Genomic DNA, 115343 nt, shown 5'->3' on the forward strand with positions numbered 1-115343 from the left:
GAACGCCACACGGTTTCGCGTCTGATCGGTGCGCCTCCGGGCTATGTCGGACACGATCAGGGCGGCTTGCTGACCGATGCGGTCGATCAGCAACCGCACTCGATCGTCCTGCTCGATGAAATCGAAAAGGCGCATTCGGACATCTACAACATCCTGCTTCAGGTCATGGACCATGGCGTGCTGACGGATGCGGTGGGCAAGAAGGTCGATTTCCGCAACGTGATCCTGATCATGACCACCAATGCCGGGGCTTCGGATAACCAGAAGAACTCGATCGGCTTTGGCCGTGAAAAGGTCTCCGGCGAAGACGAAGCCGCGATCAAGCGTCTGTTCACGCCGGAATTCCGCAACCGCCTGGATGCCATCGTGACCTTCAAGCAACTGAAGCAGGACGTGATTGCGCAGGTTGTTCAGAAGTTCATCATGCAACTGGAAATGCAACTGGCTGACCGCCACATCTCGATCGAACTGACCGACGAAGCGGCTGCCTGGTTGAGCGAAAACGGATATGACGAACTGTATGGCGCGCGTCCGCTGGCTCGTGTCATTCAGGAAAACATCAAGAAGCCGCTGGCCGATGAAATCCTCTTCGGCAAGCTGGTCAAGGGTGGACATATCCTGGTCAAACTGACCGACGGCAAGATCGCCTTCGATATAACGCCATCGCAAAAGGGCGCCGACAAGCCTGGTGCCAAGGCAGAAATCGTCGAGTAATCGACGATTAAAAGATATAGCCCCTGAAACGCAGGTTTCAGGGGCTTTTTTTTGCCGGTTGGTCGGCGAGCTAGCGGCGACCTGTGCCGGTGTCCCTTCAGCACGCTTATGTTGCCCGACCTTCCTAGGTCAGGCGGAGACGCCGTTATATCGGTCGGAAGGGTAGGGCGCTCTTTAAATTGTAACCTGAGCACCTACATAAGCTTGACCGCACGGAGAGCTACATGATCCCCTTTTCGATCCTCGACCTGTCGCAAATTTCAGATGGCAGCACGATTTCAGACGCGCTGGCCAGTTCGGCGAAAATGGCGCAGAGGGCGGAAGCGAATGGCTATTCCCGCTACTGGTTGGCCGAACATCACGGTATGCCGGGTATCGCTTCAGCCGCCACCTCATTAGTCATTTCCCACGTTGGGGCCGCGACGCAAAAGATACGCGTCGGTTCTGGCGGCATCATGTTGCCGAACCATTCGCCCCTGGTGATCGCCGAACAATTCGGCACACTCGAAGCCCTGTATCCTGGCCGGGTCGATCTGGGCCTGGGCCGGGCGCCCGGCACGGACATGGCGACCGCTCGCGCCCTGCGTCGCCATCAGGAGGCCGGGGTTGAAAGCTTTCCAAACGATATCATAGAGTTGCAACGCCTTCTTGGCACGCCGGATGATAGCCAGCGGATTTTGGCCGTGCCCGGCATGAATTCGCATGTGCCTATCTGGCTACTGGGATCGTCGCTCTACAGCGCGCAACTGGCGGCGCAATTGGGGCTCCCTTACGCTTTTGCTTCGCATTTCGCGCCGGAACTGTTGTTCGATGCGCTGCATCTGTACCGGACGCATTTTCGTCCGTCGGAGGCCTACGCCAAGCCGCACACAATGGTCGGCGTTATGGGCGTGGCGGCGGATACGGACGCTGAAGCCGACTATCTCTATACTTCGATGCAGCAGTCCTTCGCCAATCTACGCCGTAATGTCCGAAAGCCGTTTCCGCGCCCTGACTATGACGCCGTGGCCAAGCTGACACCAGATGAGCAGGCGATGATCGACCACATGCTGCGTTTCGCTATGGTTGGATCGCCGGCGACGATCGAAAAGCGCCTGGGGAGCTTTCTCGACCAGACCCAGGCTGACGAACTGATCATCTCCATGCCGATCCACAGCGTCGCCGCGCGTCTTAAGTCGGTAGACCTGTTCGCTGGTTTGCCTTTCATGCAGAAGGTTCAGTAGGAGACCAGATCTTCGCCTGTCTTGGCGTTGCGGTGGGTGTCGCGGATGCCGATGATCTTGTCGCCGATCTTCAGGTCATCGAATACGGGGCGCTGGGCTAAGGCCTGGCCCTTTCGGAACGCTTCAGCGTCGGCAGGCGTCAGGTAGACATTGCTCATCAGGCGCCACTTATTATTCGACTGGCTGTCCTTCACAAAGATCGATATCTCCTTGCCGTCCAGTATGGTGACCTCCGGGATGTTGTTGTGATTGAGGTCGATCAAGGCGGCATAACAGCCCGGCACGGCGTCCTCCGCGGCGCAGTCGGGCAGGGCTTGTGATGGATAGGCCTGTGTCAGAAAATCTTCGGGCAGCATGGCCCCCTTTGGGGAGACAACGACGAACTGTTTTCTATCCGGGGTGCGCATGGCGGGCTTGGCGGTATCGGCCAAAACCCAACGGTCTTCATCCTTGAGAGCAAGGGCGGCGCGTGCGGCATCGCGAACGGCTTGCGTCCGTCCGGATTGGCTCAGGCGTTTCAGGGCGTCGCGTCCATAGGTGCCGGTTTCGAAGCGCAGGACGCGCCAGTCGAACCTATCGGGCGCGGCCTCGCCGCCATCGACCCGAGCGGCTTGGGCACCGGCGCTCAGGCGATACGGATCGGCGATGGGCGTTAAAACAGCCAGGAACAGGCCAGCCATGACGAAAGCCAGGGCAATATTGGCCAGTTCTATGCCGCGTAGCCAGCGACCGGGCCAAACGGCGGAAATGGTATAGGCCACACCGAACAGGCAGGCGATGACGACGCCAACCGCCGCCATGACCCGTTCCGGGGTCAAGCCGTATTGTGCAATGCGCAGGTAAAGGCTGTAGGCCGCCAGGCCCGCGAACACCAGTGTCAGACCGCAGGCGATCCAGGCCGACATTTTCAACACGACATGGACCGGACGTTCCGTGTCGCCTTGCTGATAGGCGGCATTGACGAGGAGGACCAGAGCGACGCATGCCGTGAGCAGGGAGGCCGTGGCCGCCTTTGTTTTCCAAAGGGGTTCCAGCCCGCTAAAACAGAGCGATACAGCAAATAGGACGCCAATAAAGGCGATGACCGGCAGCAGCCAGGATAGAACGCCGAGCACAAGCGACCGGAAATTACTCATCAACCGGGTTTGCACATCGCCAAGATTGACAGCAGAGGCGATGGCCAAACCGCTTAACGGCCAGGCGAAATAGGTATTCGTCAGCAGATCCTTGAACCAGGTGAAGCCGATGAAACCCAACAGCGCAGCGCCCAGCCACAATATACCCCAGAACAGGCCGGTGAAGATCATGGCCAGGATGAGTTGCACGCCCCGTTTCCACGCCTCGTCGAAATAGAGCGGGTAAGGTGCGATGGGTTTTCCCGCCTGGTCAGCGGAGGACACCAGTTCATGGCTGATGAACAGGAAGGGATAGATAAGGAAGGACAGGTTGAAAAAGAACGGATTGAAGTGGGCTTCGGTATTGTGCGCCTCGCGGTTCCACGCGATGACGGCGATCACGGCCAGGGCGACACCGCCCCATACCGCCAGGCTGATCCGGCGCATCGCGCCCGCACCGGCCCACAACACGAATGCGCCAAGCATCAGTGTGCTGGCCAAAACCTGCTGCCATAAGACAGGATCACTGTCATAGGGTTCGATCTGCTTGATCAGCCAACCCAGAATGCCGCCGAAGATAAGTCCGACGCCCAGCCGGACGATAAGCGTTTCGCGCGCGTTCAGTCCTGAATTGGTCATGCAGTCCCCCTTTCCGGGAGGCTAGCACAGAAACCCGGCCGATCCAATTAGCCTGGCTCCGGCGTGACGCTATATGCGGCCCATGGTGGTTTGCGCATTGTAGATTTGCTGGATGGGCGCGTTATTCGGATCGAGCGGAATCATGCGCCATTTGCCGTCGCGTTCCTCAAAGCGGACCGGCGCGGCGTTCGGGCTCGAATACATGTCGTTGAGGAACTTACGCGTAACAGCCCGGAACGGGATGCCGTGGAAGACGAACAGACAGGTTCCACCGCTTAGCTGTTCGTCCGCCTTGTGGGCATTGATGCAGTCATAAACCCGCTCGATGACCTGACCCAGCGGTTCGGCATTGTGCGGATAGTGCTTGCCGTCCAGGTCGGCAGCCGGGTTCATATGCTCGCGCATCTCTTCGCGGTGCTGGCGAACCTCGTCTATGGTCATGCCTTCAAACAGGCCGAAATTGCGTTCTATCAATCGGTCATCGATGATCGGTTCGAGGGCACAGGCCGCCCCGACGATCTGCGCCGTTTCCAGCGCGCGCGACAAGGGACTGGCGACGATGCGGGTCAGACCCTGATCTTTGAGTATGTCAGCCGCCACATGCGCCTGCGCGCGCCCGGTGTCGTTGAGCGGAATATCGGTTGACCCCTGTAGGCGGGCCTGCACGTTCCAGTCGGTCTGGCCGTGGCGAAGAACGTAAAAGGTCATGACAGTTTGGCTTGGATTTGCGCGGCCAGATCTTGCAATTCACCCATGTCCGCCATTTTGCCGGCGGCGTGTGGGCGTTCGGCGATGTCGTCCCAGACGGGAATGATGTGGAAATGAATATGAAACACCGTCTGGCCAGACGCCTCGCCATTGAACTGCGCGATGCGGATGCCGTCTGGCGTGAGCGCATCGCGCACGGCGCGCCCGATGCGCTGGGTCTGAACGATCAGGTTTCGCAGGTCGTCCGCCGGAATATCGAACAAATTGCACGCCGCGACCTTCGGAATGACCAGCGTATGGCCCTTCGATTGCGGGAAAACATCCATGAAACTCAAGGTGCGGTCGTCTTCATAGACCTTTACCGACGGGATGTCGCCGGCCAGAATCTTGGCGAAAATATTGGTGGGGTCGTAGTGTGCGGCCAGGCTCATGGATGGGTTTACCCTGCATTTTGTTCCGATTCCAAGCTTAAAGGACTATGAGGATCAGGTGAAGAGGGGTATTACGCGCCTATGTTCAATCTGTGTCTTGTCATGTTGGGGGGCGCCTTCGGCTCCGCAGCCCGCTATGGTCTGGGGCGGTTGACGGCGGGCTGGTGGGCGAGTGAAGCCTGGCCCCTGAATGTTTGGCCTCTCGGGACCTTCATGGCCAATGTCATCGGTGGCCTGCTTATGGGGCTGCTCATGGGCCTGCTTCTGGGGCCCTTGAAAGGTGTACTGGATACCGAACGCGCCCGATTGCTGCTGGGCGTCGGGGTATTGGGTGGCTTCACGACCTTTTCGTCTTTTTCGCTGGAAACCGTTCAGATGCTTGAACGTCGCGCCTACGGGCTGGCGGCGGGGTATATTACTCTGTCGGTTGTCCTGTCCATTGCCGCGCTGATGGCCGGCCTGTTCCTGATCCGAAAGTTTGCGTAATGAGCAAGGAAGTCAAAACCCTCTATATTACCGATGGCGAGGACGGTATTCGCGTTGATCGCTTCTTCAAGCGCCGCTGGCCGCACCTGAATCATGTGATGCTCAACAAACTGCTGCGCTCCGGTCAGGTGCGCGTCGATGGCGGCCGTGTAAAGGCCGATACTCGCCTGACCGCCGGCTCCACCATTCGCGTTCCGCCCTTGCCGGATGCCCCCGACATTGATCAGCAAAAGCGCGAACGCGCCCTGTTGAGCCCGCAGGAAATCCGTTTTGCGCATTCGATGGTCCTGTACGAGGACGAAGACGTAATCGCGCTGAACAAGCCATCGGGCCTCGCCGTACAAGGGGGCACCAAGACCAAGAACCACGTCGACCGGCTGTTGTCGGCTTGGGGCGAGGGGCTGGAACGTCCGCGCCTGGTCCACCGTCTTGACCGTGACACGTCGGGCGTCCTGCTGCTGGGCAAGTCTCCGCAGGCGGCGGCGCGTCTGTCGGGCGCCTTCGCCAAGCGCCGGGCGCAGAAAACCTATTGGGCGCTGGTGGTCGGCAATCCGAAGCCGGAAGAAGGCTATATCGATACCCCCCTTATCAAAAAGGGGTTTCATGATCGCGAGATCGTCCAGCCGGCCGAGCCCAACGAACCGGGCGCGGAGGCGGCGGAAACTGAATATGTCACCATTTCGCGCGCTGGTCCGCGCGTATCGTGGATGGCGCTACGTCCGCACACCGGTCGAACGCACCAGTTGCGCGCCCACATGCAGGCCATTGGTCATTCGATCCTGGGCGACCCGAAGTACGGCAATGAAGCCAGCCAGTCCCTGTCCGAAGGACTGAACCTGCAACTGCATCACCGTCGCATCGAACTGCCGCATCCGACGCAAGGCACGTTGATCGTCGAGGCGCCGCTCGATCCGGTTATTCAGGCCGGTTTCGACCGCTTCGGCTTCGATGAGCATGAGGCGGAGAACGATCCCTTCGCCAATATGAAGAAGAAAAAACGGTAGGTCCGGAGTATCCGCGTGGGGAGTGAAGGTTTGAAACTGGCGGTCTGGGACGTGGACGGCACATTGATCGACAGCCGGTCCAGTATTTTTCGCGCAGCGGTCGAGGCCGCGCACGCGATCAATATTGATCCGCCAAGCTACGATCAGGTCAGGGCCATTGTCGGGGTATCGCTTTTCGACGCTCTGGCCATGATGCGTCCAGACCTCGATCCGGAAACCATCGCCGCCTACACGCATGAGTTCCAACAGGCCTTCCTGCGTTTTCATGCCGACCCGGCATTCGCGGAATCGCTTTATCTTGGCGCTGAAGAGACCTTGCAGGCTCTCAAAAGTGAAGGCTGGCTTTTGGGCATGGCCACCGGCAATTCGCGCCGCGGCGTTCGCAGGACTTTGGAAAAGCACGGTTGGGACGACCTGTTCGATGTCACCTTCTGCGCCGACGATGGCCCCTCAAAGCCCCATCCGCACATGCTTCAATGCAATCTCAACGCTCTGGGCGTTGCCACCCATGAGGCGGTGATGATCGGTGACGCCAGCCATGATATGAAGATGGCGCGTCAGGCCCATGTCCACGCCATCGGGGTATCCTGGGGATTCCATACGGTCGAAGAACTGCAATTGGCCGGCGCGCACGACATCGTCCACGATTTCACGGAGCTGAAGGCGGCGCTGGACGCGTTTGCGGCAGACGTTTGCTCTGAGCACAAGATGGCAAGTTATTGATATGACATACGAAGCCAAAGCCCCGGACAAGACATCCGATTCTCTCGGGTTCCGCCCAAAACGGTTTTGGAAGACCGTGGCCGTTAATGAGATCAATGGCGGATATTCGGTCAGCCTGGATGGCCGGGCGGTAAAAACGCCCAAGGGGCAAGAACTCGTTCTGCCGAACGACACCGTTGCCAGCCGGGTTGAAGCCGAATGGGCCGCTGTCGGCGACCATGTCGAGTTCAGCGACATGCCGATGACCCGCCTGGGTTTTGCCGCTGTCGACCGCATGGGCGACGTGCTGGATGAAACCCTGGTCGAGGTGACGCGGTATTCGGAAACGGACCTGGTGTGTTATCCGGCCGAATATCCTCAAGCGCTGGTAGCCCGCGAAGACGCGGCCTGGAAGCCCATTCTTGTATGGGCCGATACAGAACTGGACCTCCAGTTTCATCAGAACAAGAGCATTATTCATCAACCGCAGCCGGCGGAAACCATTCACCGCATTCAGTCCCTGATCGCCAACGCAAGCGTGTATGAACAGGCCGGTATCATGCAGGCCATACCTTTGTTGGGCTCGGTGGTGCTGGCCCTGGCGCTTTGGCGCGGGCATCTGACTGGCGCGCAGGCCTTTGCGGCGTCACGCGTCGGCGAGGACTTCCAGAGCGAGACCTGGGGCCACGACGAAGAGGCCGCGAAACGGGCAGATCACATGAGGCGTCAGGCCGAAAATCTGGAAATCTGGTTCAAGTCTCTGGCGCCGACGATTAGCCGATAACGCAATCGGGGCATCAAAGTCTTGAGGCGGCCAGGGCGCGGCGCTTCGGCAATTGCCCGGTCAGCCACAGACAAAACATATGGTAGTCGCCGATAAACGACCACAACGGATATTTAAACGTGGCGGGCCGGTTATGTTCGATGAAGAAGTGTCCGATCCAGGCGCAGCCATATCCCGCGACCAGGCCCGCGGCGATCCACCATAGATGCCCAGTCGATACGGTCAGAACAAGCGCGGCTATGCCGCAAACCGAACCGAGATAGTGGACGGCACGCGTGGCAGGGCGGCCGTGCTCGCTCAGGTAAAAGTCGAAAAAGGCGGAATAGGTTCGGTAACGTTCGGCCATGGTTTCATCCCTTTTGACCGAATATAGCACGGTTTATCGCCGGCGGCACGACGGGACGATCACCTGTCCTTTTTGAACGGCGACGCTTCCTCCGCCAGCATCTGCATCTGCTCGACCACCGCATCGCGTTCGCGGTTGAGATAGTCTTCGATCGGGGCGCGCAGGCGTTTGTCACGGATATAGTGGGCCGAATAGACGCTGTGCGGCAGGTAGCCGCGTGACAGCTTGTGCTCGCCCTGGGTACCGGCTTCGACCCTTTGCAGGCCGTGGGTGATGGCATAGTCGATGGCCTGATAATAGCAGACTTCGAAATGCAGGAAGGGCAGGTCGATATGCGTGCCCCATTGCCGGCCGTAAAGTGTATCCCCGCCGATGAAATTGATGGCGCCAGCCACAGCCTGTTCGCCTTGGTAAGCGAATATCAGGACGATCTTGTCCCGCATGGTTTCGGCCACGCGGCTGAAAAACGCACGGGTCAGATAGGGCGCGCCCCACTTGCGGTCATAGGTGCTTTCGATAAATGCATACATCAGATCGAGATGATTTTCGTTTATATCTCTACCGGTTATGTGACGTAGCTCAACGGCTGACTGAACGTCGCGACGTTCGCGGCGGATAACCTTGCGCCGGTTTGACGACAGGGCCGCGAGAAAGTCATCGAAGGTGGTGTAACCGGCATTGTCCCACCAGAACTGCTGATCGCGCCGTTGCAGGAGACCCATTTCCCCCATCATTCGCCATTCGTCTTCGCGTGGAAAGGTGATGTGAAGCGACGACAGCCGGTTGCTGTCGCACAATGATATGGCGGCCTCGACAAGCGCGCGCCGCACAGCCGGATCGCGCGAGATCAGACGTGCCCCGGTCACCGGCGTGAACGGAATGGCCCCTTGCAGTTTCGGGTAATAGGCGCCGCCCGCCTGTTCGTAGGCCCGGGCCCACGACTGGTCGAAGACATATTCGCCCATGGAATGATATTTGACGTAAAGGGGCATGACGCCCGCCACAACGCCTGCGTCATCGCACAAGGCGATATGGACGGGTTGCCAGCCACTGGTCTCATCGACACAACCCGTATCTTCAAGCGCATGCAAATAGGCAAACGATGTAAAGGGGTTGTCGTCATCCCTTAAACCATCCCATGTGCTTTGGCCGATATCGGCGATTGTGTTGTGCAGCGTCAGCTTCAAGGGGCGTGTCTGGGCGGTCATAGGCGGTATATGGGGAGTCTATTGCGCCGCGTAAAGCTTGACCAACCTATACATGAAACGCCGGGCGTCCATTAAGGACTGAACGCCCACCCGCTCATTTAGCCCGTGAATATGGCCTTCGTCGGGATCGACAAACAGGCCCTCCACTCCATAGGTCGGAATGCCGGCGGCGGACGTGTAGATGCCGTCCGTTGCCCCTGTTGTCATGGTGGGCACGACCGGGACGCCTGGCCACAATTCGGCGGAGACCTTTTCGATGGGACCCAAAATGTCCGGACCAAGCGCCGGCGCGGGGGTGGCTAGGCTGCGCGGTTCGACGATCGACACCTTGACTGCCGGATCGGCGACGGCCCGCACCAGCGCGGCCTGTACGTCATCCACGCTGACACCTGGGAAAATCCGGCAATTGATGTTGGCCGAAACGTGTTGAGGCAAGGCGTTCAAGGCATGTCCGCCTTCGATCAGGGTGGCGACGCAGGTCGTGCGCAGCATCGAATGCCATTGCGGGTTCTTCGACAGGATGGCATTGGCTGCGCTATCCATCGGGTTCTTGACGATGGCTAACATGGCCGCCCCTGACTCGCCGCCGACGATCGGCGCCATGCGCGTAAAATAGGCCCGGGTGGCGTCATTAAGCATCACCGGAAATTCAAGCGCGCCGATCTTCGGCAGGGCCGCCGACATCTGGTAGATAGCGTTTTCGGGCACGGGACGCGACGAGTGGCCGCCCGGATTGGTGGTTTCCAGCTTGAAGTCCTGATAGACCTTTTCCGCCGCTTCGATATTGAGAGCGATCTTTCGACCGGTCTCATCCAATTGTCCGTTTGCGCCTTCATTGAGCGCGAAATCGGCGTCGATCCAGTCCTTGTGCTCGGTGGACAGCCAGTGGGCGCCGTTGAATACACCCTCGGTTTCCTCTCCGCAGGTCAGGGCCATCTTGATGTCGCGTTTGGGGCGGTAACCTTCCTGCTTCAGTCGGATGAGCAGATCGGTCCAGATGGCGGCCTGGGCCTTGTCATCTGACGTGCCGCGGCCGTAGAAATAGCCGCCTTCCTCGATCAGGGTGAACGGATCGCGCGTCCAGTCCGACCGCTTGGCGGCCACTACATCTATGTGGGCCAGAAGCAGAATGGCCTTCTTCTTTGAGCCGGTCCCACGCAAAACCGCAACGATGCCGCCGTCCTTCGGCGCGCTGTCTGGAATGAAAAGGTGGATGTCCGCGTCCGTGTAGCCAGCGGCTTTCAGACGCGCTTCCATGCGCTGGGCCGCCAGGGTGCAACTACCTTCGCCCGGCGCGGTATTGGTTTCAACCAGTTCTTTATAGAGGGCGCGAAAGGCCGGTTCGCCCGTGCCGGAGGTGTCAGCCGCTGGGATCGCTAAAGCCGGGACCGCCAAGGCAGCGGAGGCCAGGACGGCAAGGGCTGGGAGCAGGGGCTTCAGGCGCATAGGATCCTCCGTAAAAGAGTGACGCTAACACCCCTGCTGCCGTTGCACAATCGGCGCGCCGCCCATACCAGCGCGCCGCAACCTTAAAATTAACGGCGGTCGATGACTTCGATCAGGGCGTCGATTTCCACGGCGAAGCCGAGAGGGATCTTATACATGCCGACGGCCGAGCGGGCATGCTTTCCGGCATCGCCAAGGGCGGCAACCATTAGGTCTGAGCAGCCATTGATAACCTGCGGGATATTATAGAAGTCAGGACCGGCCTGAACGAACGCGTTCAGCTTGATCACCCGCACCACGTCGTCAAGATCGCCACCAGCTGCCGCCTTCATTTGAGCCAGCAGATTGATACCGCACAGGCGGGCCGCCTCGACGGCGTCTTCGAGCGAGACGTCAACGCCCACCGTGCCCTTGATGCCGCCATTGGCGTCGTTCGACAACTGGCCGGAGATGTGAGCGTGATTCCCGGTGCGGACGAACGGGACGTAATTGGCTACGGGCGCGGTCGGGACGGGCAGGGTGATGCCGAGCGCCCGCAGGCGGTCTTCGCATGTCGACATGTAAAATCCTTGATCAGATAAGAGATAGGCCCCAATGGGGAAAGGGACTTTAATCTCTATAGCCGATTTGCATACGGCCTCTCCATCCCCATTTTTACCATTTGTTACCTTTGCCTTCACCTCAGCTTAAGAGAGTCCCTGTAGATTGGGGCCTATCAAAAGCCGGCGGCGCGGTGGTGACCGATTCGGCAAAAACACAAGATAGAGTGGGTAGGCTTTCGGGCTTATAGGTTTCGGGAATGATGCAAAAGAAGGTCCTCATTGTTGAGGACAACGAACTCAACATGAAGCTCTTTCATGACCTGCTCGATGCGCAGGGCTATGAAACCTTCCAGACGGGCGAGGGCCTGTCTGCCCTGACTCTTGCCCGCCAGCACCGTCCCGACCTGATCTTGATGGATATCCAGCTACCTGAGATTTCGGGCCTGGAAGTGACCAAGTGGCTTAAGGAAGACGATGAGCTGTCTCATATTCCGGTTGTGGCAGTAACGGCCTTCGCCATGAAGGGCGACGAGGAACGAATTCGCGAAGGCGGTTGCGAAGCCTACATTTCCAAGCCTATTTCGGTGACGCATTTTCTCGACACGGTGCGCAAGTATCTGGGCTAACGGAGACAGTCCATGACCGCGCGCGTCCTTATCGTCGATGACATACCGGCCAATGTCCGCCTGCTCCAGGCCAAGCTGGAGGCGGACTATTACGAAGTGCTGACGGCGAATGACGGTCAGGTGGCTATAGACATGGCCATTGCCGAACAACCTGACATTATTCTCCTCGATGTCATGATGCCGGGAATCGACGGCTATGAGGTTTGCCGCCAGATCAAGGACCATCCCGAAACCCGTCACATTCCCATCATCCTGATTACCGCTCTGGATGGCCGTGACGATCGGCTGTTCGGTCTTGAAGCGGGTGCCGACGATTTCCTGACCAAGCCTATCGACGACATGATGCTGATGGCGCGTTTGCAGGCGCTTGTCCGGCTGAAGCAGATGGTCGACGACCTGCGCCGGCGAGAGGCGTCATCGCGCCGCGTGGGCCTGATAGATAACGAACAATACCTGCGCCAATTGTCGGCGACGGGGAACGTGCTGATTCTCGACGACAATGTCCGCCAGGCCGAGCGCCTGATGATGCAATTGGGCGAAGATCACCGCTGCGCTTTCGAAACCGATCCGACGCGTGCTCTGAAGATCGCCGGCGGGCGTGTCGATCTGATTGTGCTCAACCTGACGGCCAAGTCCTTCGATGCCCTGCGCTGGGTTGCTCATCTGAGAACGAGTGAAGTCACGCGTAACCGGCCGGTCCTGGCCATCGTCAATGCCGATGAACGCCAGCAGGTGTTCAAGGCGCTGGAACTCGGCGTCAACGATGTTGTGCCGCGCCCCGTCGACATGCTCGAACTGCGCGCCCGTGCAAAAACCCAGATCAAGCGCAAGCGGTATGGGGACTTCCTGCGCAATACGCTCGACCGCTCCCTGGAACTGGCGGTTACCGACCCCCTGACGGGACTAAACAACCGACGCTTCCTTGATCACCACCTCAGCCTGGCTATGGCGCGCCACGTGAAGGGCGGTCCTGAACTGTCGGTGCTGCTGCTGGATATCGACCATTTCAAGCGGGTCAATGACACCTACGGTCACGATGCCGGTGATGAAGTGATTCGCGAATTTGCTCGCCGCCTGGGTCTGAATGTGCGCGCCATCGATATGGCTTGCCGGTTTGGCGGGGAAGAGTTTGTCGTGCTGATGCCGGAAACCGGCTCATCGGACGCAGTCCATATCGCCGAACGTGTCCGGTCGCAGGTCGCAGACATCCCCTTCGTGCTGGCTGACGGGCGTAAGCTCGACGTTACGATCTCCATCGGCGTGGCCACCTCGCAAGGTGTTGGCGATACGCCGGAAACCCTTTTAAAGCGGGCTGACGAAGGGGTTTATGAAGCCAAGCAGGCCGGCCGCAACCGCGTGATCGTCCGCAACGCCGCTTAACGGCCCCATTCAACTGCCTATAGCGTAGAGGTTTTCGGCGCGAAGCGCGTGAGCCCTTCGGACGCAAAAAAGCCGCGCCGAGTATAGGGGGAACTCAGGCGCGGCTTCCTTTAAGGTCCTTCGGCGAGGGGGGGATGCCGAAGGACAAACCTTAAGATGGCAAGATTACTTAATCTTGCCTTCCTTGAATTCGACGTGCTTGCGCACGACCGGATCGTACTTCTTCAGCACCATCTTTTCAGTCTTGGTGCGGGCGTTCTTCTTGGTAACGTAGAAGAAGCCGGTGTCAGCCGTCGAGTTCAGGCGGATCTTGATGGAGGCTGGCTTAGCCATGACGTAAATCCTTACGGTTCGGGTGCGCCAGACGACGCGAATAAACGAGAGGGGCGGAAAATACTCAGGAACAGCGGGAAGTCAATGGCCAATTGCCCGAAAGGCGGCTTTTTTCGTATGAACCTCTCATACGGGCGTTGTTTGAAGGCGAAATTCATATGTGCGATAGAAAGAACCGGCGCGCGGAGCAAGCTTTCCGTCGTTACCAAACGATTCTGGAACCTGGCTGGGACGCGGATGACCTACATCATTATGCGCGCCGGCGCGATTCGGTTGTCCATCGGTGATGCCGTAAACCTGACGTAATCTGGCGATAGGACTGGCGCATGATCAAAACGACTTCGCTTCTTGTCGGCCTCTTGGCTGTGTCCGCCGTCCCAGCTTTTGCCGCTGATCCGGTCGTCCCCTATCAGTCTATCGCGCCACTTAGTCTCAAGGCAGAGGCGGGCAAGCAGAACACCGCGCAATCGGATCCGCTGACCGATGTAACGCAGATGGATCTGGCGCTGAAGTTTACCTGCGCCGCAGCCAATTGCGATCAGGCAGCCTTCCAGCTTCTGCTCGAAGGAGAGGGCAACGATGTCGCCCAGATCGGTTTTACAGCCCAGGACGGCCTGCTAAAGGGCGCGGTCAGCAAGAATACCGGCGACGTCGCGGGTAAGGCTGAAGCCTTCCAACTGGCGCCGTCACCGGGTGAAGCCTTCGATGTCCGGGTCCATTGGACATCGGGCAACCGTGTCAGCTTCGACCTCTATCGCAAGGATGCGACCGGACGCGAAGTTATGGAAAGCCACGACGTACAATTGTCCGCCCGCGTCCATCATCTGTTCCTGCGGGTATCCAGCGGGGACCTTGTCCTGCTGAAGCAGACCTACAAGTTCCGGCACTAAATCCCTTAACGCTTTTTCTTTTTCTTCACGTTCTTGACGCCGTGCTTCGCGCCGGAGGTCTTGTCGCGAAAGCCTGCCTTTTTCGGCGCGCCTTTCGAACCGGGGCCACGGGGCGGAAAACCCGAACCCCGCGCACGGACGCCCAGACGCGCGCGCGGCGCGTTCGGATCGGCGGCTTCGGGTTCCGAGAGCATCTTGAATACCAGCCCGCCGGTTATTGGCATGGCTTCGGACAGTTCGACCTCGACCGTAGCGCCCAGGCGCCACCTTTGCCCGGTGCGTTCGCCGATCAGCGCGTGTTGCACATCGTCGTGCACGAAATAATCGTTGCCAAGCGATGACACGGGCACGATGCCGTCGGCGCCGGTGTCCGTCAGCTTAACGAACAGGCCAAAGCGCGTGACCCCGACGATACGCCCGGTGAAGGCCGCGCCGATCTTATCGTGCAGGAAGGCGGCGATATACCGCTCTATGGCTTCCCGTTCGGCCTGCATCGACCGGCGTTCGGTGGCGGTGATGTGTTCGGCGGTGTCGCCGAGGGTTTTGATTTCGTAGTCGGTCAGGCCGTCGTCGCCCAGCTTGAGCGCGCGGATCAAACCGCGGTGAACGATCAGGTCGGCATAGCGGCGGATCGGTGAAGTGAAGTGGGCGTAATGGTCGAGATTAAGTCCGAAGTGGCCGTAATTTTCCGGTGAGTAATGTGCCTGCATCTGGGTGCGCAGAACCACTTCATTGATGATTTCATTATTGGGGCCGTCCTTTTGCCCGTCAAGCAAGGCATTGAAACGGTCGGTGCGCGGCGGCTCACCCTTGTTCCAGGGAATACCCAGTGTCGCGAGGAAGTCGGCCAGGTTGCCGATCTTTTCCAGCGAAGGGGTTTCGTGGACCCGATAGATCAACGGCGTCTTGTGCTTTTCCAATTCTTCGGCGGCCGAGACATTGGCCTGGATCATCATCTCCTCGATCAACTGCATGGCATCCAGCGACACACGTTGTTCGATAGAGACAACATTGCCCTCGGCGTCCAGCTTTACGCGGCGCTCAGGAGAGTTGATATGCAGGGGCTGCCGGATGTTGCGGCCCTTGGTCAAGCAGGCGTGGGCGGCCCAGAGCGGTTTGAGCAGGGCGTCTAGGATAGGGCCGGTGGTGTCGTCTGGCATACCGTCGATCGCGGCCTGCGCCTGTTCGTAGGACAGCTTAGCGGCGGATCGCATCAGACCGCGCACGAATTTGTGGCTGAGCTTCTTGCCGGCGGCATTAAACACCATGCGCACCGCCAAGGTGGCGCGGTTCTCACCTTCCTGCAGCGAACACAGGCCGGACGACAGAACGTGCGGCAGCATGGGTTCGACGCGATCGGGGAAATAGGTGGAGTTACCTTTCTCACGCGCATCGCGGTCAAGCGACGAACCGGGCGTGACATAGGCGGCGACGTCGGCGATGGCGACCCAGACGACCCAGCCGCCCGGATTGGACTCCGTGTCGTCGGCGTGGGCAAAGACGGCGTCGTCATGGTCTTTGGCGTCGACCGGGTCAATGGTGACGAAAGGCAGGTCGCGCAGGTCGGTCCGTTTACCCAGGGTGGGCGGCTGGGCGGATTTGGCTTCATCCTCGGTGCTGCTTTGAAAGCCGAGCGGCAGGCCGTGACTGTGGATCGCCATGACCGAGGCAATCTTGGGACTGTCTTCCTTGCCAATGACTTCCAGAACCCGGGCGGGCTTGGGACCGTAGCGATGCACGCCACCAACGGGCGCGGCCACGACAACATCGCCGTCCTCCAGTGTATCCAGATTCTGGCCTGTCAGGTTCCAGGCGGTCTTTTCCTTGCGGTTGACGCTTTCCAGCCGGATTTCGCGGCGTCCCTTGCGCACCACGCCGACGATCTTGGGGGCGCCCTGGTCCAAAACCTTGATCAGATGCGCCACCCAGCCATCGGCGGTGTTTTCAAAGCGAGCATAGATCCGGTCGCCCATGCCGGGCGGCGTCTGGGCGGCGGCCTTTTTGAGCGGCGCCAGCCGGGCGAGCGGCGAAGCGGAATCGGCCTTGCCCCATTTGACCCACAACTCGCCGTCGATATCGCGTTCGACGACATCGCATACGCCAGTATCGGGCAAGGCGCCCACGGCACCGAATGTTTTACGGCCGCTTTTATGCAGTTTGCCGGATTCAGACAGGGTTTTCAGCCGTTGGCGCAGAGCGCGACGCTCGTCGCCTTTTAGCCCGAACTGGCGGGCCAGGTCGCCGATATCGACTTCGCGCGCGGCGGCCAGCGCGTCCAGAAGGGTCTGGTCGTCGGGAAGGCCCTGATGCGCTTTTTGCGTTTGGGGTTTGAGCGGTTTGGGGACGCGCGGCACGCGGGGAAGTTTGGTCATGACGCCAATGTAGGCGAGACTCAGGCGTCAAACCACCCCGAAATCAAGAAAACAGCCTGTCAGGAAAACGATGCGGGCGCCTGATCCGGCGGCAACTGCATCAGGCCGAACCAATATTGTTCGATGCGGGCGACGATGTCGTCATAGGTTGCATTGTTGATCGGTTTGGTGATGTAGCCATTGGCGTGGCGATCATAGCTGGCGATGATGTCGCTATCAGCGGCAGAACTCGACAAAACGATGACGGGTATGCGTTTGAGGGCGGGATCTTCTTTTACCCGATAAAGGAAATCCTGGCCGTGCATGGCGGGCAGATTGAGATCAAGCAGTATCAAATCGGGCCTTGGCGCATCGGCATGTTCACCTTCGCGACGCAGAATGCTCAGTCCTTCCTCACCGGTTTCAGCCACCACGATATCGCTTTTCATCTCAGCCCGCTTGAAGGCCATCCGCGCCAGAATCGCATCGCCGCGATTGTCTTCGATCAGCATAACCCGCGCGACCCGCGCTCTATCGATCAGCTTCGTCATTGCAGCGTCCGTTCCGTCAATTTTCCTGTCAGGCGATTTGTCCGATGAATCTGAGCCTATCGCAAGCGGTTTCCGTCAAGATAGCGCTTTTCGCCCACCTGTCCCAATGGTTGTGTTTTAATTGAAAACACGCTGAAAATACATGTAACGCGTGAACGGAGCAGTGGTATAACCAGTTGCGCATAGGTGGGGATAGGTGGGAGGATGGGCTTGTGAATAAAACGGCGGACCTTGCCAGCATTGTGCCGCCCACCTTGGTTTGGCTGCATAGCGTCGCAGATATTGTCATTACGCTGTCCTGTTTTGTTATGGCGGGCGCTCTGTTCTTCGTAAGGTTTCGGCGACCGGACCTGACCATGCGGTCGCTTTTCACGGTGTTCGGCACATTGATGCTTCTCGCGGGCATAACTGCCCTGGCGGATATTTGGACGCTTTGGCGTCTGCAGCTCCTGGTCGACGGTGTCGTACGCATAATCTATGCGATCGCGGTATTCTTCAGTTGCATTGCCTTGACCGCCATGGTGCCTCGCGCGCTCAAAATTACGAGCGCCCGTCAACTGGCCGATGCCAATAGAAAGCTTGAGCGTCTTTACCGTGCGACCGAGGAGCAGGGCAGGATGATGCTGGGTGCCGTTGTCGATAATATTATCGACGGCATCATCACCATAGACGATCACAATCGCATTCAGAGTTTCAACCCCGCCTGCGAGACCCTATTTGGCTATACCTCCGACGAAGTGGTGGGGCAGCCTGTATCCTTGCTAATGCCCAACCCAACCTACGCCGAACATGACCACTATATTCTTCAATATGTCGGTACCGCTGCGGGCGGCCGGGAGGTCATGGCCCGGCGACGCGACGGTTCTGAGTTTTCCGCCGACCTGTCCGTCAGCGCCTTTGAAATATCCGGACGCCGCCATTATACCGGTATCATTCGCGACATCACCAAAGCGAAACAGGCGGAGGAGGCGCGCCAGAAACTGCTGAAACGCCTGACCGATTCGAATACGGAACTGGAACGATTCGCTTACGTGGCCTCGCACGACATGCAGGAGCCATTACGTATGGTCATTAACTTCAGCCAGGTCATTCGCAACGATTATGACGACAAGCTGGACGATGATGGCAGGGAATATTTGAAGATTATCGGCGATGCGGCGGCCCGTATGCGCGACATGGTCCAGGACCTGCTGGAATATGCCCGGCTTGATAAGGAGGTCGCCCGCTTCGCACCGGTGGATCTTCGCGCCGAATTGGCGCATGTGCTGAAGAACCTGCGGGCACTCACCCGCGAAAGCCAGGCGATCATCACCTACGACGATCTGCCGGTTGTGGAAGGCAGCGGTGTCCAACTGATGCGGCTAATGCAGAACCTGATTAGCAATGCCATCAAATACCAGCGGCCACGGCGATTGCCCGTCGTCCATGTGGGCTGCCAGGATCGGGGCGATCACTGGGAAATCAGCGTGCGAGACAACGGCATGGGCGTGGACCAGCCCTTCATAAATCAGATTTTTGAACCGTTTCGCCGACTGCACAGTTGGGATAATATTCCCGGTACCGGACTGGGACTTTCCGTGTGCCGGAAAATCGCCGAAACCCACGGTGGTCACATCTGGGCCGTCTCGGAACCTGATGTCGGTTCAACCTTCTTTTTTACGCTCCCGAAGATTTCGCATACAGCATAGGAGGCACTATTGAAAAATCTGCTCATTCGTGAAGGTCGCGCGGCCGAAATCATGCTGGTGGAAGACAATCGCGGTGACGCACTCCTGGCCTCGCGGGCATTCAAGCAGGCGGAAATCGACAACAATGTCACCGTTGCGGAAACAGGGGAAAAGGCGCTAACCATGCTGAGGCGGGAAGGGCAGTATGCAACCATGCGGCTGCCTGATCTGATCTTGCTTGACTTGAACCTGCCAATGATGAGCGGCCATGAGGTCCTGGCAGCGATAAAGGGGGATGAAGCTCTGCGGCACATTCCGGTTATTATCATGTCGAGTTCCTCGGCGGAAACGGACATCGCCGGCGGCTATGCCAATCACGCCAGTGCCTATGTCGTCAAACCTATCAGTCTCGACAGCTTCACCGAAGTGGTGCGTAATATCGAGCAGTTCTTTTTCATGCTGGCCGTCCTGCCGTCGTCTGAATGAACCAAGGAAAATTTAGCAGGCTTGCTCATTGAAAGCATGAAGGTGCTATGTGGTCGTGCGTCTTTATTGTGACAGGCGTGCGAAATAAGATGACGATTGACGCTGCGTAAGTATTGCCAATTCTGGTTTCTGGTCGGATGCTTGTTCGCAAGGCCTGTCCGCACGGTCAGACCATAATCAAAAAAGCTATGCAGCAGGGATACATGAAAAAAACGCTCACTCTGGCGCTTCTGGCGTCCATGGTGTCCGCAGCGCCGTTCGCTGCCCACGCCCAGTCCTACACCCGTCTCGTCAGTTTCGGCGACTCGCTCAGCGACAATGGAAACCTCTACACCGCAACAGGCAGTCCGCCACCGCCCTACAATAAGCGCTTTACCAATGATCTCGTGTGGAACGAATACCTGGCCGGCAGTGGTCAGGGCTTCTTCAATCCAGCCGCCACAATAAATACCGGCAATGTCTATTATGGCTGGGGCGGTGCGCGCTCCGATTCGGCGGCCAATTCCAGCGGCCCCATCCCGGGCACGCCGACTCAGATCGGGCTTTTCCTGTCGCGCGGCGGCACCTTCGGCGCCAATGATGTGGTTGCCATGTGGGCCGGTGCCAATGATATTTTTCAGGCGCTGCCGACCGCCGCGGCCAATCCAGCCACGGCTTCGACCTATATGTCCGGTATTGCCGCGACGGCTGCGGGCAATGTGGCGACCCAAGTCGGGCAGTTATCGACGGCTGGCGCCAAGACGATCATCGTCATGAATTTGCCGGATCTGGGATCGACGCCGAATTTCAACACCGATCCATCCACGTCCGCGCTGACGTCATTGACCAGTGGTATATTCAATACCGCTCTGGACACCGGCCTCAAGACGCAGGCCGCCTCCCACGCCGGCACCAATATCATTGAGGTCGATATCAAATCGGCCTTCACCGCCATTGTCGCCAACCCCTCTGCCTTCGGCTTTAGCAATGTCAAGCAGGCGTGCATCAATGTGACAGCCTGCGTTACGGGCAGCCAGGATACGCGGAACACCTATCTGTTCTGGGATGGTGTGCACCCGACCGCCGGCGGCCATCGCCTGATCGCGGCCCTGACGGCGCAATATCTATATACGCCAACCCTGACCCAAGGCGTCGGTATGCTGGCGGACGGCAGTTACAATATGCGCCGTTCGGTGCAATCGGAAATGAGCGGCCTGTTCCACGGGAACGGCGGTAAGGGCGGCTACTTCCTTCAAGTCGTCGGCTCCCAGGCGGAGCGCCATATGAAGGTGGCCGTGCAATCGACGATTGGCGGCGCCACGAGCACCAGCGACCAATCGGCTTATGACTACAGTCTGGGCGGTATCCGCGCCGGCGCGGTCCAACCCGCCAATGACCGTCTGAGTTTCGGGATCGGCGTGACTGCCATGACTGGTGATGCCAAGGCGATGATGGTTCAGGCCAAGCCGACCGATCTGAGCGTCGATGTCGGTCTCGACTGGCGTCCGGGCGCCTACTTCGTTACCGGCACCTTGGGCGTGGGCATTACCTCCTACAGCAATTACGAGCGTCATACCCTGGTCGACGGCTTCCGTGAAACCGCCAATCATGTCGACACCACGGCCTATTCGGCGTCCGTGCAAACCGGCTTTGATAAGGATATGGGCGGCTGGATCGTTACACCGGTGGTGCGTCTGTCCTACGCCGCCGCCAAGATGGGCAGCTTTAATGAGCAGGGGCTCGTCGCCGCGGTCGCGTTCGAAGACCGTCAGGTGTCGGCGTTTTCAGGCGCTGTCGAGCTTCAGGCCAGCGGTCAGTTGAGCGCAAATACACGCCTTAGCGGCGTCATCGGCTATGAAGGCGTCTTCAGCGGGGATGCCGGCGATCTACGCGGCCAACTTATCGGTAATACCGCCCAGGCCTATGCGGTTTCAATGGGTGATGTCGGTAGTCCTGGCGCGCTGGTCGGTGTCGGAATCGAAACCCGGGTCAGCGGGTTTTCTGTGAAAGCGCAATATCGCGGCACGTTCGGGTCCGACAATCAGAAGGATCAGACGGCGCTGATTTCCCTCAATAAGGCGTTCTAGGCCTCGTATTGATTATCCCAACCGCGCCCGGCAACAGGCGCGGTTTTTTATGTTAGCCTATGAAATAAGCGACGCGGCGATGTTGATGGTCAGCGCTAGGACGGTGGCATTGAACAGGTAGGCCGCGACGCAATGCACCAGGCCGACGCGCCGCATCTCCCTCGTGGCGAAATCGACGTCAGCGGTTTGGCCGGACGTGCCGATGACAAACGAAAAATACAGAAAATCCGTATAATAGGGCGTCTTCTCACCCGGAAATATCAGGCAGGGCTTGCCGTTGTTGCGGGGTAACTCGGCATAGTAACCGTGTGCGTAATGGAACGCGAACGCGATATGGATAAAGGTCCATGAGGTGAGCAGGGTAAGCCCAGATAAGGCGATATGCAGGGTTTTCAGCTCGGGCGGTAGTCCCTTGGTCGTGGCCAGTTCGCCAACGATGGCGACGAAACTCAAAATCGCGGCCAGTAGTGACAGCAGGAGGATCATGCCTTCGCCGTCATCGTAGAGATGGGCATGGTTTTGCAGCGTTTCGCGCGTGGCGCTCAACATGACCTGCAACCCCCAGAATATATAAAGCAGCGTGAAGCTGTTCCAGCCGATCAAGGCATTGGTTATTGGGCTCATATGGGTCAGGAGGGTGCAGGCGACGAGTACACCGACACCGACACCTAAGGAGACTACGAGCTGCGGTTTTTGTCGCAGGTAACGGATGCCGTGCAGATCCAGAATGCCTGCCATGTCTGTCCTTGGTGGTAGGTTCTTGTAAGTTCGCTGCCCTATGTTAGGCTCTTCGATCTGCCGCTTGTCAAATGGGATTCGGGCAGGAGAAAGAGGTTTCGCGTTATGGCTATCACTTTCGAACACGGTATCAACCTGCCGCACGCGCCGCATGAGGTTTTCACCCTGCTGGATGACTATTCGAAAGTACCTTTGTGGCTGAAGCGCTGTGAAGGCGTCGCCAAGCAAGGCACCGGCCCGAACAAGGTCGGCGACAAGTTGCGCTACGCCTACAATGAGGCGGGCAGGCACGGGCTCATGGATGGGGTGATCACGGCCTATGAGATGGATCGCCATATGGCGTATCGCTATTTCGACAAGATGATGGCGGTGGCCGTCGAGTTCCGCATGGAGCCGACCGGGGAGGGGACGCGGCTGACACATCGCATCGAAATCACGCCGCATTCCTTCATGGCAAAGCTGATGACGCCGATGTTCCGCATGAAATTGCCGCGACAAACGGTTCAGACGATGGAAAACGTCCGTGCGCTGCTTGCCAAGGGCCACACCGCGGCACCTAGCGCGGCTGAACACCAACATTAAAATTCGGCAATGTTTCCGCCTCCGCGCTCGACTCCGGCGGCAAAGAGGGCTTTAAACCTACCAATCGTAACAACTGACACAGGTTGGTCCATGTCCGTCTCTTCCAAATTTTCGGCCCTTCTGCTGGCCGGTTCCGTTTCGCTGGCCGCGCTTGCCGGGTCGGCCTTCGCCGCGCCGCTCACCTATACGGACATGATCAAGATGGACCGTATCAACGGCTTCAAGGTTGATCCGACCGGCCGTTATGCTGTCCTGAACATCCGCGTCACGGACATGGAAAAGAACAAGGGCATCCAGTCAATCTGGCTTAAGGACCTGAGCAAGCCCGAAGCGCCGGAAATCAAGCTGGCCGTTTCCGATGGCGGGGCGTCCAACGCTCAGTTCGGGCCGGACGGTTCGATATATTTCATCTCCGGTCGCGGCGAAGGCGGCACAGATCAAGTCTGGAAGACAGATATCACCGGCGCCACCGCTACCCAGGTGACCCGTCTGCCGCTCGACATTCAGGCCTACCAGATCACGCCCGACGGCAAGGGCGTGGTTGTGGGACTGGCCGTCTTCCCCGAATGCAAGGGGGACGAAATCAATTGCACGGTCAAGCGCCAGACGGATCGCAAGGCCGACAAGTCGTCCGGCACGGTCTATGACAAGATTTTCGTTCGTCACTGGGACACTTGGGCGGACGGCACGCGCAATCATCTGTTCTACGTTCCGTTGGCCGGCGGCGCACCGATTGCCCTGACCGACGGCTATGACGGCGACGTTCCGTCCAAGCCCTTTGGCGACGAAGCCGACTACACCATATCGCCGGACAGCAAGACGGTCGTCTTCTCGGCGCGCGAAGCCGGCAAATCCGAACCGTGGAGCACCAATTTCGACATCTACACCGTGCCCATCGATGGCTCCGCCGCGCCGGTCAACCGCACGGCGACAAACAAGGCCTGGGACGGCAGCCCGCGCGTCTCGCCGGACGGCAAGACCATCGCCTATGTCGCCATGAAGCGCCCTGGTTTCGAAGCCGACCGCTTCGGCATCATGCTGATGGATGAGCAAGGCAAGACGCGCGAGCTGGCACCGGATTGGGACCGGTCGGTCGGCGGCATACAGTGGTCAAAGGACGGCAAGAGCCTGTTGGTTGATGCTGACGATGTCGGCAAGCATATCGTCTTCCGTGTTGACGCCAAGACTGGCAAGGTGACGCCGTTGACCCGGACAGGGCATACCAGCGCCTATGCCGAAACGCCGCGCGGCATGGTCTTTCTCAAAGACGACCTGACTCACCCCAGCGCCTTCTACCAGGCCAAGGCGAAATCCGCCTTCATCGACGAGGGCGCGACGAACCTGACCAAGTTCAATGCCGCCGCCAGCGCCTTGACCACGGGCGCCTATGAACAATTCGTCTTCAAAGGCTGGAATAACGAAGACGTCCATGGCTATGTCATCAAGCCGGCGGGCTATGTCGAAGGCAAGTCCTATCCGGTCGCCTTCCTGATCCACGGCGGACCGCAAGGCTCGTTTGGTGATGGTTGGTCGTATCGCTGGAATCCGGAAACCTATTCAGGTGCTGGTTATGCGGTGGTGATGATCGATTTCCACGGTTCCACCGGTTACGGCCAGGCCTTTACGGACGCTATCTCGCAGCACTGGGGCGACCGCCCGCTGGAAGACTTGCAAAAAGGCTGGGCCTTCGCCCTGGATAAGTACAAATTCCTAGATGGCGACCGCGCCTGCGCCCTGGGTGCGTCCTACGGCGGTTTCATGGTCAACTGGATCGCCGGCAACTGGAAGCAGCCCTGGAAGTGCCTGGTATCGCATGACGGCGTGTTCGACGCGCGTAACATGGGCTATTCGACTGAAGAACTGTGGTTCGAGGAATGGGAACAGGGCGGACTGGTCTATGATGATCCCGCCAAGTACGATACCTTCAACCCCGCGCTTCATGCCAAGGACTGGTCCAAGCCGATGCTCGTCATCCACTCGGACAAGGATTACCGTATTCCGGTCGAGCAGGGCATAGGGGCCTTCACAGCGCTTCAGCGTCAGGGCGTCGAGTCCGCCTTCCTGCGCTTCCCGGATGAAAACCATTGGGTGCTGAAGCCCGCCAATTCGATGAAGTGGCATGATACGGTCTTCAACTGGCTGGATACCCATATCGGTGCCAAATCGACCCAAGGTGCGAAGTGAGGCTGTCGCGCCGTGGTCTGGTGGCGGGGGGCGTTGCCCTGGCTGGCGTCACATTGGCGGTGCCCTTGGCCGGCTGCTCCGAAAAGGTGCAGAAAGTCATGGGTTTCGCGCAACGTATGTTGGAAATCCAAAAGCGCCATGGCGGTCGGGTTGGGGTATCCGCCCTGACTGGCGCTGCGACAGCCAATACCGAGGCCAATGGATCTTTGAGCATCAGCTCCAGCGAACGGTTCGCCATGGCATCGACCTTTAAGTGGGTGCTGGCGACAGCCATCCTTCAGCAGGTCGATCTGGGCAAGCTCACTCTGGCGCAGGAACTCACCTATGGCAAAAAGGATCTGCTCGAGTACGCGCCTGTGACCACCGCCCAGGTGGCCAAGGGGCGCATGACCGTTGGCGATCTATGTTCGGCGGCGGTGTCGCTATCCGACAATACGGCAGCCAATCTGCTCTTGCCCCTGATCGGCGGACCCGCGGGGTTGACCGCCTTTGTGCGCGCGATCGGCGATGACACCACGCGCTTCGATCGCACGGAACCTTCGCTCAACAGCAATATAGATGGTGACCCGCAGGATACGACCACACCAGAGGCCATGAGCACCCTGCTGCGCAAGGTCTATAGCGGCGACGTTCTGAAACCGGACAGCCTGAACCGGCTAAAGGATTGGATGATTGCCACCACGACGGGCAAGGGGCGCATTCCGGCAGGTATCCCGGCCGGGGCGACGGTGGCGCACAAGACCGGCTCCGGTGCCAATGGCGCAATTAACGATGTCGGTGTCGTCTGGTTGCCTGGCAAGCCGCCGGTTTATCTGTCTATCTACACCTCCGGCGGTACTCTCGATGACGCCGGCCGCGACAAAATCATCGCCGACGTAACGAAGCTGGTCTTCGACACCCTGGCCTTCGTCGAAACCCTCGACGCCAGTTCATCGAGCGCGAGCGTTTGAAATCAGGCATTTCCATAGATGAGGTGTTGGCCGAAGTCGTCGCCATGGTGCGACCGCACTTTGGCAAGGGCCGCCCGGCGGACTACATCCCGCAACTGGCCGGGGTTGATCCCCGCCAGTTCGGCATGGCCGTCTGTACCGTAAAGGGGGAGGAGGCCTATGTGGGTGACGCCGACGTGCCGTTTTCGGCGCAGTCTATCACCAAGCTGTTTGCCCTGGGGCTGGCGCTCAACCAGATCGGCGACGAGGTCTGGACGCGGGTGGGCAAGGAACCGTCAGGCACGCCGTTCAACTTTCTGTCTCAGCTCGAGCACGAGCAGGGCGTACCACGCAATCCCTTCATCAATGCCGGCGCCCTGGCGATTACCGATATCCTGCTCGATACGGTGCCGTCGCCGGACGCCCTTGTGCGTGATTTTCTTGGCATGCTGTCCGACAGTCGGCTTGAGATTGACGAAGCCGTGGCGCGGTCGGAGGTCGAAACCGCGCACAAGAACCGCGCCATCGCCAACCTGATGCGCGGTTTCGGTACCCTGACCCACGACGCGGAAGCCGTGATATTGGCCTATTGCCGCCAATGCGCGATTACCATCTCCTGCCGGCAATTGGCGCGGGCAGCTTTGCCTTTAGCGGCGGACGGGTTTTCCCCTATTGCCGAAGAAACCATATTTCCGTCGCGCCTGACCCGCCGGCTGAACGCGCTCCTGCTGACCTGCGGCACCTATGATAGTGTCGGTTCGTTCGCCTACCGCGTCGGATTGCCGGCCAAAAGTGGGGTCGGTGGCGGCATCCTGGCGGTGGTCCCTGGGCAGGCAACTATCGCCGTATGGTCGCCGGAACTCGATCGTTTCGGCACTAGTGTCGTGGGCGCGGCGGCGCTGGAACATTTCAGCCAATTGACCAACTGCTCCGTTTTGTAGAGTCTTTAGGTCCGGCCCGGCCATTTTAGCCAGTTACGGTTCCAAGAAACCTGAAATTAAGGCCTGTCAGTTAGACTCACGGCGAAATTCGGGAAAGCCTCATGTCCGCACTCGCTCTATTCGCTCAGGCCCTGACGGCCAAATCCGCCATCGGTGCCGAAGATGTCCTTGCCTTGCGCCAGCTTGTCTGGGGTAACGACGCCACCATCAGTACAGATGAGGCGAACGCCATCATGGCGCTCAATTCGGCCTGTCACGTTCGGTCGAAGGAATGGATCGACTATTTCGTCGAGGTCATGGTCGATTATGTCGTCAAGCAACAGGCGCCTGTCGACTATGTGGACGACGCCAAGGCTGACTGGCTGATGCGCTGGATTAATCGTGATGGCCGCGTCGACTCCTTGAGTGAGCTGGAGCTGTTAGTAAAAATTATCGAGGTGGCGGCCGCGGTGCCCGAAGCTTTGCGCAGCTATGTCCTGCTTCAGATCGAGTTGGCTGTCCTGACCGGCGACGGGCCCACCCGGACGCAGCGTAATGACGGCGACGGGCATCTGGATTCCCGCTGCATCAATGACACTGAAGTCAGCCTTCTGCGCCGGGCGGTCTTCGCCATTGCCGGCGATGGCGCCTATGTCGTCAGCCAGGCCGAGGCGGAGATGCTTTTCCGCATCAAGGACGCGACCATCGGCGCGGAGAATGCGCCTGGCTGGGCGGACCTGTTCGTTAAGGCGGTGGGCAACCACCTGATGGGCCACGCCAGCTATCAACCCCTGACCAGCCATCAGCAACGCGAATTGGACGCCTATGTTGCCGATACCTCGCTATCGATGGCGCGCTTCGCCAAGCGCGCCTTTGGTCGCCGGACGACCGATCCACGGGCGGGCGCCGTCATTGAAAACGATCGCCGTGCGCAAGGCGCAGCGGCGGATACACAGATCACGCCTAATGAAAAAAGCTGGCTGACAGCGCGCATTCAGGCGGATGGCGCGCGCGATCCGTTGGAAACAGAGCTTTTGAACTTCATTCGCCGAGAACGCGCCGGGGTTTAGAGGTCGAGCGGCAATTCCGTTCAAAGCGCCAGCGCTTGGCGATAGGTCTCAATTCGGTCCAGCTTGGCGTGGAACAAAGACCAATCGTCTTCAAAGGCAATCTGCGCCCAAATGGCTTCGATTTCGTCATAGAGCAGGGTTTCCGGCTCAGCCTCCGCGAACCTGGGATGATCTATCCTGGCCGGGGCTGCGGTTGTGTAGGTGTTCAGGCAGTCATGAAATGCCGCGAAGGCGCCACCCGTATAGGTGTGGCCGCGTGGACTCGACAGGGCCCGGGGTTCGGCGGCTGTCCCGCCGAACCAGTCATAGAACAGCCCTTCGAAACTACCGTCGCCGTGAAGGTCCGCCAGCAGGTCGTAAAGCGTCCTGACCAGCGCACCGTCATCCGCTGTCGGCACCACATTCAAACGGGCACAGACCGCCAACTGCAATTCGCGGTCATAGCGTTCGGAAAACGCATTGAAACTGGCCACGAGGGCCGCTTGATCGCCGATCAAGGTGAGGCAGCGGCCCAACTGACCGAGGTTCCACAACACGGCGTCCGGCTGACGGCCATAGGCGTACAGACCCGTTTCGTCGAAATAGGCGGCCGTGAAGGCAGGATCATAATGCGGCAGGAACCGATAGGGGCCGTAATCGAAGCTTTCGCCCGTCACGTTCATATTATCGGTATTGAGAACGCCATGCACGAAGCCGGCGGTCATCCACCTTGCAGCCAGGGTGGCCGTGGCCGAAACGACCGCATCGAAAACGTCTTCGGCATTTGTGCAGGCCGGATAATAGTTGGCGATCAAAAACGCTACGAGATCGCGCATTGTTGCAACGTCATTAAGGTAAGCCAGCCGCTCGAACGTGCCAAAGCGGATATGGCTGTGGCTCAGGCGCACGAGGACGCTGGATCGGGTCGGCGAGGGCTCATCGCCGCGTACCAAGCGTTCACCGGTTTCGATAAGCGAAAAGGATTTTGACGTCGGCACACCCAGCGCTTCCAGCATGGCGGTGGCTAACACTTCGCGAACGCCGCCTTTCAGGGTCAGCCTGCCGTCGCCGCCACGCGAATAGGGCGTCTTGCCCGAGCCCTTGGTCCCCAGGTCGAGGAGACGCCCCTTATCATCGTACATCTGGGCGAACAAAAAGCCGCGTCCGTCGCCAAGATCGGGATTATAATGGCGGAACTGATGGCCGTGGTAGCGCAGGGCAAGCGGTACAGGTTGATTGTCGGGTAGGGGGACGAAACGGCCGAAATGCCTGATCCAGTCGGCATCGCTCAGGTCGTCTAGGCCAACGGATTGCGCAGCACGGTCGTTGCGGTAACGCAAGGTGGCTTGCGGAAAGTCGGCTGCCGTAACCGTATCGTGCACCGCCAGGGGACTTCGGCTCAGCAGGGGGGCCGGGCGGTAGGTCAATCGCAGACCTCGACATCGGTCCAGGCGGTCAGGCTGTAATGGGCGTTCAGGTCTTTATAGACGCGGGCCGAGACGAGGTGGCCACGTGTAAATAAGCCTGGCCTCGGCGATTTTACCCGAAGGCACAGGCTGTAATTCATACCGGCGACCACCTGCTGCCGGGCCGACAGAATGCGTTTCAGGCTGACGGGTTTGGGCGCGTTATGAATGGCGAAGTCCGCCGCCGCCTGCACATCCGCATCCTTGACGTCTACCGCCTGAAAGCCGCCGACAATGGGCGGTGCGGGCTGTGCCGGTGTTTGGGCCGCGCCCGCCGTGGCGCTGGCCAGAAAAAGAAAGAAGAGCGACGAGAATGTCGATGTCATGGTGCAGATTCCGGTTTTGACTGTCTTACCCTGCAAAACCATCAGAAATCCATCTCGAATCGCGGGGGAGGGGCTTGTCGCCTGCCATGCGCGGCAAAACCGCCGTCCTTCCAGCGGCTTCGCGAGGCGTGGCGCGGTGTAGGTGTGTCTTTTATGCGGCATAGGCATCACAATACGTCGCCGTATTGGAGACTTCCGTCTGTTGAAAAGGGGTTTTGGGGGCAGACGGCGGTAAAATCAGCGGTTGTTTCAGGTCTAAAATGCTTGGTTTGCGCAGGTGCAGCAATTCCGCGGCGAAAACCAACCCTAGCGGAAACTTAACGTTCACGTCAACTGCAGCAATGGCTTGCTGTGCTTTCCACAGCAAATCTTGTCAAATTCTCAGGCTTAATTAAGACCTGAAAGCGTAACATTTTGTGCGCTGCAGTAGTAACATATTCGATATTTGTTTCCGTGCGCGTAATGTGTTAGGGATTATGAGTAATCATGGTGCTGTTTTTCACAGGCTGTGCTTCACCGTAAAGACAAAAATAAAATACCTAAGCAGAGATGAAATTTACCTAAGGGAAAGAAATGCAACAGGCCATTCATTTACTTAAAACCCGTGCCTTGATGGCGGGCGTTGCCGGCGTCGCGCTTATGACCGCCGTCCCCGTGGCCGCCTTCGCGCAAACTGCTGCGCCAGCCCCCGCGCCGGCCGCTCAGGACGACACCGTCACGGTCGTTGTCACGGCCCAGAAGCGCGAGCAACGTCTGCAGGACGTGCCTATCGTCGTGACCACCTTGTCCGCCAAGTTGCTGCAGGATGCCGGTGTCAAGGACATCAAGGACATGCAGATCCTGACGCCCGGCCTGACGGTAACCTCGACCCAGAACGAAACCCTGACGACGGCCCGTATTCGCGGCGTCGGCACGGTTGGTGACAACCCTGGCCTTGAATCCTCCGTCGGCGTCGTGATCGACGGTGTCTATCGTCCGCGCAACGGCGTTGGCTTTGGCGACCTGGGCGAAATGGAGCGCATCGAAGTCCTGAAGGGCCCCCAAGGCACGCTGTTCGGCAAGAATACGTCGGCGGGCGTCATCAACATCATCACCAAAAAGCCGTCCTTTACCTTTGGCGCCGATGGCGAAGCCACGTTCGGCAATTACGGTGCACAAGGCTATGCCGCATCCGTCACAGGCCCGATCGTCAACGATCTGGTTGCCGGGCGTCTCTACATCGCCAAGCGCTCGCATGACGGCTACACCGACGTCGACACGGGTGTAGGCCCGCGCACGCTGAAGTCCGACCAGGATCAGGATTTCACCACGATCCGCGGACAGTTGCTGTTCACGCCAAATTCCGATTCTGAAATCCGGGTTATCGGCGATTTCAGCCATCGCGATGAATATTGTTGTGTCGCCGTCCAAACGCTCACCGGCCCGACCGGGGCTGCGATCAATGCGCTGGCTGGCGGTCATGGCGTCGCGGCTACGGCCAATCCGGACGCACGCCTGGCCTATTCAAACCGCGACACGCACCAGGTCGTTCGCGACGGCGGCGTATCGGTCGAAGGCAATTTCAAGGTCGGCGCGTTTGGCGGTTCGACCTTCACCACCATCACCGGTATTCGGGATTGGAAAGCGACCAACGGTCAGGATCTCGACTATTCCGGTGCCGATATCCTGTACCGCAAGGACAACGGCGACTTCAATGTCCGCTTCAAGACCTTCAGCCAGGAACTGCGCTTGGCCGGCGCTACCGACAAGCTCAACTGGTTGGTCGGCGCTTTCTACGTCAAGGAAGACATGACGCGCGCTGACTCATACGTCTATGGTTCCGCCTATGAGCCATACCTCGGCCTGCTTCTGTCGAGCCAGGTCACCGGCACCCAAGACCCGACCTTCGTCTCCAAGCTGACCGGGCGTCCCTATGGCACCAACTTCGCCGCCGGCGCCCAGGCCCGCGATCACTACACGCAATCCGATGAAAGCTACGCGCTCTTCACCAACAATTCGTGGAAGGTGACCGAAGCCGTCGAACTGACCATGGGCTTGCGCTACACCCACGAAAAGAAGGACATGACGGCGCTGTATACCAACAGCGACAGCGGTGCAGGCTGCGCGGCCGGACTACAGAAGTATGGCCAGGCCGCTGCCATCATGCAGGCCAAGGGTGGCAACGTCACGCAGTCGGTCATCGCCGGTGCTAACCCATACTGGGCGGGCGCGATTGCGGCCGGCAAGGCGCCGACCCTGGTTGGCGCGTTGTGTCCGTTCTGGAGCAATCCGGCCTTTAACAACCGCCGTGTATCCGACAGCAAGGCCAACAGCAATCTGTCCGGAACCTTGAAAGCCGCCTGGCACCTCAACCCCACAGCCATGCTGTACGTGTCCTACGCGCGTGGCTATAAGGCCGGTGGCTTTAACCTCGACCGCGCCCAGACCGGTATTACGCCAGACACCGACCTGACCTTCGCGCCGGAAACCGTGGATTCCTACGAAGTCGGTTTGAAAACGTCGCTGTTCAACGATGCCCTGGCTGTCAATGTCACGGCGTTCGATCAGCGTTATCAGAACTTCCAGCTCAACACCTTCCTCGGTACGGCCTTCGTGGTTGAATCCATACCGTCGCTGACGTCCAAAGGCTTCGATGCCGACATGTACTGGCGCACCCCGGTGCCTGGCCTGAGCTTCCAGGGCGGCATCTCCTACGCCGACACCAAGTACGGCAACTTCACCGCCGCCGACCTGGACAATCCGGCCCACTTCCCCGGCCTGTCCCTGTTGCCGGGCGCCCAGGTGTCCTTCGCGCCGAAATGGACGTCTTCGGCGGCCCTGACCTGGGGTCATACCTTCGGAAATCTGCGCACCTCGGCCAACCTGACAGCAAAGTACACCTCGGACTACAATACGGGTTCAGATCTGGTTCCGTACAAATCCCAGGAAAGCTATACCCTGGTCAATGGCCGTCTGTCGATCGGCGCCGCCGACCGCTCATGGACCGTCGAAATCTGGGGCCAGAACCTGACCGATGTGAACTATCGTCAGGTGGTCATCAATGCGCCGCTGCAAGGGACAGGCTTCCAGTCAACGGTACAGACCGCCGGATCGAACCCGGGCACCTACTACAACAAATCGCTCGACTCCAATACCTATGACGCCTTCCTGGGCGCACCGAAGACATATGGTGTGACCCTGCGCGTCAAGTATTGATCGACGAATATTCGGTAAGAAGAACCCCGCGGAGCGATCCGCGGGGTTTTTTGTTATTCGGGGTAAGGTCTAATCTAGAGTCTTAGCTTGCCGTTGGCGATGTCGCTTATCATTTCGGCCGTGACCGGTACATAATCATCGCCGTGACAGACAAAGATGGGATCGCTGGTCAGGGTGATGTCATATCCCACCTTGATCAAATCCATTTTCTTGTACTTGAAGGTGCCGGTTGTTTCGACTTCCTGCAACATGCGAACAAATTTGGGCCGCGCCCAGGAAGGCAGCTTCGCATCGACATGGTTCTTGAAGGTTTTCAAATCGAAGCCGTCGCGGGCGACGATGGCGGCCATACCGGCCTTGCCGTCATGGTTAGGCACGGGGACGCCGTAGATGATGGCTTCCTCTACGCCGGGCGCCGAGGCTGAATATTCCGCCACTTCCGAGGTCGATACGTTTTCGCCCTTCCAGCGGAAGGTGTCGCCGATGCGATCAACGAAATAGAGATAGCCCGCCTTGTCCTGGCGCATAAGGTCGCCGGTCCGGAACCATTGGTCACCTTTTTTGAAGACGTCGTTCAGGACCTTCTTCTGGCTGGCGGCCTTGTCGGCGTAGCCGGAATAGGCGTGTCGGGCATCGTGTGCGATCATGCCGATGGCTTCGCCGATTTCGCCCGGCTTGCATTCGTAGCACAGGCCGTCCGGGCGGCGGTCGGGGAGTTCGCTTTCGACATCGAAGCGGACCAGGCGGACATTGAAACTTTTCTTGAGGATTTTTGGTACGCGGGCGATGGCGCCGGAATGACCGTCCAAATTGAACAGGGACACATTCCCTTCGGTCGAGCCGTAAAACTCCAGAATTTCCTTGATGTGGAAACGCGCCTTGAAGTGATCCCATACTTCCGGCCGCATCCCATTGCCAAAGGCCATGCGCACCTTGTGCTTGGTTTCGTCTTCAGGATTGGGGGCGGGGGGTGAATTGACCAGATAGCGGCACAATTCCCCGATATAGACGATATGGGTAATACCTTCGCCACGCACGTCATTCCAGAAGGCCGACGCCGAGAACCTCCGTTTCAGCACTAAGGTCGCACCGTTCATGAGTGCCGCGCCGACGGCGCACAGGCCGGCGGTTGCATGGTACAGCGGCAGCACGCAGTAGAGGCGGTCGTCCGGTTTCATATTGGTCAAGCCGGCGAACGCCTTCATATACAGTTGTGCGCGGGCGTTGGAAATCTTGGCAGCCTTCGGAAGCCCCGTTGTGCCGGATGTATAGATATAAAGCGCGGTACTGCTGGCGGTCAGGTTGGCACGAAGCTGGCGGTCAGGCCGGACAGTCGACACGCCTTTCAGCGCAGCATCCAGACTCCGGCAGTTCTCGGTCTCGTCTTCGCGCGGCAGATCCAGAACCCAGAGGGCCTGGTGGCGTTCGACCTGACTTTCAATGTCCTGGAAACACGGACGGGTCGTCTGATCGACGATGGTCAGGCTGGCCACCGAAATATTGATGCAATGCGCCAGACCGTTGCCGGTAAGGGAGTTGTTTATAAGCGCGGTAACGACGCCGATCTTGTTGAAACCGATCCAGATCGCCAAATATTCCAGACGGTTGGGCATGAACAGGGCGACCGTGTCGCCAGCTTTCAGACCGCGTTGACGTCCCCAATGGGCGTACCGATTGGCCATGGTGTCAAGCTGTTGGTAGGTGAGGGACTTGCCTTCGAACTTGATCGCCGTCTGGGATGGGAAACGGGTAGCGGCCGCTTCGAAATCGTCGCACACCAGATTGGGGGAATCCGGACTGACGGGTCGGATACGGCGCAAGATGCGGATCAGACGCTTCATGAACACGAAATCACGCTTCATATTGGCGACAAGACGCATACGCTTTCCGCTCCCCGGAGATATCGGCTAATGCCTAGACTATGCCAACAAGGTATAGCCGAATCATTACCGGTAAAGCCAAAAATCGCGCTGTGGGCGCATTTTCTGTAACGCAGCCGTAGGGGAAACGGCCTTAAGCGATCCTATCGTCCACGGTTCGATACCCGCGTGCATAGGCGTGAAGGCGTGTTTGCGAACTTAGGCGGCTAGCTCCCTGGTATCCAACTCGGACACGGTACATCCCGCATATTACCTAGGCTTACCAGCTTAAATCACTCCACATTCCTATTTGTCTGTTTTAATTGTTATTGTCAGACAAAACGATTTTTGGACTTTTACGCGGCGCCTATGAGCCGCTTCAACGCACGCGACAATCGGTTCATGGATCTTATCTTGTCGCGCCAAGACAAGGCGACAACGGGGCCCAGGTCAGTCTTGTTAACATCAACGATATAGATTCGACCAGTGTTACGGTCGCGAAGGATGTCCAGTCCGCCCCAGTCCAAACCCATGCGCGCCGAAAACTCGCGGATCAGACTACGTTCTTCGGCGGAATAGATGTCGACCGGATCGGCCAGGACGGCACGCCGGTTATTGATCGAAAACCGGCCTTCCGGCGTCTTGACCTTGACCCAGACCACTACGGGATCGCCCCCGGCGCAAGGCGTGCGCAGATCGTGGCAGCACCCGTCGTCATCACGCGTATCGACGACGCGCTGGTAGACGCAGCCGGGTGTCGGGGCCAGAGGGGCCATGACGATCCGTCCATCATGAACGCCGTTCTTTTCCGATTTTTCGACGACTTCGCCGTGCGTCTTTGTCGGATCGACCAGAAGCGGATAGCCGAAAACGCCTTCGAACACGCGCGCCACGTGGCCTTTGGAAATATCGGTGCAGCCGTGATTGAATCGCATGGCGCTCACCGCGGGCGGCGCTTCGCCGTCTGTGGCATCGTCGAAATAGAACGCCGCCGCTGCTTCCATAGGCGAGGACGCGGTGTCGAAACCCGCCCAGATGGCGGTGCCTCTCAGCAGGTACCAGGGGCGCGGTATGTCCGGCGCGAACCACAGTTTAGGGCGTGATCGGGACGACAGGCGTGCCCGTAGGGACGCAACCGAAAGCAAGGCGAGATACCCCGCCCATTGAACAATCTCATTGATAAGGGCGGATGTTATCTCAAGTCGGATGCCGGTTTTGCGGATACCTATACGGCCCTCATGCCATTCGAAATCCTTGAGCCAGTCTGTCAGCGGGTTCTGCGCCTGACGTACAGGAGCTACGGGTGAGAGGGTGAGCGCCGCCGGCTTGCTCATCATGCGCATGTCTGGTGTCCTTGGATGATGCGAGGACGTTAGACCGTTTTATATAAGCGGGAGGTCGGGTTCATTGCGGCGGCCGCAAGGAAGGCGTAAACCGGGCATCTATCCAAAAAACGAAACAGGCGTACAATGCGGCCTTGCAAATACCGCATTTATTGTCGAAATCCTTGCGTCAGCCTAATCCTGTTCTGGAGAACACTTATGATTCGCCTTGCTTCCCTGAAAGCGCCCGCCCTGGCTTTGGGCGCTGTCGCACTCACCTTGTCCGCCATTGCGCCGATCGCCGCTTCAGCGCAGACCCAGTATGACGGATATTGCTACGCCAAGAAAGAAGATATCACCGGCAAGAATGCCCTGATCGGCGCTGGTGTCGGCGCGGTTGCCGGCAGCTTGCTGGGCAAAAAGGGCAAGAAGGGCGAAAGCGCCGCTATCGGCGCTGCGGCCGGCGCGGGCGTTGGTTACATCGTCGCCAAGAATTCCAAGGAAAAGGTCCGCTGTAGCAAGGGTCGGTACTACGTCTACAGCAAGGGCTATTATGAGCCGCGTGAAGCCGCGGAAGGCTTCCGTCTGGTCTTCTTCGAAGAACGTCCTGCCAATGTCGATCTGTATACCCGTGGTCGCGACGGGCGGGATTATCCGTACAGAGGTCGGTAAGGCCTGAGAGGCATTATCGTAGAGACCCCGGACGGTCAGGCCGTCCGGGGTCTTTTCGTTTCGGTCGCCTGCCACTCTTTGGGTATAAATATTGCAATCTAAGGCCTTTGCACCTCTTCCCCCGCAAACGCCTTCCCGCTATATCCACCCTATGACAAACCCTGCTTCTCCTCTCGATTCCGGCCGACCGGCCGATCCGTCCAAATTCATTCAGGGCCGCACCGGTCCCTGGGAAATCGTCATGGGCCTGGAAGTCCACGCCCAGGTCGCCTCCAACACCAAGCTGTTTTCTGGCGCCAAGGTCGGTTTCGGCGCGGGGCCAAACGAACAGGTCAGCCTGGTTGACGCGGCCATGCCCGGCATGTTGCCCGTGCTCAACAAATACTGCGTCGAGCAGGCGGTGAAGACAGGGCTCGGCCTGAAGGCGCAGATCAACCGCTTTTCGCGCTTTGACCGTAAGAATTATTTCTATCCTGACCTGCCGCAAGGCTATCAGATTTCGCAACTCTTCCACCCGATCGTGGGGGAGGGCGAGGTTCTGGTCGAACGCGATGACGGCACCAGCTTCACCGTGCGCATCGAGCGCCTGCATCTGGAACAGGATGCGGGTAAGTCGATTCACGATCTCGACCCCAATGCGACCTATGTCGATCTCAACCGCGCCGGTACGGCGCTGATGGAAATTGTCTCCAAGCCGGACCTGCGGTCGTCCGACGAAGCGGTGGCCTATTTCAAAAAGCTGCGGACCATCCTGGTTTATCTGGGCACCTGCGACGGCGACATGGAAAAAGGCAATATGCGCGCCGACTGTAACGTCTCAGTCCGCCGTCCGGGCGAAGCGTTCGGTACGCGCTGCGAAATCAAGAATGTCAATTCGTTCCGCTTCATGCAGCAGGCGATCGAGTTCGAGGCGCGCCGTCAGATCGAAATTTTGGAGGACGGCGGCAAGATCGATCAGGAAACTCGCCAGTTCGATTCGGTGAAGGTTGAGACACGCTCCATGCGCTCCAAGGAAGAAGCACACGACTATCGCTACTTCCCCGACCCTGACCTCTTGCCGGTCGAACTGGAAGAGGCATGGATCGAAGATATCCGCCGGCATCTGGTTGAATTGCCCGATGACAAGAAGTCGCGCTTCATTTCGCAATACGGTCTGTCGGGTTATGACGCGCAGGTGCTGATTTCGGAGCAGTCGCGGGCTGATTATTACGAAGCCGCTGTCCTGAAACTTAAAGAGTTTGGGGGGCGCGACGCCAAGTTGGTCGCCAACTGGACGACGAACGAGCTTCTGGCGCGCCTGGCCAAGGACGGCAAGGACATCGCTGAATCGCCGCTGCCGCCCGAGCAGATTGCGGGCCTGGTCGAGCTCATCGAAACCAATGTGATTTCGTCGAAGATCGCCAAGACGGTTTTCGAACATATGTGGGAAGGTAAGGGATCGATCACCCCGGCGGAAATCGTCGAAAAGCATGGCCTCAAGCAGGTGACCGACACCGGTGCTATTGAGAAGGCCATCGATGAAATCATCGCCGCCAACCCGGACAAGGCCGCCGAAGTGGCCGCCAAGCCGCAGGCGCTGGGCTGGTTCGTCGGTCAGGTCATGAAAGCAACGCAGGGCAAGGCCAATCCGGCCGCGGTCAATGAATTGCTTAAGGCCAAGCTCGGCCTGTAGTCGTATTGAGTGCTTAAAAGAAAAGCCCTGTTCATACGAACAGGGCTTTTCTGTTTATTTTTTTGCCGGAACAATCGCCACATACGGCGTGTCAACCATGGCGGTGCCTGTCGATTGAGGATTGGTATCCGGTGCGCGGACTGCGTCGGTCGATGTACGCGCGGCGCCGGCCACGTAAACCTCGGTCGGTGCCGTTTCGGCCGGAACCTGGGCCTTCATCTCGGTGTCAGGTCTGGCGGCGGCTTCGTTTGCCATAGCCGGCGCGATGGCAGGTGCGGCCGGTGCGTTCAGGGTCTGCTGCTGGTTCAACCGTTTGGTCGTCTGATTGGCCGTTTCCTTGGCAAGCGCTGCAGATGTGAAGCCTGTAAACGCAACGACGATCGCAGCGGCAAATATGAGGGTCTTAGACATAGGGTGCTCCTTACAACTCGCCTCCGCGTTTTAGGCGGGGCGGCATAATCATCTTGAGCTCACGCGAGCTCAGCCGTAAAAGCCCCGGTCCGTATGACCGGGGCTTTTTACATTACTGTACCGGCAGGGTCGGCGTGACGGGTGTCGGTACCGGAGGCACTGACGGTGTGGGCACGGTGACCGATCCGGTCGTGTCGGTGGTAGCATCCATACCGGCCTTGGTATTGGTGTTGGCCGTGCCAGTGCTGTTTACGGTGCCGTCAGTGGCGACCGAATTATCCAGTGTTGTGCTGGCTGTTGAATCCGCGTTACCCGTGCTCGGCGCCATGCCGCCCGTTGTCGCGTTTACACCAGCGCTGGCGTTGACATTCGTATTGGCTTGACCGTTGACCGCACCGCTGACGCCTTGAGCTTGCTGCTTGTTCAGATCGGCGGTGATGGTATTGGCTTTTTTAGTAGAAATCTTGCCGCTGGCCTTGGCCGTCGTGTCGACCGTAGTCTGGGCCATGGCGGGTGTGAGGCACGTGGCGCCCATCATGAGGACGGTGGCAGAAATCAGAATGCGTTTCATGGGTTCGTTCCTTGATCTATTCTCTGAATTTAATTCAATGGCTGAATTCCCATCCAGTCGATGTCAGGATACCGACATGGCTGTAAATTAGACAGCCGGATGACGGCGTTCTTTCATCTGGGTTTTGCAAGTATGCTTTAATCTTTTGACCACCAGCGATCCGTATGAATATGCTGTGCCACTATAGCGGAGGGCTTGAATGGACGATGTGGCCTTGAGCCTGACGGGGGTGTCGAAGACGTACGGCGACTTCCGCGCGGTGAATAATCTCAGTTTTGCGGTGAAACGGGGCACGATCTGTGGCTTCCTGGGGCCCAACGGCGCCGGCAAGACGTCGACCGTGCGGATGATCCTGGGATTGTCGGAACCGACCTCAGGGGAAATTCGCGTCTTGGGGGGCGCTTCGGACAAGGTTTTGGACCGGATTGGGTTCATGCCGGAGGAGCGTGGGCTATACCGCAAGATGACGCCGATCGACGTGATCGTTTTCTTGGCTGGTCTCAAGGGTGTGTCGGCGGGTGTGGCGCGTCAGCGCGGCAAGGAGATGCTGGAAGCGCAGGGCCTGGGGCCTTTCATGAACAAGCAGATCCGGTCCCTGTCCAAAGGCATGTCACAGAAGGTGCAACTCATTTCATGCTTGGTGCATGAACCGGAGTTGGTCATCCTGGATGAACCGTTTTCGGGTCTTGATCCGGTTAACCAGCAAGGGCTTGAAGAGGTTATTCGCCAATTGGCCCGGCGCGGTGCGACTGTGCTGTTTTCTACCCATGTCATGCAGCACGCCGAGCGGCTGTGCGAAAAGGTTGTCCTGCTGGCCAAGGGGCAAAAGGTGTTTGAGGGCACGTTGAAGGAAGCGCGGTCAGCCGCGCCGCGCCACCTCGATCTCGAAGGGGATCTAGCTGAATCTGATTTGCGCGCCCTGCCGGGCATCATATCTGTCGCTGACTTGGGCGAAACCGAGGAGGGGGCGCACCTGTGGCGGTGCGGACTGGAAAAAGGCCGGGCGCCGAACGAGGCCCTGAAGGCCGCTTTTCTGAAAGGCTTGGATGTCCGTCGGTTCGAGGCGAGGGAACCCACCTTGCATGACGCCTTTATTGTCCTGACCGGCGGTGATGCCGGCCAGGCAGACACCATCCTGTCCGAGTCCGCGAGGCCTGAACATGCGTAATACGTTTCTCATCGCAAGACGCGAATATCTCGCTTTCGTCCGCACGGTTGGTTTCTGGCTGTCTCTGGTCACCTTGCCTCTACTGATCACCGGCATTATTTTGGTGCCGCTTCTGCTGCGTCAGACATCGCCGGTGCAGACCCTTTCCGTGGCGGTCCTCGATCTGACAGGGGAGGGCCTTGACGGTGATCTGCGTGCGATCATTCGGGCCAAGGCGACGCCGCCAAACCCTGAGCCTCAGTCGGATGGCATGCGCAAAATTGCCGCCAAAATTGCCCGTCCGGATATTGTGCGTCTGGTCGATCTGCCGCGGGGGTTGACATCTTCCTTGTCGCGCGCGGAAGCGGAGGCCAGGATTCCAGCCTTGCTTGACAAAACATCGGTTGGCGCATCGAACATTCTGGTGGCTTATAACGACGCTGGCACGCTGCATTTCGATATATGGTCGATCAAGTCGCAAAAGAACAATCTCGCGCGCATCATTGAACCGGAATTGCAGGATGTCCAATATTACAGGCTAGCTCGCGCCCACGATATCGATCCGAAACTGGCGCATGCTCTGCGCACAACTCAGGCTGAGGTCAACAGTCTGACGCGCCGTGAAATACCATCGAAAGCGGCGGGTGGCGGGTTCGGCGCCTTCATGGGCGACGAAGGGCCGGGGTTTGTTGGCTTTCTGATTGGCTTTGGGACGTGGATGACCATTTTTTCTTCGTCGATGATCTTGCTGGGCGGCGTGATCGAGGAGAAATCGAGCAAGGTTCTGGAAGTTTTGTTGGCGTCGACCTCGACCGAAAGCCTGCTGATTGGCAAGGTGTTGGGGGTAGCGGGCGTGTTGTTGACGGTGGCTTCGATCTGGAGCGTGATCAGTTTCGTACTAGGAACCTATGGTCTTTCGGCGGCACCGCCCGAAGTGGCCGCGAGTATAAAGGCCGCGTTCAACGGCCTGTTCTCGCCCCTGCATCTGGTTCTGCTGGCTGTTTATTTCGTCTGCGGCTATCTTATGTATGGCGTCAGCTTCGCCGCCATTGGCGCTTTTTGCGAAACTCAGAAGGATGCCCAGGCGATCATGGGGCCGGTCATGATGGTCTTGATGATCCCGATGCTGTGTATGCAGGCGGCCCTGTCGGCGCCCAATTCGCCCATCATCCAATACCTGTCCTACGTCCCTATCTTTACGCCGTTCCTGATGCCGTTGCGGCTGTTGAACCCTTTGCCGTGGTGGGAAATCGTCCTCACCTTCGGCGGAATGCTCTTGGTCGGCGGATTTATGATCATGGTGGGGCGCAAGGCCTTCCGCCAGGGGGCGCTCACCGGTGGTAAACTGACCTGGGGGACTTTATTCCGTATCGCGACGGAAAAGCCTTCGACCTGACCCAGTAGAATATGCAAATAAAAACCCCCGATGCCGAGCATCGGGGGTTTTTCAGTAATGGATACCCGGGGGTTAGTGAACCGGCGCGGCGGGCGGCGTCGTGCCGTCCGGAGTGGTCGGTGCGGGCACGGTCGTAGTGTCCGGAACAGTGGCTTCTGTGCTTACCGACGCGCTGGCCGAATCGGAACTAGCGGAGGCGTCAGCAGACACGCTGGCGCTCGAAGAACTGCTGGAAGACGACGCGGCTTCGTCAGTTGTCTTTGCAGGCGGGGTTTCTTGAGCCACCGACAGAAGCGGCGCCATGCCAAGAGCAGCGACAAAACCAGCGGCGGCAACGATGCGTACGGAAGATTTCATAGTAAAGTCTTTCTCTGTTTGGGGAGGATTACTGTTAAACTCTGAGAATTACATCCGTGTAATTCAAATGATGCGTGCCGAAGTTGATAACTGCGTAGTTTTGCTTTCGACGATTGTTAATTTTTCGTAGGAATGGGGCGCAAATTTGTCCTCCTAGAGGTCTATTTGTGTTAAGGTGGCCTGAATATACTTATATTTATGGGATTTTTATTTTAATTTAAGTTGTACTCTATGAGTAATTTATAAAAGCTCCGTGCCAGGTTTTTGACACGGAGCCTGTCTTGACGATTTCAAGAAAATTCTATGGCACAGGTTGTGTCGGCTTGAGCGAGTCGCCGGCAGGCGCGGGGGGCTCAGTCTTTACAACACTCGGATCTGGATCGGCTGGTAAGGTGCCGGCGGTAACACCACTTGTATCCTGAATATTAGGGCGGGGTATTGCCGGCTCTTTGGATTGGCTCTCGTACACGGGGCCTGTGCCCAACGCCTGCGCCTTTGCCAGTTGCTCACTGTTCAATGCATCGCTGCTGGCAGGATTGTGGGGATCATTGGCATGGTCGCCCGCGGCAATCGCTCGATCATGCTCACGTTTGAGTTGGGCGGCCTCGGCCGGGCTACCTTTTGGGGGCGGAGCGGCAAGCAACTGCGTCGGCCCTGTTGGAGTATCAACCACCGTCTCAGGGGGCTGGGGGAGGCTTTTGTCCGTATCCTGCGCCAGGGCGGGAAGTGCCAGAAGACTTCCGCAGAGTAGGGCGGCGGGCAGGGTTATCGATAACTTTCTCATGACAGTACTCCGAAAATTGTCTCAGTGGTTGTCGTCATTGGTTTTGGCCGAAACACCCGCAGATAAGGCGGTTGTGCCTGGCCCTTTGGCCTCCAGGTCGATCATCGCGCGCAGATTGTCCGCCCGCGCATCAGACGCTGTGCCTGAAGGTCTAGGGGAATTTGCGCTAAACCCATCTTCGGTTTGACGGCGTGCCTGGCGCAGATGGCCTCTGCCGGCATCCGCCGGGTTGCCCCTGGCTTCGCTTGCGCCCGAGAGATCGGCATTGATGGACGCTGCTGTTCCACTTTGTAGTTCCGCGCCTCTACCGGCCATATGGCCATTGCCGAAAAGCTGGGCATGCGAGACGGCTGGAAGTGCCATGCCGGCGCTGACTGCTAAGGCGGCGAATAGGCGTGTCGAAATCATGTTACCCTCCGTGATCATATGCGACCGGGTGAAGGTGTTTTGGGATCCACGCGGTGCAGAAACTAGATGAGGGATTTTCTGCTTACCGGCCGGCGCAAATTGGGCGGAAAAATAATGATTGGATTGGGAACTGCGTGCCGAAAAATTGAGCTTCGGCCAAGCTTTATGAGGCCCTTATGGAGGGCATGGACGGATTTATGCTAAGCCTATAAATGGCAAAAGCCCCGGCGCGAACACCGGGGCTTTATTCATGTCATGACGCCGGGATTTAATAGACGTCGTAGAAGACGTCGACAATCTCGCCGGTGCTCATATCGACCAGGACAATGTCCTGACCGACGAAGAAATAACCGCAATCATAGGGGGGCCTTGGCAGGCCGTAGGACATGTAATCATAGATGCGGTACCGGAAGAAGTAGTCGGGCAGGTACTCACCCATGCCCCAGCGGTGGCCGTACCACTGGCTCGGAACGCGATAATAGCCATAGGTGGGGGCGAAGTAGAATCCCATACGCAATCCCGTGTAACCACGGAAGCGGTGATCGCTGCGATAGTCAAAATGATAGTTGCCATGGCCGCGGTCCCAGTTGCGGCCATTGTTTCCGCGGTCGCGATCCCGGTCATGGTCACGATCCCGGTCACGATTGCCGTTCCAGCCGCCATTGCCATTGCCGCCGTGCCAGTTGCCATTGTTATTGCGGTCGTTGTGATCGCGCCCGCCACGGTCTCCACCACCATTGTTCTGATCGCGGCCGCCATTGCCCCCTTGTTGGCCTGGCCGATTTCCGCCAGTCCAGCGTCCGGTGTTGTCGCGTCCGCCATTGGCTTGGCCGTCGTTTCCACGATTCCAGTCGCGCCCGCCGCGGGGCTGACCGTCATTGCCGCGGTTCCAATCGCGTCCGCCGCCGGGTTGGCCATTATTACCACGGTTCCAGTCACGGCCGCCGCCGGGCTGGCCATCACTACCACGGTTCAAGTCGCGCCCGCCGTTTTGGCCACCGCGCGGTTGGCCGTCGTTTCCGCCACGGCCGCCGCGATCGCCACCGGAGACGCGCGGCTGTATAACGGGCGTAGGCTGTGCTGGGGCTGGGCGTGGCTGAGCATTGCCGCGATCTCCGCCACCGCGGTCTCCGCCCCCGCGATTTCCGCCTTCGCCACCGCCACGGTTTCCGCCGGTATGGTTGCCGCGATTTCCGATGTCGTCGTTCGTCGGGGGAATGGCGTAGGAAGGTGTTGCGGCTATTCCCATCAAAAGTCCAAGTGCCAGGCCGGAAGCGGCCACCTTTGCAAACTTGCTGTTCATTCTCGTCCTCACTGACTAGGCAGATCATCCCCACTATTCAGGATATGCGGATCTGAGACGCGCGGCGATAAAAATTATCGCGTTGATATGTTTATGACAGATGCTCTCTGAACTGAAGCTGAACAAACTATGACGACCGTGGGGCGACGTGAGTCAAGACTCCAGTCTTAAGATTTGACTTATGCAGGCGTGTTTGCTTTTGGGGAGGGGTGTTTATTTGAAATTGATTTCGTGTAATTAATTGTATGTGCGCTTTGCGTATTAAGTATAGATTTAGTTTTTACGATTTGTAAGTAAATTATACTGGTAAATTTTATAATAATTAACTCAATTGTACAAAATAGTTAACGAAAAAATTAATATTAATGTGTGATTTACGAAAAATATTCAGCGTAAATATCGTTGTTAACTTTAATTTTATTAGACGGTGAAAAAATCGACTTATCAACAGCCATGGAGACGCGCAAAAAGCGCGGCATCAAAGATGATCAACCAAGTCGAAAGCCAGCTCATTCCCCTGCCTACCGCCGACATGGGCGGTGACGAGCTGTTCAAGCTGGGCTTGATGTATTCCACCGGTCAGGGCGGTGCCCCGATCGATCTCATATCGGCGCACATGATGTTCAATCTGGCCGCTATGCGTGGTTCGGTCGAGGCCCAAGTCTATCGTCGCGAACTGTCGCGTGAAATGGATCGCGAAGATATCGCCGAAGCCCAGAAAGCCGCCCGTCAATGGCTCGATCAAGGCCGGATCGGCTGCGCCGCCTAAGTTTCTAGGCAAATGTTGGGGGCGAGTGTAGCTTTCGCTGCGCGCCATGCAGGCAAGGCTATAGCGTTCGTAGCGCGTCGCGCCTGTCAACAGTCAGAAATGCACTGTGGCGATGCGATCAATTTCCGAATGATTTGTAAGTAAAATAGTTAAGTATGCCGCCGGGGATCAGATTATTGACCCACTGCTCCATGAAGACGCCGGCTTCGGCGACATTGGTGCGCGGCACGAAAACGATGTCGAAGCGGCGCAGAGCCGTCATAAGGCTGTTGTGGCCCTTCATCGGCGTTTTAAGATCGACGATCCGTAACATGGCCTGACCATCTCGGCCGCGCCGGATGATCATGACATTTTGGCTCTTTGCGCCATGGGTGAGGCCGCCGGCGGCCATGGTAGCCTGAAGTACGTCCATGTCGGCCAGCATATCGACCCAACCGGGGTTGCGTACCTCTCCGCCAACCAGTACCCGCATCGGCGCCGTGTCGCCCGGATACACCGTGACCTGCGGATCGCGCAAAACGCCGCGATAGGCGGCTTGAATCTCCTGTTGCAACTGCGGCACGCTTTTGTAGGCGGCCATGACTTGCCCCACCAGACCCAGCGTAATGCGTCCGTCAGGACCGACCTGCGTCTGGCGACTCAGTTCCGGTGCGCCGGGAACGCTTATTTCCAGTTTATCGCCCGGGTACAGGAGGTAATAGGGTTCGTCGTCCGTCCATTGTGCGAAGCCGATCAGCGGCGCTTCGGGCATTTTATCCCTTGCAGCGGCACGCGTCGTGCGCGTAGCGGCCACCAGGCCTAACCCCAGACCGGCAGTCAGGCTGGCGGTTAGCAGGGAGCGGCGAGTCAGCATGGCCGGGATAATCCGTAATGAGGGAGTGTCAGAAGATTAATAAGGTGTGAAATGGTAAACATTCGTTAACGGCGCAGGGTTAGTTTGAGCGCAACTGTGGTTCGATGCCTGGACAACGGCGCGAAGGCGGGGACGACATCTTGAAAACTCTGGCACGGAACGAGAGACTCAATGCACATTGATGACGTGTGGGATGACGAGGACGACAAGGTGGTGCGGTTGCGCCGTCCGGACGTTGCCCGCAAAGGTCAGCAAAGGGCAGGTATGGCCGTAAATACGGGCAAGATGGGGACGGGCGGCATTATGCAGGTCGGATTGGGCGACATGATTGCCCTGCTGTTCCGCGAACTGTGGCTGATGCTCATCGTTTTTGGCGTCATATTCGGCATTGGCCTGGCCGCGGCTTTGTCCATGCCATCAAGCTACACTGCCGGCGCCAGTCTGTTGATGCAACTGGGCAAGAACTATGTTTATGAGCCAATAGCTGGCGACGCGGCGCGCGGCGCTACGGCTACCATCGATCAGGTTGTCCAATCGGAAGTCGAAATCCTCAACTCCACCGAACTGAAGCGCCGGGTGATCGCCAGGCTTGGCTACAAGGTCATTTTGCCATCCAGCCCAAGCCTTTGGCATCCGGCGACGGACGGTCAACGCGCCGATGCCGATCAGGCGTCGCTTAAGGTGATCCAGGGCGGGTTTCAGACCGCGACCTCGCCAGCCAATAATGTCGTGCGCCTGACCTTCAAGCATGAGAATGCCCAGTCGGCGTCACTGATCCTCAACACCTTGATTGATGAATACCAGGTCTACCGCCAGCAGGTATATACCGATGCGACAGGCCCGTTGCTGAATAAGCAGAAGGAGGCATTCGACCGCCGCCTTGCCGAGGCAGACGCCGGTTATCAAGCCTTTCTGGCGCGCAACGGCGTTGGTGACTATGAAACGGCAAAGACGACCTACGCAAAGATATACGATCAGGTCACCACGGATATGTATGCCGCTCAGACGCAACTGGCGACAGATCGCGCCAAGCTGGCTGAGGTAAACAGCAATCTGCGCAGCATGAGTCCGGAAATGAGCATCGAGCGCGATCTGGACCTGTCGGTTCCCAACAAGATCTTCGCCCTTCAGCAGCAGCGTCAGGACCTTCTGTCGCGTTATCTGCCGGGTGCGCAGCCGGTCAAGGACATCGAGGCCCAGATCGCATCACTCCAGGCGTTGATGAATTCCGGACGCGGTGTCAGCGAATCTACGCATAAGATGGGCGTCAACACCGTCTATCAGGGGTTGCTGACCCAGAAAATGGATCTGGAGGCGGATATCGCTTCGGTAACGGGCCGCCTGAATCTGCTTCAGCAACAGGCTGGGCAAGTCATGGGTAAACTACAAGCCCTGACAGGGTTGGAGGCGCAGTACAATACGCTCTCGACTGAACGCAACGCCCTGCAGGACAACATCAAGATTTTCACTCAGCGCATTCAGGAAAATGAAGCCGCCCAGCAGATGACCAAGGGTGCGGATGATACGGTCCGCGTGGTGGAAAAGGCGTCGATGCCGGACAAACCTAAAAGCCTGAAGCGTATTATCCTCATTCTCTCCTTCCTGTTCGCCGGCTTCACCGCCCTATGTGCGGGGCTATTGCGCGTCTACACGCGCAAAGGCTTCGTCAACGCCGAGATGGCGGCCCGGACCCTGGATTTGCCAATCCTGGCCCAGGCAACACGAAAGGCCGCCTGACGCGCAGCAACAATCGTGTTGCGGGCAGACGATGGCTTTGCGACACTTCACCTACCGATTCGGTGCAAGGGTCACCGTGAGGCTTATAGTGGCTTATATGGTTGATCTGACACGCGAAATGGCCGATGTGATGTCGGCGCTCGGCCGCCCGCAATCCGCGCGGGGGCGTGCGTTGATGTTTGTGTCGGCCTATGGCGGCGAAGGCGTGTCGACAGTGGCGCGCGAATATGCCCGCTGCGAGGCGGCTTTTACCAAGAAGCCTGTGTGGTTGGTCGATGCCGACCTTGCGGCACAAGGTCAGATGCAAGCCTTGACCGAAGACCCTGAACGGTTTGGTCAGCCGGGACCGCTTAGCCAGGCATCGCCTGACGGGTCCGCCTTTTTCGCCTTATCGCCGCCAGGGCGCGATGATCGTGGCGCACCGATTCATGACTCACAATATCTGGTGGCGCGCGCATTTCTCGGTAAACGCCTTTGGGTCACGCGTTTTCGTCAAAACAATATGGCCCCGGGGCAACGCGTAAAGCTGTTCGAGCAGACGACCTACTGGAAGGCGTTGCGCCAGCATGCCCAGACGATTGTCGTGGATGCCCCCGCACTCGACCGTTCGACTGCGGCGTTGCAACTGGCGCCCCAGATGGATGGCGTGATCCTTGTGGTCAGCGAAGGCGAGGGCGACGTACAGGCCCGCGTTACCCTCAAAGCCGACATCGAGCAGGCCGGCGGCACGCTGCTTGGCATGGTGTATAATCGCGCCCGCCGCGTAACGGGGGGGACGCGGCGGCCGCTGGGGCGGTTCGCGGCCTTGTGAGGGTGCGGTGAGCACCGGCGGCCTGACGGCCGAATTGCGCAACTTCTGGCCAAGCCTGATTGATGACTGGCGTGATGACTGGCTGTCGCTCATCATGGGCGTGGCGCTGTTATTCGCCTTTTCCCAGGCCTGGCTGTGCCCCTTGTTCGGCTACGGTGATCCATCGCCTGCCGTGGGGGGGCTGATTAGAAATTTCTATTATCCCTTTTATCTTATGGCCTTGACGGTGGCGGTCGTCTGTTGGCGCGGCCTTTTGAGCGCCGTTTGGCGTACGCCGCTGCTGTTATGCCTCTGTGGGCTATGTGCCGCTTCATACCTGTGGTCCATCGATCCCAGCGGCACGTTGCGGCGCTTTATCGCCCTGTTCATGACCATGCTCGGCGGCTACGCTTTGGCGGTACGTTTCCAATGGGCGCGATTGCTTGAGGTGATTGGCGCGGCCTTTGTCATCATGATGATTGGGTCCTATGTCTTCGCCCTGCTTCTACCGCGCCTCGGCATCATGCAGGATTTGTTTCCCGGCGCCTGGCGTGGCCTGTGGGCGGAAAAGAATAATCTTGGCTCGTTTATGTCCATCGGTGCCGTCGCGGCAGCGGCAGCGGCCCTGCACAATCCGCAAAGGCGGACGTTCTGGTGGGCGACGACGGCGGGCATGATTCTCCTGACCTTGCTGTCCACCTCCAAGACATCGTTGGTTTGCCTGGTACTCGGCATGGGCGGGATTGGCTTTATCTATCTCGCGCGGAAAGGGCCTATCCTTGGCATATTGCTGAGCTGGCTGGCCCTGACGGTGCTTTTGGGCTTGGGCGCGCTGATCCTATACGCGCCGGATAAGCTGTATCTATTGCTTGGCAAGGATGCCACCCTGACCGGTCGCACGTTTATCTGGGACGGCATTACCCGCGTAATGGGCGACAGACCGCTATTGGGTTATGGCTATGGTGTGGTTTGGAGCGACGAAAGCGATTACGCGCCGCTGGCAAAAATTACGCACGTAGCCGGTTTTCGCGCGTTTCATGCCCATTCATGCTGGTACGAGGTATGGCTGGCTCTTGGCCTCGTCGGGCTGGTCAACTGGGCGCTGGTTTTCGCCGATGTTTGGCTGAAAGGCTTTTATCGCATGCTTCGCGGGACAGGCGGCTATTTTGCCTTACCATTACTCGGGATCTACGGGCTGTCCAGCCTGACCGAGAGCATGGCGCTTAGCTGGAATGATTTGCGCTGGTGCTTGTTCGTCATTGTCGCGGTTAAGGTGTCGTTGCCGCGTGACGAAGACAACAAGGCTTTTACGCTGCGCGCTTAACCACTGCCGGTGTCGCGCGGCGAGCCCCTTCGGCAAAGGTGACAATCTCAAAACCCATCTGAACCGCTTCGGTAACCAGCCGGTCGAGAACAGCGGGTGTGCAGCCCCAGCTGGATGGCGTTTCGCGGACATCGTGGGTGTACAGGACCAGCCAGGCAGTTTGGTCTACTGCCCGCCTTAGCCATGTTTGCGCCACATCTTCGCCATCCGCGCCTTCGATGCCGACGGCGGGTGCCTGATTGAGGTCGGTACCGGTAATGATCAGGCCGTGGTGCAGCGCGCGCGCGGCGGTGAAACGCTCCCTTAAAATGGCCTTGGCCTGCGGGGACACGTCGCCGTAAGGGTAGGCGAAGGTTGCAGCTTCCGGGAACGCTTCGCGTTGGAAGGCGGCCGCATTCAGATCCAGGTTGCCGGCGATCTGTTCCCCGGTGCCCTTGCCACAATCGATATGGTCATGGGTGTGGCAGGCGATTTCGTGACCGGCGGCGGCGAGTGCGCGAATCTCATCCGCGATCGCAAAGGTGCCGAGATGGCTGTGCTGACCCATCAGTCCAGCGGAAATGAACCATGTGCCGCGTGCGCCGTGACGTTCCAATATGGCCGCGCCGGCGTCGGCCGCAGACGATGGGGCGTCGTCGAACGACACGGTCAGCAAAGGGCGCGTCAGATTGAGTTGCGCCGGCCGCGCATGGACGACCCGCGCCAGGCGTCGGCGCAGTTTGCCGTAGAGGGAGCGATCGGCGGTGTAGGGCGTATCCATTCAGACCACCTGGGCGTAGAGGGCAGCGCGGTATAAGCGCAGGGAAAAGGCGCGCAGTTTCAAAGGCGCCAGCGACGACAGGCCGACGGCCTTGATCAACGGACGCAACACATTAAGTCCGGGAATTTTCTTCAATAGTTTCGCGATTTTGTAGCTTGGATATTGAGATATCACGTGCGGATGGCGGGCGATGACACGGGCGAAGTTCGCTACGGATTGTTCGTATTTGCGCGCCAGGGTTTCCGGCGTATCCAGCCCCATGTGCGTCGCGGTATTGTCGATATGACCGACACCGTATCGGGCGGCCACACGCATGCCCCACTCGGTATCTTCCCACCCCCAGCCGGTGAAGGTGCCGTCGAACGCTTCGGCAGCGAACACGTCGCGACGGACCAGAAGGTTTGATGTGAAGACGTACTTTTCCGGCTGTTCGGCGCGCTCGGCGGCCGACAGGCAGTCGCTGTGGCCAGCCATTAGCTTATGGATGGCGAAGGCGGGCGTGTCTGGGGCCTGACGAAGGGAAAAGCCCCCGAAGACGACGGTAGTGTGGCCGTCGGCCTGCGCCAGCCAGCGGTCGAGGAAGGCCGTGTCGTCCGGCAGCATGTCGGAATCGAGAAACAGGTAATAGTCGCCCCGCGCCGCCGTGGTCAGGCGGTTACGCCCGCACGCGCGGCCTTCATTGACCTTTAGCGTGATCAGTTCGCAAGCCAGCGGGCTTTGGGCGATAAAGGCGCTGACGGAATTGGTCAGGTCCGGCATGGCTGAGCCATCGTCGATCAGAATGATTTCCAGGGCGGACGGATCGCGGCTCTGTAAGGCGCGCAGCAGGTCGAGCGGTGATTCCCGATAAAACGGGATCAGTACCGACAGGCGGGGCGTTACGGCGGAGAAGGCGGCGTTTCTGAACGGAGACGGCAGGCTCATGCGGCCACCCGTTGGCGTAGGCGCGTGAAAACCTTTTGCGCGGGTTCGCGGATATCGTTGAGGTCAAGCCACCAGGCGAGGATGCCATAGACCAATATGCCGGTTGTTCCCTTCAGGATCAGTTCAACGACGGCTATGTCGAAATGCGGGATCAGGGCGACAACCGCCATCATCACGGCGACGCAGCCGGCCGTCTTGGCCAGGTCAGCGGCAGGAACAGGCAGGGGAAGGGTGTCGAGGCCGAGCAGCCAGGCGCCGATCATGCCAAGGCCAAAGCTGAGGCAAGACGCCAGCGCCGCCCCGATCAGGCCGAACATGGGGATGAGCAGAATGTTCAAGGCGATATTGCTTACGGCAGGAATGGCCATGGCGACCACCAGCAGGCGGGTCCGCTTCGACAGGGTGAAGGCTTGGAGGAAATAATAGGTATTCAGGCCGGAAAACAGGGCCCCCAGGCTGATCAGCGGCGTAACGAGCAAGGCTTGCTGGCGCAGGCCTTCGCCAATCAGGAGGGTGCCCAGCGCCGGGGCCACCATGATCAGGCCGCCGACAGCTGGAAACAGGACAAACGCCATGGTGCGGATCTGAAGGCGGGCATTGGCGCGCAGGCCCGCTTCGCCTTCATGTTCCAGGGCGTTCACCATGGCCGGTCCACCTGCGGCGCCGAACCAGATGAACAGGACGTCGAGTATGCGCGAGGCCAGGGAAAAGCCGGCATGGTAGGCGCCGGCCTCGGCATCATTTAGGAAATAGGCAATCAGAAAGCGGTCGACCGTATAGAGCGCAAGGGTCAGGATCAGGCTGGCCGAAACCGGAAAGCCGTAATGGGCGTACAGTTTGGCTTTTTCGACGCTGAACGTACCTTTGAGGGCGCGGCCCCAGTCTTCGCGGACGATGAAGGGCAGGCACATAAGGGCGATCAGTCCGCCGCCGACAATGGGGGACGCGCCCCCCAGGCCCATCACGGCGCACAGCACCCCAAGTCCAAAGCCGCCCGCCGTCTGAACCATGTCGAGGATCGAGGCGGCACCGACGCGCCCTTCGGATCGGCGTTGTTCCTGGACCAGTTTGACCAGCGAGCGAAAGACGACGCAGCCGAGGCTCAGGCCCATGGCCATTTTCAACGCGCCTTCCATCGGCCACAGCCAGAGGCCTAGCGCGCAGACAATGGCGAAGACCGCCATCGCCGCGGCAAACAGGCGATAGACCGTGCCATAGAGTTGGGGGGCCGTGATATCAGTACGGGCTTCCGACGGATAGAAGCGCGCCATGGCGGCTTCGATCCAGGTAAAGAACACGGTCTGGGCCAGGCTGGAAATCCCGAACGCCATGGCGTACTGGCCATACTCGTCGGGCGTCAGCACGCGCGTGAACACCATGAGGGTCGCAAAGCCGATCAGGCCTTGCAGGATATTGGCGGGCAGGTAGCCGAGCAGGCCGCGAACGAACATGTTTACGATTCCCGCTTTCTCGGTGTGGTTTCAGGCATCATCTGACCGTCTTCACGTCACCAGCCAGGCACGGAATGGTCATGGCCATGATGTAGAGGTCGAACCACAGCGAATGGCGTTCGATATATTCGACGTCGAGCGCGATACGGCGGCGCACGTCATCGGCATTGTCGAGCGGCCCGCGTGACCCCTTAATGGCGGCCCAGCCGGTAACGCCCGGCTTCATGCGGTGCCGCCAGGCGTATTCGGCGACCAGGCGCGCGCTTTCATCGGGACCGGTTTTCATGCCGATGGCGTGGGGACGCGGACCGACCAGAGACATTTCCCCGGCCAGGACGTTGAAGAGTTGCGGTAATTCGTCGATGCTCGTCTTGCGAATAAACCGGCCGATGCGGGTAACGCGCGGATCGCCCTTGGTCACCTGCTGGGCAGCCGTATGATCGGTCAGATGCGTGTACATGGAGCGGAACTTCCACACCATGATGGCTTCGTTGTTGAAGCCGTGGCGGCGTTGCCGAAAGAAGACGGGACCGGGGCTGTCCAGTTTGATCAGTGCGGCAACCACCAGCATCAGCGGCGCGAAGATGATCAGGGCCAGCGTGCCGATGATCAGGTCCTGAGCGCGCTTGAGCATGGCCCTGCGCTCATCTTCGGAGATGCCGGAGACGCGGGCGAGGGGAATATCGGCAACACGCGACCATGCGGCTTGGCGCGCGGTGGGGCTGTCCATATCGACATCAATGAACAGAGAGACTTCATTGGGCAGGCTGCGCAACTTTTCGACCGTGGCCTTGACGCGTGCCTTGGCGGAGGTGTCCAGCGCCACGACGATTTGATCGACATAGGGCGTGATCTTGTGGCTGAGCAGGGATTGCACGTCGCCCAGCACAGGCACGCCGGCGATGGCCGACGGGTTGCGCGCCAACCGGTCGTCGAATATGCCCAGGATGTTGACATGGCGTTCAGCGATCGCCGCATCGACCAGCTTTTCGGCATGCCGGGTCGCGCCGACAATCACAATCGATGGAATAAGCTTGCCCTGACGGCGCCAGCGATCGATGAGGCTCCACCATAACAGGTGTAGCAGCGCGAAGAAGCACAGACTCACCATGGCCCAGACGCGTATGGCCGTATCTACGGCATAGTCGTTTACTGAGAATTGCGCAAAAAAAGCAGCGATGACGTAGGCGGCGGTGAAAACGCACACCAGCTTCAGCATTTGCTTCCAGACCCGGCCTCTGCGGCCGAATCGGTACAACCCGCCGGCTTCGAGCATCCAGTAAAGTGCGCTGGTTGCGGCGATGAAGGGAAAGATATTGCCAAGCGGGGCAATAGAGAAACCGTATGGTGCGACGGATTTGGCCGACGATAGGGCGAAAGCGATAAGGGCGATCAGGTCGATGGAGCGGAACAGACGAACGAACATCTCGCCGCTGCGTCGTTCCCGTGCCGAAATAAGCCGTTCCGGACGGAAAGGACCGCGCCGATCCTCGGGCCGCGCGGCCTTGGGGTCGACATAGACGGCGTCAGTCAGCGTGGAGCGGGACAGGGGGGCGTTCATGACCTTGTGGCTTTTTCTAAACCTGGAGAGGCAAACTAGGCGATTGCGCTTAGGCTACCGTTAACGGCGGCCGGTTTTTGCTGAATTTTTAAGCCTACAGGTATTCTCGGATCGCCATGCCCGCCAGGATAACCAAGGCGACGGGCAGCAGGACAACGCCCAGGGCGGTTTCGGTCCAGGTCCGGCGCTGGGCGCGGACGTCGTAGGTTAGCTCGCTCATTTCGGCACCTCTCCTTGTTTTGGAAAGGGGTGTTGCAAGAGCCGGGCCACGCGTCGCCACAGGCTTGCTGTCAAAACCTGTGCAATTTTCGCCTAAACCGTTGCCTTTTAAAAATGAATACGCTAACTCACCCATAACGGAGACGTGGCCGAGAGGCTGAAGGCACTCGTTTGCTAAATGAGCGTACCCCCAAAAGGGTACCCAGGGTTCGAATCCCTGCGTCTCCGCCATCAAAATTAAAAGACTCGCCCGACGGGGCGGGCCTTTTTGCTGCGCGAAAGGAAGTGCGTCTGGCAGAAAGTCTAATCGATTGCCGCACCTATCCCCTAGCCGCGATGCGGCGGGCTTGGACGGCGGCGATGGTGCCGACCAGAAGCGCCAGGAGCACGGCCCAGCCTCCGATGGTTTCGATGGTCCAGAAGGTCTTGATGCCAATACCCAGGCCGGACAAATGGGCCAGAGCCGCCGCCATGCAGATGACTTGTCCGGCCAGCGCCCACCGCGGCCAGGGATGCGGGGATTTCCAGCCGACAACGACAAAGCCCTGAACGCACAGCAGATCAACCAGAAGCAGATAAAGCGGACGGTCCTGTTCTGAAATCAGGCCAAACCCCAGGGTCAGGGCATAGGCTGACAGATAGAAGAAGGACGCGTATTTTTCACGCCACGCGCCGAAAATCAGCGCGGACAGGCATACAATCAGAATGGCTGCCGCGCCGACCTGAGTAGCCACCGACTGTAACATATCGTCCCGTTCCCCAGATCCGTGCGATTTCGCCCAGACATACACTAATACAGGGAACGGGAAGCTCCGCAAGAAAAAGCTAGGGCGCGGCCAGGCCTAGGGAATCGGCGGGCAGCAAGCGCCCTGCCGGCTTGGGTTTGGTCTTGTCGTCCTCCGGCTTGTCATAGGGCGGAATGATGGCATCGGGCGCCAGTCCGACCCGTTTCTGGACACGGGTAAGGGAAGAATGGGCGGCCGCCATATGATGTTGCGCCTGGTTCAGCGCCGTCATGGCTTTCAGCGTGTGGTCATGCACGTCGATGGTGATCGCGGTAGATACCTGGATGGCGCGGCGTGACGCGACATAGGCTTCGATCAGGTGCGCCGCTTCGCTGAGCGCGGTGTCGATTGCTTCTTCGGTAACATGAAGCTGGGCCGTCAGGGCCTGGGCAACATTGATGGTCTTTTCGAGTGACTGGGCAGGGGACATGGAGTGACTCCTATCATCTGGTACGACCGTCCGGAAAACGCTGGACCACAACCGATGTTAGAGTCTTAAGGGTTTCAAAACGTGAAGGCTTATCCTTAAACTGTCATTAGCTAATGTTTTTTATGAGTTTTTAAAGGACCTGGCGCAGCACGAAGTAGAGTGCGCCGGCGATAACTATGGTTGCGGGCAAGGTCAGTACCCAGGCCATGGCGATGCCACGGATCGTACTCCATTGCAGGCCTGACCGGTTGGCTGTCATTGTTCCCGCTACGCCGCCGGACAGGATGTGGGTGGTGGAGACGGGCAGGCCCAGACGTTCGGCGGCGAAGATAGTAACGGCCGCCACGATGCCGGCGGCCGCGCCCTGGCCATAGGTCATCTTAGAATTGCCGATCTTTTCGCCAACCGTGACGACAATCCGCCGCCAGCCAACCATAGTGCCGAGACCAAGCGCCAGGGCGGTGGCCACCTTAACCCAATCGGGAATATAGCGCGTCATGTCGTTGAGCGTCTTTTGCAGGCCGTCGATAGCCTTGGTTTCGGCTTCGGGGGCGCCGGTCTTGGCCGATTTCAGGATGCCGACCGCGCCATTGACCAGATACATGTCATTGCGAAGCTGCGACATGTCGGCGGCCGGGACGTTGCGGATCGCGCCGTGGGCCGTGATCTCGGTTTCGATGCGGTTCGTCATCATGGCCAGAGCGGCATACAGGTCCGGGGTATCGATCTTTCGAGCGCGCACGGCGGCGTTTACGGCGCTGCGGGCAATGTCGAGGGTCGGGACCGTGGCGCCGTTGGCATGGGCCGCAAAGGCGGCTTCGCCGGCCTGAAGCGTGGCGATATAGGCCGGTTGATGCGCGTCGGGCAGGGCGCGGTTCAGCGCATAGGTCGCGGGGGCGACGCCGATCAGGATGATCATGATCAGGCCCATGCCTTTTTGGCCGTCATTACCACCGTGGGCGAAGGACACGCCCGTGCAGGCGGCGATCAGCGTGGCGCGAATCCACAGGGGCGGCGGGGCTTCGCCAACCGGCGCTTCATACAGTTTCGGATTGCGGATCAGAAGCTTCATGGCGAACAACAGTAGGCCGGCGGCGACAAAGCCGATAAGGGGCGAAAAGATCAAGGCCTTGCCGATCTTGGCCGCCTGGGTCCAGTCAATCCCGGACGTGGCGTTGACCGCCGAGGTCATGAGCTGGTTGGCGATACCCACCCCCATGATTGAGCCGATCAGGGCGTGGGACGAGGAATTGGGGATGCCCAGCATCCAGGTGCCAAGGTTCCAGATGATGGCGGAGATCAGCAGGGCGAAGATCATGGCGTAACCGGCGCCCGTGCCGACCTGAAGGATCAACTCGACGGGCAGCAGCAGCACGATGCCATAAGCAACCGCGCCGGTGGAGGCCAGGACGCCCAGGAAGTTGAATACGCCCGACCAGATCACCGCCGTCAGCGGCTTCATGGAATGGGTGTATATCACGGTCGCCACCGCATTGGCCGTATCGTGAAACCCGTTTACGAATTCGAAGCCGAAAGCGATCAGCAGGGCCAGGCCCAGGAACAGGAAGGCGCCGACGGCAATCGGCTGGCCAATGGCCAGGGCGTCTTCATGCACGCAGAAACCGACATAGAGCAGACCCAGCAGGATGGGGATGATAAATAACAGAGAGGGCGACAGGCGTGACTTGCGCGGTTCAGGTGGGGTGACCACAGGCTCGGACTTTCTGAACTCGGCGGACGCATCGAACATGAGGGCTCTCCTGAACTATTGGCGCCGCTGGAAACGAATTGGCGCCTCTTTGACAGGAGAGCAGGCAAGAGTCGATTTGTTTTTATGACAGTTTTATGACTGACGCCGGGTTGTAAGTCCTTGAAAGTACAAGATTGATTTTATGTTTTGAAATTCGTGTTTGGCTATCTTGCGAAAATATGTAGGTTTTTTATACGCCAATACACAGCATACGGATTAATCCCGGCGGGCAGATACCGGCCGGGACTTGGCCAAAAAAATCAGGCGTAGGCGTAAACGCGTTCCGGTTTGAGGCGCAAGGTGTCGCCGACCTCAAAGCCCTGCGCCTCGCTGCCATGCGGATGCTGGGTCTCGAACAGTGCGCCATCGGCCCCGGTCAGTTCCAGCCGCAGTGTACTGCCGGCAGGCAGGACGGCGGTGACGGTGACGGGAAGCCCAGGACCACCGCGCGACAATTGCGCTTCATAGGGACGGAAGCGCAGGACATAGTCGCCATCGTTGGCCGCGCCGATGACTGGAGCGGAAAAGCCATCGAATTGAGCGACGCCACTCTTTACGGAGCCCTGTGCCTTGTTGGCTGAGCCAAGGAAGTCAAAGACAAAGGCCGATTTCGGATTGGAGTGGATGTCGAGCGGCGTTCCGATCTGCTCCACCTTGCCGGCCTTCAGCACGACGACGCGATCGGCCAGGTCCAAAGCCTCTTCCTGATCATGCGTCACGAATATGGTTGTGACGCCCGTTTCGTGGTGGATGCGCTTAAGCCAGCGGCGCAGGTCCTTGCGCACCAGCGCATCCAGCGCGCCGAACGGTTCGTCGAGCAGAAGCAGGCGGGGATTGATGGCAAGCGCGCGGGCCAGGGCGACGCGCTGACGCTGGCCGCCCGACAGTTGGCTGGGATAACGCTTGCCGAGATCTTCAAGCTGGATGAGCTTGAGGAGGCGCTCGACGGTCGCCTTGATCTCCGACTTGGAGGGCCGTTCCTTTGCCGGGCGGACATTGAGCCCGAAGGCGATGTTTTGCGCCACCGTCATGTGGCGGAACAGGGCGTAGGATTGGAACACCATGCCGACGCGGCGGTCGCGCGGATTGAGCTTAAGGTAGTTCTCGCCTTCGAAGCTGATCTCGCCCGTATTCGGGGTATCCAGTCCGGCCAAGAGCCGAAGCAGGGTCGTCTTGCCAGACCCCGAGGGGCCGAGCAAGGCGATGAATTCGCCTGATTTGGCTTCGAACGTGACGTCGCGCAGGGCGGGAAAGTTGGTGAAGGTCTTGTTGATGTTCTTGATGATGAGCGACATGAAACTGTTTCCTAGTGTCGACGGGCGGCGGCAAGCTCGCCGGCAAAGCGCCATTCCAGAATGGTTTTGAGGACGAGCGTGACTATGGCGAGACCCGCCAGAATGGACGCCGCCGCAAAGGCGCCGATGGTGTCATACTGATTGTAGGTGATTTCGATATAGAGCGGCAGCGTATCAGTAAGGCCGCGAATATGACCGGACACGACGGACACGGCGCCGAATTCACCCATGGCCCGCGCGGTACACAAGAGTACGCCGTAAAGCAGCGCCCATTTGATATTGGGCAGAGTGACGCGGAAAAAGATGTCCCAGCCGCGTGCCCCGAGGGTCCGGGCGGCGACTTCTTCGTCCGTTCCCTGATCCTCCATAAGCGGGATCAGTTCGCGGGCGATGAAGGGCAGGGTGACAAGTACGGTTGCCAATACCAGGCCGGGCAGGGCGAACACAATCTTTATGTCGTGATCGCGCAGCAGAAAGCCGAACCAGCCCTGCGCCCCGAACAGCAATATCCACACCAGGCCGGAAATAACCGGCGAGATGGAAAACGGCAGGTCAAGGATGGAAAGAAGCAGGCTTTTGCCCTTGAATTCGAAGCGGGTAATGCACCAGGCGGCGCAGATACCGAAGACCGCATTGAGCGGAACGGCTATGGCGGAAACCAGCAGGGTCAGCCAGATTGCGGCATGGGCGTCCGGCGTATCGAGGGCGGCCAGGTACGGTTTGATGCCTTGCGAGAAGGCGGTCACCAGCACGTTGACAAGCGGCAGAAGGATAATGAAGCCCATCCACAAAAGCGTAAAGGCGAGCAGGGCGAACCCGGCGGCGGTTTTCGGGGCTTTGGCGGCTCTGGCGGTCATTTGGCGCTCCCGACATTGGCAAAGAAGCGCTGGGTAAGGTTCAGCACCAGAAGGATGGCGAGCGACATGGCCAGCATGATAACGCCAACGGAGGCTGCGCCGGCATAGTCGAATTCCTGTAGCTTGATTACGATCAGCAGGGGCGCAATTTCCGATACGTAGGGCATGTTGCCGGCAATGAAGATAACGGAGCCGTATTCGCCGACGCCGCGCGCCAGGGCCAGCGAAAAGCCGGTGACCAGCGACGGCATCAGGGCGGGCAGAATGACGCGGAAGGCGGTCTGGAAGTCCGTGGCGCCGAGGGTTTCGGCGGCTTCCTCAACTTCCGCCTCGAATTCGGCCAGTACGGGCTGAACGCTACGCACGACGAATGGCAGGCCAATAAAGGTCAGGGCCAGAAAAATACCGATGGGCGTGTATGCGATTTTCAGGCCCAGAGGCTCTGTGATCGAGCCGATCCAGCCATTGGAGGCGTAAAGACTGGACAATGCAATCCCCGCGACGGCGGTCGGCAGAGCGAACGGCAGGTCGATCAGGGCGTCCAGCAGCTTTCGGCCAGGAAAATTATAGCGTGTCAAAACCCAGGCGACGGCCAGGCCCGCAAAGGCGTTGACCACGGCCGCGGCCAGGGCGGTTATGAAGCTGAGATACAGCGCATGGAGGACGCGCGTGTCGGTCAGGACAAATTGAAAACCCTGCCAGCCGTGTTCCCATGGCCGCGCGACCAGCGCGATCAGGGGGATGATGACAATGGCGCTCAGATAAAAAAGGGTCAGGCCCAGTGTGATCTTGAAACCGGGCAGCACACGGGTCGTGCCCTTCGCCGGGTGGGGCGCCTGGAAGTGGTCGGGTATGACCGGTTCAGTCGCTGCGGTGTCGGGTTGTCCCGTCATCGTATCGCCTCTGTTTGGGGGTTAGAGCGGTACCGGCGCCTCTGTATCTATGCGCAGGCGGCGCCGGTTGGCAAATCGCGGTCTCGTGACCTTCGGTCGCCGGTGTGTTACCTTTTGGTGATCTGATCGAATACGCCGCCATAGGCGAAATGTTCGGCCTGGACTTTTTTCCAGCCACCGAAATCACGAATGGTGACCAGGTTGATCTTCAGGAACTGGTCGGCATATTTCGCGGCTATGGCGGGATCGCCGGGGCGATAGAAGTTCTTGCCAACGATCGCCTGGCCTTCGGCACTATACAGGTAGCTCAGATACTCACGTGCCACGGCCAGAGTGCCATGTTTCTGGGCGTTCTTGTCGACAACGGCGACCGAAGGTTCGGCTAGAATCGACAGGGACGGCACGACGATCTCGAACTTGCCCTTGCCGAGTTTGGCCTGGGTCAACAGGGCTTCGTTTTCCCAGGCGATCAGCACGTCGCCGATGCCGCGCTCCACGAAGGTGGTCGTCGAACCGCGCGCCCCGGTGTCGAGCACCTTGACATTAGCATAGACCTTTTTGACGAAGTCCTGGGCTTTGGTTTTGTCATTGCCGTAGGCCTTAAGCGCCCAGGCATAGGCAGCCAGATAGTTCCAGCGCGCACCACCACCCGTCTTCGGGTTTGGCGTGATGACGCCGACGCCCGGTCGCGCCAGGTCACCCCAGTCGTTGATATTCTTCGGATTACCCTTACGCACCAGCAGGACGATGGTCGAGGTATAGGGCGAGGAATTGCGCGGGAAGCGGCCTTGCCAGTTGGCGGGCAAGAGGCCGGATTTGGCGGAAATCTGGTCGATGTCGTCGGACAGGGCCAGGGTAACGACATCGGCGGGGCTGCCTTCGATGACGGAACGCGCCTGGGCACCCGACCCGCCGTGGCTTTGACGTATCGTCACATCCTGCCCGGTCTTGCCTTTCCAATATTTGGCGAAGGCGGCGTTATACTCGACGTAGAGTTCGCGGGTCGGATCATAGGAGACGTTGAGCAGTTCGAGGGGTTTGCCAGCGGCCAGTACGGCGGATGTCTTTCCCGCGGCCAGCAGCGCCGCACCGGCGACGGCCGTTGTCAGAAATGAGCGTCTTTGCATTGAGGTGTCCTTGCCAGGACCGGCGCGCGATATCGACCACGCCGCCGGACGGGCCATTAAGGGAGGAAATGCGATGATCGCCGCCGCCCGGTCGCGGGCGGCGGCGCATACGGCTTACTTCTTGGTGATCTGGTCGAACACACCACCGTAGTCGAACTGTTCCGACTGCACCTTTTTCCAGCCGCCAAAGTCATTGATCGTGACCAAAGGGATGCTTGGGAAGCGGCTGGCATATTTCGCCAGCACGGCCGGGTTAGACGGGCGGTAGTAGTTCTGGGCGATGATGTCCTGGGCTTCGTCGCTGTAGAGATAGTTCAGATATTCCTTGGCAGCGGCCAGGTTGCCCTTCTTGTTCGCGTTCTTATCCACGACGGCGACCGGCGGTTCGGCCAGGATGGAAATCGACGGATAGACGATTTCGAACTTGCCCTTGCCGAGCTGGTTTTGGGCCAGCCAGGCCTCGTTTTCCCAGGCGATCAGCACGTCGCCAACGCCGCGTTCAACGAAGGTGACAGTCGAACCGCGCGCGCCGGTGTCAAGCACGGGCACACGGCGGAACAGGTTGCCCAGGAACTCCTTGGCCAGGGCGTCGGTCCCCCAGCGCTTCTTGGCATAGGCGTAGGCGGCCAGGTAGTTCCAGCGGGCGCCACCAGATGTCTTGGGGTTTGGCGTGATAACCGAGACATCGAGGCGGATCAGGTCGTCCCAGTCCTTGATTTTTTTCGGGTTACCCTTGCGGACAAGAAACACGATGGTCGAGGCGTAGGGTGTCGAGTTCTTGGGGAAGCGGGTCTGCCAGTTGGCGGGCAGCAGGCCGGCCTTGGATGAAATGCTGTCAATATCGGCGGCAAGGGCAAGCGTGACGACATCTGCCGGGCTGCCGTCGATGACGGAGCGGGCCTGGGCACCCGAGCCACCGTGGCTTTGGCGGATGACGATATCTTCGCCAGTCGTGGCCTTCCAATGCTTGGCGAAGGCTTGGTTATAAGCGACGTAAAGCTCTCGGGTCGGATCGTATGAGACATTGAGCAGTTCGCGGGTCTTTCCGGCGGCAAGCGTCGGAAGGCTGAAGCCCGTGGCTAGAAGGGCGGCGCCCCCGGCCAGTCCGCTCAGCAGTTGCCGGCGCTGAAAACCTTTGGTGAGATCGTTGGAAGACATGTGTCTGTTCCTTTTGTCAGGGTCTTGTCAGGATCTGGCCGAACTCGAAGTCCGGCCAGCGTGCCGTATCTGGAATAAAAAAGCGATCAGTAGCGGAACTGGAAGCGGCCGGAGGCGAAGTTCTCGGTACGGCGGTCGGCTGTGCCGGCTGCGCCGCGATCGAACTTGGTCTGATCCCAATCGGCGACCAGCTTGATGTTCTCGTTCCAGTACCAGCCGATACCGAGGCCGGTAGAGGTCGCCTTAGACGCCGAGGAGGTCAGGGAGGCGAAGCCACTGGTAAAGGCCGCGTTGTCGATGTCGGTATAGCCATAGCGCGCGGTCAGTTCGACGGCGCCCCAGGTACCCTTTTTCCAGTTGAATTCGTTGGCGGGCTTGACGCCACCCTTGTAGGATACGCTTTCGCCTGTCAGGACCCAGGAGCCCGATACGTCGAGCGCGGAATTCTCAAGCTTGGCGTGGGCGGTGCCGAGTTGAACTTCCTGTTGGCTCGTCACGTAGTCGACTAGCAGGCCGAAATTGTTGAGATAGAACCAGGCCTGCGGGTTGGAGCGCGTTTGCTTTCCGGCCGAATAGACGCCCGTATTGTAGCGGAAGAAGGTCTGCTGGCCGGGCGTGCGATAGCTGGCCAATTGTGTGTTTGTCGTGTTGCCGATGTGCTTGCCGTCCGAGCCAGCATAGCCGATGCCGAGGCCCTGAAGCCAGACGACGCTTGAATTGGCGAATGGCTGGGCGAAGACACGGTACGCGACATCCTTGTGGTTATCGATGTCATTATTCAGGTTCGCATTGTCAGTGGCGCCGTCAAACAGACCGACCTGATATTCCAGCGTATTGTCGAGGAAGGTGCCAAATACCTGGTACCCGACGTCGCGATTGGGCACAAGGTTGGTCGAATGGCCGCGTTCGGTCCAGATGACATCGGCATCGGATTGCAGGCGTTCCAGACCCAGCGGCGACTTGAACTTACCGGCGCGCAATTGCACGGCGTCTGAGAACTTGTAGTCGATATAGGTGTCGACGATAGACGCGGCGGCCGAGGAGCTGCCGCCGAATTCCGGTGTGATGCGGAATGAGGCATTGCCAGCCTTACCCGAGAAGGTCGGGCGGATCAGGCGGGCCACGACTTCGTCCTGAAGCGTGCCGCCGTCATTGCCCCACGAGTGGGCGTCAATATTGACCTGTGCGTTGATGCCAAACGCATATTTGCCATCGGCCGAGGTGAACAGAAGCCCCTTCTTGTCTAGCACGGCCGTGGGCGTCTTAGCGGCGGCCGCGGTGGTCAGTTCCTGATCAAGTTCACGCTGGCGCTTAAGTGTATCCAACTCCTGCTCCAGGCGAGAAATACGCTCGTCCGTGGTGAGAGGAGCGGCGTCGGTGGTTTGAGTGGCGTCCTGCGCGTAAACGGCGGGAGCGGCCACCAAGGTCAGGGCGGCGGCAACAGCGCCGAGGCTGACGAGAGAGGTAGAGGTTCGCATAGAGGATGACTCCTGTGTCGGGTGCATCACTTCCGGTGGTCCGGTGAGCGAAATTATATTTTTATGGATGGTTTTGTGTGTACGCTTGAAGAACTAGGACAGGCTTTCGTTCAGGGGCTTGCCCTTGGCGTCGAAGCGCAGTTTTTCACTGCGTTCGATCTGGACCACGCGGGAATCATGGATGATGATTTCGAGCGATCCGAAGCGGATCTGTTGCAGGCTGGCCAATATCTGCCGTTCGATTTCGGTCAGGTCCTGGTGAGTTGTATGGCCGGAAAAGCCGGAATTTTGGCGCACGGAGGGGCTGGACGGTACACTCATGGTGATCCTCGTCTGATAAGACACTGAAATTGGAATAAGGTTTGACTAGGCGGTCCTGAGCCAGGTCAGGCAAGCTTACGCAGTCAGGGCAGGGTTACGCACGAGGTCTTGCAAACATCGGTTGTCCAGCACGCCAGACATGGCGTTACGAACGTCGAGCATCAGGTGGCGCAATTGACAGGCCGCTTCGTCGCGGCAGTCTTCGCATTTTTGGTAGGCGGTCAGGCTGGCGCAACGGATGGGCGCCAACGGGCCGTCAATAATGCGTATAATGTCCCCCAGAAAAATCTCGCTGGCGCTTTTGGCCAGGAAATAGCCCCCGAAGATACCACGCTTGGAGTCGACGATTCCGTTCTGGCGCAGCTCTTGAAGAATGTTGTCGAGGAATTTTTGCGGAATGTCCGCTGCCTCGGCGATCTGTTTGCTGGGCAGCATGGGTTTGTCCATTTGTGCCATGTGAATAAGCGCCTTTAGTGCGTATTTGGCTTTCATGGATAGCATGCGTTGCCTCTCCGTAAGCGCCGTTTAATCTACACTCAATGAGTAGTGTTTAATCAAAAGCGCGTCAATGGTGTTTAAAGCTTATAATTCTAATGTAAATTGATTAGCGGCGCTAAACCAGTCTTATCCCAATCTTATTCGCGGTCTTATCTAAGGAACAGGCTCTTGAGCCACTGTGAGCCCGTCTTGGCCACTTGTTGCCAGTCGGCGTCATCGCCAACAACATCTTCTTCTGGGGTATAACCCCAGGGGTTAAATAGTTTGATTTTGGTCGTCTTGAAAACAGTAACATTACGGGTCACGAGCGTGAGGCCATGCACTTGGGCAGTGGCTGCCAGCAACGCGTCACGATCAGACCGGAACTCAGGCAGGGCTGCGCGCTTTTTGACGACGGCGGAATCGATCGCCAGGATACGTCCCTCGAAGGCCTTCATGACCTGATCGTCCAGCCAGGCTCGTAGGGGCGCGCCCTGGCCGCGATCCTTGCGTTCTATCTTCGCCACGCTGTTTTCCAGTTCAAGCAAGCCGATGGCGGACATGTACAGGTTCTGCCGCGCCACGCCGGCGGCCCAGCGCATGACATTGGCGTCGCAGCGGCCGGATTTTGCCTTGCGCAATTCGCTGATGACGGCCGTATCGAGCAGATACATCAGTTCTCCCCGTCATCCATGGCTTCAGTGCGATCCCAGCCGGCGTCCGCCGGGGGAGCATCCAAGTCGATCTCGTTGTCCGGCATGGCCAGCAGGTCGACGATGTTCTCAGTCTGGCCGCTTATCTGGCGAAACGCCTCAAAGCTCATCAGTACGTGGGATGGGCGGCCGCGATCGGTGATGAAAACCGGTTCCTGACGGGCCAGCCGCTTCGCACGACCAACATCCTGGTTGAAATCACGGCTGCTAATCGTCGTCATGGGCGCCCCGTCAGTATTTTTGCTACCATAGAATGCGACGTCCGCATCGGCAAGACGGAACTACGTTGCTACAGGCGATTGTTTAAAAATGTAGAATTGTTTCTACATTGTGTTGAATGTGACACAAAACATTTTTTCAATAAAATAAAGGACTTGTCGATCTTTTTTTGATTGACGTAACGTGGATTTATGAGATGTCTTGCCTTCGGTGGGGCGAAATGTCCACCGGACAAGACATCTAATAATCCAGGGAAACGCAATGATCCTCGATCTCATGGCCATGGACATATGGCAAAGCGTCATCCACGAAGTGACCAATGTTCTGTCGCCTCACGGCGCGGTTGGCGCGGATGGCATAACCAAGGCCTATGCGCCCAGCGACTATTCCATTCACTTTTTTCTGCAACTGGCCGTTATCATTGTCACCTGTCGAGTCGTTGGCTGGATCGGGCAAAAATTTCTGGGTCAGCCCCAGGTGGTTGGCGAAATGATCGCGGGTGTGATCCTCGGGCCTTCCCTGTTTGGCTTGTTCTTTCCGGAAATACAGGGCGCCATCTTCCCCAAGGAAATGAAAAACGTTCTCTACACAGGCGCCCAGTTCGGCGTCGGTTTGTACATGTTCATGGTGGGGACTTCGTTCCGCGCCGATCATTTCAAATCCAAGGGCAAGAGCGCGTTTGCGGTCTCTCTGGCCGGGATCACCGCGCCGGCCTTGCTGGCGATATTGATCACGCCCTGGCTGCTGACTATCCCGGGGCTGTTCGCAGACGGCATTTCTCGGTTTAACGCCACGCTTTTCATGGCGGCGTGTATCGCGCTTACGGCCTTTCCTATGCTGGCTCGCATCATCAATGAACGCGGTCTGGCCAATTCGTCGCTCGGTACCTTGTCCCTGACGGCTGGCGCCTTCGATGACGCGGTGTCCTGGTGCGTGCTGGCGGTCGTGCTGGCGACGTTCGGCGCAGGTCCGGGCGTGGCTGTGCTCGCCATCGGTGGCGGTCTGGCGTTTGCCTTGTTCGCCATTCTGGTTGGCCCGAAGCTGCTGGCGCCGCTCGGCCGCGCTGTCGAAGCCCGTGGCGAAATGAGCCATACGGTTCTGGCCATCACCATGATCTGCTTCTTTGTCGCAGCCTTCATCATGGATGCGGTCGGCATTCACGCCATCTTCGGCGGCTTTATCCTGGGCACGGCCATGCCGCGCGGCAAGTTCGTCGAGGAGTTGAAGACAAAGGTCGAGCCGTTCGCGGTCATCGTCCTGCTGCCCATGTTCTTCACCTATTCGGGCTTGAACACACGCATGGACATGGTCAATTCTGTCTCCATGCTGATGGTCGCAGGCGCCATTCTGGTCGTTTCGGTTCTGGCCAAGTTCGGCGCCTGCTACGCAGCTGCCCGATTTAGCGGCGAAGACAACCGCACGGCATTGGGTATCGGGGCCCTGATGAACTCACGGGGCCTGATGGAGCTTATCATCATCAATATCGGGCTGCAGAAGGGCATTATCGGCCTGCCTTTGTTCGCCATGCTGGTTATGATGGCCATTGTAACGACAGTCATGGCATCACCGGTCTTCGAACTGGTGTACGGTAAAAAAGCGCGTGAGAGCGGCGAATTGGGCGCCGTGCCTGACAACGCCAGTACCTGACTTTAGACTTCTCCTGACTTGAAACTCCCGAACTTGAAGCCCCGGCGGATACCGTCGGGGCTTATTTTATGACCGGACCTTACTGCCAAATACTTACCAGCATGCCGACTATCGCGCAGGCGGCGATAACGGCCATGATATTGGCCCTGAAGCGGATCAGGGCGACGGCGGCGGCTATCATTATCATCAGGGCCGCCACGTCGATTGGCGCGTCAATCCCTTTTGGCCAAAGGACGTGCCCGGCGAAAAATACCGCCAGATTGGCGATGACGCCGACGACGGCGGCGGTGATGGCGGTAAGGGGTGCCGTAAAGGTCAGATCGCCGCGGCTCGATTCGACAATCGGCCCGCCGGCGAGGATGAAGACGAAAGAAGGCAGGAACGTAAACCACGTCACGATGACTGCGCCCGCGATGCCGGCCAGAACTTCGTGACCGTGCCACCAACCGTTTTGCCAAGCGGCGACGAACCCAACAAACGTCACCACCATGATTAGCGGTCCGGGCGTGGTTTCCCCGAGCGCCAGCCCATCCATCATCTGGGGCGCTGTCAGCCAGCCATATTGGCTCACAGCCGCCTGTTGGATGTAGGGCAGGACCGCATAAGCACCACCGAAGGTCAGCAGCGCCGTCTGGCTGAAAAACAGCGCCATCAGCGTCATTGGGTGCTGCCAGCCAAGACACAGGCCCAGCGCACCGAACGGCAGTCCCCATAGCAGAAGGCCGGCTGCGAGTACGCCAATCAGGCGCGGCCAGCGAAACCTGGTATGGGCAGGCGAGGGCGTGTCGTCATCGATTATGGCAGGCGCATGCGTCGTCTGCGTGGTCTTGTGCCCTGCGCCGCGGAATAGAGCCGGCGCCAGCCGGCCGCCGATCACGCCGATGGCGGCGGCCGTCACGATGATGAGCGGAAAGGGCAGATGGAAGACAGCCAGGGCCAAGAATGCCGCTACGGCGATCACCCAGAAGCTCCAATGGTTTAGCGCCCGCCCCCCCACGCGCAAAGCCGCCTGAAGCACGATGGCTGTCACGGCTGGCTTCACTCCGTAGAAAAGTCCCCCGACCCATGGCACGTGGCCAAAGGCCATGTAAGCCCATGACAGTGCGATCAGCAGGATGAGTGAGGGCAGGATGAACAGCAGACCGGCAACAACACCGCCAAGTGTGCGATGCATCAACCAGCCGATATAGGTCGCCAGTTGCTGGGCTTCTGGGCCCGGCAATACCATGCAATAGCTCAGGGCGTGCAAAAACCGCTTTTCCGACAGCCAGCGCCGTTTTTCGACGAGTTCCTGGTGCATGATGGCGATCTGCCCTGCCGGTCCACCAAAACTGATCAGGCCGAGCTTCAGCCAGAATCGAAAGGCATCGACGAATGAAATTCTGTTGCCCGCCATCTGCTCCCTCCGTTGCCCGGCCATCGATAGCCCGGAATGGGGCGCTTGTCTGCCCCTTGCCGGCGTGACATAACGGCGACGACAAAGGATCACCGAAATGAAGACTTTCAGCGCAGCTATGATAGTTGGGTACGTGGTCCTGATATCTGGCATCACCGCTCAGGCAGCCGCGCCAGCCGCCAAACCGCCAGCCGCCAAGCCAGCTATCGTGGTTCCGCAAACGACGACCACCACGGATTACAATCCGACGCAAGGCTTCCCTGACCGCAATGGTCGCTTTTCCGCCATGCTGGTGGTCGTCCCCCAGCAGGAGTTGTCCCAGTTCGCCAAGCCGTCGGGCGAGGGGCGGCAACTCAGTCGCGTCAATCGCGCTGAGCCGGGCGCCGTCCTGGCGATAAAGGTGCTCTATACCGGTCTTGCAGCCGACAAGAATGGCAACGGCGAAGTCACCTATGATGTTCAGGTCTATCAGCCCGATGGGACCTTGTACGCCAGCAGCGATTATCGACACCTGGCAGGGAGTCGTGGGCCGATCGGCGACGGGCAGGCCGTTTACGACAACCGCGAAAAGGTGGTGTTGATCCAGTTCGAACCACAGGATAAACCCGGTATCTATACCATCAAGGCAACCGCCCGCGACGAAGTGGCGCAGATCGCCGTCCCCTTGCAAACCCAGGTCGAACTGCTCACTGCGCCCCCCGTATCGGCGCAAAGCGCGCCGGCCGTGACCGCTGCGCCCGCCGCCGACGCACCCAAATCGAAAAAGAAACACCGCCGCAAACATCGGCGCTGACAAGGAACTCCGCCATGAGCGATACATTGCCCCCAGACATGTCCCAAGCCATTTCTATGATAATCCCGGCGCGCGAAAAGGATCTGGGTGGGTTCAAGGTCCGTCGTGTCCTGCCTGTCGCCAAGCGACGCATGGTCGGGCCGTGGATATTCTTCGATCATATGGGGCCGGCCGAATTCGCTCCCGGCATCGGCATTAACGTCCGGCCGCATCCCCACATCAACCTGGCCACGGTCACCTATCTGTTTGAAGGGCGGATTCTGCACCGCGATTCGCTAGGGACGCGCTCGGTGATCGTCCCGGGCGATATCAACCTTATGGTAGCCGGCAAGGGCATTACCCACTCGGAACGTGAAGAGGCCGAGGCTATCGCGCATCCGCGCCGGCTGGATGGCCTGCAGCTATGGCTGGCCTTGCCGGAAGCCGATGAAGAGGTGGACGCGGCCTTTTTCCACTATGACGCGGCCGATATTCCACAGGCCGACATAGACGGCACGCATGTGCGGGTCATGATGGGGAGCGCGTTCGGCTTGCAGTCCCCGGTCAAAACCTACGCGGTGACCTTCTATGCCGAAATGAAGATGCCGGCGGGCAAGAGTCTGGAAACGCCGCTGGCGGTTGAAGAACGCGCTGTCTACTTGTGTTCGGGCGCCATCGAGATTGCCGGTCAACGGCTGAACCCATACGAGATGGCCGTCCTGACGCCGGGTTCGGCCGCCACCATTACCGCCGTCGAGGACAGCCATTTTGTTATTGTCGGTGGTGAGCCCCTGACCGAGCGCCACATCTACTGGAACTTTGTGTCATCGCGCGCGGATCGAATCGAGCAGGCCAAGGCAGACTGGAAGTCCCAGGACGGCATCGCGTTCCCAAAGATACCCGGCGACGATCAGGAGTTTATTCCGCTTCCGGAATAAACCGCCTGGGAGGCATGCCGCTGGATTACGCCTCCATAAGGCGGCTTGGCTCTTTACAAATGTAACAATCTGGGCTTGGTTTGCCGTTCCGGGGTTGTATCAGCGAGATAGGTTCCATGAAGAAGACGGTTTTGGGTTTTGTCAGCGCAATCGCGCTTAGCGTTGGCATGATGGCGAACACTGCGGGTGCCCAGACGATGGCGCCACCCGATCCGGTGATCGCGCCGCCTCAGGACATCGCCTATCCGGGCGTCCTCAAGGTCAGCGTTGACGCCACCGATATTGATCGCAAGATATTCAGCGTCAAGGAAACCGTGCCGGTCAGCAAAGCGGGCGATCTGGTCCTTATGTTGCCGAAGTGGTTGCCGGGCAAGCATTCCGATCGCTCCGAAATCAGCAAGATCGCGGGCCTGATGGTCTCGGCCAACGGCAAGCCCCTGACCTGGGTGCGCGACCAGATCGAGGTCACCGCGTTCCATATTGACGTGCCAGAAGGGGTGACCGCGGTCGATGTCGAGTTCCAGTATCTGGCGCCGACGACCGCGGCTGCCGGCCGGCAGGTGGTGACTCCGGACATGCTGAACCTCCAGTTCAATTTTGCCAGCCTCTATCCTGCCGGCTATTACGCCAAGCGTATTCCGATCCAGGCGACCGTGACCTTCCCCGACGGCTGGGGCTATGCCACCGGCCTGGAAACTGACAGCAAGACCGGCAATACGGTCGCGTTCAAGGAAACTGATTACGACACGCTGGTCGATTCGCCGATCTTCGCCGGTCGTTACTTCAAAACCTGGGACCTGGATCCGGGCGGCCCCGTGCCGGTTCGCTTGAATGTCGTTGCCGACAGCCCCGAACAGCTTGAGGCCCTGCCGGCCTTTATCGATGTGCACAAGAAGCTGGTTCAGCAGGCCTACAAACTGTACGGCTCTCACCATTATAACCATTACGATTTTCTGGTTGCCGCGTCTGACCAACTGGGTGGCATCGGTCTGGAACACCATCGCAGCTCCGAAAACCGCGTCGAGAAGAAGTACCTGACTGAAGCCAAGGTCAGTTACAGCCGCGATCTTCTGGCGCACGAATATACCCACTCATGGAATGGCAAGTTCCGCCGCGGCGCCGATCTGTGGACCCCGAATTTCCAGGTCCCAATGCGCAACAGCCTGTTGTGGGTCTATGAAGGCCAGACCCAGTATTGGGGACAGGTCCTGGCGGCCCGGTCGGGTCTGAATACCAAGGAACTGGCCTTGCAGAATCTGGCCCTGACGGCGGCCAGCTACGATAACCTCCCGGGCCGCAAGTGGCGCGCGCTTCAGGACACCACCAACGATCCGGTGATCTCAGCCCGTGCGCCGCAAAACTGGACCGCTTACCAGCGTTCGGAAGACTATTATAACGAAGGCCTGCTGATCTGGCTCGACGCCGATACCCTGATCCGCGAAAAGACCAAGGGCAAGAAATCGCTCGACGTCTTCGCCCATGATTTCTTTGGCATTCAGAACGGCGAATGGGGTGAGGCGACCTACACCTTCGACGACGTGGTTAAAACGCTCAACGGCGTTTACCCCTACGATTGGGCGACTTTCCTGCGCACCCGCCTGGACGGCCACGGCGAGGCCAATAATGGCGGTGCACCGCTCGACGGCATTACGCGCGGCGGCTACAAGCTGGTCTATACCGACACGCCGAGTGACCTGTACAAGGGTGTCGAAAGCATGAGGAAGGTCACCAACCTTAACTACTCGATCGGCTTTTCGGTCAATAACAAGGATAACACCCTGGCGTCCGTCTTGTGGGGCAGCCCGGCCTTCGATGCCGGTTTGACGCCGGGCGATACCTTGGTTGCCATCAACGGCCGAACCTATGACAACGATGTGATGAAGCGCGCGATCACCGAGGCTAAGTCAGGTAAGCCGATTGAGCTGATCGTCAAGATGGACGAAACCTACCGTGTCATAAAGGTGAATTACACGGGCGGTCTGCGTTATCCGACACTGCAACGGGTCGAAGGCACGCCAGCCCTGCTGGACGATATCCTGGCCGAAAAGAAATAGCGCCAACCGAGGCCCCACCGGAAACGGCGGGGCCTTTTTTTAGGTCTTTCGCTCGATGTCTTTTACGACATAGGACTTGGTCTGACGGCGTTTCGGCGTTAAACCCGGCATATGATCCGTCTCTATCTTTCCGAACCCATGCCGGTCTTCGCCGCCGATCTGGCCATCGCGCTCAATAGCGATCAGAGCCGATACCTCATGTCTGTCATGCGTCGCCAGGTCGGCGACGAAGTGTCAGTCTTTAACGGCCGTGACGGTGAGTGGCTGGCCGTGATCCACGAAGCCGGCAAAAAACACGTCGTGCTCAGGCTGACGGTCCAGACGCGGCCGCAAGGCCATGCTCTGGGGCCAACTCTCGCCGTCGCCCTCATCAAGCGTACGCCTCTCGAATACATTGTCGAAAAGGCGACGGAGTTGGGCGCCGCGCGGATTCAACTGTTGATCACGCGACGGTCCAATGCCGACCACACCAAGGTTGAGCGGTTGAAGCTGATCGCCCAGGAAGCGGCCGAGCAGACGGAGCGCCTTGACGTGCCGGAGATCCTGGCGCCTATACGGCTTGATGCCTTCCTGAGCGCGCCGGGATGTGAGGCGATCCTGTTCGGCGACGAAGAGACCACCCATGAAGCCGAACGCGTGACACGGCGCTTGCATGAGGTTTTATCAACATTGACGGGCAACGCGGCCATCTTGATCGGTCCCGAAGGCGGCTTTGACGATGGCGAGCGTCAAAGCCTTCGCGCGCGCGCCGACGTGCATCCCGTCAACCTCGGACCGCGCATCCTGCGCGCCGATACTGCCGCCATTGCGGCACTTACGCTTTACCAGGCGGTTTGCGGCGATTGGCGGTAAATTTAAAGTGTAGCCTTGCCAGTCACATAAACCCGGCCCATATAGGCCACGCTTGCAAAATGAGAGGGCAGGGCGCGTGGCTGAGACTTCTAAGGCGGAACCTGTCCGCACATTTTCCGATCTGGTCAGCTATTTCGAAAGCGGCAACAAGCCGCGCGAAAAGTGGCGCATCGGCGCTGAGCATGAGAAATTCGCTTTCCATCTCGATACGCTGAAGCGCCCGGCATATGACGGACCCGATGGTATTGAGGCCATGTTGACGGGTTTGCAACGGTTCGGCTGGACGCCCTATCGTGAGCAGGGCAAACTGATCGCCCTTCTGCGAAATGGCGCTTCGGTTACCCTTGAGCCAGGTGGCCAGTTCGAACTGTCCGGCGCGCCGCTCGAAACCATCCATGACATTTGCGACGAGACCGGTCAGCACCTGGCAGAGGTCAAGGCAGTGGCTTCGGAATTGGGGCTAGGCTTCCTCGGCGTCGGTTTCTCGCCCCTGTGGACGCGCGAGGAAACGCCAGTCATGCCGAAGGGGCGCTACAACATCATGCGGTCCTATATGCCGAAAAAGGGCAAGCTCGGTCTCGACATGATGCTGCGTACCTGTACGGTTCAGGCCAATCTCGACTATGCCGACGAAGCGGACATGGTGTTAAAATTCCGCGTGTCGCTGGCGCTTCAACCGCTGGCAACCGCGCTATTTGCCAACTCGCCCTTTATCGAAGGCAAGCCGAGCGGCTTTCTTTCCGCCCGCGCCAATGTATGGACCGACACGGACCCCGATCGCACCGGCATGCTCGACTTTGTGTTCGAAGATGGTTTCGGCTTCGAACGTTACGCCCGGTACGCGCTGGATGTGCCGATGTATTTCGTCAAGCGCGATGTCCCCGAAAATGGCGGATACATTGATGCGTCGGGCCAGGATTTCAAAGCTTTCCTGAAAGGGGAGCTGCCGGCCTTGCCGGGCGAATTACCGACCATGGACGATTGGGCCGATCATCTGACCACTCTGTTCCCCGAGGTGCGTCTCAAGAAGTATCTCGAAATGCGCGGCGCCGACGCCGGACCCTGGTCGCGCCTGTGCGCCCTGCCGGCTTTGTGGGCGGGCCTGCTCTATGATCAGACGGCGCTTGAGGCGGCGTGGGACCTGGTCAAGGGCTGGACCAGCGCCGATCACAACACTCTGCGTCACATGGCGGCGAAAACCGGCCTGAAGGGCGACATCGCCGGTCGCCCGGTCAAGAACTGGACCATGGACATGCTCGAAATCGCCAAGGGCGGGTTGAAGCGGCGCAACAGGCTGTCTGGCGGCATGGTCGATGAGACCGGCTATCTGGGGGAGCTGTTCGAAATCGCCGATAGCGGACTGACACCGGCCGACCGCCTGCTGGAAAAATACAATGGTGTTTGGCAAGGCGACATCCGCAAGCTCTATGCGCAGGAAGCCTATTAGTTAGGCAATAAATCGTATACTATTTCGCATTTGCAGCGACTGTTATGCTTGCCAAGTGATTAAATTGCTGGTCTTGTCGTAAAAAAGGCAACGACCTCGCAATCGGGGATCCGAGCCACCTCCCTTTGCGAGCTTCAAAATGAGTTTTATTATTTTTGCCGGACTGATCATCACGGTCCTGACGGCGATTCCTGTTCTTATGCAGATGCGCAACCAGCCGAAAGGCTTGTTTGTCTGCTTTTTCGCCGAAATGTGGGAACGATTTTCTTACTACGGCATGCGGGCGCTGCTGATCTACTACATGACGCAGCACTTTCTCTTTGACGATAACCGCGCGAATTCCCAGTACGGGTCTTACACCACCTTGGTCTACATGCTGCCGCTGATCGGCGGCCTGGTGGCGGACCGTTGGATAGGTACACGTAAAGCTATCATTTTCGGTGGGCTGCTGCTTGTCTTCGGGCATTTTGGCATGGCTTTCGAAGGCTCTCCCAATACGCAGACGCTTAACTATGGCGGGCACCGATATGAATTCGTCGCCGATGGCCGCGAAGGCGATCGCCACGTCCGCTTGAAACTGGGCGAGGGGCTGTACGACTATGCTCCGACCAAGGACGGCGGTCTTGAAATCAAGGGGTTGCCAGCCAATGCGGACATTCCGGCGGTGATGCCAAAGGGCTCGTATGAGTTCGGCGTGACGCGGACGACACCATGGTCTGAAAGCGCCTTCTTCATCTCCATCTCGCTCATCGTCATGGGCGTAGGCTTTCTCAAGCCGAACATTTCTTCCCTGGTGGGGCAATTGTACAAGGATCGCGACCCGCGTCGTGATTCCGGCTTTCAGCTCTATTATTTCGGCATCAACCTCGGCTCTTTCTGGGCCGCCATCCTGTGCGGCTTCCTTGGCAACAAGTACGGCTGGTGGGCCGGGTTTGGCTTGGCGGGTATAGGCATGCTGACGGGCCTTCTGTGGTTCGTGCTCGGTCGAAAGTGGTTGGAAGGCAAGGGCGAAGCGCCTGAACACGCAGCCATCGCGCCTAAGGTTGGCGGAATTTCCAAGGAGTGGCTGATCTATGCCGGCGGTCTGTTGGCCATCCCGGTGATCTTTTTCCTTATCCAGCGCAACGATTACGTCCGCTGGGTTCTGCTCGGGTCGTTCAGCCTGATCATGGTCTACATCGTCTTCCAGATGATCACTAAATTTACCCGTGTCGAAAACTACCGGCTCGGCCTGGCTATGATCCTCACCCTGGCGTCTGTCGTCTTCTGGTCGCTGTTCGAACAGGCCGGGTCGTCTCTGTCGCTGTTTGCAGAGCGCAATACAAACCTGAATATTCTGGCCGCCCCGATATCGTTCGCCCTGCTGGGCAAAACGATCATTCTGGCCTCCGCCGAGCAACTGGCATCGCTCAGCTATGTCGCCAAGAACACCTTGTGGATTGAAATGGGCATTACGGCGTCCAATACCCAGAGCTTCAATGCCGGTTTCATTCTGATGTTCGCGCCCGTCTTTGCCGCCATTTTCAGCTTCCTAGCGCGGCGCGGTAAAGACCCGGACCCGGTCAAGAAATTCGCCTTCGGTCTGGCCTGTGCCGGTCTGGGCTTCCTGGTTCTGGTATGGGCAGCACCGCTGGCAGACGGCGCCTTCAAGCTGCCGCTCATGTTCCTGCTGCTGACCTATCTCATCCATACCTGGGGCGAGTTGGCCGTGTCGCCGGTAGGGTTGTCGCAGCAGACCAAGCTCTCGCCGCCGACCCTGGTTGCCACAATGATGGCCGTCTGGTTCCTTGGCACCTCGGGCGGTCAATACCTCGCCGGATGGATCGCCGGCATGGCGGGTACCGAAACCGTCGGGGGCAAGGTGCTCGATGCGGGTGCGGCGCTGCAAAGCTCGCTCAAGACCTTCAATACCATTGGCTGGACCGGCGTGGTTCTGGGGGCCGCCTTCTTTGGGCTATCCTTCCTGATCAAGGGATGGGCCCACGGCGCCAGCGATACCGATGCTATGACAGAAGAGCCCGATCCCGCACAGCGCTAAGATTATCCACACACAAAGCCCGGACAGTAATGTCCGGGCTTTTTTGCGGTCAGTGCTCTAAAGCTCCTTTTTCAGCCTCAGGATAAACCACGGCTTGCTGTAGGCAGAGTTACGCTCGACACGGGATACCGGTGTGGTGGCGCGCTGACCTTCGTAAACCGTGCGGTCGTATTTATCATAGCGCCCGGCGGGATTCTGAATGACGATGGCATAGGTGAGGTTGGTTTTCGTCTTATATTCGGCAAAGACAGAGACCCAGGGCGATGACCTATAGGTGTAGGCGTCGGTGGCATTGTACTGATACTTATCGTTCTGACTCGCAATCTCGACGCCCCAGCTTGCGCGATATTTCGTCAGATTCTGGTTAAAGCTGATGTTATAATTATTTGGATTGGTTCTTGAAATCCGGCGATCCTTACCTGTGATCGGGTCCGTCACGCGGGTATGATTGACTTCATAGTCGAACTTTAATTCGCCGCCCTTGATGTACAGTTTGTCGAGCGGCAGGGTGACCCAGACGCCGGCCTGGGCGAACGTGCCATCGCCGATATTGCCGCGGGCGTTGAACACGCCGTCGCTGGTCACGATTGGCTTGTAGTCCAGGGTATCCTGCAAGGCGGAGTAAAGCAGTTGGAACTTGACCGCGCCTTTTTCCCAGAAGCTGTAATCGAGGGCCAGGCTGTTCTGCCATTCTTTTTGGGGAACGATTTCCGGATTACCGGCTTGGATGACGGCGGTGTCGAGCGATACCGAAGAGGCAAAATCGTCGAAATTGAGCTGTCCGACGACGCGCTCGGTCCGCCATGTGACCTTAAGGTCCTTGGTCGCCGTCCATACGATCTGGACCTTGGGTTTCGGATAGACGAAGGACTGTGACCGGTCTTCCTGTTTGACAGAAATGGTCGATGTTTCGACCTTAAGGCCGGTCTCTACATTCAGGCTGGGTGTCGCTTGCCAGTTGCGAATAATGTAATATTCGTTGCGGTCTTCCTCGACGCGGACGGTGTCGAAGGGGACGGCTGTCACCAGGTCATTTTCGACATAGCTGGTAGCATTGTCGCGCCGGTTGAAGACGTTTTCGGCGCCGAACTTATAGGTCAGAGTGTCCTTTGGTTGCCAGGTCAGCTTGCCGCTGAAGATATGCTCAGACGACTGAGCCAGCGATTTGTAAAGCGCGCTGTAATCGGTTTCGCGATAGATATCCTCGATGCTTTCACGGTCGTAGCGTCTCAGCATATTGAGGTCCAGGCTGACCGTCTTGGTCAGTTTTCGCTCGTATTGGAGGCCGATCTCGCTTTCGGTTTCTTTTAGGTCCATATGCTCCGGCGAAGACACCCCGTCTCGGATATAGTCGGCATTCAGGTCGTAATAGATCGGGTTGTAGTTGGCATTGAACGACAGCTTGCCGCCCAGGAAGGGGCGTGAATGGTCGAATTTTTCCGCATGACCGGTGCCGCGACCAACCTGGGGGATAAAGACGTATTTCGGCATCGGATCGCTGCGGTCCGGCGTGTAGATGTAGCGTTTCGTATCGCTTACGCCATTGTCCTTGAATTCAAACGCCTCGACGTAAAAGTTGGTGGTCTTGCCGCCCTTGTTGGACGAGTAGTTGAAAAAGCCCGCGGGTTTAGAATCTTCGCGGAAGAACTTCACGTTGCCGCCAAAGGAGATGCTGGGTTTGTCGCTTTGCTTGCGCACCACATTGACGATCTGGCTATAGCCCTGCATGTCGATGCCCGGTGCGCCGCCGACGATCAGTTCGATATGATCGACCTGCGCTGCTGAGATGTTGTTCAGCGTCATGTTCAGCGTATTTTTGCTGGCAGGGCGCTGGCCATCGATCAGAACATTACCGGCGGCGCCGGCAAAACCGCGCACCTGCTCACCTTGCTGGAAGGTAAAGCCTGGAATATGAAAAACCATGTCGCGCGCGGTCGAGACCTGGAATTCTGTAAAATAGTCTGGTTTGTAGCTGGTTACCTGCCCGGCGCCGCTGACGGATACGACGGGCACAGCGGTCGTCAGGCCGGTATTTCCGGTAACGGCGGTCTGAGCGATGGCGGTCTGACTGATCATCAAGGCCAGCAGAACAGATGCCAATGCGGTGGTTATATGTAGGCGCATATATCTTCCCCGGTAGGAGGGGCCGAGACTGGACACTCCGTCGGGACAGGCATATCGCCGGCCAATTCTATGGCAAGTTAAATGGCTGTAACATTTTCAACGAAAAATTGCCGCTTTCGAAGGTTGATTCACAAAAAAAGCTTCATAAATCAACATCGTAACAAATAAATCTACGGCAAATTTCGTAGATTGCTGCGACCAGCACATTACCTCGATTTAATGTAAAAACCGCCTGTCGTGGGCGTCAGGATGTGCCGCCGACCGTCAGACCCCGGATGCGCAGCGAGGGTTGACCGATGCCGACCGGCAGGCTCTGGCCGGCCTTGCCGCACGTGCCTACGCCGGGGTCGAACTTGAAATCGTCGCCGATCATATCGACCTGGCTCATGGCGGCGGGGCCATCGCCAATCAGGGTGGCGCCCTTGACGGGGGCGCCGATCTTGCCGTCCTCGATCAGATAGGCTTCCGTGCATTGGAAGACGAATTTGCCGTTGGTTATATCGACCTGCCCACCGCCGAAGTTGACGGCGTAGAGGCCGGTTTTGGTGTTGGCGATCATATCATCCAGCTTGTCGGTGCCCGGTCGCATGAAAGTATTGGTCATGCGAGGCAAGGGCTGGTGCGCATAGGATTGGCGGCGGCCGTTGCCGGTGGCCGCCGCACCCATCTGGCGGGCGGACAGCCGGTCATGCATATAGCCAACCAGGACGCCGTCCTCGATTAAGGTGGTGCAGGAGGTCGGTGTGCCTTCGTCGTCAATATTGAGAGATCCGCGTGCATCACGGACCGTGCCGTCATCGACGATGGTTACGCCCTTTGCCGCAACTTGCTTGCCCATCTTGCCGGAGAAGGCCGAGGTGCCCTTGCGGTTGAAATCGCCTTCCAGGCCATGACCGACGGCTTCGTGCAGCAGCACGCCGGGCCAGCCTGGCCCGAGCACGATGTCCATCTCTCCGGTCGGGGCCGCCACGGCGTCAAGATTGACAAGCGCCTGGCGAATGGCTTCGTCGACCTGCGACTGCCATTTTTCCGGCGCCGTGATGTCGAACCACGATATGCGGCCACCGCCGCCTTGCGACGCGGTTTCCCGGCGGCCATTTCTTTCGACGGAAACGCTGACGTTCAGGCGCACTAAGGGGCGATAGTCGTGGTATATCTCGCCGCCGCTGCGCAAAATGGTGATGGCGCGTTTTTCACAGACCAGCGATGCGGACACCTGGGCAACGCCGCTGTGCGTGTCACGGGCATAGGCATCCATCGCTTGCAAAAGCGCGATCTTGTCGGCAAACGCCAGTTCGGCGAGGGGGTCGTGGGCCTGGTAATAGGACTGGTTCGAGCGGACCGGGTTTTCCTTGCCGAGATTGACGTCGATCGACTTGCCTTTTTTGGCAAGGACCGCGGCTTCTGCGGCGCGGTGCACGGCGTCGAGCGACAGGTCCGCGCTATTGGCGAAGCCTATGGTTTCCCCAGCCACGATTCGAAAACCGAACCCTTGATCGGCGCCATAGGAACTGGATTTCAGCCGTCCATCATCGAACAGAAGGGCTTCGGATTCTCGCTTTTCTATGAAAATTTCGCCGTCATCGGCCCCTTTCAGCGCCGCCTCCAATACGGCATGCGCGCCGGGTAAATCGAAATCACCCCAAGACTGGGACTGAGTGTCGGTGGGGGAGGAAAGGGCCATGAATTCTGCCTGCGTACGTTACGAAACCTATATCCTATTTAGGGACGCGCGGAGGTTATGGCTATGGGCAATTGAAATTTCGATAAGATTTTCCGAAACCGACTCACCTGATAAGACATGACCGACGGCGGCTAAAATTCACGGAGGCTTTGACGAAAATCAAAATATGCCTGCGACAAAAGACCGCATCTTCGCCATGGTTTTAACGCGGCTGCCACAATTGTCTCTCATAAACGCCGCAGTTTCCATTTTTTGCGCTTTGCATTTTGTCGTGAAGGCATTATGGGAACCAGTTGGATAGGGCGGATGACAGGTCCGAATTGCGTCAGATTCGCAAGTAGATACCGTCATTACGTCAAAAAGATTTACAGGTTAGGGCGGTCGGGTGCGCGCGCATTGTCGGCCGGCAATATGAGGGTTCTTCGAATGGGCATTAAAGGGCTTTTCGGGCGCGGGCTTTTTAAAGCCGGCTCCGGCGCGATTGCCACGCTGGCTTTGTCAGCGGCCATGACCGCCCGGGCATTCGCCGATGACGTGAAGCAGACTCTGGGACAGCCAACCGATAAGGCCATGGGATGGCAATTGGCGGGGTCGGACCTGAAGGAAAAGACCGAATGGTTCTATAATGACCTGCTTTTTCCCGTTATAACCGTCATCTGCCTGTTTGTTCTGGCGCTTCTGGTGTGGATCGTCATTCGCTACAACAAGAAGTCCAATCCGGTTCCGGCCAAGTTCTCGCACAACACCCTGATCGAAATCGTCTGGACCGTCGTTCCCGTTCTCATTCTCGTGGTTATCGCGATCTTCTCGCTTGGCCTGCTGCGCGACTACAATAACATGCCCAAGCCTGACGTAGTGGTGAAGGCGACCGGCAACCAGTGGTTCTGGACCTATGACTTCCCCGAACTGGGTGTTACCGACGTCGAATCGCGTCTGCGTGAAGATGCCAAGGACGTTAAGACGGCTGAAAAGGCTGGCGTGCCGTACCTGCTTGAAGTCGACAACCCCCTGATCGTTCCGGTTAATAAGGTCGTCCATGTTCAGACGACTGGGGCTGACGTCATCCACTCCTTCACCATCCCGGCTTTCGGTTTCAAGATTGACGCCATTCCGGGCCGTCTGAACAACACCTGGTTCAAGGCCAAGAAGATCGGCACCTATTACGGCCAGTGCTCGGAACTGTGCGGCAAGGACCACGCCTACATGCCGATCGAGATCAAGGTCGTCTCCGAAGCAGATTTCGATGCCTACATCATCGCCCAGGGCGGTAAGACTCGTGCCATGCTGGCTTCGGAAGCAGCGGCCTCCGCTGCCGCTGCTGAACAGGCGGCCGCTGCCGCTGCTCAGAGCGCCGAAGCATCTGCGCCCGCCGCCGAGGCTTCATCTTCCGCCGCCACTTCCGCTTCCGCAACGCCCGCCGGCAACGGCGCGGCGGCCGCGCACTAAGACCAGTATAGAGAGATAACCATCATGTCTTCACATGCCGCCTCTCATGATCATGCTGTGCACGCGCACGAAGATCACGAACACAAGCCCGGCTTTTTTGCCCGGTGGGTCTTCACGACCAACCACAAGGACATCGGTACCCTCTATCTGATCTTCGCCATTTTCGCGGGGCTCATCGGGGGCGCTTTCTCCGGCTTGATCCGTTGGGAACTGGCCGAGCCGGGTCTTCAGGTCTTCATGAAGGGCTCGATGCTGGACCAGATGGGGCTGTTCAACCTGTCGAACCCCGATCACGCCAAGCACGCCTATAATTCCGTCGTCACGGCCCACGCCGTTATCATGATCTTCTTCATGGTCATGCCTGCCACAATGGGCGGTTTTGCCAACTGGTTCGTGCCGATCATGATCGGGTCACCGGACATGGCGTTCCCGCGTCTGAACAATATTTCCTTCTGGCTGCTGGTCGCGGCCTTTGTCCTGCTGTGCATTTCGATCTTCACGCCATCAGGTCCCGGGGGTGAACATGGTTTCGCCGGCGGCTGGACCATGTACCCGCCCATGTCGTCTCACACCGGGTCGCCCGGACCGGCCATGGATCTGGTCATTTTGTCCTTCCACCTGGCCGGTGCCTCGTCGATCCTCGGTTCGATCAACTTCATCACCACCATCTTCAACATGCGCGCGCCGGGCATGACGCTGCACCGCATGCCGCTGTTCGCCTGGTCCGTTCTGGTCACTGCCTTCCTGCTGTTGCTGTCGCTGCCGGTTCTGGCGGGCGCCATCACCATGTTGCTGACCGACCGTAACTTCGGCACGGCCTTCTTCGATCCGACCGGCGGCGGCGATCCCGTCATGTTCCAGCATCTGTTCTGGTTCTTCGGTCACCCGGAAGTCTACATCCTCATCCTGCCGGGCTTCGGCATCATCTCGCACATCGTGTCGACCTTCTCCAAGAAGCCTGTTTTTGGTTATCTGGCCATGGCCTATGCCATGGTGGCCATCGGCTTCGTCGGCTTCATCGTGTGGGCGCACCATATGTACACCGTCGGCCTGAGCTTCGACTTGCGTGCCTATTTCGTGTTGGCTACCATGGTCATCGCCGTCCCAACCGGTGTTAAGGTGTTTTCGTGGATCGCCACCATGTGGGGCGGCTCGATCTCTTTCACCGTTCCGATGCAATGGGCGATCGGCTTCATCTTCCTGTTCACGGTCGGCGGCGTCACCGGCGTTGTGCTTTCGAATGCCGCTGTCGACTATTCGCTTCAGGACACCTATTACGTCGTTGCCCACTTCCACTACGTGCTGTCTCTGGGCGCCGTGTTCTCGATCTTCGCCGGTTTCTACTACTGGTTCGAGAAGATGTTCGGCGTGAAGTACAATAAGTGGCTGGGCGGCGCGCACTTCTGGATCATGTTCGTCGGGGTCAACCTGATCTTCTTCCCGCAGCACTTCCTCGGTTTGCAAGGCATGCCGCGCCGCTATATCGACTATCCGGTCGGCTTCTCCTATTGGAACATGATCTCGTCGGTCGGCTACGCCATCACGGCTGTCGGTGTGGTCGTCTTCCTCATCATGTGCCTGGAAGCCGCCATCGTCCGCCGCAAGGGGGAAGCCAATCCGTGGGGCGAAGGTGCCACCACACTGGAATGGACCCTGTCTTCGCCGCCGCCTTATCACCAGTTCTCCGAACTGCCGGTGATCAAGGAAGACGATCACCACTAGTCTCAGCTTGCCGGGCCTGCTACCCGGCCCTAAGGTCCGGAAACGGATGACGTAACCGGGGGGTGAAGTTCGTAAGATCTTCACCCCCTTTGTTCATGGAAGCCTCCCCTTTGAGTAAGACACCCAACAAGCCCGGCAAGAGTCTGAGCCGAGACGAATTGGCCGCCAATCTACAGGCGGCCTATGCCTCAAAGGCGATGCACGGCAGCCCGCAGGATTATTTCCAACTGCTGAAGCCGCGCGTCATGTCACTCGTCGTCTTCACCGCCCTGACCGGTCTGATCATCGCGCCTGCCCCAATCAATCCGTTTCTCGCGGCGGTCGCCATCTTCTGCATCGCGATCGGCGCCGGCGCAGCGGGTGCGCTCAATATGGCGATAGAAGGCGAGACGGACGCTCTCATGCGCCGCACGCGCCTGCGGCCCGTTGCGGCGGGCCGTATCACGAAGACCGATGCCATGGCATTCGGTGGTGTCCTGGCCTTCCTGGCCGTTGCCCTGATGTGGCTGGCATTTCCGGACGGCCTGGCTGCCGGTCTGCTGGCCCTGACCATCGCCTACTATGTCGTTTTCTACACCTTGATCCTGAAGCGCCGCACGCCCCAGAATATCGTCATTGGCGGCGCGGCCGGGGCCTTTCCGCCGGTTATCGGCTGGGCTGCGGCGACCGGCCATGCGCCTTTGGAGGCCTGGATACTCTTTGCCATCATCTTCCTGTGGACGCCGCCGCATAGCTGGGCGCTGGCGCTCTATACGACCGAAGACTATGCCAATGCGGGCATTCCCATGATGCCGGTTGTCAAGGGCGCCAAATCGACGCGTTTGCAGATCCTGCTCTATTCTCTGGTCATGGCGCCCGTCGCGTGCCTGCCTATCGCCTTCAAGATGGGCGGAATCGCTTATGCGGCTGTCTCCATTCTCGGCGGTGCCTTTTTTGTCTATCTGGCAGTGCGCGTCTTTTTGTCGCGTGCCGGCGATCACCCGGAAGGTGGTGAGCAGAGCCTTTATGATGTTAAAAAGGAAGCGCTGGCCGCGCGTAATCTGTTCGCCTTTTCCATCCTGTACCTGACGGCGTTGTTCGCTACCTTGCTCGTCGAACATCTCATTACCGGATTCATGTCATGACCCAAAACCCAGAAATGATCCCCGAAATCGACGGAAAGGCGGCTTACTTCGCTGCCCAAAAGAAGCGCAATCTCTTTATCGGCGTCGGACTGGCGGCATTCGTGGCCTTGGTGTTCTTTATCTCCATGGCCCGCATGGCTCAGGGAATCCGCCATGATTCCCTTCGATCGGCCGAGATCCGCGCATCGCAATCCGCTACGGCGTCGGCGAGCCGATAGGTGAAGCTGGACCGTAACACAAAGGTTGTCCTGTATCTGGTCGGTGCGCTGGTTTTCATGGGCGGCCTGGCCTATGCCAGCGTGCCCTTGTACCGCGCCTTCTGTAACGCCACAGGGTTCAATGGTACGGCCCGTAAAGCCAAGGCAACGCTGGCGAATATTCACGGTGACAGTCAAGCCATTGTCCGCGTCCGTTTCGATACCAATACACGCAACGTGCCGTGGACCTTCAAGTCCGAGAAGGCTTACATGGACACCCGCGTCGGTAAAACGGCATTGGTATGGTTTGATGTTCGCAACAACGCCGATCACCCCGTCACGGCGCGCGCGACCTATAATGTGCTACCCGATACGATGGGGGCCTACTTCATGAAGACCCAGTGTTTTTGCTTCAATGATGTGACCTTGCAACCTGGGGAATCGCAACGGTTTCCGGTGGTTTACTTCCTTGATCCGAAGCTTATGACCAACCCCGATACGGATACGGTTGAAGATGTTACGCTATCCTATACCTTCTTCGAATCGAAACAGTTGCAAAATGTGGCGAAAACAGGATCGTGAGAGCGGTCTGTGGATTGTGTTTGAACGGAAATTGGCATAAACGAAAATTTCAGGTTATGCCTTGCAAAAATATGACAGCGCGCATGCGGTGTCTCAAAGGTGAGTTGAAACAAAATGGCCCATCCAGGCGTTAAGCACGATTATCACATTATCAATCCCAGCCCGTGGCCCCTGATGGGTTCTGCTTCGGCGGTCGTTTGGGCGCTTGGTATGGTCGCGGGTATGCGCGGCATATTTGGTATCGAAAAGGGGCAGTGGTGGCTGATGCTGCTGGGCCTGGCGCTGATCTGTCTGACCATGGCCTTCTGGTGGCGTGACGTCATCAAGGAATCGAAGGCCGGAGACCATACGCCAGTCGTTCAACTCGGCCTGCGCTATGGCATGATCATGTTCATCGCCTCGGAAGTCATGTTCTTCGTCGCCTGGTTCTGGGTATTCTTCGAAATGGCCCTGTTCCACGGGCACCGCGCCGGTGATCACTCGGCGATCGAGGAAGTCCGCACCGCGTGGTCGACCTGGCCGCCGGCTGGCGTCGAAACGCTCGATCCCTGGCACCTGCCGCTGGTCAACACCCTGCTGCTGCTGACGTCCGGCACCACGGTCACCTGGGCGCACCACGCTCTACAAAAGAATGACCGTAAAGGCGCCATCTGGGGCTTGCTGCTCACCGTCATTTTGGGCGCCGTCTTCACCCTGGTGCAGTTCACCGAATACCGTGAAATCGCCCATGAACACCTGTTCCATTTCTTCCTGTTCCCGGATGCCGAAGGCGCCACGGGTGCGGCCAATCTCTACGGCTCGGCCTTCTTCATGGCCACCGGCTTCCATGGTTTCCACGTCCTCATTGGCACCATCTTCCTGATTGTTTGCCTGATCCGGGCTATCAATGGGGACTTCACCCCCAAGAAGCACTTCGGTTTCGAAGCTGCCGCCTGGTACTGGCATTTCGTTGACGTGGTCTGGCTCTTCCTGTTTGCCTTTATTTACGTCATCTTCGGCGGTCACCACTAATGACGCTTCCCACAGGCGGTAAGGTCAATTTCCTTGCCGCCGCATCCGGCAAGTGCCCCGTATGCGGTCAGGGCCGATTGTTTAAATCCTATCTCAAGGTGGCTGACTCCTGCGCCGCCTGCGGGCAAGACTTCAAGGCGGCGGACACCGGAGACGGTCCCGTCGTCTTCGTCATTCTGATTGCGGGGTTTGTTGCATGCGCCGGCTTGCTTACAACTTTCTTCCTATATCCGGACTGGTCGCCCATGATACACCTGATGATCTGGCCGGCCGTGGCGGTGATTGTCAGCCTTCTGCTCATGCAGCCGCTCAAGGCGCTGATGATTGCGTCCCAGCTCCGCAACAAGGTACGCGACTGAGATGACCTTTCGCGATTGTCTGAAAGCGGTTCCCCCCGGTCTGGCCGTCGCCACCGCCATTGCCTTTCTAATCCTGAATGGTTTGGGAATCTGGCAGCTTGAACGCCTGAAATGGAAAGAAGGCCTGATCGCCGATATGGCCCGCACCGAAGCCGCCGCACCGGTAGCCGTGGACGCCTTACTGGCCCAGACCAAGCCGGATTGGCATTCGGCAGCATTGGCGCCGTGCAGCGCTAGGCCAAATACCCTGATCTATATGCATACCGAAGTAAGCGGCGTTCCCGGCTACCGTGTCCTGACGGCATGTCCGGCCGCCGGCAAGGCCATTTTGGTCGACCTCGGCTTTGCGCAAACCAAGCTTACCCTGGCCGCGCCGATCACGCTTACCCCCGTCGGGCGCCTGCGGCCGTTCGAAAAGGCCGGTGGCTTCACCCCAGTCAACCGGGTGGCCGACAATGACTGGTATTGGCGCTCACCCGCTGAAATGGGCCCTGTCCTGAAGGCGGATCTGCGGACTGATTATTTCATCGTCCTTGACCTGAAGGCCTCCCATACCGATATCCCCGGATTGCAACAGGGCCCGCTGACCGCACCCTTGCCCAATCGTCACCTAGAATATGCCCTGACATGGTTCGGCCTCGGTTGGGCCCTGCTCGGCGTTTTCGGCAGCGTCGTCTATCAACGCGCCAGAAAGAACAAGACCGCTTGACCATCCTGAACACCCAGACGCTTTATACCTTCGATAACGGCCTGCGCCTGCTGGTCGATCCCATGCCGGGTCTGAAAACCTTCGCGCTGAGCGCCCTTATTTATGGCGGGGCGCGGTTTGAAACCGAACAGCAATCCGGCTGGGCGCATCTGCTGGAACACATGGTGTTCAAGGGGGCAGGTGGACGCAATGCCCGGGAGTTAGCGGAAGCTATCGAGCATAAGGGCGGCACGATCAATGCATCAACTGGCTATGAGCATACCCGCTTCGAAGTCCGAGGATTAAACAGCCTGCTGCCGTTGGCACTGGAAATCGTGACCGATCTGATGTTCCGCCCGGCGCTGGATGCCGACGAACTAGGGCGCGAAAAGAAGGTTGTCGAGCAGGAAATTCTGGAAGCCTACGATACGCCCGACGACCATGTTTTTGACCTGCTGCAATCGGCCATGTTCACTGGGCAATCGCTGGGGCGTCCCATACTGGGCAGCAAGCAGAGCCTGAAGCCCGTTGAGCCCACCGCCTTACGGGCGTTTGCCGAAACCCTGTACGCGCCACATCAAATCGTTGTTTGTGTGTCGGGTGGAATTTCCGCCGAAGAGGTCTATGCAGTGCTTAAGCCGCGCGTAGATTCGGTGGCGCCTCATACCGGATTCGGCGTGCCGGCGGCGCTGCGTTTCACGGCCAATAAGGCGGTTCAGCATCGCCGTATTGAACAGGCCAATATTACGTTGGCATTCAACGGGATAGGCCGTATGGAGCCAGACATTATTCCGTTACGGTTGTTCAGCGAAATCCTGGGCGGCGGCATGGCATCGCGCCTGTTCCAGGAGGCGCGGGAGGCGCGGGGACTGGCCTACAGTATCGATTCCTTCACGACGCCGTATCGCGATGGCGGAATTTTTGGCGTCTATGCTGGTTGCGCCGCCACTGATGTCGATCCACTTATCGAACTCATACAACAGGTTATTGTAGATCTTTCGTCCTCGCCCTCAACAACCGAACTGGAACGGGCCAAGGCTCAGTTCATGACCTCGCTCTTTCTCAATCACGAAGGCGCGGCATCGCGGTCGGGGACGTTCGCCAGTCAGTTGTCGACCTTTGGCAAAGTGTTTACGCTCGATGAGGTCGCCGCGGATATCGACCGTGTCAACCGGGATGATCTGGCGCGCGTTGGCGCGGTGATAACGTCGCAAAAAACCTGCGCCAGTGCGCTTCTTGGTCCCAAATCGATGGGTGCCGGCGCCGCCCTCATCGCGGCGTGATGATTTTCGTGTTTTAAGCGTGGTTCGGCAAAATCTTATCCACGTGTTAAGCCTGTCAAGGTTAATCGGTATATAAAGCTTCTGAGAGACCTATGTCGGATATCAATCTGTTCGGATGGAAAATGGGCGGACCGGGTGGCCGAACCGGGCACGAGGTGCTGGGGGCTGCGCGTGATCGCGTGCCCTCGCTCGATGATCCCCGCATTCAGTTGGAAGCTCTGCGCGCGGCGGATTCTCTGCTGTGGTCTTACGACCTGCCTCAGGGGCGTTTTGAATTTCGTGGCGACACCCTGGCGCTGGACCTGCCGCCGCTCAAGGGCAGCCTCGGTCTGGATGAGTTGGCGCCCTTGTTCGACAGAGGTGAAATCGATCGTCTCGAGATGGCTTTGCGCGCGCTGGAAGTGCATAGGGCGGCGGAATTGCCGGGCGATGACCATGTACAATGCCTGCTACGTCTGAAAGACCGGCGCTTCCTATATTTCAAGGGGCGCAAGGTATCACGGGTGCTCGTGCTCGGCACGGTCACCGAACTCAGCCGCGATATGCGCCGCATCAAGCGCAGCGACGAAACCGGCTTCAGCCTGCACGACGTCAATATTGATCCGTTGACAGGCCTGTTTAATCGTCAGGGCTTTCTGAGCGCTGCTCATGCCCTTTTGTTGCGTGAGGGGGACTATGATCTGGTCGTGGGTGACCTCAATCGCTTCCGCCGCCTGAATGAGGCCCTGGGGCACGAACGGGCGGATCTGGTGCTCGGCATCCTGGCCCAACGACTGCGTGATGCCTTTGGCGATGCTTCTGTGCTGGCCCGGCTGGGCGAGGACGAATTTGCCGTCCTGACCCTGCGCGGCTTTCCGCGCGTGTCTGAACGCATGCGCAATGCGCTGGAACGCACGATTCTGGTAGCGGGCTTTGATATTCATCCGACCTTTTCGATGGGGGCGGTGTCGGTTGAAGGCGGAGATGCCGCCTTGGAAAGCGCCGAACTGCTGCGGCGGGCCGAAATGGCGGTGGAGGCTGCCAAGTCGAAGGGCGTAGGCGGAGTCGCTTCGTACAAGCGCGACCTGGAAAGCGATGGGCTGACGCGTCTGGCGCTGGAAGCCGAATTGCGCAAGGCCTTCATCAGCGGCGAAATCCATGCCTGGTATCAGCCGATCGTCAATCTGGAAACCGGCGTTATAGCGGGCTTCGAAGCCCTGGCCCGTTGGGTGCATCCAAAGCGTGGGGTTATTCCGCCGGATCATTTCCTGACGGCGACACGCGACCTGGGCATGATGACCGACCTAGGTACGATCATCCTGAACGCCACGGTCAAGGCGTTGAGCCGCTGGCAGACGTCCTATCGCCTGCCGGCCAATTTCTTCGTCAGTGTCAATCTGTCCGCACCTGAAATTGAGCGTCCCCATCTGGTCGAAGATGTGTCACGTCTGATTCGCGATGCCGGTCTGGCGCCGAAATGCCTGAAGCTTGAAGTGACCGAAAGTGACGTCATGCGCGATCCCGTGGCGTCGGCGCGCGTTCTGGAAGCCTTGCGGGACGCAGGCGCCGGAATCGCGCTTGACGACTTCGGCACGGGCTTTTCCTCCCTGAGCTATCTGGCCCGTCTACCCTTCGATACCTTGAAGATCGACCGCTCCTTCGTGAGTACCCTCAAAACCGAGGAATCGTCCGAAAAGATCGTTCGGGCCATTCTGACGCTTGGGCGCGATTTGGGGCTTGATGTAGTGGCGGAAGGGGTTGAGGACATGACCCTGGCTGAGCGCCTGCATGGTCTGGGCTGCGGGTTAGGGCAGGGCTACGGCTTCGCCAAGGCGCTCAAGCTCAATGAAGCCGAAGCCTTCATGGTCGCATCGCTGGGATGCGACACAGAATTGTCCGCCTGATTTGCCGGGGTTAGTGCTAGGCAGTCCCCGCCAAACCTGATAAATGGCCGGGTTCAATACCCATGCTGGCCAGAGCGCGTCCCCATAGATGTTCTGGATCGCCGCCGAAAATCAGTTCCTGAGTCGCGGGCGCGACAAGCCAGGCATTCTGGCTTAGTTCAGACTCCAGTTGGCCGGGCCCCCAACCGGCATAGCCGAGCGCAATCAGGCTGCGTGCAGGACCCGCGCCGCCGGACAGATCAACCAGAATGTCGCGTGAGGCCGTCAAGCCCAGTCCGAGTTCTTCGCCGTCGGGACGGCTGATGAAAGGGCCACCGAGATCGAGCGTAATATCGCTGATCTGGTAATCGAGACTGTGCAATACGAAGCCGCGATCGTTCTGGACCGGGCCGCCGCGATAGATTTTTTGCGTCGCCAGCCGCCGGTTGCCGCTTTCGATCCCCAGTTCCTTCATCATCTTGCTGAAATTCAGTCCGCTGATCGGCTGATTGAGAATCAGGCCCATGGCGTGTTGTTCATCATGCTGACACACGTAGATTACACTGTGGTCAAAAGGCTCGCTCATGGCGGGCATGGCGATCAGAAGCTGGCCTTGATAGGAGACGTGGCCCGGCAGGGGGCCGTCTTCGGTCGTCAGATCACTCATTGCCTGCTCCTTCGTATCCAGCGGTATAGAGATATCATATTAACCCATATAGGTGCGTGTTGTCGCGATTGCAAAAATGCACGAACCGGCGTAGCCATCCGCATCGCTTTTTGATGGCGTCCCGGTTAAGAGGCGCTTCCTCCTTACAGAAAGATACAGCATGAGCTTGAAAGCCGGAGACAAGATTCCCGAACTGACCCTTAACGTGGTCGATGAAGCCGGCCCCAAGGCTACGTCCTCCGCCGAGTTTTTCGCAGGCAAAACGGTTGTGCTCTTCGCTGTGCCGGGGGCCTTTACGCCGACCTGCTCGGCCCGTCACCTGCCGGGATTTAAGGACCACGTCGCCGATTTCAAGGCAAAGGGCGTCGACACGGTCGCCTGTACCTCCGTAAACGATTACTTTGTCATGAAGGCCTGGGCCAAGGATCAGGGCATTGCCGACGAAGTGGTCATGCTGGCCGACGGCAATGGCGATTTCGCCACCGCCATGGGATTGACGCTCGATGCCACGGGCTTCGGCATGGGGCCGCGGTCCCAGCGTTATGCAGCCGTTATCAAGGATGGCGCCATCGACAAGTTGTTTGTCGAAGACAAGGGCGAGTTCCGCGTGTCGTCGGCCGAGTACGTGCTGGAAAACCTCTAGAACCGAACAGGCATCTATATGAAAACAGGCCTTCCGGATGTTCCGGAAGGCCTATTTTTTTGAACGGTGACAGCCAGCGTTAGAATTCGTCGTCAGACAGAGCCATTAGGGCTTCTGCGCCGCCCTTCATCTTGGCCAGGTGCGCATCGGCGTCAGGCAGTATGCGTTCCAGGAAGACACGACCCACCTTGAGCTTGGTGGCATAGAACGGATCATCCGAACCGGCATCGATTTCGGCTTGAGCCGCCTTGGCCATCATCGCCCACATATAGGCAGTGCAGGTCAGGCCGAAGAGGTGAAGGTAATCGAGCGAGCCGGCAGCGGCATTGTCAGGGTTGCCCATGCCATTCTGCATCAGCCACATCGTGCCGTCGAACAGCTTGGCCTTCGTTGCTTTCAGCCCTTGGATATAGGCCGGGACTTTGGAGCCCGCTTCTTCCGCCGCAATATAGGCATCGATTTCCCCCATGAAGCTTTGTAGAGCGCGTCCGCCCTTTGATGGCAGCTTGCGTCCGACGAGGTCGAGCGCCTGCACGCCATTCGTGCCTTCATAGATGAGCGTAATACGGACATCGCGCATATATTGCGAGGCCGGGAAGTGCTCTGTAAAGCCGGAGCCGCCGTGCACCTGCATGGCATCCTGCGTGACCTTCAGCCCCTTTTCAGTCAGATACGCCTTAATAACGGGCGTAAGCAGGCTCATATAGTCACTTGCTTTTTCACGGCTTTGTTCGTCTTCGGCGACATGAGACAGGTCGGCCTGCAGGGCGACCCAGGTCAGGAAGGCGCGACCCCCTTCGATCAGGGCGCGGCTTTCCAGCAGCATTCGGCGTACGTCCGGATGGACCAGGATGCTGTCGGCGGGCTTGTCCGGCGACTTTGGACCGGTCAGGGCGCGCCCTTGCAAACGGTCCTTGGCGAATTGGTTGGCGGCGACCAGGGAGGCGTGGCCAATCGCCAGGCCTTGAAGACCCACACCGAAACGGGCGTTGTTCATCATGTAGAACATGATTTTCAGGCCTTCATTTTCCTGACCGAGCAGGAAGCCCTTTGCCTCGTCATACATCATGACGCAGGTTGAATTGCCGTGGATGCCCATCTTGTGCTCAAGACCGGCACATTCCAGGCTGTTACGCTCGCCCGGATTGCCATCGGCGTCGGGCAGGAATTTCGGCACGAGGAACAGAGAGATGCCCTTGACGCCGGCGGGGGCGCCTTCGAGGCGCGCCAGAACCAGATGGCAGATATTGCTTGTGAAATCGTGCTCACCGGCCGAGATCCAGATTTTCTGGCCGCTGATCCGGTAGGTGCCGTCCCCCGCCGGGACGGCCTTTGTGCGCAGCAGTCCCAGGTCGGTGCCGCAATGGGGCTCAGTCAGGTTCATGGTGCCCGACCATTCGCCGGAAATCAACTTGGGCAGGTACAGGTCTTTTTGCGCCTGAGTTCCACCGGCGGTGAGGGCGGAAATGGCGCCTTCGGTCAGGCCGGGATACATGCCGAACGCCGACGACGCACCGGACAGCATTTCAGAAAAGGCAGTATTGACGAAGTGCGGCAAACCCTGGCCACCATATTGCGGATCGCCGGACAGGGCGGTCCAACCCGCTTCGGTCAGAGCGTGATAGGCCTCCTTGTATCCCTTTGGCGCGGTGACGGTCTTGTCCGGGTTGAGAACGCACCCTTCCTTGTCGCCGCTGATATTGATCGGGTGGACGACCTCTTCGGTAAACTTGGCAGCCTCTTCCAGAATGGCCGCAACCGTCGCTGTGTCCGCATCCGCGAAACCTTTCAGATTGCTGTACTGATCGGTCTTGAAGACTGTCTCGAAAAGAAAGCGATAATCACGGACGGGGGCGACATAGGCCATTTTTATTATCCCTGTTTAGAAGATAGATGTTAGACGTTGTTTATTGGGCGTTTTCGGCTTCCAGTTGGTCAATTTGTTCTTCCAGCCAGACACAGCCGTCGCTCATGTCCTTAATCGCCGCCTCAATGTCCTCGCGCTGGCGCTTCAAGGTTTCGATCTGTCCGCGATATTTGCCCAGCGTGGCGCGCATCTGGGCGACACCGTGATCCTTGGGCGTATAAAGATCGAGGATTTCATGAATTTCAATCAGAGAAAAGCCCAGCCGTTTACCGCGCAGGATTAGTTGCAGACGGGCGCGGTCGCGTGGACTGTAAAGTCGTGTCTGGCCCTTGCGCTCCGGCGATATCAGTCCCTTGTCCTCATAAAAGCGCAGAGCACGGGCGGTGACGTCGAACTCCTTGGAGAGTTGGCGGATTGAATAGGTGCGGTCTTTGACAGGCGTTTCCATGGGCATTTCTTGGCTTGGGGCGAGTGTGGCAGAATCTTACATTTACGTCAACGTAAAGTTATGTAGTTTCATGACCGACGTCAAGCAAAAATGTTTCCGTAAGGGGAACTCCTGGCGACGGTGTGGACGCCTCCGGTTGACTTGGCTGGGCGCGCGTGTAGTCATTGCGAACTGGAGCCGGAGCGGGAGCCAGAACAGACTCGAACAACAGAACAGGGACGTGTCGATTATGGTGCGCAACCGCTTGATGATCGCTTCGGCCGTGTTCGCCCTCTTGGGGCTTGGCAGTTGCGCAACCCCGATGGCAACGGCCCCGTCACCGACCCTGGACACGGCGACGCTGGCCGCCAGTATGTGCGGCAAGCCGTCGGGCGATGCGGGCGGCAAGGCCATGCCTTTGATCGCCGGACTGGCGCCAGTGCATTACGAGATTTCTTCTACCTTGCCCAAGGTTCAGTCCTATTTCGACCAGGGATTGGCTCTCCTGTATGGTTTTGAATACGAGGCGGCCTATGACAGCTTCAAAGCCGCGCGGAAGCTCGATCCAAACTGCGCCATGTGCACCTGGGGCATGGCGATGGCGTTGGGGCCCAACATCAATAATGGCGATATGAGCGACAAGGATGCCGCAGAGGCGAGGGGGCTTGTCGCCAAAGCCTTGACGTCAGCGGGCCTGAGCGACCGCGACCACGTGTTGCTGGAGGCGCTTGCGGTGCGCTACGCGCCAAACCCGCCAAAGGAGGCGGGGCATGTCTTCGCGCAGACATATGCCGATGCCCTGATCGCTGCATCTGAACGCTGGCCGGCCGATGATTTCATCGCCATTCTGGCCGCCGAAGCGGCGATGGACGTCAATCCTTGGGACTATTGGGAAACGGGCGGCCATGTCGCCAGGCCCTGGGGCGGAAAGGCTATGGCCTTGGTCGAAACCGTGCTCAAGCGCAATCCGAACCACCCCGAAGCGATACATCTCTATATCCACCTGACGGAAAATTCCGACAACCCGCGCCGGGCGGAAGCCTATGCCGATCGTCTGGGAGCTTTGGCGCCCAACTCGCCGCATCTCATTCATATGCCGAGCCACACCTATTACCCGCTCGGACGGTTCGCCGATTCCATACGCGTCAACGAACAGGCAATTGCCGTCGACGAAGGCATGGCGCGCGATCTGGGGGCGGATCCAGCTTGGTACGGCTACTATTTCCATCATTCGCGCTTCATCATGTCAGCCGCCCAGCAAGTCGGCGACCGCGCCACAGCGTTACGCGTGGCTGCGGAGATGGAGCGCGGCGTCCCGCTAGACAAAGCGCTCAAATCGGAATGGAGTGAAAGTACCCTGGCCCTGACGCTCCAGGCGCGCGGGCAGTTCCAAAGCCCTGCCGAAATCCTGGCCTTGCCTACACCGGACAGGCGATTGAAAATCGTCACTGTCGTGTGGCATGCCAGTCGCGCCGAAGCCTATGCCCGGCTGGGGGACGTAAGTGCCGCGCACGGTGAACTGGCAGCGACGGCAAAGGCGCGCAAAGCTTTAAAATCGAAGGACTGGCAGAATTTCGCGCAGCGCGCCGATGAAATGGCGCAGGGGCGGGTGGCCCTGGTTGCAGGCGACAACGTGGGCGCCGCCGGGCTTTTCCGCACGGCGGCCCAGCACGACGGTGAGTTCGACTATTCGGAGCCACCTTTATGGGACCAACCAGCCGAAACGGCTTTGGGCCGGGCATTGTTGGCGGGCGGAGACGCCGCCGGCGCAAAGGCTGCCTTTGACCGCGCGCTGACGGTCCGGCCGGGCAACGCCTATGCCTTGTGGGGGCGGGCACAGGCCGAAGTTAAGTTAGGCGATGCCGCGGCAAGTCAGGCCAGCCTGTCGGCATTCGACAAGGTTTGGCTGGGCGATAAGGGCGCTATCGGTCTCGATCGTCTGTAAAGTGGCGTCGGCTTATCCGATTTCACGTTTTCGCAGGCGATTTACGAAAGCAAATGGCCCCTTCGTGGCCTAGGCAATTCTTGGCCCTGGTAATTCGTGGCTATGGCAATTGACCTTCGGGCGCATGGGACGTAAAGCCAACCTCTCTCAAAAAGAAAGGCTTTATCCTCATCATGTCGTCTCTTGCCACCCTCGCATACGCCGGCCGCGCTTGGCCGTTTGAACAGGCCCGTGCTTTGATTGCGCGCCTGCTCAAATCGCGCATCGCTGGGCATGAGGATCAGAAACGGGCCTTGAGCCTGATCGAAGCCGGCAAGACGGATGAGGCGCTGACGCAGTTCGAAGGCCTGGGCCGTGCTGTAATCTTCGAAACCGGATATGGCCCGTCTGGCCTGCCGCATATCGGCACGTTCGGTGAAGTGGCACGCACGACCATGGTCCGCCAGGCTTTCGAGGCCATGACCGCAGGCGCGTGGCCTACGCGCCTGATATGCTTTTCCGATGACATGGATGGCCTGCGCAAGGTGCCGGAAGGCATTCCGAACGCCGACATTCTGCGCGAAGACCTGTACAAGCCGCTGACCGTGGTGCGTGATCCGTTCGGCGAATACCCGTCGTTTGGCGAACACAATAATGCCCGGCTGAAGGCCTTTCTCGACAGTTTCGGCTTCGAATACGAGTTCCTGTCCTCGACCGACTGCTACAAGGGCGGTGTCTTCGACACGACGCTTTTGACGGCATTGGAACGGTTTGACAAGATTCAGGGCGTCATGCTGCCCACCTTGGGGCCAGATCGTCGCGCCACCTATTCGCCCTTCTTGCCGATTTCGCCCAAGACCGGTTTCGTGCTTCAAGTGCCGACTCTAGAACGCAATGTGGCCAAGGGTACGATCGTGTTCGAGGAAGAGGGCGAACGGTTCGAGGTCCCGGTCACTGGCGGCCACGTCAAGATGCAGTGGAAGCCGGACTGGGCCATGCGCTGGGCCGCCTTGGGCGTCGATTATGAAATGGCGGGCAAGGATTTGATCGATTCCGTGAAGGTATCGTCTCAGGTCTGCAAGATCCTTGGCGGTACGCCACCGGAAGGCTTCAACTACGAACTGTTCCTCGATGAAGCCGGCCAGAAGATTTCCAAGTCGAAGGGCAATGGCCTGACTATGGAAGACTGGTTGCGGTATGGCGCGCCGGAATCTCTGGCCTATTACATGTTCCAATCACCGAAGTCGGCTAAGAAGCTGTATTTCGACGTCATTCCGCGTGCAACGGATGAATTCTTCCAGCAATTGGATGCGTTTCCGAAGCAGGAAGAGGCCAAGCAGATTGAAAATCCGGTCTGGTTCGTTTTGCGCGGAGATACCGCGATTAAATCGCCGCCTGTCAGCTTTGGTCTGATGCTCAACCTTGTTTCGGCAGCCAATGCGTCGGACAAGGAAACGATGTGGGGGTTCCTGCGGGCCTATATTCCAGGGGCATCGCCCGAAAGCGAGCCGGTTCTCGATCGGCTGGCTGGTTATGCGTTGAACTATTTCGAAGACTTCGTGAAGCCGTCCAAAACCTTCCGTCTGCCAGATGACAGGGAAAAGGCGGCCATGCAGGATCTGGTGGCGCGGTTCCGGGAATTGCCGGCTGAGACGCGTGATGCCGAGCTCTTGCAAAATCTGGTTTTCGAAGTCGGAAAGGTGCATGAATTCGAGCCTTTGCGTGCGTGGTTTCAGGCCTTGTATGAAGTTCTGCTGGGGCAATCCCAAGGGCCGCGTTTTGGGTCTTTCGTGGCCATCTTCGGTCTGGAGCGGACGATTGCATTGCTTGAGGATGGGATAAACGGCCGGTTGGCTCAAGGGTAATGTTTTATGGGGTTTGGGGCCTGCGGCCCCAAGCCTTTCCTCTCTTGCTTTCTCTTCGCCCTTGTAGGGCGGAGAGAAAGCAAGATAAGTAAGTTTTGTGGGGTCACAGACCCCACGCCCCATACATCATGACCATGAGGCCACCATGCTGCGTTACGCCGTCGCCCTCAGTGCCCTGCTTAGCTTTCCCGGCGTCGCTGCGACCCCACGCCCGATACCGGCCCCGCTAGCTGTCGACGCCCGTATCGCCGAAGCGATGACGGCGACCCACGCCAAGGGGCTGGCCATTGCGATTATCGATGACGGTAAGGTCGCCTACGTCAAATCCTATGGTGTGCGCAATGCCGCCGGCGATCCCTTGCAAACCGACACGGTCATGTACGGCGCCTCGCTGACCAAGACCGTTTTTGCCTACACGGTTCTGCAACTCGTCGATCAGGGCAAGCTGAAGCTCGATACGCCGATCGCCGACGATCTCGACAAACCGCTTGTCGAATATGATCCCGAAGCCATCTACCCGGAAAAATATGGGCCGTACAAAGACCTGGCGTCTGATCCACGTTGGAAGCTGATCACGCCGCGCCATGTCATGACCCATTCCACAGGTTTCGCCAATTTCTGGTGGTTGGAGCCCGATCAAAAACTGCGCATCCATTTCGATCCCGGCTCGCGTTATGCCTATTCGGGTGAAGGGCAAATCCTCCTGCAATTCGCCATCGACAATGGCAAGACATCGCAGGGTCTGGGTGTCGATCTCGGCAAGCTGACGCAGGATCAGGTGTTCACCCCGTTAGGCATGACGCGTACCTCGCTGATGTGGCGCGCCGATTTCCGTCCGAACCTGGCAGACGGCTTCAATGACAAGGGTGAAGCCGGCGAACACGATGAGCGCAGCAAGGTCCGCGCCGCCGGATCGATGGACACCACCATCTCCGATCTGTCGAAATTCGCGGCGGCGCTTGTGTCCGGCCAAGGTTTGTCACCAGCCTCGCGCGCCGAAATGGTCCGGCCGCAACTGAAAATCACCACGGCCCATCAATTTCCACCCTTTGCTCCGGAACTGCCTGCGGCGCAGCAACGCAAAGACCTTTATGCGGGCCTGGGCGTCATTGTCTTTGACGGGCCGCAGGGACATGGCTTCCTGAAGGGCGGGCATGATGGTCAGACCGCCAACACGCTCATCTGTATCGAAGCGCATAAGCGGTGCGTCCTCATCCTGTCGAACGACGTCCGTTCAGAAGCCGCCTTTGCCGACATCGTCCAGTTTATCCTCGGTGACACCGGCGTGCCCTATGATTGGGAGTATGGCGACCAGGCGGGGAAATCGTAGTCTCCACAAATCAGGCCAGAAGGAAGTGCGCCTGCAAGGTAGCGATGGGATGTGCAATCTGGTCTTGCCAGGCCGTGACCTCAACATTGGCCACCGTCCTTCCGACCCGGTTTACGACGGCGCGGGCATAGGTTTCTTCTGGCCGACCTGACCTGAGATATTGCACGGTCACGTCGATCGGTTTGGGGGCGTGCTCGAAATTTTTATGCAGAGCCAGTTGCGCCATGGCGGTAATTTCCATGAAGGCGCCGATAACGCCGCCGTGTAGGGCCGGAATCATCGGATTGCCAATCAGATGTTGCGCGAACGGCAAATGCGCCGTCAGCTCATCGCCAGCCAAGTCCAGCCGCACGCCAAGGAAAGCGGCGAACGGCATGCCGTTTAGAAGGGTTGTGGTATCGCGCTTGGTCTGCGTAGTCGGCAGGGCAGCGGCCAGTTTATCCATCATGTTTTTGCCTGTGCTGGGCTGGAAATGACAAAGGCCGCCTGCGCCGCGGCGACGGGATCGTCGGCGCTGACCTCATAGGCGAAGGCGCGGACGAAGCCGATTGTACGCGTCAGTTTGTAGCATTTGGCCGTTACCTTCAGCACTTGGTCCGGTATGGCGGCACGCATGTAGTCGATGCGCAGGTCCAGTGTCGCCACGGGTTTGAATTCATTGACCTTATCCCACACGGCCATCCCACAGCAATTGTCGAGCAGGGCCGTCACGACGCCCGAGGCAATGACGCGTGTGTCCGGATCGCCGATCAGGTCTTCGCGCCACGGCAAAGCCATGGTGATTCCGTCGGGCGACGTCCCGACATAATAGGCGCCGATGGCCTTCATGTAGGGCGTATTGTCGATAATGGTTCCGAACATGTCGGAAAAGGGCGGCTGGGTCATGACGTGATGATTGTCCAGCTTTACCTTCACGTCAAAGGAAACCTGCTTTGCGCCGCGTCAAAAACACTTGCAAATCGCGTCAAAGGCGCGTTTTAGATGGCTGATCCCGTTTATTCAGAAAGTTTCGTCTCATGTCCGCGTCCCTGGATCATGTTCCCGCTTCGAAATCTGCGCTGGTTCTGTTTTCCGGCGGCCAGGATTCCAGTGTCTGCCTGGCCTGGGCCCTGACGCACTTTGACCGGGTCGAAACCGTGGGCTTCGACTATGGTCAGCGCCATTCCATCGAAATGACGACGCGTACCCAGGTCCTGGCCCGGTTCCGTGAGGTTTTCCCGCTGGCCGCGACGCGCCTGGGCGAAGACCACGTCTGTGATCTGCGTGGATTTGGCGCCGTCGCCGAATCGTCCCTGACGCGCGAAACCGAAATCGTCATGACCGAACGCGGCCTGCCGTCTTCCTTCGTACCCGGCCGCAATCTGGTTTTCTTCGTTTATGCAGCGGCTGTGGCCGACAGGCGCGGCCTGGATCATCTGATCGGGGGCATGTGCGAAACCGATTTTTCCGGTTATCCTGATTGCCGCAACGAGACCCTGCGTGCCATGCAGACCGTGCTGCAACTCGGCATCGAGCGGCCGTATGAAATTCATACGCCCCTGATGTGGATCGACAAGGCACAGACATGGGAGCTGTCGATGGAATTGGGCGGCCAGCCCTTGGTCGATCTGATCCTTGAGGAGACGACGACCTGCTACAACGGTGTGCGGGCCGAACGCCATCCTTGGGGATATGGCTGCGGCGATTGCCCGGCGTGTCAGTTGCGCAAGACTGGATTCGAGCATTTCATCGAGGTCCGGCAGCACGCCGACAACTGATGTACAGTTTCAAGGAAATCTTTCTTACTCTGCAAGGTGAGGGCGGACAGGCCGGTCGCGTCAATGTCTTCGCGCGTTTTGCCGGTTGCAATCTGTGGAATGGGCGCGAGCAGGATCGCGCCACCGCGGCCTGTACCTTCTGCGACACCGATTTTGTCGGCACCGATGGCGAAAATGGCGGCAAGTTTGCCACGCCCGCTGACGTGGTTTCCACGTTGGATAGGGTTTGGGGTGAGGGACGGTCGCAAGATAAGGCCGTGGTCTTCACCGGTGGTGAGCCCTTGCTGCAAATGGATGCGAAGCTGATCGGGGCGGTCAAGGATGCCGGTTATTTTATCGCCGTGGAAACCAATGGAACCCTTCACGCCCCCGACGGCATAGATTGGGTCTGCGTAAGCCCGAAGGCAGACAACCGCTTGCACCAGACACGCGGTCAGGAACTCAAACTGGTCTGGCCTCAGGTCGGGGTCGATCCAGCGGAATTCGCTGGCCTGGATTTCGAGCGTTTCTACTTGCAGCCAAAGGATGACGCCAAACAGTCGGCCAATACCCAGGCGGTGATCGATTACTGTCTGGCGCACCCGCAGTGGCGCATGAGCGTGCAGACGCACAAATTGGTTGGGCTAAAATAGATAGGGCGGGACGTTTAAGTCCCGCCCTGTTGTTATTAGAGGGATCTATGCCGCGTCGAGCAAGACGACTTCCGCGTCTTCCAGCGCCAGTATTTCCAGAGCGGCTTCGTCCTTGATCGCCGCGCCATCGCGTTCATTCAGTTCCACGCCGTTAACGCTGACCTTGCCTTTGGCGACGACCAAGTAAAGATGGCGCGTCGTGGCCGGTTCGGTGGCCAGCGGTGTGTAGCTTTCCGACTGGTCCTTCAACAGAGTGGCGCCCAACAACCGCGCAGGCGTGCGAATCTTGAGGACGTCGCCGTCCGCGTCGAACCCGGAGGCCAGGGTGACGAACTTGCCGGAACGGTCACCTTTGGGGAACGGCTTGGCGCCCCAGGACGGCGCTTCGCCGCGTGAGCTGGGCATCACCCAGATCTGGAAAATCTTGGTCGTTTCATTTTCCAGATTGTATTCCGAGTGCCGGATCCCGCTGCCCGCCGACATGACTTGAACATCGCCGGCCTCCGTGCGGCCCTTATTACCCAACGAGTCTTGGTGGGTAATGGCGCCTTCGCGGACATAGGTGATGATTTCCATATTGTCGTGCGGGTGGGGCGGAAAGCCCGTTTGCGCCTGTATTTCATCGTCATTCCAAACCCGGATCGAGCCCCAGCCCATCTTGGCGGGATCGTAATAGGAGGCGAACGAAAAATGATGCTTGGCCTTGAGCCAGCCGTGATCGGCGCCACCCAGCGAATGGAAAGGTCTTTTGTCAATCATTGGATACTCTCCCTTTTTAACGTGAGACCTATATAAGTGTAACTTTCACTATTACAATACGCCTATCCACCGACCCGATGCGGACCGCCGCCGGTCTGGCCGCGGTGGCGCAGGAAGGCGTCAAGCAGGACGCAGGACATCATGGCTTCGGCAACGGGCACGGCGCGGATGCCGACGCACGGATCGTGGCGGCCTTTGGTCAGCAGTTCCACCTCCGCACCTTTGACATCGATGCTTTCGCGCGTCGTGAGGATGGAGGAGGTGGGTTTCAGCGCCATGCGCGCAATGATCGTCTGGCCGGTCGATATGCCGCCCAATACGCCGCCGGCATGGTTTGATTTGAAGACAGGGCCATCCGGTCCCATGCGCATCTCGTCGGCGTTTTCTTCGCCGGACAGCTCTGCGGCGCCGAAGCCTTCGCCGATTTCCACGCCCTTGACGGCATTGATCGACATGAGAGCCATGGCGAGTTCTGAATCGAGTTTGCCGTAGATGGGCGCGCCCCAACCCGCCGGGATGCCCTCAGCCTGTACCTCCACCACGGCGCCGATGGAGGATCCAGCCTTTCGGATACCGTCGAGATAGTTTTCCCACAAGGTGACGGACGCCGGGTCGGGGCAGAAGAAGGCGTTGTTGCCGACCTCGTCCCAATCCCAGTTGCCGCGTGCGGCCTTGTGCGTACCCAATTGCGACAGCGCGCCGCGAACCGTTACCTCTTCACCGATCAAGACCTTGAGCACCTTCAGCGCCACGGCGCCGGCCGCGACCCGGGCGGCGGTCTCTCGTGCAGACGACCGGCCGCCACCGCGGTAATCGCGCACGCCATATTTGGCGAAGTAGGTGTAGTCGGCATGACCGGGCCGGAACTGTTTGGCGATATCGCCATAATCCTTGGAGCGCTGGTCGGTATTTTCGATCAGTATCGAGATCGGCGTCCCTGTGGTGACGCCTTCGAAAACACCAGATAGAATTTTGGCCTCGTCGGCTTCGCGGCGTTGGGTTACGAAACGCGATCCGCCGGGCTTACGGCGGTCCATGGCCCACTGAATATCGTCTTCCGACAAGGCGATCCCCGGCGGGCAGCCGTCGATCACGCAGCCAAGCGCCGGCCCATGGCTTTCACCCCAGGTGGTGACACGAAACAGATGGCCGAAACTATTGTGAGACATGACGAAACCCAAATCTAAATCTGGCCTGGGGAGTAGCCCAGATTACCCCACGGTGCAATTTCATATTGTCACGGATCAGGGCGCCGTGAAGCGGACATCGACCGCGGCATTGCGGTCGATACTAAGCTGACCATCTTTGAATAGCAGTTCACCGACCTGAATGACGGTGCGTTGAGCGTAGAAGGGATCGGCTTGCGCCTGGGGTTCATTGCCCTGGTGGACGAAATAAAAAAGGTAGGCGTGGTCGCCGGTGACGACGATATCGGGGTGTTGTCCCTTACTGGTATCCGTGGGCTGTGTTCCTGGCGTTTCCAGTAGCCGCGCGTCCTGAAGCGTCCATGTCTGAGCGTCGCTCGAGCGTAATACGATCAGACCCTTCCAGGCGTCGGCAATCATCCAGTAGTAGCCGTGGAAGCGGAAGATCTTCGGCCCTTCGGCAGCCATGTCCACGACCGGCGTGTCGTGACGGGTCCAATGGATCATGTCCGGGCTGTCGGCGGCAAACAGACGGCTTCCCTTGCGTTCATCCTTGAACCACAGGCGATATCCGTCATTGAACTTGATGATGCTGGCGTCGATGACGCGATCCGAGCCGAGATCTAGGGCATCGCCGCAGCTCCAGCTTTTTAGGTCTTTGCTGGTCAGATGTACAATCCGCCGGTCGCCCTGCCAGGTCTTGAAGACGCCGGGCACAACGGTCAGCCACATATGGTAGGTCCCGTCCTCTTCGTAGAGTTCAGGCGCCCATAGGGTGGCGCCGGTGCACGCAGCGGGGATATCCGCAACGCCCGCATAGGTCCAGGACTGACCGTCACGTGAAGTTGCCATACCTATGGCGGTGCCATGCACCCAGGAGACATCCTTTGGGTCGTCGTGGGTCAAGGTGGCACGGCGATTTGTGTAGAACATCATCCAGGTGCGGGCATGGCGGTCGTAGACAATCGATGCATCCGCCGCGCCGTCATAGACCGGGTCGCGATACAGGGGCTTGGGGGCGACACTGGCATTGACGGGTAGAGCAGCTCCCAGCACGCCCAGCAAGGCACCAATCAAGGCGGCGATCGTCTTCGAGCCTCTCATCTGGGCGCTCCTATTTGTCGGACAACTGTTCTTGTTTAGTTGCGATGACGCGATGGCGCAAATTTTTTAGTGTGCAAATCGGCAGAGTGGGGATCATATATCGGGCAACTGGTTGCACGCGAAAGTATTCCCCATGAAGTGGCTCGGTAAAATTCCGTTCTGGCTGAAAACTCTGATTGCCTTCGCGGCCGGAGTTGGGGTGGCTCTTTATTGGGGTAAGGATGCCCTGCCGGTGCTGACGCCTATCGGTGACACCTTCATTCGCGCCATCAAGATGTTGGTGGCGCCCCTGGTCTTCTTTACGATCGCGGCGTCTATTGCGCGTCTGGGGCACGGTGAAGACGGGGTCGGAGGCAAGGCGTTCAAGCTGGGGGCGCAGACGATAATCTGGTTCATGCTAACCTCAACCATTGCCGTTTCCCTAGGACTGGCCATTGGCATCTATTTTCAGCCTGGCGCAGGTCTGGCCGGTTTGCCGCTGACGGTCGAGGCGCACGATCCAATTCCAGGCCCCGTCGACGTCATTACCGGCATCGTGCCGTCGAACATTTTCAAGAGCTTCGCTGACGGCAAGGTCCTCAGCATTGTTTTCTTCGCGATTCTGGTCGGTGCCGCTTTAGGGGCTTTAGGTCAGAAAACCAAAGCCTTGGGCGATATTGTTGAGCAAGGCTCTCAGGTGATGTTCAAGCTGACGCGCTGGATCATCCAATTGACGCCGATTGGGGTGTTTGGCCTGATCGGATCGGTGGTGGCCAGTTACGGCCTGGATGCACTGATGCCGCTTATCCCCTATATCGGCCTGATCTATCTCGGATGCCTGACCCTCATCTTTGTCGTCTATCCGATCCTGCTCAAGCTGCATGGCCTGCGCGTTACCGGCTTCTATAGGGGTATTTTTACCGCCCAGCAGACGGCCTTCTTCACCTGCTCGTCGATTGGGACCTTGCCGGTGTCTCTGGCGGTGGCGACGGAAAATCTCAAGCTGCCGAAATCCTATGCTGGCTTTGCCCTGCCTCTTGGGGCCAATATGAAGATGGATGGCTGTGGCGCCATCTATCCGGCCATCTCGTCCATATTCATCGCCAACTACTTCCATATTCTTCTGACGCCGCAGCACTACCTGCTGATCGCCCTGGCCTCCATCCTGGGATCCTTGGCCACGGCAGGCGTGCCCGGTGTGGCGACGGTGATGTTGACGGTGACCCTGTCGACGGCCGGTCTGCCGTTGGAAGGATTGGCCATTCTGGCGGCTATCGACCGTATCCTCGATATGATGCGCACCGCGACCAACGTCACCAGCCAGATCTTGGTACCGACCCTTGTGGCGCGTGAAAATGGCATGATTGAAAAGGACTCGCCCCTGCTCACCAAGCCAGCGGCGCCGATATCGGCCGCAGAAATTTAAAGCGGAAGATCGCGCAGGGCGCGGCGCTGTACACCGTTGGCGTCAAAATTGGCTGGGTCGAGCCAGGCTTCCAGCCGCGCACGCACCTGCGGCCAGTCTTCGACAATGACCGAATACCAAGTGGTGTCGCGACGGTCGCCGCGTGCGACCTGGGCATTGCGAAACACCCCCTCGAACGTGAAGCCCAGACGCAGCGCCGCCAGGTTTGACGGTATATTGAGCTGATTGCACTTCCATTCATAGCGGCGATGGCCGTGTTCGAAGGCGTGCCGCATCATCAGATACATGGCCTCCGTCGCCGCGGTCGACCGGCGTAGAGCGGGTGAAAAAGTCACGCCGCCCACTTCGACGCTGCCATGGGGCAGATCATAGCGCATGAAGCTGGCGTGGCCGACGGGCTGTTCAGCGTCCAGGATAACGAACGTATGGAAGTCCTTGTTTTCCTGATAGGTTCTTATGCTATTATTGACGGCGGATGCGCTGTCGAAGGGACCGTAAGGCAGATAGCTCCACATACCGCCGTCGTCACGGGCATAGGCCTCATAAAGCCCGTCAGCATGCATGTCGCTGTATGGTGTCACACGGCAGGTTCGGCCGACAAGATCGACGTCCGGGAGGCGCTGACATCCGTTCCATCCGGGCAAGGCCTTGCCAACCGGATTGCCGTAGGCGTCTTTGCGAACGCCGAGCGAAGGGCTGAGGGTGTCGAAGGTCAGCGGCATGTGGCTCTCCCGTTATCGTACGGAGCGCATGGCATATTGGCCCCGAAGACGGAAATCCCGTTTTGTAAAATTTTATGACGCCCAGCGCTGACGAAATTCACCCAGAACCTGAGTGACCGGGCGCACGCTTTCAGCGCGAGCTTCCAGACGGATATAGAGATTTCCAGCGGCCGCGGTATCGGTCGCCGGCAAGCCGCGCCCCCTCAGGCACAGGCTGGCGCCTTCGGGGACGTTGCAATCAATACGGAGGGTTTGCCGGCCGTGCGGCGTCTCTACGATGGCTTTGCCGCCGTAGGTCAGAAGATGGCGGTCAACAGCTGCCGTCATCCATATGTCGTCACCGCAGGCGCGGCCAGCCCCGTCGTTTTCAATATTGATGCGAAAGAACATGTCGTCACGTGGGCCGCCCTTGACGGTTAGCCGAATTTTCTCGCCGTCGCGCAATCCCTTGGGAAGAGAGATTTGCAACATTTTGGTCTGAGTCAGCGAGGTCAGGGCCTCACCGGCGTGGGACATTTCGAATGCCGGAACCTCCAACGCCGCCTGGCCACCGTGTATCGCCTGTTGCAGAGAGATGGATAAAGGCACGATACCATCGTGTACCGCGTTGGTGTTTTGAAATTCTCTCAATGAGGTGGCAACTTCTACAGGGTTCTTATCATCCGACATCAACAGATCGCGCGCGAGAATCAAACGGCGCAGACGGGCGTCCGTGCCACCGGTAAGATCGGGATGGGCCTGCTTGAGGCGTTGGCGGAACGCGATGCGGATATCCTCTCCGTGTGCATGGGGGGGCAGTCCCAGGACATCGAGCGCTTCACTTCGGTCATCGCTGCTAAATGAGTGACTTTTTAACGCCGGCATCTTGAGTTTCTGGCCCCCGAAGTCCATTCTGAAAGTAGGCGTCGGGCTAGTTTCTGAACCCGTCCAAATAAAATTAATGCCTGATTATCCTTTTCAAAGTCTTAAAGCCGACATGACCGATTCGCTAATTCCGCACAGCCCGACTGCCGATGAATATGCCGAGGCGCATGCCGCCCATGAGGCCGAGATCGATGTGGCCGAGCCTTTTACCCTCTTCGGTCAATGGTTGAAGGACGCAGGTGCGAAAGAGCCGAATGACCCCAATGCCATGGCCGTTGCCACGGTTGATTCGGACGGCTTGCCCGACGTGCGCATGGTGCTGCTCAAAGACTTCGATGAGCAGGGATTTGTATTTTATACCAATACCTTAAGCGCCAAGGGCCAACAATTGACTTCAAATGAAAAGGCGGCGCTGCTTTTTCACTGGAAGTCCTTGCGCCGCCAGGTGCGGATCCGAGGCGAGGTGACACGGGTATCAGACGCCGAAGCCGACGCTTATTTTCAGAGCCGGGCGCGCCAAAGTCAGATCGGTGCCTGGGCGTCGGATCAATCGCGCCCCATGGAGGACCGGTTTGCCCTGGAAAAGCGTGTCGCTGAATATGCCTTGAAATTCGGTTTGGGCAAGATCGACCGGCCGCCGCACTGGACGGGATTCCGCATCTCGCCGCTCAGCATGGAATTTTGGCGGGATAAGCCATTCCGGCTGCATGACCGGATCCAGTTTCATCGTGATACGACTGCTGGGAACTGGGAAAAGGCGAAACTGTATCCCTGATCACCAATTGGCAGGATCTGTCCGGTAGTAGGGCCGTATGTCGATCACCCGCATACCGGCACGCGTGGCCGATTCAATGCCTTCGTCGCTATCTTCATAGGTTTGAATGAAGCGCGGAGCTATGCCGAGTCTGTCGGCGGCGACCAGGTAAAGATCAGGTGCAGGCTTTCCCACACCGGCGTCCTCAATCGTTACTACGGTGTCGAGGCGGTCCAGTACGCCCACGGCGGTTAGGGTCGCCTCGACAATGTCGCGCTGGCCACCCGAAGCCACACCCAGTTTAATCCGTCCGTACTGGCTTCGCAGGATGTCATGTGTGTAAGGAATGGGCCGGATCGCGGCCAGGTGTTTGTTGAACGCCTCTGCGGTACGGCGGGCCACGTCGGCATCGTCAAACGTAATGCCTTGGGCTTCGGTGAGGGCTTGAAGCAGTTGATAGCGAGACAAGCCTAACCGGGCGAGATAGAACTCCGCCTCGAAACTGGCCTTGTAATCCGCAAGCACCTCCCTGAACGCGCGATAATGCGCGCCGAAGGTATCGGCCAATGTACCGTCGCAGTCGAATATAATTGCCTGGACATCGGTGTCGAGCAAAGGAACGCCAAGTGCGGGAAGGGAGGTCATGCCGCCGATGTGACGATCAAACCGGCCGAGGTCAAGGTCAAGCTGGTTGCAAAGATAACAAAAAAGCCTTACCCGAGACCCATCCAATGTTGCGTCCGGAATTCGCCCGTGTCCCTGAGTCAGGTTCTCCATCATCTCAAAGACGGCGCTGATGAGGTCATCGAAACCTCCTGCGCCACCGTCGTACTTAAGGGCACCAAGGCCTATAAGATCAAGAAAAGTGTCGACTACGGTTTCCTTGACTTTACCTCGCCGGAAAAGCGCCGCGCCGCCTTGTTACGGGAACTGCGCTATAACCAACGTATGGCGGCGGACATCTATCTAGGTGTCGAAGACATTGCCGGCGAAAGCGTTCTGGTCATGCGCCGGTTCGACACGGCCGGTGTTCTGGGGGAGCAGAGTGCCCGGCAAAGTGACTGGGCCCCCAATCTCGATACCATGCATGACCTGGGCCAATTGGTGGCGCGTTTCCACGCAGGTTCGGAAGTCTGTCGCGATCGCCAACACGAAAACAATATCAAATATGTTATCGATTCCAACCGCACCAACATTGCCGCCTTTCGCGAGGAGCTAGGTGCCGAAGCCGTCGACGCCTATGATGCCGCAATCAATGCTGCTTACGATGACGTGGCCAGCCACGTGCTCGCGCGCTTCGACGCCGGCTTCGTGCGCCACTGTCATGGCGACCTGCATCTGGGCAATATCCTGATCGAGCACGACAAACCGATTTTGTTCGATTGCATTGAGTTCAACGAGCGCCTGAGCCAGATCGATGTGCTCTATGATCTGGCCTTCCTGCTGATGGATCTGTGCGTACGTGGGCATGACGCGGCTGCCAATCGCGTTCTGAATGTCTGGCTTGAACAGGCTGCCCGGCTGGAAGATGACGTCGAGACGGTATACGCCGGATTGAAACTGCTCCCGATCTACATGTCGGTACGGGCAGGCGTGCGTTGCCACGTCAATGCCAACTATGTCGGCGAAGGGACGTACGCGCTGGATAAGGCACGTATGTATCTCCAGGCTGCGCATCGGTTTCTTGATATGAAGCTGCCCTCTCTGACCGCTATTGGTGGATTGTCCGGCTCGGGGAAGAGCACCCGCGCGCGCGCCGAGGCGCCCCTTGCCGGCCGTGCCCCGGGGGCGGTCATCCTGCGCAGCGATGAAATCCGCAAACGCCTTTGGGCCTGTCCGGAATATGAGGCGCTACCGAAGGAGGCCTATGCGCCCGACGAAAGCGCGCGGGTGTACGAGCACATGTTCGATTTGGCGCGCATCGGTCTGGATGCGGGGCAGTCTGTCATTCTGGATGCAACCTTCCGTGAGGCTGGTTGGCGTGATCGCTGTGACGCTCTGGCCGAGACGAGTGGCGTTGGTTTTGACGGTCTTTGGCTTGATCTGCCGGCCGACAGGCGTGCAGAGCGGGTCGCGGCCCGTACAAAGGATGTGTCCGACGCGACCGCCGACATAGCGATGAACCAGCAAGCCATTGACGCATCGACGATTTCATGGCGTGTCGAGGTGGCTTAAGAGTCTTGAACTCCGGCAGATTTTAGGGTTAATTGAGATGGCTGGGGAGCATTTCGGATCGTTTGTTTAAGGCTGTCGATTGAACATTCCCCACGCGGAAAAATCTTTTCGCGTTTTGAAGGTAAATCCGTGACCTATGGCCGTTTTGGGCTAAACTGTGTCACCTGCAACTAGAACAAAGTAACCCCGGAAAGCCCTGTGCCGGATTCACATACCCCAGACGCGCCCATGACCGCCAACAAGCCCAAGAAAAAAGGGCTGGCCTTCGCGCACCTGTCTTTCATGGTATCGGTAATTACATTCCTGTTTCTGCTTGGCACAATGATGCTGACGCACCTGGAATATATTAGTATAGAACTGGGCTTCAGCACGCTTACCCTCGGCATTGGTCCACGCATGGTCATGGCGGCCCTGGCGGTTGCCGGCATTTCGCTGCTTATTTCTCTTTTTATGTGCCCCAGCCGCTGCGCCCCCTGGGCATTTGCCTCCGTACTCATATCCGGCGGGATGCTTGGCGGTTACGCCTGGTATCATAAGGAACTTAAGGACCATCCGCCGATTGCCGACGTCGCGACGAACTGGGACCGACCGCTTAGTTTCTCAGACAAGTTTATGAGCCAACGTGGCGACAACGCCTTACCGGTCGAAGACTTGCCTCGTGTGCCGAAAAATGAATCCATGGAGTGGGGAGGGAAGACCCTGGCGGCTATCAACGAAGCCACCTGTCCCGCTGCCAAAACGCTTCAGGACCGAATTATTCCTGAGGACCAGATACCGGCGATCGTTAAGGCGCTAAAGGAAAAGCACTATATTGTTTTCGGTACATCTCCCTGGCGTATCGAGGCAACCTATCAGGACAATTTTTACGGCTTCAAGTCGGACATCGTTATTCGCATAGATCCGAGAAGTGTCGATGTGCGATCCATCAGCCGAATAAACATGCCCGATTTAGGCGCGAATTGCCGTCGCGTTACCGAAGTTTTGGGTATCATCAAGGCCCTTCCGGTCGCTGCTGGCAGTCCGACGCCGCAGGCCGATTGACGGCGCAAGATTTGCTCAGCCCGTGTCCACGAATGGAAGCGGGCAATGGTTTCGGCAATATTTCTTTATATTTCAAGGCGCTCACAGCGTATTGCGGTCGCCATTCTGTGTATCACTTTGGCGCAACTTGTGACGGCCGTGTATTCTCAGCATGACGCCGTGACGAGAGTAGAACCTGCGCACGGTGGTGTCCGCATACAGCTAAGGCATTAGCCGCCCCATATCTGCGACAGCCGAATTTATGTCACTTTTGCCGCATTCGAAACAGCAATATGTGTGTCGCATTCGCATCTTAATCACGAATCCAATCAAAAAAAAACGCGATGCTCAGGTTGGCACCGCAAAAGATTGCGAAAATATTTTTGAGCTGATGGCTAAATGGGGGGTGATTTCTTTCTACGAAAGACCCTGTCAGCCGTGTTGAAATGAATACGTATAACTAGCTGTATTTTATGCATTAATATTTTAATTGTCTTTTGTTCTGTTGTCATTTCGGGCTGGTAAATTTCACCCAGGAGACGTATTGAGTCTTCCCTAGCGTAAGGTTTCGCGTGTGACTTTATTGAAACAGGTTTCAATTGATATAGACAAAAATGTGTCGTGTGATTGACGGATTTGCGACTGAGGTCTTTAACTTCATTAACAGCGTGTAATGCTGGAAACTGCGGTGGGTGCGCCTACACCCTCATGTAACCCGGAGAAACAAGTGAAAAAGATATCCATGCGATCTGGCCTTATGGCCACGACGACCATTTTTGGCGTGGCGTTTGGTCTCGGCTCGAATGCATTTGCGCAAGACGCCGCCACCACGACAGCCGCCCCTGAGCCGGTTACCGAAGTTGTGGTCACGGGCTCGATTCTGCGTAAGAAAAACCTGACCTCCATTTCGCCGTTGACCACGTTGACCTCCAATGACTTGGAAAAGCGCGGTGTCACCACTGTTGAAAACGTTGCGCAACGCCTGCCTGGGAATAACGGTGGCGCCATGACCAACAACTGGTCCGCCAACGGCAACTTCGCCTCGGGTGCCTCGGCGATCTCGCTGCGCGGCTTGACCAGCAACTCGACCCTGGTTCTGGTCGATGGCATGCGCCTGGCCTATTATCCGCTCGCCGACGATGCCACGCGGAACTTCGTTGACCTGAATACCATTCCGAATGCGATTATCGACCGCGTTGAAGTCTTGCAGGATGGCGCCTCGGCCACCTACGGCGCCGACGCTATCGCCGGCGTTGTTAACGTCATCACCAAGAAGCAGTTCACGGGGTTGACTGCAAAGGTTTATGCCGGAACATCTGAAAAGGGCGGCGGCGATGTCAAAGGCTTCTCCGCTCTTTGGGGCAAGGGCAACTTGGCCACTGACGGTTATAACTTCTACGTCAGCGCTGAATATCAGAAAGATGACCTGCTGAGCTTCAATGAGCGCGGCTATCCGTACAACACCGCCGACCAAAGCTCGACCTGTGGCACCAGCATTGTCAACGGCGCGAAGACCTGCCGGACAAATAGCGTCCAGAACGGCATTCAATTTGACGGCCGCTTCCTTGGCGTAGGTACGACCACCGTCGCGACCGTCCGTCCTTACAATGCTACCGCTACGTCTGCCGCGGGTAACTGGCAGTTGCTTAATCCGACCGCGGGGTGCGGTGCTCTGAAGAGTGTTACGATTTCCGCTGCTAACGTTGCGGCTAACGCGGCGGCTAATTCTCCAGTAGGCGGTGTTCCGGCTGGCACGGTTCTCTGTCAACAGGATAACGTCAATCTTTACGGCGTTATCATTCCGGAAAATGAGCGCAAGAGTGTCACTATGCGCTTCACCAAGCGGTTCAGCGACACCATGGAAGGTTATGCTTCGCTTAACCTCTATGAAAACAGTACCTATACGTACGGCGCGCCGCGCAGCATCCGCCAGCAGGCGACTCCAGGTGCCGCCGGTACAACCTATAGCACGGCTATAGGCTCAACGGATTTCCCCGGCGCATTCGGTATCTATCTGCCGATCTACGTCTGTCCGCGCGGCACGACGGCTGCCTGTACGTCGGCTAACGGCACTCTAAACCCGAACAACCCGTTCGCGGCTGCCGGCCAAGTGGCGCGTATCGCCTATTCCTTCGGTGACCTGCCTTATTACACCACGACGGACTCCAAGACCGCTC

Annotated in this window: 108 protein-coding genes and 1 tRNA gene (2 of these 109 cut by a window edge); 55 read left to right on the top strand and 54 right to left on the bottom strand. The window is 58.5% G+C overall.

The window, feature by feature from the left end:
- Positions 1-714, top strand: the 3' end of a protein-coding gene (gene clpA / locus RCJ00_RS18055) for an ATP-dependent Clp protease ATP-binding subunit ClpA (protein WP_316223694.1). Its footprint begins 1602 nt before the window's first position; 714 of the gene's 2316 nt are visible here — the last part of the coding sequence; its start codon lies beyond the left edge, outside the window; its stop codon occupies positions 712-714.
- 224 nt (positions 715-938) lie between these two features.
- Entirely contained in the window at positions 939-1937 is a 999-nt protein-coding gene (locus tag RCJ00_RS18060; RefSeq protein WP_316223696.1) for an LLM class flavin-dependent oxidoreductase, read from the top strand.
- Here RCJ00_RS18060 and RCJ00_RS18065 read toward each other — a convergent pair.
- The 3 genes from RCJ00_RS18065 to RCJ00_RS18075 form a co-directional block, all read right to left on the bottom strand.
- Positions 1931-3691: a DUF4153 domain-containing protein gene (locus RCJ00_RS18065; RefSeq protein ID WP_316223697.1), complete on the bottom strand. Its 1761-nt coding sequence runs from the start codon at positions 3689-3691 to the stop codon at positions 1931-1933. The two genes, RCJ00_RS18060 and RCJ00_RS18065, sit on opposite strands and share 7 nt — an antisense overlap.
- A gap of 69 nt (positions 3692-3760) precedes the next feature.
- The gene (locus RCJ00_RS18070; RefSeq protein WP_316223698.1) at positions 3761-4399 is read right to left on the bottom strand and encodes a histidine phosphatase family protein; all 639 of its coding nucleotides are present in this window, start codon (positions 4397-4399) and stop codon (positions 3761-3763) included.
- Positions 4396-4830 carry an HIT family protein gene (locus RCJ00_RS18075; RefSeq protein ID WP_316223700.1) on the bottom strand — a complete coding sequence of 145 codons (435 nt, stop codon included), beginning with the start codon at positions 4828-4830 and terminating at the stop codon, positions 4396-4398. The genes RCJ00_RS18070 and RCJ00_RS18075 overlap by 4 nt, the downstream gene beginning before the upstream one ends.
- A gap of 81 nt (positions 4831-4911) precedes the next feature.
- On the opposite strand from RCJ00_RS18075, the gene RCJ00_RS18080 reads away from it, so the two are divergent.
- From RCJ00_RS18080 to RCJ00_RS18095, 4 genes are read left to right on the top strand one after another with little or no spacing between them, the layout of a single operon-like run.
- Entirely contained in the window at positions 4912-5316 is a 405-nt protein-coding gene (locus RCJ00_RS18080; RefSeq protein ID WP_316223702.1) for a fluoride efflux transporter FluC, read from the top strand.
- Positions 5316-6320 carry an RluA family pseudouridine synthase gene (locus tag RCJ00_RS18085; RefSeq protein WP_316223703.1) on the top strand — a complete coding sequence of 335 codons (1005 nt, stop codon included), beginning with the start codon at positions 5316-5318 and terminating at the stop codon, positions 6318-6320. Before RCJ00_RS18080 ends, RCJ00_RS18085 begins: the two co-directional genes overlap by 1 nt.
- A 30-nt stretch (positions 6321-6350) precedes the next feature.
- Entirely contained in the window at positions 6351-7043 is a 693-nt protein-coding gene (locus RCJ00_RS18090) for an HAD family hydrolase (protein WP_316223704.1), read from the top strand.
- Between the two features lies 1 nt (position 7044).
- Positions 7045-7806: an ATP12 family chaperone protein gene (locus RCJ00_RS18095; protein ID WP_316223705.1), complete on the top strand. Its 762-nt coding sequence runs from the start codon at positions 7045-7047 to the stop codon at positions 7804-7806.
- A 13-nt stretch (positions 7807-7819) separates the two neighbouring features.
- Here the strand turns inward: RCJ00_RS18095 and RCJ00_RS18100 are convergent, their stop codons facing one another.
- The 4 genes from RCJ00_RS18100 to RCJ00_RS18115 form a co-directional block, all read right to left on the bottom strand.
- Positions 7820-8152, bottom strand: coding sequence for an Mpo1-like protein (locus RCJ00_RS18100; protein ID WP_316223706.1), 333 nt, complete (start codon positions 8150-8152; stop codon positions 7820-7822).
- Positions 8153-8211: 59 nt separating this feature from the next.
- Positions 8212-9360 (bottom strand): GNAT family N-acetyltransferase, encoded by a 1149-nt coding sequence (locus tag RCJ00_RS18105; protein WP_316223707.1) that lies wholly within the window; start codon positions 9358-9360, stop codon positions 8212-8214.
- Positions 9361-9378: 18 nt separating this feature from the next.
- Positions 9379-10806 (bottom strand): M20/M25/M40 family metallo-hydrolase, encoded by a 1428-nt coding sequence (locus tag RCJ00_RS18110; protein WP_316223708.1) that lies wholly within the window; start codon positions 10804-10806, stop codon positions 9379-9381.
- 89 nt (positions 10807-10895) lie between these two features.
- Positions 10896-11366, bottom strand: a complete 471-nt coding sequence (locus RCJ00_RS18115) for a RidA family protein (RefSeq protein ID WP_316223709.1) — start codon at positions 11364-11366, stop codon at positions 10896-10898.
- Positions 11367-11608: 242 nt separating this feature from the next.
- Here RCJ00_RS18115 and RCJ00_RS18120 point away from each other — a divergent pair, with 242 nt between their 5' ends.
- A complete protein-coding gene (locus RCJ00_RS18120) occupies positions 11609-11974 on the top strand; it encodes a response regulator (protein ID WP_031238763.1) in 366 nt (121 codons plus the stop codon).
- A gap of 12 nt (positions 11975-11986) precedes the next feature.
- Complete coding sequence (locus RCJ00_RS18125) at positions 11987-13354, top strand: PleD family two-component system response regulator (protein WP_316223710.1); 1368 nt, start codon at positions 11987-11989, stop codon at positions 13352-13354.
- Between the two features lie 165 nt (positions 13355-13519).
- Here the strand turns inward: RCJ00_RS18125 and rpmG are convergent, their stop codons facing one another.
- The gene (rpmG, locus tag RCJ00_RS18130; protein WP_018079812.1) at positions 13520-13687 is read right to left on the bottom strand and encodes a 50S ribosomal protein L33; all 168 of its coding nucleotides are present in this window, start codon (positions 13685-13687) and stop codon (positions 13520-13522) included.
- 326 nt (positions 13688-14013) lie between these two features.
- Here rpmG and RCJ00_RS18135 point away from each other — a divergent pair, with 326 nt between their 5' ends.
- Positions 14014-14577 (top strand): hypothetical protein, encoded by a 564-nt coding sequence (locus tag RCJ00_RS18135; RefSeq protein WP_316223712.1) that lies wholly within the window; start codon positions 14014-14016, stop codon positions 14575-14577.
- Between the two features lie 5 nt (positions 14578-14582).
- Here the strand turns inward: RCJ00_RS18135 and rnr are convergent, their stop codons facing one another.
- Complete coding sequence (gene rnr / locus RCJ00_RS18140) at positions 14583-16949, bottom strand: ribonuclease R (protein WP_316223714.1); 2367 nt, start codon at positions 16947-16949, stop codon at positions 14583-14585.
- 59 nt (positions 16950-17008) lie between these two features.
- Positions 17009-17479 carry a response regulator gene (locus RCJ00_RS18145; RefSeq protein WP_316223715.1) on the bottom strand — a complete coding sequence of 157 codons (471 nt, stop codon included), beginning with the start codon at positions 17477-17479 and terminating at the stop codon, positions 17009-17011.
- A 212-nt stretch (positions 17480-17691) separates the two neighbouring features.
- On the opposite strand from RCJ00_RS18145, the gene RCJ00_RS18150 reads away from it, so the two are divergent.
- The 3 genes from RCJ00_RS18150 to RCJ00_RS18160 all read left to right on the top strand — a co-directional run bounded on the left by RCJ00_RS18150 (position 17692) and on the right by RCJ00_RS18160 (position 21698).
- Positions 17692-19167, top strand: a complete 1476-nt coding sequence (locus RCJ00_RS18150) for a sensor histidine kinase (RefSeq protein ID WP_316223716.1) — start codon at positions 17692-17694, stop codon at positions 19165-19167.
- A gap of 9 nt (positions 19168-19176) precedes the next feature.
- Complete coding sequence (locus RCJ00_RS18155) at positions 19177-19632, top strand: response regulator (RefSeq protein ID WP_316223717.1); 456 nt, start codon at positions 19177-19179, stop codon at positions 19630-19632.
- Between the two features lie 203 nt (positions 19633-19835).
- Complete coding sequence (locus RCJ00_RS18160; protein WP_316223718.1) at positions 19836-21698, top strand: autotransporter domain-containing protein; 1863 nt, start codon at positions 19836-19838, stop codon at positions 21696-21698.
- 57 nt (positions 21699-21755) lie between these two features.
- Here the strand turns inward: RCJ00_RS18160 and RCJ00_RS18165 are convergent, their stop codons facing one another.
- Positions 21756-22436: a DUF1345 domain-containing protein gene (locus RCJ00_RS18165; RefSeq protein WP_316223720.1), complete on the bottom strand. Its 681-nt coding sequence runs from the start codon at positions 22434-22436 to the stop codon at positions 21756-21758.
- Between the two features lie 105 nt (positions 22437-22541).
- On the opposite strand from RCJ00_RS18165, the gene RCJ00_RS18170 reads away from it, so the two are divergent.
- The 5 genes from RCJ00_RS18170 to RCJ00_RS18190 all read left to right on the top strand — a co-directional run bounded on the left by RCJ00_RS18170 (position 22542) and on the right by RCJ00_RS18190 (position 28121).
- Entirely contained in the window at positions 22542-23018 is a 477-nt protein-coding gene (locus tag RCJ00_RS18170) for an SRPBCC family protein (protein ID WP_316223721.1), read from the top strand.
- 90 nt (positions 23019-23108) lie between these two features.
- Entirely contained in the window at positions 23109-25202 is a 2094-nt protein-coding gene (locus RCJ00_RS18175) for a dipeptidyl-peptidase 5 (RefSeq protein ID WP_316223722.1), read from the top strand.
- Positions 25199-26152 carry a class A beta-lactamase gene (gene bla / locus RCJ00_RS18180; RefSeq protein ID WP_316223723.1) on the top strand — a complete coding sequence of 318 codons (954 nt, stop codon included), beginning with the start codon at positions 25199-25201 and terminating at the stop codon, positions 26150-26152. The genes RCJ00_RS18175 and bla overlap by 4 nt, the downstream gene beginning before the upstream one ends.
- Complete coding sequence (locus RCJ00_RS18185) at positions 26149-27072, top strand: glutaminase (RefSeq protein ID WP_316223724.1); 924 nt, start codon at positions 26149-26151, stop codon at positions 27070-27072. The genes bla and RCJ00_RS18185 overlap by 4 nt, the downstream gene beginning before the upstream one ends.
- Positions 27073-27173: 101 nt before the next feature.
- Positions 27174-28121 carry a hypothetical protein gene (locus tag RCJ00_RS18190; RefSeq protein ID WP_316223725.1) on the top strand — a complete coding sequence of 316 codons (948 nt, stop codon included), beginning with the start codon at positions 27174-27176 and terminating at the stop codon, positions 28119-28121.
- A 20-nt stretch (positions 28122-28141) separates the two neighbouring features.
- On the opposite strand, the gene RCJ00_RS18195 is transcribed toward RCJ00_RS18190, so the two are convergent.
- Entirely contained in the window at positions 28142-29527 is a 1386-nt protein-coding gene (locus tag RCJ00_RS18195; RefSeq protein ID WP_411267562.1) for a protein adenylyltransferase SelO, read from the bottom strand.
- Positions 29524-29892 (bottom strand): cystatin domain-containing protein, encoded by a 369-nt coding sequence (locus RCJ00_RS18200; RefSeq protein WP_316223726.1) that lies wholly within the window; start codon positions 29890-29892, stop codon positions 29524-29526. The genes RCJ00_RS18195 and RCJ00_RS18200 overlap by 4 nt, the downstream gene beginning before the upstream one ends.
- Positions 29893-30465: 573 nt before the next feature.
- Between RCJ00_RS18200 and RCJ00_RS18205 the strand changes: the two genes are divergently transcribed.
- Positions 30466-33087 (top strand): TonB-dependent receptor, encoded by a 2622-nt coding sequence (locus RCJ00_RS18205; protein ID WP_316223727.1) that lies wholly within the window; start codon positions 30466-30468, stop codon positions 33085-33087.
- Between the two features lie 74 nt (positions 33088-33161).
- On the opposite strand, the gene RCJ00_RS18210 is transcribed toward RCJ00_RS18205, so the two are convergent.
- Together RCJ00_RS18210 and RCJ00_RS18215 are read right to left on the bottom strand one after the other, a co-directional pair.
- Positions 33162-34967 (bottom strand): long-chain-acyl-CoA synthetase, encoded by a 1806-nt coding sequence (locus RCJ00_RS18210; RefSeq protein WP_316223728.1) that lies wholly within the window; start codon positions 34965-34967, stop codon positions 33162-33164.
- A 335-nt stretch (positions 34968-35302) separates the two neighbouring features.
- Positions 35303-36289 carry an ATP-grasp domain-containing protein gene (locus tag RCJ00_RS18215; protein WP_316223729.1) on the bottom strand — a complete coding sequence of 329 codons (987 nt, stop codon included), beginning with the start codon at positions 36287-36289 and terminating at the stop codon, positions 35303-35305.
- A gap of 198 nt (positions 36290-36487) precedes the next feature.
- On the opposite strand from RCJ00_RS18215, the gene RCJ00_RS18220 reads away from it, so the two are divergent.
- A complete protein-coding gene (locus tag RCJ00_RS18220; protein ID WP_316223730.1) occupies positions 36488-36940 on the top strand; it encodes a YMGG-like glycine zipper-containing protein in 453 nt (150 codons plus the stop codon).
- A 151-nt stretch (positions 36941-37091) separates the two neighbouring features.
- Positions 37092-38612, top strand: coding sequence for an Asp-tRNA(Asn)/Glu-tRNA(Gln) amidotransferase subunit GatB (gene gatB / locus RCJ00_RS18225; RefSeq protein ID WP_316223731.1), 1521 nt, complete (start codon positions 37092-37094; stop codon positions 38610-38612).
- Positions 38613-38666: 54 nt separating this feature from the next.
- Here the strand turns inward: gatB and RCJ00_RS18230 are convergent, their stop codons facing one another.
- The gene (locus RCJ00_RS18230; RefSeq protein ID WP_316223732.1) at positions 38667-39023 is read right to left on the bottom strand and encodes a hypothetical protein; all 357 of its coding nucleotides are present in this window, start codon (positions 39021-39023) and stop codon (positions 38667-38669) included.
- 112 nt (positions 39024-39135) lie between these two features.
- Entirely contained in the window at positions 39136-39594 is a 459-nt protein-coding gene (locus RCJ00_RS18235; protein WP_316223733.1) for a hypothetical protein, read from the bottom strand.
- Between the two features lie 199 nt (positions 39595-39793).
- Between RCJ00_RS18235 and RCJ00_RS18240 the strand changes: the two genes are divergently transcribed.
- Positions 39794-40762 (top strand): ABC transporter ATP-binding protein, encoded by a 969-nt coding sequence (locus RCJ00_RS18240; protein WP_316223735.1) that lies wholly within the window; start codon positions 39794-39796, stop codon positions 40760-40762.
- A complete protein-coding gene (locus tag RCJ00_RS18245) occupies positions 40755-42137 on the top strand; it encodes an ABC transporter permease (RefSeq protein ID WP_316223736.1) in 1383 nt (460 codons plus the stop codon). Before RCJ00_RS18240 ends, RCJ00_RS18245 begins: the two co-directional genes overlap by 8 nt.
- A 72-nt stretch (positions 42138-42209) precedes the next feature.
- On the opposite strand, the gene RCJ00_RS18250 is transcribed toward RCJ00_RS18245, so the two are convergent.
- From RCJ00_RS18250 to RCJ00_RS18265, 4 genes are all read right to left on the bottom strand, one after another.
- Entirely contained in the window at positions 42210-42494 is a 285-nt protein-coding gene (locus RCJ00_RS18250; protein ID WP_316223737.1) for a hypothetical protein, read from the bottom strand.
- A gap of 301 nt (positions 42495-42795) precedes the next feature.
- Positions 42796-43278: a hypothetical protein gene (locus RCJ00_RS18255; protein ID WP_316223738.1), complete on the bottom strand. Its 483-nt coding sequence runs from the start codon at positions 43276-43278 to the stop codon at positions 42796-42798.
- Between the two features lie 21 nt (positions 43279-43299).
- A complete protein-coding gene (locus RCJ00_RS18260) occupies positions 43300-43686 on the bottom strand; it encodes a hypothetical protein (RefSeq protein ID WP_316223739.1) in 387 nt (128 codons plus the stop codon).
- Positions 43687-43954: 268 nt separating this feature from the next.
- A complete protein-coding gene (locus tag RCJ00_RS18265; RefSeq protein ID WP_316223740.1) occupies positions 43955-44989 on the bottom strand; it encodes an RcnB family protein in 1035 nt (344 codons plus the stop codon).
- Between the two features lie 484 nt (positions 44990-45473).
- Here RCJ00_RS18265 and RCJ00_RS18270 point away from each other — a divergent pair, with 484 nt between their 5' ends.
- A complete protein-coding gene (locus RCJ00_RS18270) occupies positions 45474-45758 on the top strand; it encodes an SEL1-like repeat protein (RefSeq protein WP_316223741.1) in 285 nt (94 codons plus the stop codon).
- A 118-nt stretch (positions 45759-45876) separates the two neighbouring features.
- Here RCJ00_RS18270 and RCJ00_RS18275 read toward each other — a convergent pair whose 3' ends face one another.
- The gene (locus tag RCJ00_RS18275; RefSeq protein ID WP_316223742.1) at positions 45877-46611 is read right to left on the bottom strand and encodes a polysaccharide biosynthesis/export family protein; all 735 of its coding nucleotides are present in this window, start codon (positions 46609-46611) and stop codon (positions 45877-45879) included.
- A 171-nt stretch (positions 46612-46782) separates the two neighbouring features.
- Here RCJ00_RS18275 and RCJ00_RS18280 point away from each other — a divergent pair, with 171 nt between their 5' ends.
- From RCJ00_RS18280 to RCJ00_RS18290, 3 genes are all read left to right on the top strand, one after another.
- Entirely contained in the window at positions 46783-48348 is a 1566-nt protein-coding gene (locus RCJ00_RS18280; protein WP_316223744.1) for a GumC family protein, read from the top strand.
- A gap of 97 nt (positions 48349-48445) precedes the next feature.
- Positions 48446-49159 carry a P-loop NTPase family protein gene (locus RCJ00_RS18285; RefSeq protein WP_316223746.1) on the top strand — a complete coding sequence of 238 codons (714 nt, stop codon included), beginning with the start codon at positions 48446-48448 and terminating at the stop codon, positions 49157-49159.
- 7 nt (positions 49160-49166) lie between these two features.
- Positions 49167-50462 (top strand): O-antigen ligase family protein, encoded by a 1296-nt coding sequence (locus tag RCJ00_RS18290; RefSeq protein WP_316223748.1) that lies wholly within the window; start codon positions 49167-49169, stop codon positions 50460-50462.
- Here RCJ00_RS18290 and RCJ00_RS18295 read toward each other — a convergent pair.
- From RCJ00_RS18295 to RCJ00_RS18315, 5 genes are all read right to left on the bottom strand, one after another.
- Complete coding sequence (locus tag RCJ00_RS18295) at positions 50446-51222, bottom strand: polysaccharide deacetylase family protein (RefSeq protein WP_316223750.1); 777 nt, start codon at positions 51220-51222, stop codon at positions 50446-50448. The genes RCJ00_RS18290 and RCJ00_RS18295 overlap by 17 nt on opposite strands.
- Positions 51223-52146 carry a glycosyltransferase family 2 protein gene (locus tag RCJ00_RS18300; RefSeq protein WP_316223751.1) on the bottom strand — a complete coding sequence of 308 codons (924 nt, stop codon included), beginning with the start codon at positions 52144-52146 and terminating at the stop codon, positions 51223-51225.
- A complete protein-coding gene (locus tag RCJ00_RS18305) occupies positions 52143-53597 on the bottom strand; it encodes a lipopolysaccharide biosynthesis protein (RefSeq protein WP_316223752.1) in 1455 nt (484 codons plus the stop codon). Before RCJ00_RS18305 ends, RCJ00_RS18300 begins: the two co-directional genes overlap by 4 nt.
- Positions 53598-53634: 37 nt before the next feature.
- Entirely contained in the window at positions 53635-55158 is a 1524-nt protein-coding gene (locus tag RCJ00_RS18310) for an undecaprenyl-phosphate glucose phosphotransferase (RefSeq protein WP_316223753.1), read from the bottom strand.
- 94 nt (positions 55159-55252) lie between these two features.
- The gene (locus RCJ00_RS18315) at positions 55253-55378 is read right to left on the bottom strand and encodes a hypothetical protein (protein WP_316223754.1); all 126 of its coding nucleotides are present in this window, start codon (positions 55376-55378) and stop codon (positions 55253-55255) included.
- A gap of 138 nt (positions 55379-55516) precedes the next feature.
- Here RCJ00_RS18315 and RCJ00_RS18320 point away from each other — a divergent pair.
- A tRNA-Ser gene (locus RCJ00_RS18320) sits at positions 55517-55608 on the top strand.
- An 89-nt stretch (positions 55609-55697) separates the two neighbouring features.
- Here RCJ00_RS18320 and RCJ00_RS18325 read toward each other — a convergent pair.
- The 13 genes from RCJ00_RS18325 to RCJ00_RS18385 all read right to left on the bottom strand — a co-directional run bounded on the left by RCJ00_RS18325 (position 55698) and on the right by RCJ00_RS18385 (position 66882).
- Complete coding sequence (locus tag RCJ00_RS18325) at positions 55698-56123, bottom strand: hypothetical protein (RefSeq protein ID WP_316223755.1); 426 nt, start codon at positions 56121-56123, stop codon at positions 55698-55700.
- A gap of 79 nt (positions 56124-56202) precedes the next feature.
- A complete protein-coding gene (locus tag RCJ00_RS18330) occupies positions 56203-56592 on the bottom strand; it encodes a hypothetical protein (protein WP_316223756.1) in 390 nt (129 codons plus the stop codon).
- A 130-nt stretch (positions 56593-56722) separates the two neighbouring features.
- Entirely contained in the window at positions 56723-58342 is a 1620-nt protein-coding gene (locus RCJ00_RS18335; protein ID WP_316223757.1) for an inorganic phosphate transporter, read from the bottom strand.
- Between the two features lie 260 nt (positions 58343-58602).
- A complete protein-coding gene (locus RCJ00_RS18340) occupies positions 58603-59637 on the bottom strand; it encodes a sulfate/molybdate ABC transporter ATP-binding protein (protein ID WP_316223759.1) in 1035 nt (344 codons plus the stop codon).
- An 11-nt stretch (positions 59638-59648) separates the two neighbouring features.
- Positions 59649-60494 (bottom strand): sulfate ABC transporter permease subunit CysW, encoded by an 846-nt coding sequence (gene cysW / locus RCJ00_RS18345; protein ID WP_316223760.1) that lies wholly within the window; start codon positions 60492-60494, stop codon positions 59649-59651.
- A complete protein-coding gene (gene cysT / locus RCJ00_RS18350) occupies positions 60491-61387 on the bottom strand; it encodes a sulfate ABC transporter permease subunit CysT (RefSeq protein ID WP_316223761.1) in 897 nt (298 codons plus the stop codon). Before cysT ends, cysW begins: the two co-directional genes overlap by 4 nt.
- Positions 61388-61494: 107 nt before the next feature.
- Entirely contained in the window at positions 61495-62514 is a 1020-nt protein-coding gene (locus RCJ00_RS18355; protein WP_316223762.1) for a sulfate ABC transporter substrate-binding protein, read from the bottom strand.
- 114 nt (positions 62515-62628) lie between these two features.
- The gene (locus tag RCJ00_RS18360; protein WP_316223763.1) at positions 62629-63672 is read right to left on the bottom strand and encodes a sulfate ABC transporter substrate-binding protein; all 1044 of its coding nucleotides are present in this window, start codon (positions 63670-63672) and stop codon (positions 62629-62631) included.
- Between the two features lie 86 nt (positions 63673-63758).
- Positions 63759-65150 carry an OprO/OprP family phosphate-selective porin gene (locus tag RCJ00_RS18365; RefSeq protein WP_316223764.1) on the bottom strand — a complete coding sequence of 464 codons (1392 nt, stop codon included), beginning with the start codon at positions 65148-65150 and terminating at the stop codon, positions 63759-63761.
- A gap of 93 nt (positions 65151-65243) precedes the next feature.
- The gene (locus tag RCJ00_RS18370) at positions 65244-65471 is read right to left on the bottom strand and encodes a YezD family protein (RefSeq protein WP_316223765.1); all 228 of its coding nucleotides are present in this window, start codon (positions 65469-65471) and stop codon (positions 65244-65246) included.
- A gap of 75 nt (positions 65472-65546) precedes the next feature.
- Positions 65547-65972, bottom strand: coding sequence for an RrF2 family transcriptional regulator (locus RCJ00_RS18375; protein ID WP_316223766.1), 426 nt, complete (start codon positions 65970-65972; stop codon positions 65547-65549).
- A gap of 146 nt (positions 65973-66118) precedes the next feature.
- On the bottom strand, positions 66119-66622 hold the full coding sequence (locus RCJ00_RS18380; protein WP_316223767.1) for a type II toxin-antitoxin system VapC family toxin: 504 nt from the start codon (positions 66620-66622) through the stop codon (positions 66119-66121).
- The gene (locus RCJ00_RS18385) at positions 66622-66882 is read right to left on the bottom strand and encodes a type II toxin-antitoxin system Phd/YefM family antitoxin (protein ID WP_316223769.1); all 261 of its coding nucleotides are present in this window, start codon (positions 66880-66882) and stop codon (positions 66622-66624) included. The genes RCJ00_RS18380 and RCJ00_RS18385 overlap by 1 nt, the downstream gene beginning before the upstream one ends.
- Before the next feature lie 259 nt (positions 66883-67141).
- On the opposite strand from RCJ00_RS18385, the gene RCJ00_RS18390 reads away from it, so the two are divergent.
- Positions 67142-68527 (top strand): cation:proton antiporter, encoded by a 1386-nt coding sequence (locus RCJ00_RS18390; protein ID WP_316223770.1) that lies wholly within the window; start codon positions 67142-67144, stop codon positions 68525-68527.
- A 79-nt stretch (positions 68528-68606) separates the two neighbouring features.
- Here the strand turns inward: RCJ00_RS18390 and chrA are convergent, their stop codons facing one another.
- Positions 68607-69923 (bottom strand): chromate efflux transporter, encoded by a 1317-nt coding sequence (gene chrA, locus RCJ00_RS18395; RefSeq protein WP_316223772.1) that lies wholly within the window; start codon positions 69921-69923, stop codon positions 68607-68609.
- Positions 69924-70020: 97 nt separating this feature from the next.
- Between chrA and RCJ00_RS18400 the strand changes: the two genes are divergently transcribed.
- From RCJ00_RS18400 to RCJ00_RS18425, 6 genes are all read left to right on the top strand, one after another.
- Complete coding sequence (locus RCJ00_RS18400; protein ID WP_316223773.1) at positions 70021-70716, top strand: hypothetical protein; 696 nt, start codon at positions 70021-70023, stop codon at positions 70714-70716.
- Between the two features lie 14 nt (positions 70717-70730).
- The gene (locus tag RCJ00_RS18405; RefSeq protein WP_316223774.1) at positions 70731-71633 is read left to right on the top strand and encodes a pirin family protein; all 903 of its coding nucleotides are present in this window, start codon (positions 70731-70733) and stop codon (positions 71631-71633) included.
- Positions 71634-71749: 116 nt separating this feature from the next.
- Positions 71750-73687: a M61 family metallopeptidase gene (locus tag RCJ00_RS18410; protein WP_316223776.1), complete on the top strand. Its 1938-nt coding sequence runs from the start codon at positions 71750-71752 to the stop codon at positions 73685-73687.
- 111 nt (positions 73688-73798) lie between these two features.
- Entirely contained in the window at positions 73799-74539 is a 741-nt protein-coding gene (locus RCJ00_RS18415; RefSeq protein ID WP_316223778.1) for a 16S rRNA (uracil(1498)-N(3))-methyltransferase, read from the top strand.
- A gap of 76 nt (positions 74540-74615) precedes the next feature.
- Complete coding sequence (locus RCJ00_RS18420) at positions 74616-75986, top strand: glutamate--cysteine ligase (protein WP_316223779.1); 1371 nt, start codon at positions 74616-74618, stop codon at positions 75984-75986.
- Between the two features lie 139 nt (positions 75987-76125).
- The gene (locus RCJ00_RS18425; protein WP_316223781.1) at positions 76126-78024 is read left to right on the top strand and encodes a peptide MFS transporter; all 1899 of its coding nucleotides are present in this window, start codon (positions 76126-76128) and stop codon (positions 78022-78024) included.
- A gap of 57 nt (positions 78025-78081) precedes the next feature.
- On the opposite strand, the gene RCJ00_RS18430 is transcribed toward RCJ00_RS18425, so the two are convergent.
- Both RCJ00_RS18430 and tldD read right to left on the bottom strand, forming a co-directional pair.
- Positions 78082-80148 carry a TonB-dependent receptor plug domain-containing protein gene (locus RCJ00_RS18430; RefSeq protein ID WP_316223782.1) on the bottom strand — a complete coding sequence of 689 codons (2067 nt, stop codon included), beginning with the start codon at positions 80146-80148 and terminating at the stop codon, positions 78082-78084.
- A gap of 244 nt (positions 80149-80392) precedes the next feature.
- On the bottom strand, positions 80393-81832 hold the full coding sequence (gene tldD / locus RCJ00_RS18435) for a metalloprotease TldD (RefSeq protein ID WP_316223783.1): 1440 nt from the start codon (positions 81830-81832) through the stop codon (positions 80393-80395).
- 426 nt (positions 81833-82258) lie between these two features.
- Here tldD and coxB point away from each other — a divergent pair, with 426 nt between their 5' ends.
- The 10 genes from coxB to RCJ00_RS18485 all read left to right on the top strand — a co-directional run bounded on the left by coxB (position 82259) and on the right by RCJ00_RS18485 (position 92127).
- Entirely contained in the window at positions 82259-83278 is a 1020-nt protein-coding gene (gene coxB / locus RCJ00_RS18440; RefSeq protein WP_411267563.1) for a cytochrome c oxidase subunit II, read from the top strand.
- A 24-nt stretch (positions 83279-83302) separates the two neighbouring features.
- Positions 83303-85000, top strand: coding sequence for a cytochrome c oxidase subunit I (gene ctaD / locus RCJ00_RS18445; protein WP_316223784.1), 1698 nt, complete (start codon positions 83303-83305; stop codon positions 84998-85000).
- Positions 85001-85197: 197 nt separating this feature from the next.
- A complete protein-coding gene (gene cyoE, locus RCJ00_RS18450; protein WP_316223916.1) occupies positions 85198-86124 on the top strand; it encodes a heme o synthase in 927 nt (308 codons plus the stop codon).
- The gene (locus tag RCJ00_RS18455) at positions 86121-86342 is read left to right on the top strand and encodes a cytochrome c oxidase system small membrane protein (protein ID WP_316223786.1); all 222 of its coding nucleotides are present in this window, start codon (positions 86121-86123) and stop codon (positions 86340-86342) included. Before cyoE ends, RCJ00_RS18455 begins: the two co-directional genes overlap by 4 nt.
- The gene (locus RCJ00_RS18460) at positions 86343-86903 is read left to right on the top strand and encodes a cytochrome c oxidase assembly protein (protein WP_316223787.1); all 561 of its coding nucleotides are present in this window, start codon (positions 86343-86345) and stop codon (positions 86901-86903) included. It begins immediately after the preceding gene.
- A gap of 114 nt (positions 86904-87017) precedes the next feature.
- A complete protein-coding gene (locus RCJ00_RS18465) occupies positions 87018-87914 on the top strand; it encodes a cytochrome c oxidase subunit 3 (protein WP_316223788.1) in 897 nt (298 codons plus the stop codon).
- Positions 87914-88273: a DUF983 domain-containing protein gene (locus RCJ00_RS18470; protein WP_316223790.1), complete on the top strand. Its 360-nt coding sequence runs from the start codon at positions 87914-87916 to the stop codon at positions 88271-88273. Before RCJ00_RS18465 ends, RCJ00_RS18470 begins: the two co-directional genes overlap by 1 nt.
- 1 nt (position 88274) lies before the next feature.
- Entirely contained in the window at positions 88275-88982 is a 708-nt protein-coding gene (locus RCJ00_RS18475; protein WP_316223791.1) for an SURF1 family protein, read from the top strand.
- Positions 88979-90244: a M16 family metallopeptidase gene (locus tag RCJ00_RS18480; RefSeq protein WP_316223792.1), complete on the top strand. Its 1266-nt coding sequence runs from the start codon at positions 88979-88981 to the stop codon at positions 90242-90244. Before RCJ00_RS18475 ends, RCJ00_RS18480 begins: the two co-directional genes overlap by 4 nt.
- A gap of 92 nt (positions 90245-90336) precedes the next feature.
- Complete coding sequence (locus RCJ00_RS18485) at positions 90337-92127, top strand: putative bifunctional diguanylate cyclase/phosphodiesterase (protein ID WP_316223794.1); 1791 nt, start codon at positions 90337-90339, stop codon at positions 92125-92127.
- A gap of 16 nt (positions 92128-92143) precedes the next feature.
- On the opposite strand, the gene RCJ00_RS18490 is transcribed toward RCJ00_RS18485, so the two are convergent.
- The gene (locus RCJ00_RS18490) at positions 92144-92773 is read right to left on the bottom strand and encodes a YqgE/AlgH family protein (RefSeq protein ID WP_316223795.1); all 630 of its coding nucleotides are present in this window, start codon (positions 92771-92773) and stop codon (positions 92144-92146) included.
- A 160-nt stretch (positions 92774-92933) separates the two neighbouring features.
- Between RCJ00_RS18490 and RCJ00_RS18495 the strand changes: the two genes are divergently transcribed.
- Complete coding sequence (locus tag RCJ00_RS18495) at positions 92934-93416, top strand: peroxiredoxin (protein ID WP_316223796.1); 483 nt, start codon at positions 92934-92936, stop codon at positions 93414-93416.
- A gap of 79 nt (positions 93417-93495) precedes the next feature.
- Here the strand turns inward: RCJ00_RS18495 and RCJ00_RS18500 are convergent, their stop codons facing one another.
- Positions 93496-95283 (bottom strand): acyl-CoA dehydrogenase C-terminal domain-containing protein, encoded by a 1788-nt coding sequence (locus tag RCJ00_RS18500; protein WP_316223797.1) that lies wholly within the window; start codon positions 95281-95283, stop codon positions 93496-93498.
- A gap of 40 nt (positions 95284-95323) precedes the next feature.
- A complete protein-coding gene (locus tag RCJ00_RS18505) occupies positions 95324-95731 on the bottom strand; it encodes a MerR family transcriptional regulator (protein ID WP_316223798.1) in 408 nt (135 codons plus the stop codon).
- A gap of 220 nt (positions 95732-95951) precedes the next feature.
- On the opposite strand from RCJ00_RS18505, the gene RCJ00_RS18510 reads away from it, so the two are divergent.
- From RCJ00_RS18510 to RCJ00_RS18520, 3 genes are all read left to right on the top strand, one after another.
- Positions 95952-97655 carry a tetratricopeptide repeat protein gene (locus RCJ00_RS18510; protein WP_316223799.1) on the top strand — a complete coding sequence of 568 codons (1704 nt, stop codon included), beginning with the start codon at positions 95952-95954 and terminating at the stop codon, positions 97653-97655.
- 173 nt (positions 97656-97828) lie between these two features.
- On the top strand, positions 97829-99499 hold the full coding sequence (locus RCJ00_RS18515; protein WP_411267564.1) for a lysine--tRNA ligase: 1671 nt from the start codon (positions 97829-97831) through the stop codon (positions 99497-99499).
- A 145-nt stretch (positions 99500-99644) separates the two neighbouring features.
- Positions 99645-100829, top strand: a complete 1185-nt coding sequence (locus tag RCJ00_RS18520) for a serine hydrolase domain-containing protein (protein WP_316223801.1) — start codon at positions 99645-99647, stop codon at positions 100827-100829.
- 10 nt (positions 100830-100839) lie between these two features.
- Here RCJ00_RS18520 and RCJ00_RS18525 read toward each other — a convergent pair whose 3' ends face one another.
- Positions 100840-101277 (bottom strand): PaaI family thioesterase, encoded by a 438-nt coding sequence (locus RCJ00_RS18525; protein WP_316223802.1) that lies wholly within the window; start codon positions 101275-101277, stop codon positions 100840-100842.
- Positions 101274-101714, bottom strand: coding sequence for a PaaI family thioesterase (locus tag RCJ00_RS18530; protein ID WP_316223803.1), 441 nt, complete (start codon positions 101712-101714; stop codon positions 101274-101276). The genes RCJ00_RS18525 and RCJ00_RS18530 overlap by 4 nt, the downstream gene beginning before the upstream one ends.
- Positions 101715-101845: 131 nt before the next feature.
- On the opposite strand from RCJ00_RS18530, the gene queC reads away from it, so the two are divergent.
- Both queC and queE read left to right on the top strand, forming a co-directional pair.
- Positions 101846-102586 (top strand): 7-cyano-7-deazaguanine synthase QueC, encoded by a 741-nt coding sequence (gene queC / locus RCJ00_RS18535; protein WP_316223804.1) that lies wholly within the window; start codon positions 101846-101848, stop codon positions 102584-102586.
- Complete coding sequence (gene queE / locus RCJ00_RS18540; RefSeq protein WP_316223918.1) at positions 102583-103218, top strand: 7-carboxy-7-deazaguanine synthase; 636 nt, start codon at positions 102583-102585, stop codon at positions 103216-103218. Before queC ends, queE begins: the two co-directional genes overlap by 4 nt.
- A gap of 45 nt (positions 103219-103263) precedes the next feature.
- On the opposite strand, the gene RCJ00_RS18545 is transcribed toward queE, so the two are convergent.
- The 3 genes from RCJ00_RS18545 to RCJ00_RS18555 all read right to left on the bottom strand — a co-directional run bounded on the left by RCJ00_RS18545 (position 103264) and on the right by RCJ00_RS18555 (position 106226).
- Positions 103264-103977: a pirin family protein gene (locus RCJ00_RS18545; RefSeq protein ID WP_316223806.1), complete on the bottom strand. Its 714-nt coding sequence runs from the start codon at positions 103975-103977 to the stop codon at positions 103264-103266.
- Positions 103978-104039: 62 nt separating this feature from the next.
- A complete protein-coding gene (gene aroC / locus RCJ00_RS18550; RefSeq protein ID WP_316223807.1) occupies positions 104040-105146 on the bottom strand; it encodes a chorismate synthase in 1107 nt (368 codons plus the stop codon).
- 75 nt (positions 105147-105221) lie between these two features.
- On the bottom strand, positions 105222-106226 hold the full coding sequence (locus tag RCJ00_RS18555) for a family 43 glycosylhydrolase (RefSeq protein ID WP_316223808.1): 1005 nt from the start codon (positions 106224-106226) through the stop codon (positions 105222-105224).
- A 133-nt stretch (positions 106227-106359) separates the two neighbouring features.
- Between RCJ00_RS18555 and RCJ00_RS18560 the strand changes: the two genes are divergently transcribed.
- The gene (locus tag RCJ00_RS18560) at positions 106360-107631 is read left to right on the top strand and encodes a dicarboxylate/amino acid:cation symporter (protein ID WP_316223809.1); all 1272 of its coding nucleotides are present in this window, start codon (positions 106360-106362) and stop codon (positions 107629-107631) included.
- Here RCJ00_RS18560 and RCJ00_RS18565 read toward each other — a convergent pair.
- Together RCJ00_RS18565 and RCJ00_RS18570 are read right to left on the bottom strand one after the other, a co-directional pair.
- Positions 107628-108353: a GNAT family N-acetyltransferase gene (locus RCJ00_RS18565; protein ID WP_316223810.1), complete on the bottom strand. Its 726-nt coding sequence runs from the start codon at positions 108351-108353 to the stop codon at positions 107628-107630. The two genes, RCJ00_RS18560 and RCJ00_RS18565, sit on opposite strands and share 4 nt — an antisense overlap.
- Positions 108354-108425: 72 nt before the next feature.
- Positions 108426-109217, bottom strand: a complete 792-nt coding sequence (locus RCJ00_RS18570; RefSeq protein WP_316223811.1) for a DnaJ C-terminal domain-containing protein — start codon at positions 109215-109217, stop codon at positions 108426-108428.
- A gap of 76 nt (positions 109218-109293) precedes the next feature.
- Here RCJ00_RS18570 and pdxH point away from each other — a divergent pair, with 76 nt between their 5' ends.
- Positions 109294-109992 carry a pyridoxamine 5'-phosphate oxidase gene (gene pdxH, locus RCJ00_RS18575; protein WP_316223812.1) on the top strand — a complete coding sequence of 233 codons (699 nt, stop codon included), beginning with the start codon at positions 109294-109296 and terminating at the stop codon, positions 109990-109992.
- Here the strand turns inward: pdxH and RCJ00_RS18580 are convergent, their stop codons facing one another.
- Positions 109993-110616 carry an HAD family hydrolase gene (locus RCJ00_RS18580; RefSeq protein ID WP_316223814.1) on the bottom strand — a complete coding sequence of 208 codons (624 nt, stop codon included), beginning with the start codon at positions 110614-110616 and terminating at the stop codon, positions 109993-109995. It lies immediately after the preceding gene.
- Between the two features lie 108 nt (positions 110617-110724).
- Between RCJ00_RS18580 and RCJ00_RS18585 the strand changes: the two genes are divergently transcribed.
- The 3 genes from RCJ00_RS18585 to RCJ00_RS18595 all read left to right on the top strand — a co-directional run.
- Positions 110725-112146 (top strand): bifunctional aminoglycoside phosphotransferase/ATP-binding protein, encoded by a 1422-nt coding sequence (locus RCJ00_RS18585; protein WP_316223817.1) that lies wholly within the window; start codon positions 110725-110727, stop codon positions 112144-112146.
- 198 nt (positions 112147-112344) lie between these two features.
- Positions 112345-113187 (top strand): DUF1499 domain-containing protein, encoded by an 843-nt coding sequence (locus RCJ00_RS18590; RefSeq protein WP_316223818.1) that lies wholly within the window; start codon positions 112345-112347, stop codon positions 113185-113187.
- A 706-nt stretch (positions 113188-113893) separates the two neighbouring features.
- Positions 113894-115343, top strand: partial view of a TonB-dependent receptor domain-containing protein gene (locus tag RCJ00_RS18595; protein WP_316223820.1) — the 5' end (the start) only. It continues 1574 nt past the right edge of the window; 1450 of the gene's 3024 nt are visible here — the first part of the coding sequence; it begins with the start codon at positions 113894-113896; its stop codon lies beyond the right edge, outside the window.

The sequence above is a fragment of the Asticcacaulis aquihabitans genome, from assembly GCF_032490435.1.
In the GTDB taxonomy this organism is placed as follows: Bacteria; Pseudomonadota; Alphaproteobacteria; order Caulobacterales; family Caulobacteraceae; genus Asticcacaulis.

Coding starts and splice junctions, on each gene's coding strand:
- RCJ00_RS18175 (WP_316223722.1), top strand. CDS start 23,109: ATGTCCGTCTCTTCCAAATTTTCGGCCCTTCTGCTGGCCGGTTCCGTT.
- RCJ00_RS18065 (WP_316223697.1), bottom strand. CDS start 3,691: ATGACCAATTCAGGACTGAACGCGCGCGAAACGCTTATCGTCCGGCTG.
- RCJ00_RS18360 (WP_316223763.1), bottom strand. CDS start 63,672: ATGTCTTCCAACGATCTCACCAAAGGTTTTCAGCGCCGGCAACTGCTG.
- RCJ00_RS18145 (WP_316223715.1), bottom strand. CDS start 17,479: ATGACGAAGCTGATCGATAGAGCGCGGGTCGCGCGGGTTATGCTGATC.
- RCJ00_RS18310 (WP_316223753.1), bottom strand. CDS start 55,158: ATGAACGCCCCCCTGTCCCGCTCCACGCTGACTGACGCCGTCTATGTC.
- RCJ00_RS18270 (WP_316223741.1), top strand. CDS start 45,474: ATGATCAACCAAGTCGAAAGCCAGCTCATTCCCCTGCCTACCGCCGAC.
- RCJ00_RS18075 (WP_316223700.1), bottom strand. CDS start 4,830: ATGAGCCTGGCCGCACACTACGACCCCACCAATATTTTCGCCAAGATT.
- RCJ00_RS18255 (WP_316223738.1), bottom strand. CDS start 43,278: ATGAGAAAGTTATCGATAACCCTGCCCGCCGCCCTACTCTGCGGAAGT.
- RCJ00_RS18285 (WP_316223746.1), top strand. CDS start 48,446: ATGGTTGATCTGACACGCGAAATGGCCGATGTGATGTCGGCGCTCGGC.
- gatB (WP_316223731.1), top strand. CDS start 37,092: ATGACAAACCCTGCTTCTCCTCTCGATTCCGGCCGACCGGCCGATCCG.
- RCJ00_RS18565 (WP_316223810.1), bottom strand. CDS start 108,353: ATGCCGCTGACCTTCGACACCCTCAGCCCTTCGCTCGGCGTTCGCAAA.
- RCJ00_RS18570 (WP_316223811.1), bottom strand. CDS start 109,217: ATGCCGGCGTTAAAAAGTCACTCATTTAGCAGCGATGACCGAAGTGAA.
- RCJ00_RS18200 (WP_316223726.1), bottom strand. CDS start 29,892: ATGACATCGACATTCTCGTCGCTCTTCTTTCTTTTTCTGGCCAGCGCC.
- RCJ00_RS18390 (WP_316223770.1), top strand. CDS start 67,142: ATGATCCTCGATCTCATGGCCATGGACATATGGCAAAGCGTCATCCAC.
- RCJ00_RS18160 (WP_316223718.1), top strand. CDS start 19,836: ATGAAAAAAACGCTCACTCTGGCGCTTCTGGCGTCCATGGTGTCCGCA.
- RCJ00_RS18380 (WP_316223767.1), bottom strand. CDS start 66,622: ATGTATCTGCTCGATACGGCCGTCATCAGCGAATTGCGCAAGGCAAAA.
- RCJ00_RS18500 (WP_316223797.1), bottom strand. CDS start 95,283: ATGGCCTATGTCGCCCCCGTCCGTGATTATCGCTTTCTTTTCGAGACA.
- RCJ00_RS18410 (WP_316223776.1), top strand. CDS start 71,750: ATGAAGAAGACGGTTTTGGGTTTTGTCAGCGCAATCGCGCTTAGCGTT.
- RCJ00_RS18245 (WP_316223736.1), top strand. CDS start 40,755: ATGCGTAATACGTTTCTCATCGCAAGACGCGAATATCTCGCTTTCGTC.
- tldD (WP_316223783.1), bottom strand. CDS start 81,832: ATGGCCCTTTCCTCCCCCACCGACACTCAGTCCCAGTCTTGGGGTGAT.
- RCJ00_RS18095 (WP_316223705.1), top strand. CDS start 7,045: ATGACATACGAAGCCAAAGCCCCGGACAAGACATCCGATTCTCTCGGG.
- RCJ00_RS18555 (WP_316223808.1), bottom strand. CDS start 106,226: ATGAGAGGCTCGAAGACGATCGCCGCCTTGATTGGTGCCTTGCTGGGC.
- RCJ00_RS18355 (WP_316223762.1), bottom strand. CDS start 62,514: ATGCAAAGACGCTCATTTCTGACAACGGCCGTCGCCGGTGCGGCGCTG.
- RCJ00_RS18330 (WP_316223756.1), bottom strand. CDS start 56,592: ATGTCCCCTGCCCAGTCACTCGAAAAGACCATCAATGTTGCCCAGGCC.
- RCJ00_RS18340 (WP_316223759.1), bottom strand. CDS start 59,637: ATGTCGCTCATCATCAAGAACATCAACAAGACCTTCACCAACTTTCCC.
- RCJ00_RS18580 (WP_316223814.1), bottom strand. CDS start 110,616: ATGACCTCCCTTCCCGCACTTGGCGTTCCTTTGCTCGACACCGATGTC.
- RCJ00_RS18415 (WP_316223778.1), top strand. CDS start 73,799: ATGATCCGTCTCTATCTTTCCGAACCCATGCCGGTCTTCGCCGCCGAT.
- RCJ00_RS18165 (WP_316223720.1), bottom strand. CDS start 22,436: ATGGCAGGCATTCTGGATCTGCACGGCATCCGTTACCTGCGACAAAAA.
- RCJ00_RS18275 (WP_316223742.1), bottom strand. CDS start 46,611: ATGCTGACTCGCCGCTCCCTGCTAACCGCCAGCCTGACTGCCGGTCTG.
- RCJ00_RS18490 (WP_316223795.1), bottom strand. CDS start 92,773: ATGAGTGATCTGACGACCGAAGACGGCCCCCTGCCGGGCCACGTCTCC.
- RCJ00_RS18235 (WP_316223733.1), bottom strand. CDS start 39,594: ATGAAACGCATTCTGATTTCTGCCACCGTCCTCATGATGGGCGCCACG.
- RCJ00_RS18080 (WP_316223702.1), top strand. CDS start 4,912: ATGTTCAATCTGTGTCTTGTCATGTTGGGGGGCGCCTTCGGCTCCGCA.
- RCJ00_RS18485 (WP_316223794.1), top strand. CDS start 90,337: ATGTCGGATATCAATCTGTTCGGATGGAAAATGGGCGGACCGGGTGGC.
- RCJ00_RS18455 (WP_316223786.1), top strand. CDS start 86,121: ATGACCCAAAACCCAGAAATGATCCCCGAAATCGACGGAAAGGCGGCT.
- RCJ00_RS18190 (WP_316223725.1), top strand. CDS start 27,174: ATGTCCGCACTCGCTCTATTCGCTCAGGCCCTGACGGCCAAATCCGCC.
- pdxH (WP_316223812.1), top strand. CDS start 109,294: ATGCCTGATTATCCTTTTCAAAGTCTTAAAGCCGACATGACCGATTCG.
- RCJ00_RS18295 (WP_316223750.1), bottom strand. CDS start 51,222: ATGGATACGCCCTACACCGCCGATCGCTCCCTCTACGGCAAACTGCGC.
- RCJ00_RS18515 (WP_411267564.1), top strand. CDS start 97,829: ATGTCGTCTCTTGCCACCCTCGCATACGCCGGCCGCGCTTGGCCGTTT.
- RCJ00_RS18375 (WP_316223766.1), bottom strand. CDS start 65,972: ATGCTATCCATGAAAGCCAAATACGCACTAAAGGCGCTTATTCACATG.
- RCJ00_RS18315 (WP_316223754.1), bottom strand. CDS start 55,378: ATGAGCGAGCTAACCTACGACGTCCGCGCCCAGCGCCGGACCTGGACC.
- RCJ00_RS18215 (WP_316223729.1), bottom strand. CDS start 36,289: ATGCGCATGATGAGCAAGCCGGCGGCGCTCACCCTCTCACCCGTAGCT.
- RCJ00_RS18115 (WP_316223709.1), bottom strand. CDS start 11,366: ATGTCGACATGCGAAGACCGCCTGCGGGCGCTCGGCATCACCCTGCCC.
- RCJ00_RS18520 (WP_316223801.1), top strand. CDS start 99,645: ATGCTGCGTTACGCCGTCGCCCTCAGTGCCCTGCTTAGCTTTCCCGGC.
- RCJ00_RS18300 (WP_316223751.1), bottom strand. CDS start 52,146: ATGAGCCTGCCGTCTCCGTTCAGAAACGCCGCCTTCTCCGCCGTAACG.
- RCJ00_RS18085 (WP_316223703.1), top strand. CDS start 5,316: ATGAGCAAGGAAGTCAAAACCCTCTATATTACCGATGGCGAGGACGGT.
- RCJ00_RS18425 (WP_316223781.1), top strand. CDS start 76,126: ATGAGTTTTATTATTTTTGCCGGACTGATCATCACGGTCCTGACGGCG.
- coxB (WP_411267563.1), top strand. CDS start 82,259: ATGGGCATTAAAGGGCTTTTCGGGCGCGGGCTTTTTAAAGCCGGCTCC.
- RCJ00_RS18530 (WP_316223803.1), bottom strand. CDS start 101,714: ATGACCCAGCCGCCCTTTTCCGACATGTTCGGAACCATTATCGACAAT.
- RCJ00_RS18105 (WP_316223707.1), bottom strand. CDS start 9,360: ATGACCGCCCAGACACGCCCCTTGAAGCTGACGCTGCACAACACAATC.
- ctaD (WP_316223784.1), top strand. CDS start 83,303: ATGTCTTCACATGCCGCCTCTCATGATCATGCTGTGCACGCGCACGAA.
- RCJ00_RS18545 (WP_316223806.1), bottom strand. CDS start 103,977: ATGATTGACAAAAGACCTTTCCATTCGCTGGGTGGCGCCGATCACGGC.
- RCJ00_RS18400 (WP_316223773.1), top strand. CDS start 70,021: ATGAAGACTTTCAGCGCAGCTATGATAGTTGGGTACGTGGTCCTGATA.
- cyoE (WP_316223916.1), top strand. CDS start 85,198: ATGCACGGCAGCCCGCAGGATTATTTCCAACTGCTGAAGCCGCGCGTC.
- RCJ00_RS18240 (WP_316223735.1), top strand. CDS start 39,794: ATGGACGATGTGGCCTTGAGCCTGACGGGGGTGTCGAAGACGTACGGC.
- rpmG (WP_018079812.1), bottom strand. CDS start 13,687: ATGGCTAAGCCAGCCTCCATCAAGATCCGCCTGAACTCGACGGCTGAC.
- RCJ00_RS18210 (WP_316223728.1), bottom strand. CDS start 34,967: ATGCGTCTTGTCGCCAATATGAAGCGTGATTTCGTGTTCATGAAGCGT.
- RCJ00_RS18120 (WP_031238763.1), top strand. CDS start 11,609: ATGCAAAAGAAGGTCCTCATTGTTGAGGACAACGAACTCAACATGAAG.
- cysW (WP_316223760.1), bottom strand. CDS start 60,494: ATGACCGCCAGAGCCGCCAAAGCCCCGAAAACCGCCGCCGGGTTCGCC.
- RCJ00_RS18305 (WP_316223752.1), bottom strand. CDS start 53,597: ATGTTCGTTCGCGGCCTGCTCGGCTACCTGCCCGCCAATATCCTGCAA.
- RCJ00_RS18465 (WP_316223788.1), top strand. CDS start 87,018: ATGGCCCATCCAGGCGTTAAGCACGATTATCACATTATCAATCCCAGC.
- RCJ00_RS18110 (WP_316223708.1), bottom strand. CDS start 10,806: ATGCGCCTGAAGCCCCTGCTCCCAGCCCTTGCCGTCCTGGCCTCCGCT.
- RCJ00_RS18230 (WP_316223732.1), bottom strand. CDS start 39,023: ATGTCTAAGACCCTCATATTTGCCGCTGCGATCGTCGTTGCGTTTACA.
- RCJ00_RS18505 (WP_316223798.1), bottom strand. CDS start 95,731: ATGGAAACGCCTGTCAAAGACCGCACCTATTCAATCCGCCAACTCTCC.
- rnr (WP_316223714.1), bottom strand. CDS start 16,949: ATGACCAAACTTCCCCGCGTGCCGCGCGTCCCCAAACCGCTCAAACCC.
- chrA (WP_316223772.1), bottom strand. CDS start 69,923: ATGGCGGGCAACAGAATTTCATTCGTCGATGCCTTTCGATTCTGGCTG.
- RCJ00_RS18560 (WP_316223809.1), top strand. CDS start 106,360: ATGAAGTGGCTCGGTAAAATTCCGTTCTGGCTGAAAACTCTGATTGCC.
- RCJ00_RS18265 (WP_316223740.1), bottom strand. CDS start 44,989: ATGAACAGCAAGTTTGCAAAGGTGGCCGCTTCCGGCCTGGCACTTGGA.
- RCJ00_RS18405 (WP_316223774.1), top strand. CDS start 70,731: ATGAGCGATACATTGCCCCCAGACATGTCCCAAGCCATTTCTATGATA.
- RCJ00_RS18260 (WP_316223739.1), bottom strand. CDS start 43,686: ATGATTTCGACACGCCTATTCGCCGCCTTAGCAGTCAGCGCCGGCATG.
- RCJ00_RS18335 (WP_316223757.1), bottom strand. CDS start 58,342: ATGTTCGATGCGTCCGCCGAGTTCAGAAAGTCCGAGCCTGTGGTCACC.
- RCJ00_RS18370 (WP_316223765.1), bottom strand. CDS start 65,471: ATGAGTGTACCGTCCAGCCCCTCCGTGCGCCAAAATTCCGGCTTTTCC.
- RCJ00_RS18325 (WP_316223755.1), bottom strand. CDS start 56,123: ATGTTACAGTCGGTGGCTACTCAGGTCGGCGCGGCAGCCATTCTGATT.
- cysT (WP_316223761.1), bottom strand. CDS start 61,387: ATGACGGGACAACCCGACACCGCAGCGACTGAACCGGTCATACCCGAC.
- RCJ00_RS18470 (WP_316223790.1), top strand. CDS start 87,914: ATGACGCTTCCCACAGGCGGTAAGGTCAATTTCCTTGCCGCCGCATCC.
- RCJ00_RS18385 (WP_316223769.1), bottom strand. CDS start 66,882: ATGACGACGATTAGCAGCCGTGATTTCAACCAGGATGTTGGTCGTGCG.
- RCJ00_RS18525 (WP_316223802.1), bottom strand. CDS start 101,277: ATGATGGATAAACTGGCCGCTGCCCTGCCGACTACGCAGACCAAGCGC.
- RCJ00_RS18135 (WP_316223712.1), top strand. CDS start 14,014: ATGATCAAAACGACTTCGCTTCTTGTCGGCCTCTTGGCTGTGTCCGCC.
- RCJ00_RS18205 (WP_316223727.1), top strand. CDS start 30,466: ATGCAACAGGCCATTCATTTACTTAAAACCCGTGCCTTGATGGCGGGC.
- queC (WP_316223804.1), top strand. CDS start 101,846: ATGTCCGCGTCCCTGGATCATGTTCCCGCTTCGAAATCTGCGCTGGTT.
- RCJ00_RS18430 (WP_316223782.1), bottom strand. CDS start 80,148: ATGCGCCTACATATAACCACCGCATTGGCATCTGTTCTGCTGGCCTTG.
- RCJ00_RS18495 (WP_316223796.1), top strand. CDS start 92,934: ATGAGCTTGAAAGCCGGAGACAAGATTCCCGAACTGACCCTTAACGTG.
- RCJ00_RS18220 (WP_316223730.1), top strand. CDS start 36,488: ATGATTCGCCTTGCTTCCCTGAAAGCGCCCGCCCTGGCTTTGGGCGCT.
- aroC (WP_316223807.1), bottom strand. CDS start 105,146: ATGTCTCACAATAGTTTCGGCCATCTGTTTCGTGTCACCACCTGGGGT.
- RCJ00_RS18125 (WP_316223710.1), top strand. CDS start 11,987: ATGACCGCGCGCGTCCTTATCGTCGATGACATACCGGCCAATGTCCGC.
- RCJ00_RS18100 (WP_316223706.1), bottom strand. CDS start 8,152: ATGGCCGAACGTTACCGAACCTATTCCGCCTTTTTCGACTTTTACCTG.
- RCJ00_RS18070 (WP_316223698.1), bottom strand. CDS start 4,399: ATGACCTTTTACGTTCTTCGCCACGGCCAGACCGACTGGAACGTGCAG.
- RCJ00_RS18250 (WP_316223737.1), bottom strand. CDS start 42,494: ATGAAATCTTCCGTACGCATCGTTGCCGCCGCTGGTTTTGTCGCTGCT.
- RCJ00_RS18170 (WP_316223721.1), top strand. CDS start 22,542: ATGGCTATCACTTTCGAACACGGTATCAACCTGCCGCACGCGCCGCAT.
- RCJ00_RS18280 (WP_316223744.1), top strand. CDS start 46,783: ATGCACATTGATGACGTGTGGGATGACGAGGACGACAAGGTGGTGCGG.
- RCJ00_RS18365 (WP_316223764.1), bottom strand. CDS start 65,150: ATGCGAACCTCTACCTCTCTCGTCAGCCTCGGCGCTGTTGCCGCCGCC.
- RCJ00_RS18475 (WP_316223791.1), top strand. CDS start 88,275: ATGACCTTTCGCGATTGTCTGAAAGCGGTTCCCCCCGGTCTGGCCGTC.
- RCJ00_RS18060 (WP_316223696.1), top strand. CDS start 939: ATGATCCCCTTTTCGATCCTCGACCTGTCGCAAATTTCAGATGGCAGC.